Below are 115343 nucleotides of genomic sequence, written 5' to 3'. Positions count from 1 at the left end.
TCCGTATTCCGCCGAAATGGCGTTCGCTGTATCGGAGAAGGATGCGGTGCCCTTATCGGCAGCCACCACCAGGTATGGGTCGGTGCCGTCGTGGCGGATCACCCGCTCTGGGGTGATCACCGTGGTCTCTTCGGCGCCTAACTGCTGGTTATCGGTAAGATCCAGCAGACCGCGGATGAAGGTCTGATAGGCATCACGACCGGCTTCGAACCAGGCATTACGGTTTTGGGACGGATCCGGCAGACCGTGGGCAAAGAACCCGCCCTTGGCGCCAGCCGGGACGATCACGCCGTTTTTGACCTGCTGAGTTTGCACCAGGCCGAGGACTTCGGTGCGGAAATCTTCAGCGCGGTCCGACCAGCGCAGACCACCGCGGGCAATCTTGTCGTAGCGCAGGTGGGTACCAGAAACCTGGGGGCTGTGGACCCAGATCTCGAAGGCCGGGCGCGGTTGTGGAGCGAAGTTGATCCGTTGCGGCAGGATCTTAAAGCTCAAGCGAGGGCCACCACGAGCCGCCGAGGAGTTGTGGGGATCCAAGTAGGCATTGGTCCGAACGGTAGCGTCGATCACGGTGATGAAGGCCCGCAAAATACGGTCGGCGTCCAGACTGGCGACATCGTCCAGGGATGCTAAGACCTTGTCCCGGGCCTGCTCGGTGGCCTCCACCCGGGCCTGACTGGCCTCCCCGTCGCTTTCTTCGCCTTCAGCTTCGGTTGCTTGCGGGTCGAACTTGGTGGCGAATAGTTCCACCAGACCGCTGGTTGCCACCGGGTTGTTCAGCAGGGTGGTGGCCACCAACTCGAGCGAGGAGGGGAATGACAGCTGACGCAGGTAGTGGGCGTAGGCGCGCAGGATGGCGACTTGGCCCAGTGGCAGTCCGAGTTCAATACCCAGTCGGTTGAACCCATCGGAAGAGTTGGTGCCGATCAGCGTGGCCGCTGCGGTTTCTTCCAGCAGGCTGGCCACCACGGTCAGGTCGAGTTCGTGTTCGGCCTGGACCCCCAAGTCGTAGAGGAAGAACTCGCGTTGATCACTCGGGCTGATCATGAACGGGTATTCGTCAATGACGCGTAGCCCCATATCGCGGAAGACCGGGAGCACATCCGAGAGGTCTTTAGACTCTTTGGAGTAGATCTTCACCCGCGCCTGCGAGCTATCGGAAGCATCCGGGATGGCATAGACCGTGGGTTCGTTATCGTTCAGGGCGGTGAACCGGGAGATGTCCTCCAGTGCGTCTTCGACCTCGTAGCGGACTCGGTATCCGGGAGGGAAGGCCTCGTCCCAGATCTGAGCTGCATCAACGCCGCTCTCTTCGCCGAAGACGGCCACGGCTTCTATATCAATGCCTTCTTTCCACGACCGGATGGCCTGAGCCAAGTCGTGGCGCAATTGGCTCATGTCCAGCGATTCCACGACGCCAGTGTCCTGGTACTGGCTGGCAATTTTGATTCGGAAGGTGACCCGAGCCAATACTGCCTCGCCGAGGAGCACCTGGTATTCAAGGGATTCACCGTGCAGGACATCCATCAAGATGTTCTGGATGCGCTTGCGCACTGAGGTGTTGTAGCGGTCTTTGGGCAAATACACCATAGCCCGGGCGTAGCGTCCGAAAGGATCCTGATGGACATAAACGGCACTACGACGTCGCTGGCCGATATGCAGAACAGATTCCAAAGTTGCCCAAACCTGTTCTGACCCGGACTGCAAGAGCTCTTCGCGAGGGTAGGTCTCCAGATGGTCCAGCAATTGCTGTTCCGAGTGGGAGTGGGGACCGAATCCTGAAAGCCGCACCACTGCCCGCGCTGTTTCACGAGCGACAGGTAGCTCCTGAACCGGGGTGGTACGAATTTTCGCGGTGAACAAACCAATAAACCGGTTCTCTCCGGTCACCTTACCGTTCTCGTCGTAGGTCTTGATGGCCACGTAGTCCATCGGAACCTGGTTCTGCACCCGCGAGACGGCGTTCGTTTTCGTCACGATCAGCGGATTGGGTACCTGGATCTGTTGCTGACCGGACTGGGTCAGCGGCCGCCTTCCCGTTCCTTGACGTCGCGACAGGACACCGAGGCTGTTGGCACTCTCCCCGGCCAGCACCACGTCGCCATCGGCGGTGTGTTCCAGATCGTAGCGACGGTATCCCTGGAAAATGAATCCGCCCTTGACCATCCATTCCAGCAGTGCTGCCGTCTCATCGACACCACTTGTTGAAGTCGGTGCCTGCTGACGGAGTTGGTCAGCAACCTGTAGCGCCTGGGTCCGCATTTTTTCCTGGTCCCGAGCGACCAGCGAGACGTCTTCCAGACTGTCCGACAACTGTTGCTCCAGCTCTGCAACTTCCTGTTCGTCAACCTTTTCGTAAAGCCGGATGCTCATCCAGGACTCGATACTGACCGTGGTTCCTTTCGGACCCAGCAATGCGTCGGATGCGATGTTTTCGGCTGTTTCACCGCTGAGGCGGGGACCGGTGCTAGGAACCGGGAACACGGACTGCAACTCAGCTGTCTCAGCGTCACGGTGCACGATGAACATTGGGTGGTTGATCAGCTCAATCCCGTGGCCGGAGCCACTGAGCACCGCGGTCACCGAATCCACCAGGAACTGCATATCCTGTTGGACCACGTACACTGTGGTGACGTGTCCCGCATTGTGAATGTCAACGCTGGCCTCGTGCGCGGGACGAGCCATAGCGAGCTCGAGGTGGTGGTCCAGAATCGAGCGGGCATCAGCATCGCCCAGTTTCTCTCGGTCCTCTGCTGAGAGATCATGAAAATAGGCTTGTGCGAGTTCTTCCGTTCCGGTGGACTCCTTTGTCCACAGCGGTTGTGTCCGAGTCATTCAGTCCTCTATCAATAGAACGGGTCTGGTCTTTCACCGGCTCTGACCGGTCGAGAAAGATGGTCACGCCTTTGCAACCATCTTCCACCCTAGAGAGTTCTCTCAGCCGATGAAAGACTCCATGGAAGGCATATCCCGGATGAGAAAGATTTCTCAGCTAACGGCGATGACGGGCCCGCCGGAGTTGCCGACGGGTCCGGGGTTGGTCTATATGGTCCTGGTTCTCCTGGTGTCTGCACTGCCCCGCTTCGGGAGCGTGGGAGTCCGAGGCAAACAGTACATGGTGTCTCCCCGCTTCCGGCGAGAACTGCTGTTGCCGATGCTGAGCTTGATGGTGAGTGTGTTGTCGCGAGCGCGAGTCAGGCGGTTGTGGCGACAGCCGACGCGCGAGTTCGTTTACCGCGCGTCGCAACGGCGACTTCGGAGCGACTTCGATCAGTGCCTGCCCCCGCAATAAGGCGGTACGACACTGCTGGGGTTGATCCGGCAAGAAAACCTCCAGCTTCAGCTGCGGCCCAAAACGTTGCCACACCTCGGTGATGCCTCGTTTCGGGTTGAATCCAGAACTGGCCGAACTGACCTGGTTGAGCACTGGAATCACCTCCCCGGAAATCTGCTTTTCGCCGATCTGCTCAATCCCGCCGATCAAGCGCGGTAGCCCAATTGGGTCGGCGGTCCCGACCGCGACGACGGTGTCGGCGGCGTGGATGGCACTCAGCGTGGCTGCATGACGTTGTGGGGCCGGAATGTCGAAGCTGAGCTCCTCATCTTCTTCCAGCCCGAATCCGGCATCGATCACTACCAGGTCCCAGCCGCTTCGGGCCTGGGCAAAGATTGTCTGCAAGGAGCTGGGGCGCAACTCTGCCCACCGGTCCGGTCGTGTCAGGCCGGTTAACACGTCGAGATACTGACCGCCCACACCGACCCTGTGGCAATGCGATCTGAGTTCCTCGACGCTCAGCCGGTGATGCTCAGCCGCTCGCGAGGCCTGAGCAATTCCGGCCGAGTCGTCTAATAACCCCAGCATGGTGGCCACACTGGCGCCGTGGGTGTCGGCATCGATCAGCAGCACGTGTTTGCCCCATGTCGTCAGTTCTACGGCCAGGTTGACCGCAACCGTGCTACGTCCCACGCCACCGTGTGGCCCCCACACGGCGATGACGTTCCCGGCCTGACACCTCGCCCCGTAACCCAGGTCCTCTGGGTGCTCCTGCTGGCCTGGATCCGTCTGGTGCGTTACACCACTGGTGGGATCCGTTTGCAATAAGGCTCGCAATGCGTGGTCGGTGGCATCGCGGGATTCATGAGGTCTCAAGGGTTCGGTATCGCGTGCCCGTGGCAAGGTGGGCTGGAGGTTCTGAATCCATTCGATCAGTTCTTCACCGGTGGTTTCGGCCCTGATGACCTGAATGTCTAAGGCTTGGAGCCGGTGACGCTCGGCGGGCATATCGCAAACCACTCCCCAGCGCAGATGTTCCATCCCCGACTCGGCGAAAGCGTCGGTGGTTTCCAGACCCACCTCGTGATAATCCTCGGCGATCAGTGCCACATCGATCATCCCACTACGGGCCAGGGCAATCAGTTCGGCCACCGATCGGCACCGGTGAGAGACCATCACCTCAGATTGCATTGACTCAATCGCGGCGATGTGATCGAAACGGGCTGAAAAAGTCGTGGCAACACGCACAGCAGTCATCGTGTTCCTACCGTTCGTTACCTGGGCTAGCCGGGACGATGCTGATCTTGGCTGAAGCTGCCTGGGCATCAATGATGGCTGGTAATTGCTCAGGAGTGAGCAAGACATAGACCGTCAGCGTGGAAGAGGCACCTAACCCACTGCGTTGGTCCTCGACAGCGACAACCTCGGCGGACTCAGCGGTGAGCTCGGCGTTGGTATACCCTTGGCGTTGGTCGTCTGGCTGGGACACCCATAAGTCGACTCGGGAGCCAGGTTGCACGGCATCGGGGACATCTTCCGCAGTCCGAATAGCGAACTGCTGGCGATCTTCCGGGTCGTGTTCCGAGACCGTAGCACGGGGTAAGAACTCGCCCTGACGAATCGTGGAGGTTACTGCAAAAGTCTCCGGTAACGGCTCATCGGCCGACCAGTAGTGTCCATCTGCTTCCGACAAATGCGCCTGCACCACGGTAAAATTCTCAGCGGTGATCGGTTCACCGGGTGCTGCGTCAGCCGAGGCGGCCCAGTACCCCTGCCGAGAGTCTGTCGCCTGCACCACAAACACCATGGCGACCACTGATAACACCACCAAGAGGATGCCAATCACCAGTTTGGGGTCTTTGAATCCGGGACGTCGGATCCGCGCTGCGATGGGGCGAGGGTCTGTGGCCATGGGGGTCTTTCTGTGTCTCGTCTCTTTCGATGCTGAGTCATGAGTTGGTGGGAGCAAAGAACCATTGGCATCTACGAGTACGAAAAACGATCATGCCGGTGCCGGCCCCCTGTCCACCGTAGGGATTTATGTGACCGAATGCACTCAATGAGGGAAAAATGTGGACAATTCGCCTCGTCTATGACGCAACGTGTCACAATAGGAGCAACAGAGAGCGATCCTGTTTAGGGTCTTAAACCTCTAAAACGACTTCGCTGGAAAGGACGTGACATGCCACGCTTTCTGACCCTCCCAGATGTCGCTGAAGAGTTGCAGATTTCTGTCGGTGCCGCTCGCAACCTCGTCCAGAGTGGGGAACTCGAGGCATTTCAAATTGGGGGCCGCGGACAATGGCGGGTGGATTCAGAACGTTTTGAAGCGTTCATCCAGCGGTTACACGACGAACAGCACGCCAAGATCGAAGAACAAAAGTCAGCTCACCAGAACTAACTGTCTGAGGCAGTACGTAATTGTCCTCGGCCACTATCGGTCGTCGAGAGCCACAGCAGACGTGGCGATCATTTGTATCTGGTCCACGGGAATCAGCCGTAGTCCCCGCACTGCAGGTCGCCTGCGGAATTCGTCTCGGGCATGTATGGCTACCTCGCAGTAGTCCTGTCCCACCCGATCGACCGTTCCTTCCACATAAATTCTTCCCCACCCGGCCGTGATAGACACCGGCTCTCGTCGACGCGCTAGTTGACGCAACACGCTCGTGAGTCGCGGTCCGCTTCGTAAGGTCGATTCCGGCGGTCGAGCTGTTCGCGTTTCTGCTTCCAGGCCCGCTATGGCGCGTTGCGGTATAACGACTGCACCGGACTGCGTCCGACCACCAATCCAGTCTGGACCAACTGAAGAGACCAACAGCCGCTGATGTTCTCCATCGGCAAATGTCATCTGCACTGTCTCTCCCCGGTGTCCTCTCAACCGGTCCGCAAAAGAGGTTTCCGCCCAGTGACCGCGCGTAAAATCAGCGGCCTCAGCATCACGAACCTGCCGCAGTTCCACGCTCATTTGGTGTTCGAGATCAGCAAAAAATTCGTCCCAGCGCATGGTGCCTCATTATTCCTGCTTACCTCTTTCGTGGCAATCATCACCATTTTCCTTTCAGCACCATTGACCGCGTTTGATGATGTTTGATAATTTTTTGGGTACTTAGACAGTTTTCAAGCCCTAAGGAGAGCCCATGGCAGTGGTGAAAAGCTCATCGTCCTCCGGTCAATCGGGTCTTCGCGCCTCCGATGTTTGCTTGGTGCTGATGAGCGTGATCTCCGGCCCGCTGTTGTGGTGGTTCAGTACTGCGATCAGCCCCACCTCGGCGCAGACCGCATTGTCCACCCTGGAATACCTCATCGCCACAGCATGCTCGGTGATTGGGATCGGCATCTGTGCGCTCTGCGTCATCTATGCTGTGGTGAGTCTTCTTGGAGTCACCCTCTACCGTTGCGGTCACCGCATTCAAGGTGTCGCGACCTTGCAGGTCGTGCCCGTGGCTGGTCGGCGACTCATCGCGACGTTATGTGGGATCAATCTCCTCATCGCCTCGCCGGCCATCGCCGGCGAGACTACCCACGACGGTTTAGCCTTGTCTGATACAAGAGCAATTGAATCTTCTCAACGAGAGCACATTGCCGGCTGGGACGTGAGCGCCCGTGTCTCTCCCGACCGTGAACACACCGGACTGCACACTCCGACTGACGTTGTTCCTGGCTGGATTCCCAATCTCAACTACGACACGTCGGGAGACGACGCTAGCTCCGATGCAGTCCCTGATGTCCCCGGCAAAACCGTCATCGTCGGTACCGGTGAGTGTTTGTGGGATATCGCCCATGAAGAGCTCGGGGCAGATGCGACCATACATGAAATTGATCTCCGTTGGCGCCAGTGGTGGTCCCACAACCAAGATGTGCTCGGATCCGACCCCCACACTGTTAGTCCAGGAACGGTTTTGTCCTCCCCACCTTTTCACTCCTAAACCCGTTTTGTCCGCCCACGATCTGTTCTTCCCACCGCCTATCCTTATGAGGAGATAACCCCATCATGACGCTCCCCTCCGTCTCTGCGACTGCTGGCCCTCAGTCCGTCCAACAGCGCGCACTCCCCCGACAGTCCAATTCTCCGGTCAGTAAACCAGCTTCAGTCTCCGTCAGTCCCGTCCCGTCAGCGCTGACGGGATTTCACGACGAGAAACTAGCGGCGTGGACCAACACCCGCTCTCCGCTCATTCACTTCAAACCCGGTACGGTGTCCACCCCGGCCATTAGCACACCAGACCAAACTCCTGCAGACACGGAGCCTGTTTCGCACCGGACTCCCGCTCAGTTGCCCGACGCCACTCCCCAGGACGATCCGGTCGCCAACCGCCAACGGCAGATAGCCCAACGGGCCCTGGCAGAACAGCGTCGAGCCACCGAACGCCACCTGCAAACCATGACCCGAGTGCTCGGCCAAGCTTGTGTGGAGATTGAATATGGGTTGCGAAGCTACCACCAACTTCAAGGGTGGATGTCGCTGGAGATGATCGAGAAGATGAGGTTTCGGGCCCAACTCGCCCAGCAGGGTCGACCCCAGGAATCGGACGGTCAAAAACCGATGAATGTTCGGGTACACCGAATGCGACTACAGCGAACCCCTTCGCAGTGCTACGAATCCAGTGCCACCATTATTGTTGGCAACCGATTGCGGGCGATGGCACTTCGTTTTGAGAAGCACCGCGACAGGTGGAAAGTGTGTGATTTCGAGTTGGGGTAACCCTCACCTGGGTAACAGACACCGTTGCCCAAACCTAGCTACTCATCCCAAATGCGCCAGTGCCGAAACTTCTCACATGCTGAGGCCCGCAACCCTACCGGATCGCGGGCCTCAGCCAAGCCGTCAGAGGCGACACATGTTATTTTTTCTGGGCGCGGGCTTTCTTCGCGGCCTTCTTTTTCTCTCGTTCGGCAGCTTTGCGCTCCGCTCGAGATTGCGTCCTCTCACTACCGTCGTCTGTGCGACGAACCTCGGTTTTCGCAGTCCCGGTTCCTTCTGAGGACGGGGCCGTGTACTGCAACTTGCCGGGCTGTGTGTCAGTGTCCAGACCTTTAATTTTCAGCTGTGGCGCCATGGTCACCTCACGAGAATCGGTGACGCCTGGAAGGCTAGCCTTCTGTGGCTGGGTTTTGACGTCGAGAGTGAACAGATTGTGGACCGATTCCTGGCGAATTGCCTGCATCATGGCTTCAAACATCGTGTAGCCCTCACGCTGGTATTCGACCAGAGGATCACGTTGGGCCATGGCGCGCAACCCAATACCTTCTTTAAGGTAGTCCATCTCGTAGAGGTGCTCTTGCCATTTTCGCCCGATGGAATTGAGCACCACCTTGCGCTCTAGTTCACGCATATTATCGGAGCCGATCTCTTCTTCGCGGTCCTGATACAGCACTTTTGCATCGGAGACAAACTCACGCTTCAAATCCGCAGGCTTCGCCCGGTGCAATTCACCGAGCTGTTCCTCGAGTTCTTCGGGGGTCAACTCGACCGGATAGATCAAGCGCAGATCTTCCCACAACGTCTCTGGGGACCATTCGGAACTTCGTTCCCCGGCCGTGGCTTCATCAACGGCATCGCTAATGGAGTCCTCGATGAAGTGCTCGACCTTTTCGGCCAGATCTTGGCCTTCCAAAATCTGACGACGGTCAGCGTAGATGGCCTCACGCTGACGGTTCATCACGTCGTCGTATTTAAGGACATTCTTGCGCTGTTCGGTGTTGCGCGATTCCACGTTGGACTGCGCATTCTGAATCGCCTTCGTCACCAGACCGGATTCCAGGGCAAACTGGTCGTCATCACCGGTGCGTTGCAGAATCTTCCGCGCCATACCCGGGTTGAACAGTCGCATCAGATCATCGGTCAGGGACAAGTAGAACCGAGACTCGCCGGGGTCCCCTTGACGTCCGGAACGACCTCGTAGCTGGTTATCAATCCGTCGGGATTCGTGGCGTTCAGTTCCCAGCACATATAAGCCACCGGCCTCCACAACTTCTTCGCGCTCCGCCTGGGTCTTCACCTTTTGCTCAGCAAAGACTTCGTCCCAGATTTGCTCGTATTCTTCAGCATTTTCTTCGGGGTCGAGCCCGCGTGCCTGCATCTCCGCGACCGCATTAAATTCGGCGTTACCACCGAGCATGATGTCGGTACCACGTCCGGCCATGTTCGTTGCCACCGTCACCGCACCTTTACGACCGGCTTGAGCAACAATGGCAGCTTCTCGCGCATTGTTTTTCGCGTTAAGCACTTCGTGACGTACGCCTTTTTTGGCCAACAGCTTCGACAAATATTCAGATTTTTCAACCGAGGTGGTCCCGACCAAAACCGGCTGACCAGATTTATGACGGGCCTCGATATCATCCACGACAGCATTAAACTTCGCCTTCTCGCTGGCGTAGACAATGTCTTTTTTATCGATGCGCTGAACATCTTTATTTGTCGGAATCGGGACAACGCCGAGTTTATAGGTGCTCATAAACTCTGCAGCTTCAGTCTCAGCCGTACCGGTCATCCCCGACAGCTTGTCGTAGAGGCGGAAATAGTTCTGCAACGTCACCGTGGCCAAAGTCTGGTTCTCAGCCTTGATCTTCACACCTTCTTTGGCCTCAATCGCCTGGTGAACTCCCTCGGAGTAACGGCGTCCTGCCAACACGCGTCCGGTATGCTCATCGACGATTTGAACCTCGCCTTTGAGAACCACATAGTCCTTATCGCGGGTAAAGAGTTCCTTGGCTTTCAGCGCGTTATTCAGGTACTGAATCAGCGGGGTGTTGGCCGATTCGTACAGGTTGTCGATTCCGAGCCAGTCTTCGACCTTATCGATACCTTCTTCGGAGATCGAAACGGTCCTCTTTTTCTCGTCCACTTCGTAGTCAGTATTGCGCTTCAGCCGCGGAGCCAATTTGGCGAATTGTAAATACCACTTCGAGGCGTCGCCCTGAGCCGGTCCGGAGATAATCAACGGAGTACGTGCCTCGTCGATGAGGATTGAGTCGACTTCGTCGACGATGGCGAAGTTGTGTCCGCGTTGCACCAAATCGTCGAGCGACCAGGCCATATTGTCGCGCAGATAGTCGAACCCAAATTCGTTGTTAGTCCCGTAGGTGATGTCAGCTGCATACTGTTTTGCCCGTTGCGCAGGACGCTGGTTGGACAGAATGACGCCGGTTTCCATCCCAAGGAACCGGAAAACCCGTCCCATCAAGTCTGATTGGTACTCGGCCAGGTAGTCGTTAACCGTCACCACGTGGACGCCTTGACCACTCAACGCGTTCAGGTAGCTGGGAGCTGTGGCGACTAGAGTTTTACCTTCACCGGTTTTCATCTCAGCGATGTTTCCCAGGTGCAAGGCAGCAGCACCCATGAGTTGCACGTCAAAGTGGCGAAGTCCCAAGGTACGGGACGATGCTTCACGCACCGTGGCAAATGCTTCGGGTAAAAGTGCATCCAGCGATGTACCGTCTTCGATTTCAGCACGGAAGCGATCGGTTTCTGCCCGAAGTTCGGCATCAGACATGTCCCGATAGTCATCTTCGAGCTGGTTGACAGCATCGGTATAGGCCCTCAACCGTTTGAGAACTTTCTTCTCACCGGTCTTGAGGATCTTCTCGATGAAAGAGACCACAGTGTTGACTCCAAATTCACAAATCGTCTCAGACCCTCAACGACGAAGTCGTCACAGGTCCAGGAACAAAGCATTCAACCAGACTAGTCTACGTGGTTTAACCTGGAAGAATCCTTAGTATGGGCTTTGTCCATGAGTGACCAAGATCTACAGTTCAGGGATGAAAAAGTGGCCTTGTTGCGTGTGCAACAAGGCCACTTCGAGGTCTATCACAGACCCTCAGTGGGCCAAGACGTTTAAGCGCTAGCTTGCTGATCTCGGTAAGCCCGGATTTGTTCGTCGGAACCTTCAGGTTCAGTGTCTTCACCCAGGCTGATCACGCCGTAGGACCAGCCACGTCGCCGGTAGGCCACAGAGGGACGTCCCGACTCTGCATCAATGAACAAGTAGAAGTCGTGGCCCAGTAGCTCCATGTTGTCCACGGCATCGTCGAGCGACATGCTTTCTGGCGGAAAAACCTTCTGACGGATGGTCACCGGTGCCTCACCGTTTTCTGCCAGGTGCCGTTCCTGTTCTTCACGCTCAGCTTCCTCGCGCTGGGCTTCTAGCACCTGTTCCACCAACGACACAGAGTTGTCCACGGGCACCGAATCGGCGGTGATTTCGCGGACCGAAACACGTTTGCGGTGAGACTTGCGCCGTTCCCGTAGCCGGCGCAGTCGTTCCTGAATCTTATGGAATACCTTATCGAAGGCCACCATTTGGTCGTCGTCGGAAGCTTCAGCACGCACTACGTTTTTGGGGCTATGTACGGTTAGTTCCACGGTCATCGACCCGGAGGCGCCGGTGTGAGATGGCTGAGCACCGAGCTTGATTTCGACCCGTTGGGCTTCTTGAAGTAGGGACTCGATTTTCTCGAGGCGTTCTTCAACATAATCGCGGAACGATTCCTTAATGGAAGCGCCGCGGGCTACATAGGAGATGTCGATGGCCATAATGTCCTCCTTAGCTAAAACAAGCACGGTGGTAAGAGAAGTTTAACCTCCCTTCACCACCGTGCTCTGTTGGTAATGCCGAGTCTACCCATTGATTGCCAGCTGTTCACGTTGCCATCTCCGGTTTAGCTCAAATCGTCGTGCGAATGTTTCTCAACCGTAGCGATCACCGCTGCTGCGAGCACCTCCCATCCCGCGGCTTCCAGAACTCGTGTGGCCCCGGCCAGCGTCGCCCCGGTGGTGAGCACATCATCAACGATCATCACCGGATACCCGGTGAGTTGTTGCGCAATTCCGCGTCTGACCCAGAATTTTCGTTCTGCCGCGGTGACTCGTTGGGCCGCGGTGCGACCAGCGTGCGATGTGCGGGCGTTTAATCTCCAACGATGTCGTAAAAACTGTCGCTGGCGTATGATGCCGGGCACGGGCGCTCTGGTCACCAGTGTGTCAAGCGGGTCGAAACCCCGACGGCGCCAACTAGCCGCAGAGCTCGGGATCGGCACCGCCACGACCGGCAGCTGCGTTGCGCTGGTGCCATATTGTTGTGCCACAGCGTCCCACACCAGGTCCCGGGCTACCAGCATCGACCTAGCCAGTGCGGGTGCAAGAAGCCGATGCAACCCGGTCCGGGAGTGGTCTTTGAACGCCAGGATCATGCGGGCTAACTCACGGGTGTATTGTCCTGTTGCCACCACCGGCAAGGGGCGGTCGGTGCCGGGTATAAAGGGAAGGGATGGTGCCCAGGACTCAGCACGTTCCGGATGAAGGAGTTGTGGCATCACGGTCTGCCGACAGTGGTGACAGAGGTGCTCGGCGGTGGCGTCGCGGCGCTGACAGACGACGCAGATGCGAGGCATGAGGATTCCGGCCAATTCACGGCCTGCAGTGCTCACCCAGCGCGCGCCAGGGTGTTCGCGAAGTCGATCAAGACGGCCTGCCCATCGCGTCAGACGAGGCCTCGGCGCCGGTGGCCTGGGTGGTTCGTGCCTGAAAGATCTCATCTTCCCAGTCTCGCGCTTTGCTGGTTGCAACCCCAGCTACACTCAGAGACTGTGGAGAATGTTAGCCGGGGTAGGACAAGTCGTCGGCGTTATCCTCTTGGGCACGCCAATTGGTCCCGACGCGGATATACACCTCGTCGTCGGTTTCGGCGTACACCGTGGCGTTGCCGGCCCCGGTCGAAAAGCCACGCATACCGAGCATGGGTTTAAAGGTCACGCTGGTGCCAGCCAATCCAATCATTTCCAGCTCGACGCGTTCGCTACTGGAGACCTCGCCGATCAGGACCTCGTTCATGGAGTACCACTGCACCCGGTTGGCCGGGGCTGCGGTTTCAACCACGAGTGGTTCCGCCAAACCCAACGGCTTACCCGAATCATCGCGGACGATACCGGAAATAAAGAGTTGCTGGGAGTTGTCCCGCTCTAAAATCATCGCGATCCGAGATCCTTCAGGAGAAACCCGTACGGCTTTAATCTCCCCATCCATCAACCACGGGACACTGATTTCCTGAACCTGTTCGCCGTCGAATTCGCTGGCGAACAATGTCTGTTCGCCACCTGAGACAGCGGCTTCGGCGTTCTCTGACTCCCCAGCATCCTCGGAATGCTCATCTTCAACGCTGGAGACAGTCCAGGCCCATCCCCTGTTGTCAAGTGAAGGAGCCAACAGATCGGTTCCAGACGCCAGTTCCTGAACCGCCGACCCGTTGGTGGCCCCAACCATCTGGGTGGAGTCCTCATTCAAGAACACAAAGCGGTTGCCTTCCACGTTCATCGTCGGCTCGTGGGGCCCCAGACTACTGACGTCTGCAACGCCAGGGATCTCGGTGATGTTGGAGCCCTGGTAATAGACCAGTTGGTTGGTGTCATGGTTGATGGCAATTTGACGAGCTCCAACGGAATACGTCGTGGGGGTCTCCCGGAACTGCGGATCAGGCTCTCCTGTATCCACATCTTCCAGCCCCACGGTAAGTTTCACATCCGAAATCCGTGGCCGGGTGCCCAAGGTCATCTGCAATTGATGCTCAATGCGTTGACGCTGTAGGGCGCTGGTGCCCGCCAGCGAATCGGCCTTCACATCGATCGAGGCTGTGCCGGAACTGATCGGTACCGATGGGCGAGCAAGTTCGACCTGCTCCATTGGGTTGGCCACAGCACCCTCCAGATAGCTGGCTGGACCGGTAATCAAGGCCTCGACGATGGCCGTGGCTTGACCGGGACGGTCAAGGAACCACCGGGTATCCGGCACGGCATTGTGGTAGTCGAAGTCGTAGAAGTACAGAGTTTGGGAGACAAACAGTGCCGAGAACTGTGCGCTGTCTAAGGCAATGCCGTCGGGTAGCTCAGAAATCCGCCACTGGCCGTCGACCTCAGTCAGCTTGATTTCCAGGGCTTCAGTCGTCTCCGATGGGAGCGGGGACATCACCCCCTGTGCATCCACCGCCGAATCAACCTCAAGCTGCACCGTGTAGGTATCGGTGTCTTCAGTCGAGACCACCGCCGGAGATCCTTGATACACCAAGGTACGGGCCAGCGGGTCCCATTGCTCAGCCGCCGAGTCTGTCAGGTAGCTCCGCGCCACAGCGAAGTCATCTTGAACCCCGGTCGCTGCCACAATGAACCCATTAATGATGGACTCGGGTGAGGCATCCTCGGCCGGTCCGGCAGGGTTAAAGGTGTGGGTGACCGATTCCCCTGTCGTACCCAAGTCTTCAGATTCTCCGACCGGACCAGACTGCGGCAATCGGGAACACCCAGCCAGCACCAGCGCACACGCCACCAGCACGACCAGTGCTCTGAGTGTTCTAGTCATCAAGCCCCCTCCGAGATCGTGGCACCAAGGCTTGCTCATTCACCCGGTCTGGCATTTCGTGGCCGTTCGCAGGTTCGTCTGGGCCGGGGCCGATTTCGGAAGCGCTACGACGCTCCGAGCACTCATATTCGGGAGGCAGTTGCAGCGGGTAGGGCTTGACGAGTTCTCCACCAACCTGGCGGGGTAAGACAAGACGGAAGGCAGCGCCGCGGTGGGGTTCGCCCCAAACATCGAGTTCGCCGTGGTGCAAGCGCGTATCTTCCACGGCAATGGCCAGGCCCAGACCGGAGCCTCCGGTGGTGCGTGTCCGGGCCGGGTCAGCACGCCAGAACCGGTCGAAAACACGCTCGAGTTCATCTTCGCTCAAGCCCAGCCCGTGGTCACGCACCACGATCGCAATCTCTGTCTTATTTCCGGCCACGATGACATCGACCGGTTTCGATTCGCCGTGTTCAATGGCGTTATTGATGAGATTGCGCAGAATGCGTTCGATGCGACGGGAATCGACTTCTGCGGTGAATTGGTCCCCTTGGGGCACAATGGATAGTTCGGTCTGGTTATTATCGGCCAGTGGCTGGGCAGTCAGTAGTACGTCGGCGACCAAATGCAACAGGTCGGTGGACTCACTGGCCACCTGGGCTGCCCCGGCATCGAACCGCGAGATCTCCAAAAGATCAGCGAGCAACGCTTGGAAGCGCTCCACTTGGTGATAGAGCAACTCGGTGGAGCGACGATTAACAGCATCGAAATCATCACGTGAGTCATAGAGCACTTCTGCTGCCATCCGCACCGTGGTCAGCGGTGTCCGTAACTCGTGAGACACATCGGAGACGAACCGCTGTTGAATCTGAGACAGATGCGCCAGCTGGGTGATCTGGTCCTGAATATTGTCGGCCATCGAGTTGAACGACCGAGACAACGTCGCGACTTCATCTTCCCGGTTGACATTCATGCGCACCGAGAGGTCACCCGACGACAACCACTGGGCGGTTTCGGCCGCCTGCTGGATGGGGCGTACCACCGAGCGGGTCGTCACCACGGCAATCACGACATTGAGCAAGATCAAAATCGCACCGGCAATGAGGAGCACGCTCATCACGTAATCCAGCGTGCCTTGTACTTCAGAGATGTCGTAAATGAAATACAACGCATAGTAGTTACCCGGCGGCAACACGACCTGAGTACCGAAGGCCAGCCCCGGATCTGTTGCCCCGCCGGTGTCAGAGGGAATGGCCACCGACTGCCAGTAGATCCCATCGCCTTGTTCGACTTGGCTCGCCAAGTCATCGGTGATGATGTCTTCACTCACGCCGGCTGAGGACATCGAGCCAACGAATTGGTTCTCGTCATCATCGAGGGGAACCAACACGAAATCGCGGGCAATGGCCCCCGAGGTATTGCCACTTAACGCTGCCAGGGTGTCGTTGACCAAAGAGGCCGTGGATTCTTCGTCAGCGGTTGCCGCGGAGTCAAAGACTTCTCGTGCTTGGCTCAGCCCGTGATTAGCCTCGGCCTGCACTTGATTAAACCGGGACTGGAACAGACCCGTGGTCACCTGATGAGTCAAGAACAGCGCCAGGATCAGCACGGCAATCACCGAGAGCAAAGCGGTAATCATCACCGTGCGTAGCTGCAACGAGGACTGCCAACGTCGCCAAAAAGTTTTGAACGGCCGAGAAAGGAAGCGATTCTTGCGCGGTTTTTCTGCCCGCTGGGCCTCAGGCGCTGCCGGTCGGGCGGTGTTTGCTTCGGAGGTCGTTTCTTCTGACTCGACGGACAAGGCTGCGCTCAAATCTGGCCGGCTTTATAGCCCACGCCACGAACAGTGAGAACAACTTCGGGATTATCTGGATCCTTTTCGACCTTGGAGCGCAAGCGTTGCACGTGGACGTTGACCAACCGGGCATCGCCTTGATGCCGGTATCCCCAGATTTCCTCCAACAACGTTTCGCGGGTCAGCACTTGCCCGGGACGACGGGCTAACGCGGCCAAAAGATCGAATTCCAGCGGTGTCAGCGAAATGCGTTCACCGTTGCGGGAAACCTCATGACCAGAAATATCAATTGTCAGATCGCCAATAGTGAGGCTCTCCTGAGCACGGTGGTCGGTTTCGCGCAACCGGGCACGGACACGGGCCACCAACTCGGCGGGCTTAAAGGGCTTGGGCACATAGTCGTCGGCTCCAGCTTCTAGCCCACGAACCACGTCGGCGGTCTCAGATTTAGCGGTCAACATCACCACCGGCACGTCTGATTCCATGCGGATCTCGCGCAGAATGTCAATGCCGTCCTTGCCGGGAAGCATCAGGTCCAACAGCACCAGCTCCGGGCGGATCTGACGAAACATCTCGTTAGCTTGGTTGCCATCAGCGCAGAAATACGGTTCAAACCCGTCGTTGCGCAAAACAATACCAATCATTTCGGCTAGGGCTTCGTCATCATCGACGACCAAAATCTTGGGTGTAGCCACCGCTTCCCTCCCGGCTCGGACTATATGATCCCAGACCACCAGCATAACCGAGCCGGCCAATTTCGCCGCGGCGTGTTGCATGCGCGCGCCCCGCAACTCACCCTGTTTGCACCGCAAAGTTGTCCTATAACATATGAACTAGTCCGAGTCTGAGCGGGCCGAGTCCCCAGAAATGGAGAGATCGTGAGCTTCTATCCACCCCCGGGCCAAGGCCCCGGCACACCCTATGGAGGGTACCCACAACACCAGCAACCCTCGGGGTGGGGACCATACGCCACACCGCAACCACAATTGATGCTCACGGTGTCCCGTCCCGGCACGATCCCGCTGACTCCGTTGAGCATCGGCGATTTGTTTAGCGGGGTTTTCGCAACGTTGCGCACCGCACCTGGGGCCGTGTTGTTGCATGGGCTCGGCTACGGTCTCGTCACGTTTCTTTTGTACCTGATGGCAGTCGCCCCGGCTTTCGTCACCATGTACGTCGCGTTCACCACGGTGCTTGATGGGGGCCTACCCACCTCGGAACAGATCGCATCCGGAAGTGTGGCGATAATCGTCCTTCCAATGCTGGCATTGGTGTTGCTGTTCCTCGCGTCGGTATTTTTCCCGGGGCTGGTAGCCATCGTCACCATGCGCGGTACGATCGGTACCTGGACCGGATTCTTTCAATCCTTCCGCCTGTTGCACGGTAGCTACTGGAAGCTCATTGCTTTGTCGGTACTGATCAATATTGCCGTCATCGCGCTGTCGGTGCTCGCGTTCCTCTTGATCGTTTTCGCTGTTGCCGTCCTGGAGATCCCTGCGGAGCTCTTTGCCGTGATCATGATTATTGTCATCCTCACCGGGGGGATTCCCATAGTCTGGCTGACGATCAAGCTGATGCTGGCCCCGACGGTGATCGCGGTCGAACAAGTAGGCCCGTTGACCGCGCTTCGTCGTTCCTGGGTGCTGACCAATAATAATTTTTGGCGTTCTTTGGGGATGACCTTATTGGTCACTGTCTGCATCGTTATCGCCAGATGGGTGATTTCTATTCCCTTGGCTATGCTGGCTCCACTCTTTCTGGCTTCGGCCGGAAACGAAGCGGAAGCGCTGACCGGCTTCCTGCTGGCTCAGGTGGTCATCGTCGGGGTCAGCAGTGTGGTCTCCGGGGTACTGTATGCGCTGTTCACCATCTTCATTGCGTTGCTCTACACTGACTTGAGGATCCGACGTGAAGGCATTGGTGCCCAGCTAGCCCACGATGCTGAATCCATCTCGGGTCCCATCGATGAGTTCAGTATTGATCCGACCAAACGCCGTAGCGATTCTCAGTCGGCCGATCTCGTGCCGGGTCGCGACGTGCATTGGCAGCCCACACCGCCACCGGCAGGTGCACCATTCACCGGACCGGCGGGACCGAATGCTCCCTACTATCCGCCACATCCGCCCATTCCATCTAACCCACCCATGGGGCCGCCGACATGGTCATGATGTCCCCGCCACTGACCCCAGACGCTGAGCAAGCCCGCCAGTGGACCGAAGAAGAGCTGTCCAAACCCGAATACGCGGAGGCAGATCCCGGCCCGATCATTGAGCTGATCGATAACCTGGTTGAGTGGTTTCAAGACCTGGCCACCGTCGAATTCTCCGGTAGCGGCGAACTGGGTGTGATCGTGCTAGCCCTGGCGTTAGTCGCCCTGCTGATTGCCTTAGTGTTGTGGTTACGGCCGGGCCGCACCGGTCGGGTCAAGACAACATCAACCGACGAGGTTGAGGTCGCCGCTGACGTTACGGCCACGGAGTATCTTGACCGGGCCCGCCGACATGTGGCCGAGCAGGACTATGCCCACGCACTGGCCGATGCGTTACGGTCGATGATCCGCGACGGGCAACAACGGGATCTGGTCTCAGAACGTCCTTCCCTCACCGCGACGTTTGCCACGACGGAACTCGCCGAGGCCTTCCCCCCATTCACCGAACAATTGGAACAAGCCGCCGTTCGCTTCAATGCCACGTTCTACGCCCACCAATCCCCCAGCGCCACAGATGCCACGCAGATGATCGAGTTGGCGGAAAAGCTCCACCAAGCCAAGCCGGCCCCTGCCACACCCCGCGATGACAGCGTTCCCGCTCAGCACGCCAAGGATCTGGTGCCCCGATGACCGCAGCATCCTCTCTACAGTCTTCGGCACGTACCTCACAGACCGGTTCCCGTCAAACCGGTATCATCGTGGTGTCGGTCATCGCCGGAATTCTGGTGCTCGCCGGCGTGGTGTTTTATGCCTTGCTCCCCAGCACCACTCAGGGGATCCCCTATTCCACCGACAATCCCGGCCGTTATGGTTCCCAGGCCATGACACGCATCCTGGAAGATCGCGGTGTCTCGGTCCACACCGCTGCAACGGTTGATCAGTTGGAAGGTCAACTCAACCAGCATCCGGACGCCACGGTGGTATTGATCGATGAGAACAACAACCTGGCTTCGGCGCCCCATGATTCACGGCAACGCGCCGCGGAGGCCATTCCACCATCCCAGCTGGTGATTTCAACCTCATCCCCGGAGCTACTCGAACACTTCACCGACGAGTTCTCGCGGGACTACGCCACCGTGTCCAGTCACGACGGCGGGATCACTGCGGGCACGACCGAGGACTGCCAGCTGGAGCACGGGCGGGTCGCCGGTGAGATTGATAGCTCTTCCTGGGCGGTATCGGTCCCCCGCACGCAGCGTGAGTCCGGCCAGATCTCCACGTGTTTTCCCGTACCCGAGAACGCATCCTCCGACCAAGCCACGGCGCTCCTGGCCGAAACAGCAACCGGGATCACGGTACTGACCTCTCCGAAGATCTTCACCAATGAACGGATCGACGAGCGAGGCAATGCCGCCTTGGCCTTACGCCTGGCCGGCTCGCGCGAGGACCTGATCTGGTATACCCCGGACTTCACCGAGCTCTTGGACTCCGATGCTCCGCTGTCTGAGGCGCAACTGCCTCGTTTCGTGGTCTTTGGAATCTGGTGGGCGGTCGTGCTGGCCGTGCTGGCCATGTTCTGGTTAGGACGTCGCCACGGCCCGATCGTGCGCGAGCCATTGCCCTCGGTCGTCAAGCCGGCCGAAACCACGGTGGGCCGAGCCCGCATGCACCGACGTGCCGGACACCACCTTCAAGCTCTCGAGGCCTTGGAACAGGCCACGTTGCGTCGCATCGCCCACAGCATGCGATTAGGGCGCAACACCGACCCGCAAACCATCATGCGCCAGGCTGCACTCCACACCAACCAGCCGGTCCAGGACATCCAGCAGCTCTTCAAGATCAGCTCCGGACTCGTCCCAGCCCACGGTAGCCACAACGTTTCCCCCGAGGAGATGGTGACCACTGCCCAAGAACTCACAGATTTTGAACATCTCATCGACCAGGTACTACGCCCCGATCACGGGAGGAGCACGTCATGATGCACCAGCCACCGGCTTTTCCGCCATCCCAGCCACCCCAGGGTCACCCCCCACAGGACCAGTCTGCGCGGGCACAGTCGGCAGACGACCTGCGGGAGGCACTCAACCAGGTGCGTGGCGAAGTGGCTAAAGCCGTCGTGGGCCAGGACCAGGCCGTGACTGCATTGCTCATCGGTATTTTGTGTCGGGGGCATGTGTTGCTCGAAGGGGTCCCCGGTGTAGCCAAGACGCTTTTGGTCCGGTCAGTGGCCAAATCGGTGCAACTAGACTCCCACCGAGTGCAATTCACCCCGGATTTGATGCCCGGCGACGTCACCGGCTCGCTGGTCTATGATTCCAAAACCGGGGAGTTTGAATTCCGCAAGGGCCCGGTGTTTACCCACGTGCTGCTCGCCGACGAAATCAACCGCACCCCACCGAAAACCCAAGCTGCCTTGTTGGAAGCCATGGCCGAATACCAAGTCTCTACCGACGGGGTAACCCGGCGGTTGCCGGACCCGTTTATGGTGGCAGCCACTCAAAATCCGGTCGAGCACGAGGGAACCTATCCCCTTCCGGAAGCCCAACTGGATCGGTTTTTGCTCAAGGTGGTGATGGATCTTCCCGAGCGCGATCAGGAACGAGAGATCCTGCGCCGTCATGCGGCGGGTTTCTCGGCCGCAGATCTCGACGCCGTGGGCATCCAGCCGGTGGCCGAGGAAACGACCTTGCTCAAAGCCCGCGCCTCGGTGCAACAAGTCGCCACCGGTCCAGAGATGCTCAGCTACATCACGGACATTGTCCGCGCCACGCGGCAATCCCCCTCTTTCCAGTTGGGTGCTTCCCCGCGCGGTGGTACCGCTCTGATGCACTGTGCCAAGGCTTGGGCTTGGCTATCGGGCCGCAACTTCGTCACCCCCGACGACGTGCAGTCGCTGTTGCTACCGACCCTACGCCACCGGGTGTTGCTGCGCCCGGAGGCCGAATTGGACGGTGTCGATACCGACCAAGTCTTGACCGGACTACTCTCCAGTGTGCCGGTCCCCCGCTAAACACCGTCTCTTTCCGTCCTCTCCCACCATCCTCGACACACCAAAGGCAGGTAGCTACGAGTTATGGTCATCTCCTGGCGCGCGATGATTCTGGCTATTATCGGCCTGTTTCCCATCCTGCTGTTTCCGCGCTGGTCAACGCTGGGGTTGTGTGTGCTCGGGCTGATCGTGGTGCTGTGTGCGGACGCACTGACCGCCGTTTCGCCTCGCCGGGTGTCCTTCTCCCGTTCCGCGCAAGGCAGTATTCGGCTGGGTGAAACGACTACCGTTCAGCTGGTGGTGACCAATCAGAGCTCCCGAACATTGCGCGGTTCGGTCCGGGATGGGTGGCAACCCACCGCTCAGGCCGACAGCCCGGAACAACCGGTCACGATTCCGGGCCAGGAGTCCCGCCGGCTTTCCATGCACCTGACCCCCACTAGGCGCGGCACACTGCGCTCCCGAATCGTCACGGTCCGTAGCTGGGGCTGGTTGGGGCTGGCGGGCAAACAATACACGCATCGCGCCGAGGGTGCGATCACGGTGATTCCACCGTTCAACTCCCGGCGTCACCTGCCCTCGAAGCTAGTCTCGCTGCGGGAAATGGCCGGGAGGTCGGCGGTCTTGACCCGCGGGGCCGGCCACGAATTTGATTCTTTGCGCGAATATGTCCGTGGCGATGACGTCCGCGATATTGATTGGCGGGCTACGGCCCGCGCCCAAGAACTGGTGGTACGCACCTGGCGACCGGAACGGGACCGTCGGGTGTTGATCCTCATCGATACCTCCCGCACCTCGGCCGTGCGGAGCGAAGACGGCACCCGACTGGATACCGGCATTGAGGCCGCGCTACTATTAGCGGCACTGGCTGATGCTGGCGGTGACCGTGTCGAAGTTATCGCCCTGGACCAGAAAGTTCAGGCCCGGGCCTCTTCCACCCGTCGTGGGAAACTCTTGCACCAGATTGTCACGGCGCTGACCGATGTATTCCCGCGGCTGGTGGCTGCCGATTTCACCCAGGTGTCCTCGCTCATCTCTCAGACCGTGAAACAACGAGCACTGGTGGTACTCATTACGGCCCTGGACACCGCAGCCATTCAGCAAGGTTTGCTCCCGGTGTTACCGACGATTGCGCGCAAACATCAGGTGGTGCTGGCCTCGGTCACCGATCCGGAGCTCGAGGCCATGGCGGCCGAACGCGAAGACCTCGAGACGGTCTTTCAGGCCGCCTCGGCAGAACAAGACGAACATCGTCGAGCCGGTCTGATTGCCCAGCTACGACGGTTTGGCGCCGAAGTGGTCGAAGCCGATCCGCAGGATCTCCCGCCCCGGTTAGCCGATACCTATCTGCATCTCAAAGCTGCGGGACGGTTGTAGTCGCGTCATGATGGGCCGGGCACCCGCTGGGAGAACTCATCGGCCACACCGCGTAATGCTTCGATGCAACGTCCCAGTCCTACTCCCGTCATCGGCCTGGTCGCTCGGGCTACCAGTACGCTCGAGGCCAGGTCCCAGGGGTCCAACCCGACGCGTTCAGTGGTTTCCACCAGCTCTACTCCAGCCCGGGGCGGGTCAATGCCGTCGAGTCGCTCGAGGTCGCATTCCAGGTGCAAGGGGATTTGGGAGTGGCGGAACCGTTCAATCCATTCCCACCGCCAGCTGGCCCAACGTCCCACCGGATCGGTTTCCAGGGCCGGAAAGCTGATGCTGACGCCAAGTGGTGGACTGTCTTGGTCGTTGGTGGCCAGGGTGTGCAATGAGGTGAGTAGCCTGTCGTCTTTCCCGAGGTGGTGGGTGTCTAGATCGACCTGGAAAACCAGCTCGGACCCGGTGGGACAAAGCTGGTCGGCAAGTAGTGCCCAGTACGTCTCGAGCTCGGCGATATCGAGGCTCCGTTCGGTCAAATACCCCGAGGCCGTGGCGATCGCTCCTCGTAGTCCGGCAACAACATCGGTGTCTCGAACCACCAAACGCAAGGTAGTCTCCGGCAGAATACGGGCACTGATCTGGACGAGCTCGGCCAGTGCCTCTGCCAACACGTGGGCAACATCGCGACGAGCGCCGTGATCTCGGATGATCTTCTGACCGCCGGGGCCCATCAGCACGGAGAACAGGGTCACCGGGCCGGGAACCTCGAGCATCAACTCTGGCAGGGGACGCTCTTGCTGGTAATCGGCCACCCGCTGGAACTGCTCACGCAGGGCTGTAGCATATCGGCGTTGTTCTTTGCCCGGGGTCGCTTCGGTGGCTTGTACTTGCCAGCCGTAGCTGCGACGATTGGCCACCAGAAACCCGGGTAATCCGACAGCAAGTTCGGACAGTGGTTGCCAGTACGGCAACTGAGGCAGGTGGGGACCGGGCAACTCATCAAGCAGGATGCCCAGAGTCTCACCCCACGCGGTTGGACCCCCGGGGCCAGGGTCCGGGGTGCTGAGACTAACGCGCAGAGCAGGGAGATCGGGTTTCTGTGCCTCACTGGACACGGTCGCCTCACCTGGTCGTCTCATGGTCCTCCGCGCCCTGGGCAGTGTCGCTCTTTTGGTCATCGGCGATGGCCTGATGGTGCCGGATCACTTCGGAGACGATGAAGTTCAAAAACTTCTCGGCAAATGCCGGGTCCAGATCCGCGTCCTCAGCCAGCCGACGCAACCGGGCAATCTGGGCTTTTTCCCGCTCCGGATCAGAGGGTGGCAGATTATTCTCAGCTTTGAGTTTGCCGACCCGCTGGGTGCATTTGAACCGCTCGGCCAGTAAATAAACCAGAGCAGCATCGAAGTTATCGATACTGCCACGAATGGCCAGGAGTTGCTCGAGAACTGCGGGTTCGGCCAGCTCGTGAGGTGAGGCATGCTCGGATGTGCTCATATCACTCACTGTAGTCAACGTATCGCGGATCTGTCGCCGACAGGTTATACCCAAGCACCCATACGCTCTGCATTGACCGCACGGTGGATGGTGGTTTGTCCCACCACGCGGGTGCCTTGATACACCACCGCCGTCTGACCTGGGGCTACCCCGGAGATGGTCTCATCCAGTTTCATCTGCCATACCGTGGCTTCAGCGCCATCGACCTCATCGCTGGCGACGCGGACGCGTCCAGGCACCGGGTCAGCGTGAGCACGGACCTGCACCTGGCAGTCGAACCACTCACCGGTGGCCTCTTCGTCGAGCGGTTGTCCCGCCCAGGATGGCCGGATTCCGGTAATCCGGTCGATGTTGAGCATCGCGCGGGGACCAACCACAACCTCATTTTCTTTCGGCCGGACTTCAAGGACGAACCGTGGCTTGCCGTCCGGGGCCGGCGTGCCAATTCCCAGGCCTTTGCGCTGTCCAACCGTAAAGGCCTGCGCACCGCGATGCTGGCCTAGCGCGGTCCCAGCGGTGTCGACAATCTGCCCCGGACGCATCTCAATGTGCTCTTCGAGCCACTCGCGGGTATCACCTTCGGGAATGAAGCAGATGTCATAGGAGTCTGGTTTCTGCGCCACCGACAGTCCGCGGTCGGCGGCTTCAGCGCGCACCAACGACTTCGAGGGGGTATCCCCCAGGGGGAACAGACAGTGTTCGAGCTGTTCTGCGGTGAGCACACCGAGCACATATGACTGGTCCTTGGCATCGTCAGCGGCACGGTGTAGCTCCAGGTGGCCTTGGTCGTTTTCGATCACCTTGGCGTAGTGTCCGGTACACACCGCATCAAATCCCAGGGCGAGGGCCTTTTCTAACAGGGCAGCGAATTTGATGCGTTCATTGCACCGCATGCACGGGTTTGGGGTTCGTCCGGCGGCATATTCGGCGATGAAATCATCGACCACATCCTCTTTGAACCGCTCGGAAAAATCCCACGTGTAGTACGGAATACCCAGCTTCTCACAGGCACGCCAGGCGTCACGGGAGTCTTCAATCGTGCAACAACCGCGAGACCCCGTTCTGAGGGTGCCTGGCATTCTTGACAGTGCCAGGTGTACGCCGACCACCTCGTGACCGGCATCGACCGCCCGGGCAGCAGCGACTGAGGAGTCGACACCGCCACTCATGGCTGCAAGCACTTTCACGATTCTTGCCCTTTCTCTCCCGTGGTGGAATGGTGCGGATCTTGCGTATGGTGTGGCACCGGGCCTCTACCATAACAGCTCGATGTAACACCACCAGCACCCTACCTATTCCCGGTCAGCCCCGATGGGAGTTGGCGGTCACAATATGAGAATCCTGCCCGGCCATTCCGGCCCGCTGAGCGGAGGCGTAGACGCCCGGTAGGACGGAGAGCACGGCCTGAATATCAGCCTCGGTGGTGGTGTAGCCGAGCGAAAACCGCTGGGTTGAGCGTGCCATCTGCTCATCGGCTCCTGTGGCGGACACAACATGAGAGGGACGGGACACACCAGCGGTACAGGCCGAACCAGTCGAGGACTCAATGCCGGCCATATCCAGTCCAAACAGCAACGAGTCTCCCTCACAACCGGGGAAACAAAAATGCACGTTGCCGGGCAGACGACGAGTCCCCACCGGCACGTGCTGCCCGGTCTCCGGGTCCCGGTCCTGGTCACCTTGCAACTGTGCCTCTGGAATGGCCTGCTGGATTCCGGCGATCAACCGATCCCGAAGTCCGCTGAGTCGTTCGCGCTCGACCTGTTGGTTGGCGGTGGCAGCTTCGGCGGCTGCGGTGAAGGAAACGATCAGTGCCGAGGCCATGGTTCCGGAGCGGATATCGCGCTCTTGGCCCCCGCCAAAAAGTACTGGCGCTACCTGGGCGTCGCGACGCACCAGAAGCGCGCCGATACCGATGGGCGCCCCAATTTTGTGTCCGGAAATAGCCATGGTGGTCACCCCCGGGTGGTCGAAATGTAACTCCAGGGCACCAAACGCCTGCACCGCATCCACATGGAAGGGTAGCTCCGCGGCTGCGGTGGCCTCGGCCAATTCGGCAATCGGTTGGACGGTACCGATCTCGTTATTGGCATACATCATGGTTGCCAGCGCCAGCTGATCGGCATGCTGATCAATGGCGTCCTTCCATGCCTCGACCTCTACCCGGCCGGTGGCATCGACGGGGACTTGAATCAGCTCGGCGCCGTGGTGGGCCTCCAGGGCTTCGAGTGTGTCGATCACGGCGGCGTGCTCAATCCCGGTAAACAGAATCTGATGGCGTCGGGGATCTCGGCGGTGGCGAGCATGATAAAGGCCCTGCAGGCCCAGGTTGTCCGATTCGGTGCCGCCGGAAGTGTAGATGACCTCGGTGGGGTGAGCTCCCAACACGGCGGCCAGGCGGTCTCGGGCGTCTTCAACCCGAAGCTTGGTGCCACGCCCAGCGGTATGCAGTGACGAGGCATTGCCGATCCGTTGGGATTGATCCACAAACGCCTCGATCGCCTCGGGCCGGGTGGGCGAGGTGGCGGCATGGTCAAGGTAGACACGATCTGCGGAAGTATTCACAGTCTCCAGTCTAAAACTCCTGGACCATCACCCTCGATTGCCGTGGTGTGCAACAGAGCAACCTAGCGGGATAGCGCACCGGGTTTCGGTATGATTCTCACCGTGTCAACCTCTGATTTCCCGAATTCCCCCAACCCTTATGAGGTACTCGGGGTGTGTGCTGACGCAAGTCAGGACGAAATTAAGGCCGGGTACCGCAAGGCGCAACGTCAGGCCCACCCGGATCTGGGCGGTGATCCGGCACAGTTCGACCTCGTCACCCGTGCCTGGGAACTGATCGGAACCGCCGAAGCCCGGGCAGAGTTTCACCGCGATGCCCGGACGCGCTCGCCACGGTCAGCGGGTTCCTCACGGGCCACAGGCACCTCGGCGACATCGTCCACCACGAGGCAACAGTCCTCCCGCCAGACCCCGAAACCGGTCACCGTCGTACCGTCTTTGGCTCAGGGGCCGGTGACGGTTCAGCTGGGAAAGACCAGCGTGATCGTCGATGCCACCCTGGTCGAATCCTCGGTGATCGGCCGTGTTCCTACCGGTTTATTTTCCTCTGGTCGCAGCGGTGCCTACGCGCAGGTCGCCAGCACCGTGGCCCCCTCGCTACGTCAAGCACTACCGGCGGCCCGCATCGTGCTGGGCCTGAAAACCAAGGAACTCACCCGTCATTTGAAAAACCACCGTCGCGATAATGCTAGGTCCTTGCTCGGAACAAACCCTCCCCCGTCGACGCAGATCCCCATGGTAGTGTTGTGCGGTTATCGGCTGGCCTGTGTGTGGCTGATGAAAGCATCGCCGGGAGTCTACCAGTGGGACGGGGGACGATTATTCGCCGAGAATCGACCGGTCTCTCTGCCAGCTGATGCCACCCGGTCCCCTTCTGCCCTGGCTGAGCTAGCCACCTTGTTCCCGGAATTGACCGTGGGCCATTTTGTCGCACTCATCCCATCGGATCAGCACCCGTTTGCCCCGGACGTCACCAGTACCGGGCCGCACCAGACTTCCTGCGGGCTCGAAGATGTGCCGGCAAACCTGAATAACACCATCCGACATCTGAAAATGTTCCTCGGCGTCGACCACCAACACCATGTGCTCGATCGGAACCTGTTGGGATCGCTGGTGGCCATGTCGCCGTTCCCGAAAGACCGCTCCCATCCCGCGCGCTAGACAGCGACACCAGACTCCGTCGACATGACACAGTAGTCATGACTCCATAGGAAGAAGAAACACCCGCCATGTCCGCTCCCGACCGGCACGACACCAACCCGCACACCCAGGCCAGTCTGCATCCCGACACCGCCAACCCGGGATTCCGGATCGTATTCGAAGCCCCCGAAATTCCCGGTAATACCGGTAATGCCATCCGGTTAGCGGCCATTACCGGTGCCGAGTTGCACCTGATCGAACCACTGGGATTCAACTTCGCCGATGCCCATCTCCGCCGGGCAGGCCTGGATTACCACGACTTGGCGGTCGTCACGATCCATCCGGATGTGGACACCGCCTTCCACGCACTGGCCCCCGAGCGGGTCTTTGCCTTCACCTCCCACGCCACCTGTCTGTACACCGAGATTCAATACCGTCGCGGGGATGTCTTACTCTTTGGCAAAGAATCCACCGGGCTGACCGAAACAACACTGCAACATCCTGGCATCACCGATCGGGTCCGGATCCCGATGCAGTCGGGACGACGCTCCCTGAATTTGGCCAATTCGGCCTCCATTGTCACCTATGAGGCCTGGCGCCAGTTCGGCTTCGCCGGTGGAGCCTAAACATCACGAATGAATTAAGGTTTCAGGGCGTGGCCTAGCGACGCAGGTGGCGAAATCTTTCTATGCTGGAATGACGATGCAGACTGAAACACCGGGTATTGCCCGACTCCTCCAGCTTTCCGGTGAAGGCGACCGTGCGGCCTTCGCAGCACTTTTTGATACCTCCGCACCCTCGGTTTATGGTTTTGCTCGCGCTCTGCTGACCACCCAAGAACAGGCCGGCGAAGCTACCGTCTCGGTGTTCACCACCTTATGGGAGCAAGCGCCCCACTTTAATCTCGATTTCACTCTGGACGCTAGCGATGAAACCGCCCGGAACCGTACTGCTGCCACCTGGATTATTTCACTCGCCCAGCGCACCTTCGCTGAGCTCATTCATGCCGGGCATTTCACCGAGATCAACGACGAAGCCGGGTTGCTCCCCCTGGCCGCCGAACTGCCGGAGTTGCACGGACTGTCTGAGGCCCAGTTGCGCGCGTTGACCATCATCTGGCTAGGAGCCCGCTCCTACCCGGAAGCAGCTCGGGAGCTAGGAGTGGGAGTTCCCACCCTAAAATCACGGTTACGTGATACCTGTTCGCGGTTGTCACAACGCTATATTGCAGCGGTCACCGGGGTCTCTGACACCACTCAAGATCCGATTCTGGCAAAACCGGTTACCCCGGAGGTCACCGCACGCACCGGCCAGAGTCCCACCTTTTCACAATCGATTACCACCGATTTGGAGTCTGGCCTGGTCGACGAATTGGCTGCTCTGGTGGCCACCAACTCAATCGATGAAGACGAGCGCATCGCCATTGATAGCCACGTTCACCGGCTGGGCCGGGAAAAAAAAGAACAGTGGCAACTACGCATCAGCCTTTTGCAACGCAGCCTAGCGTGGGGGTTCCGCCGACTGACTACCGAACCGGAGTCTTGGATGCTCGATCAGCTACTGGAATCCTTGCCAGAGCAGAATCTTGGGGTCGGCTTCGTCGAGCAGTTTGATACGCACGAACCCGAACCTGAGCCGGCCAGCGGTACTAAGCGTAAAATCATCTGGGCGGTGGTCATTGCCCTCTTGCTGGCTGCCGTCATTGCCATCTCGACGCTTCTGGCCTCCAGCGACGATATCGTTTCCACCGTCGATGACGCCCACGATACCCAGCTGACCTCGCCTCAAGATCTCAACGCCGGCGGTACCGTGCAAGCCCACCTCTCCCGGGATGAAGACGTGGCATACCTGTCCTTCTCCTCGGTGCCAGATCTGGGAGCTGACCAAACCTATCAGGTCTGGCTCTTTGCATCTGCCGGCGACTCTCCCTCTTCGCTCGGCCAGTACGATGCCACCCAAATGGAAGACCGCCATGTCCAATTCCGTGGGGTCAACGGCTACGAGCAGCTCTGGGTCACCATTGAGCCTGAGAACGGCTCAGACTACCCCACCACCGAGCCACTGGTCCAGATCGATTTGCATTAGTAGTCGCTAAAAGCCAGCGAAGGTCAGCTCCCCGTTGACGGTCACCAGGTGAAAGAGTTCAGCGGCTCGCGACGGATTTGGGTGATTTGCCTCGAGTTGCTCGGCGACCCGCTGATGCATCCACTCCGGATCCGGATGCTGTGATGCGTGGCAGTCCAAGGCCGCCAATTTTTGCCCCACAAAATCGGTGACATCCATGCGCACGGTATGTCGTGTAGCGGGTGCACCGTAGAGCATGAGATAACGGATCTTGACCGCGTCCCACCCGTGCTGAGCCAAACGCGGAAATGCGAAGGGGTTTTCGACCGCCGGATAGATGGCACGAGTGACCGCTTCTCCGGTGGCCAGATGATCCGGATGAGACTTCTGCAGGGACGACCAGTCGCGCTCCGGGTGCGGGGCCAGCACCAGATCCGGTCTCATCTCACGCATCAGATGCACCAGATCTTCTTCCAGGTCCGGGCCCGGGACCACTGCCCCGTCCCGATACCCTAAATAGTCCACCGTGCTGACCCCGATCGTCTCGGCAGCCACTCGTTGTTCGTGTTGGCGTTGAGTTGCCAGGGCACTGCGTTCCTGGTCGTGGAAGCCCCCGGCGTCGCCGTCGGTGACAATCCCATAACGAACCTGGACCCCGCAGGCTACCAAACCCGCTAGGGTTCCGGCTGCCCCGAAATCCAGGTCGTCGGGATGAGCTCCAATGGCCAACACCGATCTAATCGTGTGCTGTTGCACGAACGTGGCGGGATCAAGTGTCAACAAATTTGCGCTCACAGTGGCCTGTCTTCTACTCGTGTGTTCCGGTGCGCCGTCTCAGCGCAGATCTCAGACTAGCTTAGTTGCCCAGCTGGGATTCATCACCGAGGGTCACCTGAACTTCTTGCTGTTCGCCGTCACGGGTAACACCCAAGGTAATTTCCGACCCGGCGGCGTGCTCACGAACCGTGGCAGTCAGCGCCTGAGAATCCGCGGTGGGTTTACCGTCGGCGGAGGTAATGACATCACCTTCTTGAATACCGGCTTCATCGGCCGGCGATCCGTCGGCGACATCCACCACGCGAGCGCCAGCGGCGAAGGCTCCCCCACCGCCAGATCCGGGGGCCAACGGACCGGCGGATTCTGACCCGTCGGTGCGTGCAGCCTCAGGGGTGACCGACACACCGAGGGCACCGTGAGTGGCTTCACCGTTTTCGATCAGTTCACCGGCCACACGCTGGGCGTAATCGACCGGAATAGCAAAGCCCAAACCGATATTGCCTTGTTCACCACCGGATGAGCCACCGGCCGAGGCGATGGCGACGTTAATACCGATCAACCGTCCTTGAGAATCCACTAACGCGCCACCGGAGTTACCCGGGTTAATGGCAGCATCGGACTGAATCACGTTGATGTGGATGACGCCCGAGGACTGCGACTGTTCTTGCTGTCCAGGAAAATGGAACTCGAACAGCCCATCGTCGTCACCTCCGGATCCCGGCCCACTGTCTGGTTCCGGAGCCGCCGAAGACTGGACCGCGATGGTGCGATCCATTTGGGAGACGATACCGTCAGTGACGGTCCCCGAAAGACCCAGCGGAGCACCGATCGCGATGGTTTGATCTCCGACGTTGAGATCGGAGGAGGATCCCATCTCAATCGGCGTGAGTCCCTCAGCATCGATCTTGATGACAGCCAGGTCGCTGAGCGGGTCGGTGCCCACGACTTCTGCGGTGTAAACACGGGAGTCTGCGGTTTGCACACTGAGCTCGGCATCACCGGTGGCACCCCCGAGGGTGACCACGTGGGTATTGGTCAGAATATGGCCTTGATCATCCAATATCACCCCGGAGCCACTCCCCGCCCCGGAGGAAGACGCCGCCGAAATCGTCACCACCGAAGGCGATGCCGTCGCTGCCGCGTCCGTGACCAGAGTGGTGTTTTCTTCACGGTTGACCCCGCCGGTGTTCCCGGAGCGATCCCCGCTGCGGTCCTGAGCGCTAAACACGCCTGAGGAATCATCGTTGAGCGCAGAAAACCCGTACAGTGCGCCTGCGCCGATCCCGCCGCCGAGTAAGCCGGCCAGTAACGCAATGGTCAGCACTGCCGGCAAACCGAAACTTTTTTTGTGCTGTTGCTCGGGCGCGTCGTGACCGTGTTGAGCTGAGCCAGTCTGGTCGGATGGGCCAAGCGCCGAAGCCCCGTCGAGGGGTGCAGTCGCATACGGTGGCTGTCCCGGGGACTGAGCGTTCTGCTCAGCACCAGCCGGTGGAAAGACCGGGCCGGTGGATTCATCGGCCTCGGATGGCGTGGCCGGGGCACCCGCAGGTCGTTGCGACGGAAACGGTGGCATGTTGCCACCAGGCTGGGAGGAACTGTTTTCCGGGTTCTGAGAGTTATTCAGATTGCCAGACTCGCTCATGGGTTGTTGATGTCCTTCCATTTCAGGGCCTTGACTCAGGTGAGCTGGAGATCATTCTCCCCTACGTTTCTGGAGGTTCTGAGAGTAGCAACTGGACGTTAGCTGGATGCTGTCTCGATACCGTGGAGCGTGCACTTTAACAGCGCTACCCCGTACACTCTAAAGGGTCACCAGTCCACCCTGATGTCACAGTAGGCCAGGTGACGTCAGGTAACCTGTCCGGTCCGAAGGAGTGAGTAATGTGACTCCAGTAATGCCCCTGGCTTCCTTCACCGTGTCGATGTTTAGCCTGATCGTTGTGGCGGTATTTCTGATCGTCGTGGTGGGAGGCTTGGTGCGAATCCTTCGCCGCCCGAAATTGTGGTCGGATCAACGTTTCGGCCAGGGTAGATCCGGCCAGCGGTCGCGTGAGCGCACTCGCCCAGAGAGTAAAGCTCGGATCCCACTAGACGACCTTTTTCAGCAGGCCAATCTCGAGCTACTCGAGGCCGATCACAGTATCCATCGCGCTGAAGAAGAGGTCGGTTTCGCGATGGCTTCCTATGGTGAAGAGGCGGTCGAGGAATTCCACCTGAAGGTCCAACAGGCCAAAGAATCACTCTTGCAAGCGTTTCGGACCAGTCAACAGGTGGAACGTCAGCTCACGGAGATCCCAGAGCACCAAGCCCGTCAGCAACTCGAAGAAGTTCTGGCCACCGCCAACCGAGTTGATGAGGTCTTGGAACAGCAAGAGGCGTTCTTCGACAAGTTGCGGGGTCTAGAGGATTCTGCCGAAGAGGGGCTACGCAAGCTCCGCTACGAGGCCGACGATATTGACCTGAAGATTGGACCAGGGCGCCTGGTATTAGAGCGACTGACCGAGCAGTATCAGGGGCCGAGTTTAGAAGAGGTCTCCAATAATCATCGTCATCTCATCAGCGGGATCGCTGAACTGCGTGGCACGATCGATCAGGCCGCCGAATTGTTGAACGCCGGGGATCGGTCTCAAGCAACACTGGCTATTCGGCAGGGCTGGGACCGTGCCGTGAATCTCCGTTCGCTTGCCGAAGGGATCCTGCACAAAGAGGTCCAACTTTCCACCGCAGTGGAGAATCTCAACGCCGGACTTGTCGACTCAGAACAAGATATCTTGGCTGCTGAGGCGCTGATGGAGCAGGACGACTACAGCAATTTGCGCCCCCCGACGACAGGCCTACGTCAGGCGATCGATGAAGTGAAAGCTGGGCTCCAGCAGGACAAGATCGATCCGGAGAAGCTCTTGGACCGGTTGTCCCAGGCCCACCAGCGGCTCGCTGAGCGACTCGAGCTTATCCAGAACTACCACGATAAACTGGCCCGCGCCCGGACCGCGCTGGGTAAAGAGTTGCAACAAGCTCGAGCCAAAGTGCGCGGTAGCTCTGACTACATTGGCAGGCGTGGTCGATATATCGGCTATAGCGCTCGTGCCAAATTCAATGAAGCCCAGTCCGCACTCCAAACCGCCGAGCAACGGGCCGAGACAGATCCCATCGATGCCTTGAACAACGCCCGCCGCGCTTCTCAATTAGCTGATCAGGCCGCCGAGATCGCTCACAGCGAGCCCGATGATGGCTTCGATCCTAGCTACCCGATCGGGATGGGGCGCACGAGATGGGACCGAAGCTCCACCGGGTCTATCAGCAGTGGCATCCCCTTCCCCATGAAACATCGGGCGGGTTCACGGAGTCGTCGAGCGTCGCGACGTCGTCGCTAGGCTGAGGCCCTCAGCTAAACCACGAGATTGGTTCTGGTCCTTTGTCGTCTGGCTTCGTAGAGTTAAAGCAATCATCAATATCGTATCCCTGATCCCGATACCCTAGAGAGGTTTCCTGTGGCACAGCAATCAATTTTCGGCCGTATCGCGACCCTAGCGAAGGCTAACATCAATGCGTTACTCGACCGAGCAGAGGACCCGCAAAAGATGTTGGACCAGATGGTGCGTGACTACACCGCCTCCATTAAAGAAGCTGAAGCCGCCGTGGCCCAGACCATCGGCAACCTGCGGATGCTGGAAGATGACCACCGGGAAGAGATTGAGCAGGCAAAATCCTGGGGACAGAAGGCACTGGCTGCCTCGCAACGAGCTGATCAGTTCCGTCAAGACAGCGATGGCTCCTCAGCGGATAAATTCGATGACCTCGCCAAGATCGCTCTGGAACGTCAGATGCACGCTGAGAAAGCGGCCAAACGCTCGGAGCCGGCTATTGAGTCTCAGCGTGAAGTCGTTGATCGGCTCAAGTCCGGTTTGCAGCAGATGAATAAGAAGCTCAGCGAGATCACCTCCAAGCGTGATGAGCTGGTGGCTCGTGCGAAGTCGGCGCAGGCCCAGTCCAAGGTCCAGGAAGCCATTGGTTCGCTGAGCTCCTATGATGCCACCAGTGAGGTGGATCGCTTCGAAGAGAAGATCCGGCGCGAAGAAGCCCGCGTACGAGGCATGGAGGAACTGAATTCCTCCAGTCTGGACGCCCAGTTTGAAGCCTTGGAGGATTTAGGTGAGAAGAGCGAGGTGGAAGCCCGGCTGGCAGCGTTGAAGGCCGGTCAGTCCTCCAATGGTTCTCAGGCGTTGCAGGGTGGGGAATCCGAAGAGGAACTCTTCGCTCAGTTGGAATACACCCCGGACTCAGAGACGAAGAACGCCTAAGGTTCTCTTATCTGATCTCATCCTTTTCTCACGCTTCGGCCCCGAGAACAGCGCTGGTACTGTTCTCGGGGCCGTGGCGTGGCGAGCTCAGGAACTGAGCCCGACTCCGAAGCACGCCTGGGTCGTGCTCTTAAACCGTGGCAGCAGTGCTGGATTCGACACTGCGTGCTGTGGGCTTACGAGAGGCCAGCAATCGGCCCAGTAGTCCATGGTGTGGAGCCACGAGCCACAGCAAGAGGAAGACGGCGGTGGCCACCAAGACGATCGTTCCCCCGGTAGGCAAATCGGCGGCCCAGGACAGATAGAGTCCCAGAAAGGCACAGACTGCCCCGATCACCGGGGAAAGCACCATCATCACCACGAGACGGTCGGTCACCAGTCGTGAGCTGGCGGCCGGGATCACGAGCAGAGCGACCACGAGAATATTGCCGATCACCTGGACTGAGACCACCACAGCAACCGAGACCAGCACATAGAGAATCACGTCGAGTACCAGCACAGGCAAGCCTGCTGCCGCAGCCATTTCCCGGTCTAGGGATACCGCGACCAATTCTTTATGCAAGAGGAATAGGGTACCCAGAATCAGCACGGCGGCTCCGGCGACCACGTAGATATCAGAAGTCGGGATGCCGGTAATCGAGCCAAAGAGGAATGATTCCAGGGAGCCCGAGTACGCCGGTGAGAACGAGATGATCACAATCCCCAGGGCGAAAGCGGCCACGAAAAAGATACCGATCACCGAATCTTCTTTCAACCGCCGGTTCTGTGAGAACACGGCCACCAGGATCGCGGTGATCACCGCAGCGATCATGCCTCCCAAGACCAGTGATCCCTGCAGGATAAAGGCGATGGCCAGTCCGGGGAACACCGAGTGAGCCACGGCGTGCCCGATAAAGACCATGCCACGTAACACCACGTAGTTCCCGACAATCCCACAGACCAGCGCGGAGAGAACCGCGACGAGTAGGGCTTTGGGAAGAAATGACAACAAGGGGTTGGTGAGGTCCTGTAGAAACTCCGGAAAGCTGAGAAAGTCCATATGATGAAGGGTCCTTCAAGACGGTGTGCTACACGGCAGAACGGGCAGAGGCCTCGGAGTTGAGGCCGAGGGCTTGCAGCAATTGCGAATTCTCGCTGAACCCGAACGTGCAGCGCCAAATGTTCTCATCCCTGAGCTGTGCCGGAGTACCCGAGGCGGTCACCGTGCGGTTAATCAGGTAGAGACGATCAAACGTATGCAATGCGCTCGCGAGGTCGTGGGTGGTCATCAACAACGCTCTGCCTTCTTGGGCGAGCTCGCTAAACAAGTCCAGGAGGAGTTCCTGAGTGGGGATGTCCAGGCCGGTGAAGGGCTCATCCAATAACAACAGCTCGGGTTCCAGCGCGAGAGCTCTGGCCACTAGCACGCGCTGTCGTTGACCGCCCGAGAGCGCTCCGACGGGGCGGTGGGCCAGATCGCTAAGATCAACCCGGGCGATAGCCCGGTTGACCGCCCGAAAATCGTTGACTGTGGGGCGTTTGAACCACCCGATGGTCCCGACTCGTCCGGACAGCACCACGTCCTGAATGCTCAGCGGGAAGTCCCAGGAAAATTCATGACGTTGTGGCACATACCCCACCCGGTTGCGCAGTGTCGTGTTGCCGTGTGAGTCGGTGTAGTTCACCTGCCCTTGGCGTGTGGGAACCAGGCCGAGGATCGAGCGCATCAGGGTGGTCTTACCGGCCCCGTTGGGGCCAATGAGACCGACCTGCTCCCCGCCCTCGACACGCATCGAGATGTTGTTCAACACCGAACGTGAACCGAGATCCACCCAAAGATTCTCGACGGTGAGTCGCGTTGCGTCAGCCTTCTGTTTTGCCTCGGTCATGCCTCAGCGTCCTGTCGCTCAGCCTGGCGCCGTGCCCGGGAGGTGCGAACGACGGTGAGGATGATGGTTACGATCAGCACCAACACCACCACGCCAACCACGATGGCAATAAGTGTGGTCTGATCACCCTTACCCTCCTCGGAGGCATGAGCGCCGGCGGCAGTCTCCCCATCGGCTTCGGACTGTTCTGCTGCCTGCTGACCCTCACCGTCAGATGTGGTCGCTGGCTGGGCATCAAAGGCCTCTTGGGGATTGGTCTGACTGCCGACAGCGAAGCGCAACGTTCCTGCGGTGGTCACGGTCTCTCCGTCGGTTAAGGGGACGTCAATCTCAGCGTGCAACAGGTAGACGCCGGGCTCAGTGAAGACCCAGTTGGCATGCACGTGGGTATTGGTATCGGCCCAGATCTCTTGTTCTTCCTCGCCAATCGTGGTGGAGTCCCATAGCTTCTGCGGTGGATCGAAATTACCGTTCTGCAGGAACAAGACGAAATCCCCGGGACCCTCCACACCGGTCAGTCGCAAGGTCATGCCACGGGCCATCTGTGCCACGGCCGCCGGATCTTGGGTGTTCCAGCCCAGCCAGGGCACCTGGTGGTTCTCGGTTTGAGGAATCAGGTATACATCTTGGCCGGGCTCTGCGGGGACGAAGCTATAGTTCTCGTCCTCGGGCGCCGGTTGCCTTGCGTCGTCTGGGAGGTGATAGACGATATCGTCGAAGTACCGCCAGGTGGCCGGTTGGGCGGTATCGTCACGGGCCATCAACTGCCACTGCCCATCAATCACCCGGGGGCCGACGTCCACGTGGCCGGAGGTGATGACGGTTTGGTCCTCGCCAATATTTTCATCGGCGTCCACATGCTGTTCCAACGCCGCATCTTCGGTGGCCCCATGCGCCGGGACAGCCGGTACTGCACCGAAAGACACCAGGGTGCACAATCCCAGCACCACTGTCGCCAGGGATCGGCTGATGCCACGGACCGCGTGGAGGGCATGAGAAAAAGTGAGGTTCCCGTCGTGCGGGCTAGCAGGGGTCGGAAGGGTTATCACTGGTCGTGTTCTTTCGTCTCGTGCGGTGGAGCCCGGTTTAGCCCAGGCAGTCTTTCAGTGAGTGGGCGTTGAAGCGCATCATGTCCACGTAGGTGTTCACTTCCTCGTCGAAGGCGTCACCGTAGATCGTGCAGATCTCCACATCCAAGTCATGCGCTGTTTGGACCAGCACGTTGGACCGTGAAATGAGGCCGGGCTCGAGGAATACCGCCGGAATTTGAAGGTTCTGGATGGTTTCCACCAGCCGGCGACGTTGCTGAATAGAAGGCTCGGTCGAGGGCTGAGGGGTGACAAATCCCGCGATGTCTACGTCATAGGCATGTCCGAGGTATCCGAACGCGTCGTGTGTGGTCACCAGATGACGTTGAGCTTCCGGGATCTCCTCGATCGTGGTTGCTACCTGTTCGTCAAGCTCTTCGAGCTCGGCAATGTACTCTGCGGCGTGAGCGCGATAGTACTCAGCGTTGTCCGGATCGATCTCGACCACGGTATCGCGAATGACCTTGACGTAGGCGATGGCGTTGGACACGTCATGCCACAGGTGCGGATCAATCTCACCGTGGACGTGAGCACCCAGGACGGCTTGGGGCAACTGGTAGATCTGTTCTCCGGTCCGCCCCAGGAATCGGAAGGAGGGGTCCGGTGGAATTTCTTCCAGCGCTTGAGTGGGAACACTGATGACCACGTCTTCGGGGTCATAGGCTTGTTGTACGTGCTCGCCTCCCCCACTGGGGTCGTAGAGCACCTCAATCTCGCCGGTGTCGACATTGGCGGATATATCAGCGTGTCCCTCGTCCAACACCTGCGCGCTGTCATCGACCTCGTGCGGATTGACGCCGACAGCAAAAGTGACGGTCTTGTCCTCCGCCAGGGGCTGTGCCTCAGATGAGTCGTCGATGTTCACCGTAGCGTTGACGGTGAGCTGGTACACGCCAGGCTCGTTGAACGCCCACGACATATGCGTGTGGGCATCGAGAGGAAGCTGGGCGTGATCCTGGTGGTCAATTCCATCGGAGGTGTCGATGTAAAACCGCGGGTTGCCGAAAGACTCTGTCAGATAGGCAACGAGATCTCCTGGTCCTGAGAAATCGGTGGCCGTTAGTTCGACAGTGGAACTGCGCGTCACCCCGGACAGCTCGGGGTTCTGTAAGCCGTCGCCTTGAGCGCGCATGCCCAGCCAGATGGTGTCCAAGGAGACATTTTCCACCAGCGGAATAACCTCTGCGGAATATTTGATCGCCGATTCTGCCAGGGCCACGTTCGGGACATCCTCTCGGATCGTGGCGTCCAAGGTGCGGATCACCGATTGGTCCTCAAGCAACATGTAGTTCGAAAACGCCGCATCAGCGTAGGCAATCTGACGCACGTCTCGTAGCGTGGGCTCGTAGCTATGCGGGTCGGCGCCTTCAGGCACGATTTGTTCCACATCCATCCGGTCACCGACCACATTGCGGGTCAGATCAGCCAGGATACCGGTCGTGGTCACAACCGAAGGCTTTTCGGGCGTGGACAAACTGCCGGTCGATACACCGCCGCACCCGGTCAGTGCGAGTGCGGCGGTGATCGCCGTGGCAACCCAGGCTTTAGCTCTGGGCATGCTCGTCCACGGTACCGACAGCGTTCAGTGTTGCGCGTCGACGCGCGTAGAGCAACGCGGCGGTTCCGAGTGCCACAACACCCGCACCGATCCCGACCATGCTCAATACCTGTTCGTCAGCACCAGTCTTCGCCAAGGTGCACGGAGTTCCCTCCGGAGTCAGCCCCTGACCGGCGGTCAATTCCTGACCGTTAGGAGCCACAGAGGTAGCCGGCGCGGAGCTCTCGTCGCTCTTCTGCTCGGCGTCCTGTTGGTCACCCTGGGCGAGATCCTGGTCGGTATTCTCGTCCTTCGGGGTAGCTACCGACGCACTGCGAGCGGTCTCAGCTCCCACCTGGAAGGTGTAGGTGCCGGTAGCAGACTGGCCATTGGCCTCGAATTTCAGCGAGACCTTATAGGTACCCGGTTCGGTGAACACCCAGTTGCCATGTTGGTGGGTGTTGGCCGGAATCTGGTAGCTCTTGGGGCCACCAACAGTGTCGAACACCTTCTCACCAACCAGCTGCCCGAAGTTCCCGTTAAGGAACACCGCCAGCTCACCAGGGCCCTCCACATTCTCCAAACTCATGGTCACACCCTGAGAGCCAGGACCATTGACCACAGATTCGTGCTGAGTATTCCATCCCACCCACGGCACGCCGGGTTCTTGAACCTGCTGAATCATGTAGACGTCCTTGCCAGACTCTGCCACATATTCCAGATCGCCCGGAAGACTATCAGCTGAACGCAACGCAGCATCACCGAGAACAAACGTGAGGTCCTCAGCATTGCGCCATACCGGCGGAGCCGTCCGATCGTCCTTCATCTTGGCAACAAACTTGCCATCTTCGACAACCGGGCCCAGATCGAAGTGTCCTTCGCCGGCGCTCAGACCAGTAGCCTGCTCACCCTGTTCGGCCCTGGTAGCACCGTCCTTCGCAGTGCCATCCTGACTGCCACTGGCATCGCCCGGAGGCACGACCTCGCGGCCCTGACCGTATTGGCGGTTCCATTCTTCAACCGGCAAGCACTGAGGAGCCTGTTGCTGGGCCGAACCTGCCCCAGCACCGCCCGATCCTCCACCGTTACCGGCACTAGCTTCACCGCCAGTACCGGTTCCAGCGCCGTCAGCACCGGTTCCGGAAGAGTCCTGGTCGCCGGCATCGTCAGAGCCAGCCCCGTTGGAGCCACCATGGTCACCGTCGCTACCTCCGGCTGGGCCGGAATCCTCTCCGGAGCCGCCGCCGGAACCGTTTCCGGGCTTCTTCGAGCTGTCGTTGCCCTGGTCTGCCGGCTTGTTGTCAGGAGTGGTGCCCACCTTGTCGTCGCGGTGCTTCGGGCACTTGTTATAACCCTCCGGAAGGTCCGCGCCAACGGTCACCAGATAGGTAGCGGCATTGGTCTTTTCGGACTGACCAGTTTTTTCGTTGTGGGCCTCAGCTGAGACGCGGAGGAAGTAGGCCCCGGGCTTGGTAAAGAACCAATTGGCGTGAACGTGCGCAAGGTAATCCTGGTGGATCGTACCCGGCAGCTTGTAGGAATCCCCGGTCAGAAGCGACTGGACTCCTCCCAGGCCCCCCGAGCTCCACAAGTAAACCTCGCCAGGACCGGTGACCTGTTCAATCTTGAAGTCCACTGAGCTGTAGTCGGTACCATTGAGTCCTTGGCTATCCCAGCCAGGCCAGATCAACGAATCGTCCTGAAGAAGAGGCAGATAGTATCCGGATTTGCCGGCAAGTTCAGCGGGGATGCCATCAGACTTGGGCAAGGTGGTCTGAGCCTTGTCCTTGACGTTGAGTTCGACATCTGCTGGGTCATGGATCACACCCGACCCAGTGACATCTTCTTTCAGCGTCAAGGTCGGCTTCTTGTCGATCATTTCCAAATTGAACATATCGACGTGGCCGTGGTCCAGTTTGAGTCCATCCCAGCAGATCTCGTCGTCAGCGGGCTTACCCTGACTCGGTGAGGGCTTGGGTTTGTCCGATGCAGACGGTGAGGGCTGCTGTGACTCGCTCGGCTGTTGCGATGGAGAGGTGTCCTGGCCGGGGGTACCGTCATCACCCGGAGTCTGCGAGTCTGTAGGTTGCGACGGTGTTTCCGGCTGAGTAGGCGCCTGGGTCGTCGGTTCCACCGTGGGAGTGTTTTCCGGGTCAGGGATTGGTTCAGGGGTAGACTCCTGGAAGTCCCCGACGCGGAAACGGTAGGTTTTTTCCTCGGTGGGGGCCCGCTCTCCAGTCTCGGAGTTGATCGCCACACCGCGGACCGTCAAGTCATAGTAGCCAGCCTTGGTGAACGCCCAGTTCGCATGCACGTGGGCGTGATAGTCCTGGTGAATGGTACCGGGAAGTTTATACCCATCGTCGGTCAGTAACGAATCCAGTTCGCCCAGGCCTTTTTGGGTCCACAGGTAAACCTCGCCCGGTCCCGACACGTCGAGAATTTCGATATCAGACTGGTCGTAGCCCGTTCCGCGCAGCCCTTGGTTGTCCCAGCCCGGCCATACAATCTGGGGGTTCTGGTTCAACGGCAGGTAGTACACCTCGGCTTCATGGAGGGCCTCCGGCACAGCTGGAACGGCGGGGAGAGTCATCTTCGCCTGTTCCACAACGTCCAACTGGACTGTCTCCGGGTCATGCATCACGCCATGACCGGTCACGTCTTCTTTCAACGAGAGTGTGGGTTTGCCATCTTTGGCGTGGAGGTAGAACGCGTCCACGTGCCCTTTATCGAGCACGACTGGACGAGATGTTTCCTCAGGCTGTGAGGGGGTAGCGGTCGCTGCCGAAACCGGGAGACTGGTGAGTCCCAGCAGCGCCATCAACAGACCTAGCACGCTCACAACGGCGGTTGTCGTGAGTGCTCGGTGCGAGCGCCCGGCCTGAGGCCGAGCCTGTAATGAGTGATTTTGCATAGTCTCATTCTTTTCTAGCGTTAAACGCCTCGGTGATCATGAGTACTCCGTCAGTATAGCTAATACGAATCATTACCATTAATTATGACTGATACATGACATCCTGACACCCCAAGGCGTGGTCCCCAGCCGCACAAATCACGTCACTTGGAGCACGAGCTGAATACAGTGGAAGGGCTCACAGGGCGCCACATGCAGGTACGTTGTGCGCAGGTATGTCGTGGATTTCATCCCCGTTTGAATCGGACCGTACTACCTGTCCTGAGGATTGGGCTCCCTGTAGCCAAGAAACTGCCTGGTAGAGATCAGTTGACCAGCGTCACCCCATTCTGACCAATACCACCAGACCAACAGACACAGGCGGTGTTCGCCTTTTACCGAAAAAACAACACGAAGAGTATCGCCCATTGCGACGGGAGGCTCGCAAGAGCTCACCGTACCGGCCGGCCACTCACCGCATGGCCGTCTTTGCGTGGATACACAAACGGCACCTGCCTAGGATCGTGCCTAGTCAGGTGCCGTTTTCTCGTTGCGGGGACAGGATTTGAACCTGTGACCTCCGGGTTATGAGCCCGGCGAGCTACCGAACTGCTCCACCCCGCGGCGACAGGTATCTACTATACGCCGGAGGGTGGAGCAGTTCAAATTAGCGTGGTGTACCGTTCACCACACGGTGGTGTGATGCTTACTCTGCCTCGGAGTTGTCCTCCTCTGCGGTGTTCTCATCCGAGTCCTCAGCATCGTCGGCGTTGGAATCCGAATCCACGCCTTCAGCCTCTAGAGCCCGGCTCAATGCGTCGTTGAGCTGGTCCTGTGCTTCGCCGTAGGCAGCCCAGTCACCATCCGCCATAGCCTCTTCTGAAGCCTGCATCGCATCCCGTGCGTCTTGCAGGGCCTTTTCTAACTGCTGTTGCGGGCTGGTTGCTTCAGGTGGCTGTGGCTGGTCGGAAGGTTCGGTTCCTTCTTCATCACCGGCTTCAGGTGGCGGAGTATCTCCGGCACCGGCCTGACCTTCCGCAGAGGTTTCAGCGCCGGAATCTCCACCGAAGATCTGGTCGAGCGCTTCAGCCAAGGTATCGGCGAAGCCAACCTCGTCACCGAAGGCCACCAGGACCTTCCGCAAGACCGGGTAGGAGGTTTCACCGGTGGACTGCACGTAGACCGGCTGGACGTAGAGGATACCGTCCGCAGCAGGCAGGGTGATCATATTGCCGTTGATCACATCCGAAGCACCCTGACGGAGCAGGTTCAGCTCCTGCGACACGGTGTCATTGGAGTCGAAGTTAGCCTGGGCTTGACCGGGACCCGGTGTCGTGGTTTGACGCGGCAACTCCAGCAACTGGAGGTGACCGTAGTCCTCGGCCTTCTGGCCATCCTCGCCAGTACCGGCATCACCGTTGGCTGCCAAGAAGCCATACAGCACGTTGCGCTGTGCGGCACCTTCGGTGACCTGCGGGATGAACGGTGTGGTCAGTTGGAAGGCGGGTTCTTCCTTGCCCGGCAGCTGCATCGACATGTAATACGGCGGGATGGAAACATCCTGAGCACCCGTCTGCTGATCGTTATTCTCAGCGTTAGTCGAGATCGTGGGGTCGACCGGCACCGACCAGGCGTCGTTGTTTTCGTAGAAGTCATCCGGGTCGGTCACATGGTAGCGACCCAACAGCTCACGCTGAACCTTGAACATATCCGAGGGGTAACGCACGTGATCCATCAATTCCGCACTCATGTCAGAGTATGGCTTGATGTGACCGCCGTAGACCTTCTGCCAGGCCTGAAGCAACGGGTCCTCGGGCTCCCATGCATAGAGGTCGACCGAACCGTCATAGGCGTCCACGGTGGCCTTGACTGAGTTGCGAATGTAGTTCACCTGTCCCGATGGGTTGGTATTCGGGTTGGTGTTCAGCGAGTCGACGGTCACCGAGTCGAAGTCCTGAGAATCTGAGTACGGGAAGGCATCCGAGGTGGTGTAGGCATCGACAATCCACTTGACCCTCCCGTTCACAATGGCCGGGAACGCGTTGGAGTCAACCTCCAGGTACGGGGCAACCTTCTCCACACGATCGACTGGGTGGCGGTCGTAGAGGATCTGGGAATTCGAGGTCACGTTCTGCGAGAACATGATTTCGGTGGAACCGAAGCGGATCGCATACGATAACCGATTGAAGATATTACCCACCGAGGGGCCACCATCACCGGAGAAGGTGTAGGTAGTGTCTTCTTCCGATTCGGCATCCTGGGGACGGTCCAGTTCCTGGTCCGGATCGCCATCTTCCTTACCCACGATGGAGTACTGCGGTGAGTTCATCCCGAAGTAAATGCGTGGCTCGTAATCCTGGTCAGATGCCAGCTCACCGTCGGTGGGAATACCCGAGAGCAAGAAAGCCGGGCGTCCACCGCCTCCTACCTCCGAACTGTCCGCGGCGGTGAGGCCATACCCGTGGGTATAGGTAATGTGCTGGTTCACCCAGGAGGAGTCCGGGTTCACGTTGACCTCACGGGGTGCAATGATGGTGTCGCGCACTTCGCCGTCAACCTCATAACGGTCCACGTGCAACGTATTGGGGAACGAATAGTACGGACGGAACTGTTGCAACTGTCCGAAGGTCCGGGACAGCAGGTTTGGGTCCATCAAACGAATATTGGCCGTGGTGGCCGATTCGCCAGCCAGCGCTCCCGCGCTCGCTTCGGTCTCACCGGCATAGTTGGTGTATTCCATATCGGAGAGCCCATAGGCCTCACGGGTGTAGTTGATGTTGCGCTCAATGAACTCGCTTTCCAAGGCCCGCTCGGTCGGTTGCACCCGATACTGCTGGATCAGGTAGGGGTAGGCCACCCCGGCCACCAGAGCCGCCACAATGAACGCGGCTGCACCAATGATGCCGAACCGCCACCGACCGCGTAGCCCGGTAAGAATGAACAGCGCGATCACCAAAACGGCAGCCACAGCCAAAATGGTAGAGGTCGGAATCACCGCGTTGACATCGGTGTACATCGCACCGGCCCAGTTGCCTTCTTGGTTCTGCAAAGTGCGGTACCGATCCAGCCAGTAGTTGACACCCTGCAAGAGCATAAACAGCGACGCGAAGATCACGATGTGCCAGCGTGCGGTGCGCGAGATCTGAATACCACCGCGTTCTTGGATGGTGATCGCACCGAAGAGGTAGTGCACCACCAGTCCGACAATGCCAGCCACCAAGACCACCGACGTCGCAAAGCTGACAATCGTGCCGAGCATCGGCAGAGTGGCCATATAGAAGGTCAGATCCAGGCCGAACTCTGGATCAGTTTCACCATACGGCTCTTGGTTGAGGAACAATAGGACTTGTTGCCAGGAGTTCATCGCCGCCGCTCCGGCGAAGAAACCAATCAAGAGCGGAACACCGATGAGCACGAGCCGGCGGACCGATTCAATCTGCTTTCGAAACTGGTAGACGCCATCGCGCATCGAGGTTGCGTCCGCATCGGGGCGCTTCCGCCAGGCAAGCCACATTGCCAGCCAGGTGACGAATGCCATCACACCCCCGGCGATGACAAATAGTACACCGCGCGTCAGGTGTTCGATCCAAAACACCGAGGTGAAATCGAGCTGGCTGAACCACAGCACTTCGGTGTAGATCATCGCAAACAGTACGAACAGCGCCACCAGGGCAGCGAGAATAATGATCGTAATGATCAGCGCACCGGGACGACGTGAATTGTTCTGTTGCTGTCGGTTCGACGAGCCACCCGGTCCACCCGAAGAACCCGAGGAGGAATTGTTATTCCCCGACGAGCCACCAGATGAACCCGAGCCCGAGGAACGGCCTGAGAACAGGTCGCCAAAACTTTGCCCGAAACTCACGTTTGTTCCTTATCTGCAGGCGTTGGACGCCCGACTTGTGTCGAATGTTGGGTGATGTGTTGAGTAGTCCTGCTATCCGCAGGTGGTGACGTTTTCTGCCTCTGGTGTGTCGTGAGATTTCACGATCTCCACAGCCTGTTCCAGGCTCGACACCGAATACACGGTGATCCCGTCGGGGACCTTATCGTCAAGTTCTGGACAGTTAGCCTCTGGGGCCAGAAACACGGTGGCTCCAGAGCGTTGAGCACCATAGACTTTTTGGAGAATTCCGCCAATGGGGCCGACAGTACCATCGGGGTCGATGGTACCGGTGCCGGCAATATGGTCACCGTCGACCAGGTTCTCCTCGGTGAGTTTTTCAATAATGCCCAGCGCAAACATCATCCCCGCGCTGGCACCGCCAACATCACCGAGGGACACTTCAAAGTCGTAGGGGAAGTCGAACTCGGAATCTAAGTAGATCCCGATCTGGTAGCTACCGTCCTCAGCCTCAGTGACGGGTACGTCGATCTTGTGTTGCTCGCCGTCCCGCTCAATGGTGAGCGTCACCGGCTCCGGCGCGGAGTCGTCAACAGCATCCTTGAGTCCTTGCAGACCGGTAATGGGGTGACCGTTGGCAGCAATCACCTGATCTCCTCGACGCAACAGGTCAGTGGCCTCAGCGCCTTCTGCAAAGTCGTGGACGAACAGATGCTGGGTGTAATCGATCTCCAGATACTCCAACGCCGCAGCCATCGCCCACGACTGAGAAGTATTCATCGCCACCGTGTTGGTCTCTTGAACCTCAGAGGATGACACGTTCGAGGGATAAACTGTGGCCGAAGGAGTCAGAGAAACGTGGGGGAACATCCAGCCAAACAACACGTCGATAGCAAAAGTCGCTCCGGTGGGCGGACCTTGAACCGACACGGTTGTCATATCCAGCGCACCGTCGACGGGATAAGTCTCGGTACCCTCAATCGACAAAACCGGTTCTTCCCCCTCACCAAGATCAACGTCCCCGATGGTGTTGACGGTCGGGCCGGGGTGCTCGGCAACGTAGGACACCGGAAATACGACCCCAGCCAACAGTGCTGCAGCCAGCAGAAGACCTGAAATCCACACCATGCGGCGTCGCTTCACCTCGCGTGGCGATTCAGGGCGCACGTCGGCTGAGTCATTCACCCGCAAGGGGGTGAGATCATCCGGTGATAAAGACATGTTGTCCGAGCCTTCCTGACAGTGCGCGCTGGCGGAGAAGAGAGGTCTCCCAATCCCTTCTATTCTAGAAGAAGAAATAACATCTGTACGACAGCGTTGAGCCTCGTGACATCGGCACGAGACGCCGGTGTGCCTTCAGCGAACCTCAACGGCAACTACCGCGCGAAGCTGTCATGGTGCGACCGGAATCGGTAGTCTATAACTCATGACTACTCCCCCGGATGGACCACGGAATGACCACGGCGACGACGGTTCGGACAATAACGATCCGTTTTCCGAGATGTTGCGTCGCATGTTTGGCGAGCAGGCTCCTAACCCCGAAGAAATTCGTCGAGCCATGCAACAGATGTCCGGCCAGTCCGCGATGCCGTTGGATCCGGCCATGTTTAACCCCGCCATGATGCAACAGATGATGTCACAATTCCAGGCCATGATGTCCTCGGGTAATTCTGATGAACCGGTGAACTGGGCACTGGTACGCCAAACCGCCCGGCAGGCTGCCGCCGGCGACGACCCATCGGTGGGCACCTTCGCACGACGGGAAATCGAAGATGCCTTGCGCCTGGCGGAGCTATGGTTGGATCAGGCCACCACTATGGAATCCACCGGATATTCCGGCGTGGCGTGGTCCCGAGCCGAATGGGTCGAGAAGACTCTTGACCAGTGGAAAGAGATGACTGAGCCGGTTGCCACCTCGGTCTCACAGGCCCTGTCTCGGGCTTTGTCCGAACAGCTTCCCGGCCAGCTTCCCGAAGAGATGCGAGCTGCCATGGGCGACATCGGTCCGATGATGAAGAACATGGGTGGCACCATCTTCGGTCTGCAACTCGGCCAAGCCTTGGGCGAGCTCTCCCGCGAAGTTCTTTCGGGAACCGATTCCGGTTTCCCGGTGGCCGGCCACCGGCTGGTCATGCTTCCGGTCAACGTCGAAGAATTCGGTGATGGCCTGCAGGTTCCAGAAGATCAAATCCGAATTTATCTCGCCTTGCGGGAAGCGGCCCGAATGCGTCTGTTTGTCCATTCACCGTGGCTGGAGCGTGATTTGATGGCCGCCGTGCAACAGTACGCGGCCGGTTTAACCATTGATTTGAGCTCCATTGAAGATGCTGCCCAGTCGGTTGACCCCATGAACCCCGAGTCTATGCAAGAGGTCTTCTCCGGCCGAATGTTGGTCCCTGAACCCACCGGGACCCAGAAGGCTGCCCTGGAACAGCTGGAAACCACCTTGGCCGTCATCGAGGGTTGGGTCGATGTCGTCACCACTCAGGCAGCTCAGGCACTGGAATCAGAAGCTGCACTGCGCGAGATGATTAATCGTCGCCGTGCCACCGGTGGGCCAGCAGAACATGCTTTTGGCTCGTTGGTCGGCCTGGACCTTCGTCCTCGTCGATTGCGGGAGGCTGCTGCATTCTGGCAGAAGATTACCGACGAGAAGGGCACGGAATACCGCGATTCGATCTGGGAAGAACAGCTGTGGATTCCGACCGCTGAAGATCTTGACGATCCCGACGGATACGAAGCACGTCGCCAGGCTCAGGCCGAGCAGACCGAACAGATGGATGAGGAGCTCCGCAAGCTACTCGATGGTGGCTTCAACGACGACGGCCAAACACCGGGAAAGGATCGTTAATCCTCGTCACCGTCGTCCCCAGTCGTCCAACCCAGTTGCGGTGAGCACGCACTTGCGAAACGTCGTGCATGGCTGAAACCCTCCAGATAGGCCATCGCTTCATCCATCCGAGAATAGCGAGCAGCCATCCGGTGAAAATCTGCGTCATGCCCGCCGTGGGCTAAATGAACCAATTCGTGGACCAGCACACCGTCAATGACCCACTGAGGCATACCTTTCAGCTGGGTGGACAACCGAATCTCTCCGGTAGCCGAGGTGCACGACCCCCAGACTTTGGTCTGCCGGCTCGACCACCTGACACTCGCCGGCACAACCTCGGAATTCAACCATGTTTTGGCTAAAAACACCGCCCGGTCGTAGAGGTCCTGGTCGCTGGTTTTCATGCGGTTGTCGCGTTTTTTCTCCAGACGCTGGATCAGGTCAGCGCTGGCATGAAAGATTGCTTCCTGACTCAGCCGGCCCGGTGCAGCGATGTGCAACATTCCGTCTTCGTAAGAGGCTTGGAAGCTTCTCGTGCGCCGGAGCGAACGAATAATTCGTACGGTTCGACCGTGATACTCATAGACTTCGGCGACGCGGCCACGACCCAACCGGAAGGGACCGTCTAGGTGCCGAAAGCCGTGTAATGTTGAGGGCGAATGCTGGGTGCTGTGCTGTGGTAGTGATGTCATGGTGTCCATTCTTCGGTCACGGCAACCCTACCCCAACAAGGCGTGTTGGACTGTGGACAACAACACCTGAGCAAACCAGTTGTGGACAACCGTCTGCACGAGCTCACGGTCTTTGCGATGATGGCAGTCCGGACCCTTCCGGTCAGCCGGTACTGGCCCGAATCATCGTCGTCCCAGGAGCTACTTCATGCAAATCAACCCCGGCCTGTCTTTCGTGAAAATTTCAGCTGGCCTGGTCCAAATCGGTTCAGGTGAACGATCTCTGCAGATCTCTGGCGCCACACCGCAAATCACCGCGCTACTGGAGAAACTGCGTCGCGGAATTCCGGATGGTAGCGAACCACGTCACGGCAAACAGGCCGGGCTCAGCACTCAGGAAACCTGGCGACTGATCTCAACCCTCGACCCAGTCTTGTTGAACTCCCCGGCCGAGCCGTCCCCAGAACCAAGCACCGACTGTGACGTTGCCACGGCCACGGCCACCCTGCAGGCGGTAACCGTGGAGCCCAGCTCGCAGCATGACGCTGACGAGAAGACTTCGGTGCAGGTTTGTCCAGTTGATGCACCCACTTTGCACACTCGACGCGCTCAGTCCTCCGTGCAGATACTGGGGACTGGTCGCAGTGGGCGCGCCTTGGCACTCCTGCTTGCCAACGCCGGCGTCGCAAGGATGTGGGTGTGGGATCCCCAACCTGTCACAGTCAGTGATCTCGGCACCGGGTTCCTGCCCGAAGATCTTTCACGGTGCCGGGGTGTCGCCACCGCCGAACAGTTACGTCACCAGTTTCCTGACATCGAGATTTTGCCCCAGTCACACCCCGTCGCGCCCCAACCGTGCGGTGACCTGTCTGTCTGCATCACACGAGGCGGACTGGCCACGGAGTTTCTCGCCCAGGCCCAACGTCGAGCTCAACCAGTGCTACCAGTCACCCTTCACGACGATCGCGTCGTCATCGGCCCCTGGCTTTTGCCCCAAACCTCGCCGTGCCCTCACTGCTGGATGGCACGCGAAGCGGAGCTCGATCCCTCTTACGCGGATCGACAGCATGCGTTGCGAGCGCAAGCAGCAGGTCGTGAACCTCTAGGTTTGGCCTACGCTGTCGCTGGATTAGTGGGCATTCAAGTGCTGAATTGGATCGATGCCACACCGCTTCGAGATGTCCTGACGCTGACCGATGCCGGCGAAGTCCCCGGCGCTGTACCCGGTCAAGTACTCAGCGTCTCGGCCCGAACCGGTGCCGTATCAAGCTTCACGATCAGTGAGCATCCCCGCTGTTGTGGCGCGGTCGCCTACTCCTGACACGCAGCTAGCCATTCTGGTCTTCCTCCCTGGGGGCGGAACTGACGAGGTGGAGCACCGCATCCCCGTATTTCGACAATTTGGCATCCCCGATTCCGGGGACCTGGCGTAATGCGCTCGCTGTCTGTGGCACCTTTTCAGCGATGGCCACCAAGGTCGCGTCTGTAAACACCATCATCGCCGGCAACTTTTCTGACTTGGCGGTGGTGGAGCGCCACTCTTTGAGTGTGTCCAGAAGGTGCTGGTCATAGGTGGCTGGACAGTTTTGACAGCGGCCCAGTTTCCGGGCCACCGGTGTTTCCAGTGGCTGGCCACAGACCCGACACTGTGCCACCTGTGAGCGCCCGCGACGCTTACCGTGGAAGTCACCCGGAGAGGACCGCTGGGCCTGGTTCGATGCCGACACACCCGTGTGCGGTGAAGGAATCGTCTGCGTCGATGACGCTTGCGGGATCAGGGCCGAGAGGAACCGTGAGGGCTTGGACTTGTTGCCAGTTCTTCCGTTGCGGTGACGCGGCCAGCTGAAAAAAATTTCATTCCGTGCACGCGTAATACCCACATAGAACAGTCGTCGTTCTTCATCAATCTCGCTCTGGGTTTGAGCAAAACCAATCGGGACCATTCCCTCGGTGAGTCCGGCCAAGTAAACCGCGTCCCATTCCAATCCTTTAGCTGAGTGCAACGACGCCAAGGTCACCCCCGAAACGGTGGGCGGATGCTCATCGGTGTCTCGGTGCTGTAGTTCCTGGACCACCTGGTCGAGACTGAGCTGTGCACCGTGATCATCCAGCATTCGGCGACCCAAGGTAATTAGTGCGTCAAGGGACTCCCACTTCTGTCGCACTGCACCGGTGGCTTGGGGCGGATCAGTGCTGTATCCCAATGAGGTCAGGATCGCTTCCATCAGCTCCACCACCTGTTCGCCCCGCACCGCAGGTGAGGCCTGAGCGGCGGAGCGTAGTTGCAAGACAGCTTCCCGAACTTCAGTGCGTTGGAAGAACCCTTCGGCGCCTCGGAGCTGGTAGGGAACGCTGTGTCGGGTCAGAGCCTGTTCGAAATGCACCGATTGGGCGTTGGTACGGAACAGTACCGCAATATTTTCCGGGAGTTTTCCGTCGGTGATTTGCTGATGGATATGGCTGGCGATCTGGTCTGCTTCGGTCTGTTCATCCTCACATTCCCAAAACACCGGCGCCGGACCATTATCTCGCTGAGAGACCAACTCGAGCGGACGAGGCCAGCGAGGCATTCTTCCTCCGGCTTGCTGGCCCTGTTGGGTCCGTTGTTCCAAGAGTCGATTGGCCAAGGCCACAATGTGCGGGGTGGACCGATAATCCCGGATCAGCTCGATGCGTTGAGCCTGCGGATAGGTCGTTGTGAACTCCAACAAGAACCGTGACGTGGCCCCGGTAAAAGAGTAGATGGTCTGCGAGGCATCACCCACCACGCATAATTCATGGCTGTCGCCCAGCCAGGCCTCTAGCAACCGCTGTTGGAGCGGGGAGACGTCCTGATACTCATCGACGATAAAGACCCGGTACTGACGACGTACTTCGGCTGCAATAGCTGGCTCAGATTCGAGGATCCCAACCATCAACAGCAACACATCGTGGAAGTCCATCAATCGCTGGTCGGCTTTGAGATCTTCATAGGCTTGAAAGAGCCGAGAGAACAACAACGGGTCCCACCCGCTAGGCAACGGGCGGTGACCTGCCTGATGTTGGTAAGTCTCCGGGGTGAGCATCGAGATCTTGGCCCATTCGATTTCTCCGGCAAGATCTCGGACCGTGGCTCGATCGGTACTCATCCGCAGCCGGTTAGCCGCATCAATAATCAGTCGGATCTTATGCTCTAATAGCCCAAACATTGGTCCACCAATTGCTTGGGGCCAGAAATAACTCAGCTGCTTCAACGCCGCGGCGTGAAATGTGCGTGCTTGTACTCCCCCAGCGCCTAGCACCCGGAGACGAGCTCGCATTTCCGCAGCGGCTTTGCTGGTGAAGGTCAGCGCCAACGTGTGAAACGGACTATAGGCTCCGGTGGCCACTCCGTAAGCAATCCGGTGGGTAATGGCTCGAGTTTTCCCGGTCCCGGCCCCGGCCAGAATGCACACGGGTCCGTGCAAGGCGGTGGCTGCCCGGCGTTGCTCCACGTCGAGGCCTTCAAGTATCTCCTCGGGTAAACTCACCGTGGCACCTCCTTGACTCGATAGATTGTGCAACGTCCGGCCCAACGTCGCTACGTGGCTTCAGCGGTCACCTCAGAAACGTAGCACGCTAAGGCGCTCAGTTTTGCAGTACGTGTGGGTCCGGAAGAGGCCCGCCATACCAGTGCTCGATCAGCATTCGTGCGATCGATGCGGACCCGGGTAGGTAGATCTCGCCACGCTCAGCCTGAGACCACATCTCGGCTTTGGTAAACCACGTCACCGACCGCATCTCCTTGTTATCCGCTCGAATTGTCTCCACGTTGGTGGCACGCGCCCGAAAACCTAGCATTAACGATTGCGGGAACGGCCACGGTTGCGAACCGAGATACTGTGGGTCAGCCACGTGCGCCCCGGCTTCTTCGTAGACTTCTCGGATCACCGCTGCCTCGAGGGATTCTCCGGGCTCAACGAACCCCGCCAGTGTGGAGTACCGGTTCGGGGCCCATGCCGTATTATTTCCCAGCAGTATTCTGTCATCGTCATCGGTGATGGCCACGATGATGGCCGGATCGGTGCGGGGGAAGTGCTCAATTCCTTCAGCGGGGCAGGTTTTAACCCAGCCGGATTGCTCAGTGACCAGCCGGTGTCCACAATGCGAGCAGAACCGGGTCCGGGAGTGCCAGTTGGCAATCGCCACCGCCTCCACGAAAAGGCCGGCTTCTTTGCCAGAAAGCCCCGCTGCGACTTCTCGAACCGAGAGCCATTGCACTCGCCCCGGATTAACCTCCGCCCCATCCCAGCGGTGCGGGTTGAGTAACTGTGGTGCAGTATCTTTTGACCCGGAAGGCACCAGGACAATGTCGTTGGGGCTGATCCCGTCTAGGTCCTCGGGGGACAGGTCTACTACTCGTTCACCGCGTCCCAGATAGACCGCTTCTTCTGGAAGCGGGCCTTGGGGGTGGTCGAACACGAGTGCGCCCCGATAGACCGGAACCTGACGGGCGTGAAGTCTGAGGACTTTGGTTTCAGGAGCTGACCAGAGGGTTGGCAACCAGGCAGGGTCCTCCCGTTGCAGGCACCCTCGGTCCAGGTCTTCACGAGCTAGTGGCAAAGCACCAAGAGGAGGGAAAGTCTGCTGATTGCTCATGGTTTCTACGGTACTGGAAACGCGCTCGCTTCTGGGGAGTCATTCCTCAGGGCATAACGGTGCGTCGCTGAACGCTGGCTGAGTATTCCAGCCAAATTGTGGACTCGCCAAATCACAAGCGGGCCGGTAAAGGTGGATATTCAGTAGGCTGGATGCTGTGAAACGCACACCCATGGAACTCGCCGCCCTCGCCTCCGCAGCTATGCCGGGACTAGATATTGTGGGTGTAGCTTCCACCGGCGAACAATCCCCAGAGTTCGACAATGCCCTGGTGACCGACCGAGATAACACCATCTGGCGGGTCCGCTCGCCGCGCACTGACCAAGCCGGCATGAGGTTGGAAACCGAATTGGAGGTGCTGTCTGGTTTTACTCCCACGATTCGGGCGAAGTTACCTTTCCGCGTGCCTTCTGTTGCCGGAGCTGTGCAACTGGATCGTCGTCGAACTTTTGTCTATCACCAGATCCCCGGCGAGGAACTCGACCTCGACACCATTGTCTGCCTGCCCGATATCGTTCGGGATGACCTCGGACGGATCACCGCAGCAATCCACGAATTACCACGTTCGGTTGTGGAAATTGCCGATCTGCCGGTGTATACCGCTGAGGAACATAGAACCCGTCGTCTCAACGAATTGGACCAAGTCGCGCTGACCGGAAAAATCCCCTCGATACTCTTACGACGGTGGGAAAATGCTCTGGAAGAAACCCAAATGTGGGGGTTCACTCCCACGGTTGTTCACGGAGATCTGCACGAAGAACACTTGTTGTTCGACCGTGGTCGAGCAGTGGGTTTGATCGGCTGGACTGACCTTCATATTGGGGATCCTGCGGTCGATTTTTCCTGGTTAGCTTCAGTCGAGGATCCAGTCTTCGGTGAACAGATCATCGATGCCTATTACCGATATCTGGGCGCTGCCGCCGATGACCGGGATTTCCACCTGATGCGACGGGCATCATTGAGCGCTGAATTTGCTCTGGCCCAATGGCTGATGCGTGGCATCAACAGTCATGATCAGCGCATGATCGATGATGCGGTGTCGATGCTGGACGATTTGGCCGCCGACGTTGCAGAAACCGGTGGCCAGGACGTGGGCTCGGAGCTGTCAAAGCCTCATCATTCCTCGGTCGCGGCGCCCGATGAAACTAATCCGGCACATTCCACGGCCAAAGCGGACGACGGCACCTCTGCTGAACAGGTCCAGCAGGTCAACGAGCCAGAAGAGGTCACTGCCCCTATCAGCACCATCAACGCTAACCTCAACGCTGAGGATGGTGCCGTGGTGACCGACGCCGATGTCGATGCTGACGACGATGACGCAACCGAAAACGAGAATCCAGTCCGAGATGATCCCAAAGCATCTGAGGCCTCGCCACCGGAAGCAGACAACGCAGACGACGGTGATCAGGTCGATGACGATGCCGGCGTTGTCACCGAACCGGTGTAGTTAGACGCCATTCGTCAGATGACAGAGGACCGCGAGTCAGATTCCGCGTCGCAGGCCGAGGATTCATCATCTCGCAACTAGTCCTCCTCCGTCGCATTGGCAGTGTTCCCTATCACCGCGACGATAGCCACTCAATCTGCTCCGTGGGGTTCGGTGGCTTCCAGCGCTTGAGCCAGCAACGCTTCCAGTCGCTCGGCGTCAGCAAGGTTGACCGGAGTTCGTTCTTCGCCATGTGCAAGGTACACAAAACGTCCCGAGATATTCGCCAGGGGAATATCATGTAGCCGTGACCAGGCCAAACGGTACAGCGCCAGCTGAAGCCCTTTATGTTCCAAGTCGTCTGGGGTCGACGGCACCATACCCGTTTTCCAGTCAACGAGCTCCCACTGCGCGGTGGGGTCGAATTCCTGATCCGGGTGGTCTCCCCCGTTCCGAAAAACAGCGTCAATACGGCCACGAATGGTCACCGACCCGACTGTCGTTTCCACCCCGGCTTCGATGAACGCTGGTGAGCGTTGCGCCCATCTGGTGTTCAGGAAGTTCTCTCGCAGGGTCGTCACACCGGTTTGTTCGTCCCAGACCTGGTCGGCATCCTCGACCGGGTCCTCGAAGTCGAGCAGGCCCGTGATGCCAGGACGCTGACTGGCGAAATGTTCCTCAATCCATTGGTGGACGAGCGTACCTGTTCGGGCTGCTTTGATCGGTCGACGTGGCATCGGACGTTTCAGTGACTTCGCTACGGTGTGCGGGTCGTCTACCAAACTCATAAATGCTGAGGCCGAGAGGTGACTTGGCAAGTGAACCTCACTGCTCTGCGTCATATCTTCGTCGGGTTGGGCCCACTGCACGCGTTGAGCCAGCTCGTGGTCTTCAATATCCGTGACAGATGTTTCACGCGCATCGGTCACCCATTGTGCCGCTTGTGTCACCGCTTGGCGACGTGGGTAGTGGCGAACCAGAGGTTTTCCGGCCCGGTCATCGATCCAGTAAACGCCGTCATAGAAGTCCGTTGCATTGATTTGGTAAATCGATGCGCCATCGAGAGGATCGACAGGCCAGGTGGAGACCAGGATCTTCTCAGCCCGCGGGTTCTTATCTCCGACGACTTCGGAGTCTGTTGAATCAACCCAGTGTCCAGTTTCGACCCCGTCTAGTCCCTGAAAAATGGTCAAGAACTCGGACTGTTCAACGGCTTTCTTCTTTGTTCCCACCCAGTGGCTTCCTGAGAGCCACAACAAGTGCTTGGGACGGGTGAAGGCAACATAAGCTAGTCGCTTTTCTTCGAATCCATTGCGGATCTTCACGTTCTCAGACAACCGATGATAGGTCACCCGATCTTGATCTTTCGTGGAGAACGTGGTGTTGCCTGCTCCTGCACTCCACTCTTTTAGGGTTTCGGCCTGGTCGAAAGGCCACTGATACTCGTCTGGAATATCGTGGCGAAGCCCCCAGGGTAATGCCCCGCTGGAGGTGGAAGTCCATCTCTCGGGTTTCTCCGACGGGAATTTTCCTGCGCTCAGTCCGGGAACGAACACGGCGTCCCACTCCAATCCTTTGGAAGAATGGACGGTGAGCAACTGGACGGCTCCGGGGCGTGGTTGAACGGCGGGTAGTGCCAGCCCTTTTTCTTCTGCCTCAGCAGTTTCTATCCATGCCAGAAAGCCCGACAAATCAGACGTCAAGGAGTCGTCCAGCCCTTGTGAGAACTCGTCGACGACATCGTAAAGGGCTTCCAGGTGTTGCAGTGCCTCGGAGAGTTCCGTTCCTGGATGTGCCAGAACTTCTGCCTCAATCCCACTACGGCGGGCAATCATCCGGAAGAATTCCGGAAGATCCAGTGAACGCAACTCTTGGAGCGAGACTAATAAGTCCGCAACACGGTGCAGTCGTTGGAGCCCTTCCTCGGTGAATCCGTGATGGGCTGCCTCCTCAGTCGGCGGTAACTTATACAGTGCTTCGATCAGTGACACTTCTTCAGCGTCTTCGGAGACGAGTGCCTCGGCGAGCTTCTCAGCATTCCAGATCTGTTCTGGGTCATCAGACCGGAGTTCCGACGGAGGTTGAGCGTCACGTCCATGACGCACGAGTCCTCGGGCATAACGGTTAAGTGCCCACAAGTCGGCTGTTCCGATTCTCCAGCGCGCATTACTCAAGATACGTACTAGAGCTTCGTTTTCCTGCGGAGCGGCAACCACACGAGCTAACGACAGCACCTCGACGACGGCGGGAACCTCGACAAGCCCCGTCATCCCCAGGATTTCATAGGGGACTCCTCGCGCTTCGAGTGCTTCAACCAGAGGCAGGAAGTCTGCCTTGCGACGACAAAGAATGGCAGCCGACTTCTCGGTGTGATGTGGCTCGTTCGAGCCGGGATCGGTAATCCCCAGGCAGTCTGCGACGGTGTCGGCCAGCGTGCGTGCTTCGTCTTCGGAGTCTTTGAACCAATTGATAACCACGCGTCCGGGTTCACCAGTCACTCCTGCCGAGAGTTCTTGGACCGGGACGGGCCTGCCGGTGGTCGGTTCTCCATCCAGTTGCCCGATAATGGCATTGGCACCGCGCAAAATGCGCTCTCTATTTCGCCATGCCACGCTCAGGGGCAAGATATCGGCTGGAGCCCGTGTGTCAACACGGTCGTCATCGGCACGCCTAACGGCTGGGAAATATTCGGGAAAAAGACCCAGCTGACCGGCGGAGGCACCTCGGAATCCATAGATCGACTGGTTGGGGTCCCCCACAGCTGTGACACAGTGACCTGCTCCCTGGGAGGATTGGGCGCCGAACAGCGAAGAGAACAGCATCATTTGGGCGTGCGAGGTGTCTTGGAATTCGTCGAGGAGGACGACCTTATACTTCTCGCGTTCGCTGGCGGCAGCTTCGGGAATCGTGGAGGCGATCAGTTGGGCATAATAAACCAGGTCCCCATAATCCATGAGGTTATGGTCTTTTTTCACCTGGGCGTAACGTGCAACGATATCGGCCATGGTCATTTTCACGCGGAGGCTGTTAAAGATCTCCGTAGCGTATTTGGGACGTTTTGCCCCGGTGTCTAGACGCTGGCCGGACTCCAAAATTTCGATCACGTGCTCTTTGATCTCGTGAGGTTTCACAAGATGTTCGTTGGCTTCCGCGGCGAGTTTTTTGACCGCCGAAATCAACGAACTCTCGGTAAAGTCCAGTTCGGACACATCAGCTTCCCAGTTTGCCACGATCTCGGCGATGATCTGGAATGATCGGGCCTCTCCAATCATTTCTGAATCGGGTTCGACACCAATGCGTAGCCCGTAGTCTGCTACCAGCGCATTCGCATAGGAGTGGTAGGTGGAAACGCTGGCTTGTCCCGGGTCGTGGCGGTCGAGAGTCAAGCCTAGTGACTCGTGGCTCGCGAGGTTTTCAATGGCGGCGTTCACGCGTGCTGCTAATTCACCAGCGGCTTTGCGAGTAAAAGTGACGCCAAGAATTTCTTCGGGACGCACAAAACCGTTGGCAATCAGCCAGATGACTCGGTCTGTCATGGTGCGCGTTTTGCCCGAGCCAGCACCAGCGACCACGAGGAGGGGGTCTGGACCGTATTCGATGACGGCGCGCTGTTGTTTCGTGGGATACATCCGCTGTTGGGGTGGCTTCGCGGACTGAAGGATATCGGCCAGTTCTTCAGCGCTAAACCGAACGTCTCCCCAGGTGTTTCGTTGCGGTTGAGCTGCTAAAGGTTCCACTCTGTGATCTGCCTTCCTTGCCGTGTGATGGGTGAGAGGATCTGGTAGGACGATTTCTGGAACTCCCCAGGGTCCCACCAGGTCAGATAGCTCGCTCCAGAGACGCGTCGCGCCGCGTCCCGGATCTGTTGGCTAGCCCAGTTTTCTTCCGGGTGTTCGGGGTTCTCGGGAACAACCGGCTGTTGGTGTTGGACTTTTAGGTTCTGGTTGGTGGTGCCCAGCTGGACTAGCATGGCTCCACCTGGGGTGGTGGGCTGAGAAAACTCGGCCGACTCGAGCTTCGTTGCCTTCAAGACGCCGGAGATGATCAGGGCCTGATAGGTGGCCAATTGTGGCAGGCGGTCAACCTCTTCGCTTCGAGGCATCGACTTGCCGGTCTTGAGGTCTACCACGGTTGGACGACCCTGTGAGTCTTTTTCCAGCCTGTCAATTTTTCCGTTAACTTTCACGTCGAGATCCTCAACCGTGAAGGTGGCGTTGACGCCCAATTCGGTAGCAACCAGACTCCGGCCGTCGTGACGCATGGCGATGACATACTCGCTGAAAAAGCTCAGCATATCTTTGATCCGCTGGCGTTCTCCCTCGGCCTGCCAGCTTTCGGGGTCAAGCTCCAGGGCGCGGAGTAAAACCGGGAACAATTCTTCCAGTCCGGCTTGCAGGTCTTCGGCTCGTCCCTGGTGGTATTTTTCAGCCAATGCGTGCACGAAGGTGCCGCGCTTCAAAGGCTCTGATGAGGAGGTTGAGGCTCCGATCTTGTCGAAGTACCACTCGGCTGGGTTCGCCAGAGCGGCACCGAGGCTTGAAGGCGACAAGGAGATCATGGGCCGACCAGATTCGAGATCTTCGGCAACGGCTGCCGGGTGGGTACTGGACAACGGTGCCAGCCCCCACCAGAAGTTGGGGTTGGCGCTCGAGACGCCGTGGTCGCTTAGCACGGCCAACGCAGTTGCTGCATCACGTTGCCGGCTTTCATCGCGATGTTCTGGTTTCTGACGGGCTGAGTTCTCCAGTTCTCGACGCAGGGTGGCGACCAGCATCCTCCGCGTCAACGGTGTGGGCACCGAGGTTATCGGCCGTACTGGCTGGTCCTCAGTGACGTGCCAGGGCTGGATTCGATCAAGGAAAGCACTAGGTTGAGATTCTTCGGTGGCGACCGCTGAACCGATCACAATCTTGCGTGCCCGGGAGATGGCCGCGGCGAAGGTGCGCATTTCGTCGGTTCGAACTTCCGCGATCCGGTCTACCAGTCTGTCATGGGTCGTTCGACCACGCACGAGGTCGACGAGGTCCCCGGTTTTCAACAATTGTCCACGCACTCGGGTGTTGGGCCAGATGCCTTCTTGGACTCCCACAATGAGGACTGCGTCCCACTCACCGATGACCGCAGACGACGGGGTCAGCACCGAGACCGCCTCATCAAGGTGGTGAGTCTCCGATAGCGAGTCCATGGGGAGGTCTTGGTTTTCCAAGTATTCGACGAATCCGGCGGACGTTTCGCCGGGGAATTGATCTTCGTATCGTTCGGCGGCGTCAAAAACGGCGATCACGGCGTCAAGGTCGCGGTGGGCCTGAGCCGCCTGTTGCGCCTCACCTTCCAACGCGGTAGTTTCCCATGATGTCGCGACGCGAGCTGCCTGCCATCCGGCCCACAAAACCTGGCTCGGTTCAGGTGAGTCTGACTCCACGGCACCACGCATAGCATTGAGCATCTTGCCAATGCGCACCACGGAACGAGCATAATCCGGAAGGGCACGCCCAGGGTCCAGACTCAGCATCTGGTATACCATCTCCGGGGAGTCGACCAGTATATCCAGTAGCTCATGTGAGCTTCGGCTTCCGCCCTGGGCTTGCTCGGTTTGCAGTAAACGGCGTCGTAACTGGCGCACGTGTACCGCGGTGGCACCGCCGTAGCGACCGGTGAGTAACCAGCTCAGCCGCTCCGGTGCAAGACCGGTCCCCCGCGGTGGTGCCGGACTGCTGGCAACGGCCACCAGGGTGAGCAGCGGTGAGACCGCTGCCTGCTGGTTGAGCATGACGTCGGCCATGCGTCGGTGCACTGGGATCCCCTCTAAGCTCAACGAACGGGCGATGGCATCGACCCGGCTCGCGGTGCGGGCAATGACGGCCATGTTCGAATAAGGAATCTTGTGTTCTAAGTGCAGTTGCAACAGTTGTTGGTGCACCAACAGTTTTTCTTGGCCAGCACTGGCCACCCAGCGTACTTCGGCACGCTCATCGTTGTGGTTTGTTATGGTCTCGGCCTCTTCCGAGGTGGGAGTGGCAGGCACCGTTGAGGGCAACCCCATGGTGACGGGAATACGTTGAGCGGCCCGACGCCAGGCTTGAAAAACCGGTGCCGCCATGCGGTGCTGATGTGTCAGTTCAATGATGCGCTGGCGACGTTGCTCGCCGGAGAGATCGCCCCTGATCATCCGTTGCGGTAGCTCGGAGAGCAACTGCGGTGTCGCTCCGCGGAAGCCCTGCACCGTCGTGGTCGGGCTGGCCGTCATCACCACATCCAGGTCACTTGCCCAGATCTCTAGAAGGCGGTAGACCGCTGGGTTGGCGTCCTGGATGTCGTCGATGATCACCACCGGACGCCGTTGACGCTCTGCGTCGAGAAAAGAGCGGTGGGCTGGGTCAGCGAGATAATCGGCCGCCCGGGTAATCAGTCCCGCTGGGTCGAAGGCCGATGCTGAACGCAGATCAAGGTCATCGCGATAGTCCTGCAACAGCTCAGCAACAGCTACCCATTCGGGGTAATGATACTCTTCTCCCCACCGTTGGAGTTGGCCCGGTTCAATACCGTATTCGCTGCAACGATCGATCAGTTCGCGAACCTCACGCCGAAATCCAGCCAGCCCCACGGCCTGTTGCAATGACTCGGGCCATTGTGGCCCGGTGTTTTCTTCCCGGTAGGTCTCCAGAATCTCCGCGATCTTTCGGTCCTGTTCAGCACCAGCTAACAGCCGAGGTGGTTCCTCCACATGTTCCAGATAGCCTTCGGCACGCATCCGCCGAATCACATCAAAGGCAAATGATGCCACGCTGCGCACCGGTGTCTCTGCCCGTGTACCCAACCCTTCGGCCTGCAACCGCGCGGTCAAAGCGTTTCGAACCTGGCTGGCTGCTTGGCGCGAACCCGCCAGCATGACTACCTCGTCTGGCTGACAGTCGGTGATCATTCGCTGGACCGCGTATTCAATCGTGGTGGTTGTCCTCCCGGACCCGGGCGCGCCGATCACCAGGACGGGCCCGTGACCGGCTGGCAGCGTGACAACACGGCGTTGGTCAGCATCAAGTTCAACAGCGGAAGCGACGGGCTGGAGAGGCTGGAGGAGTTCAAACCCAGGCTGTGGCTCAGACATAGTGTCCATCTAACCGCACCACCAAGGACAAGTTAAGCCTTGGCAGAATTGTCGCGGTGTTGTTTCCACCACCGCAAGGCGGTGGGTTCCCCCGGAGGCGTCGACCACGTAGCGTAAGACAGGTGAACGAAGCTCTACAATCGATTGCCCCACGTCCCGATCAGCCGTGGCACTGCGGTGCGATGGTGGGGTTTGATCTGGAAACGACCGGTCGGGACCCGCGCCAAGCCCGGATTGTCACGGCCTCATTAGTCGTCGTGGATCCGCAGCGGGTCCAACGGGCCAATGCTGAGTGGTTACTCAATCCCGGTGTGGAGATTCCTGCTGAGGCAACCGCAGTGCATGGGATATCCACTGAATATGCCCACATGCACGGGACCGCTGCGCGGGAGGGAATTGACCAGATCGCCGGCACGCTGGCTGACTTCATGGCAGCAGGTTTCCCCGTGGTGGCCTATAACGGGGTTTATGATTTCACGGTATTAACCGCAGAAATTGCCCGCCACGGGCTAGAGACCTTGACGATCTCCGGGGTCGTTGATCCCTACGTCTTGGATAAACAGGTCGACACCTACCGCAAGGGTGGACGCACGTTGGGCAAAGTCGCTGAGATCTACCAGGTCCGGCTCGATAATGCGCACGCCTCAGCCGCCGATGCGTTGGCTGGTGTGGAGATCGCCTACGCCATCGCCGAGAAGTACCCTAAGCTATCCGTACCTTTGTCCGAGCTCTTCGAATTGCAGAAACGGTGGAAATCCGCCCAGGCAGAAAGTTTCGAAGCCTACCTGCGCCGGAGCAAGGATCCTGAGGCGACAGTGTCGCGCCACTGGCCAGTCGAAGACCTCGACGGTTCTACTCGGTAGCGGCCGCGGCAGCCTTGGCTGCTGCCGGGAGCGCCTCGGCAATCCTGTCGATGGCCTGCTGGTCATGAGCCGCGGAGACAAACCAATCCTCAAACACGCTGGGCGCGATGTAGATACCTTGTTCGAGTAACGAGCGGAAGAACGGCGCGAATCGGAAGACCTCCTGGTTCTGCGCGTCGTGGTAGTTGCGCACCCCGTGGTCGCTGGTGCCAAAGGCCACGGAGAAAATCGTTCCCGCCACTTGCAGGGAATGGTCCACGCCTTCAGCATCCAAGGCCTCAGAGACCAGTTGCTGAATCTGCCGGGAGGCATGAGCCACCTGCTGGTAGACCTGCTCATCAGCATTGCTGAGAGTCGCGATACCGGCAGCCATAGCGACGGGGTTTCCCGACAGGGTTCCTGCTTGATAGACCGGCCCCAACGGGGACAACAGGCTCATGATCTCGGCGTTGCCGGCCACCGCTGCCACCGGCATACCCCCGCCGATCACTTTGCCAAAGGTCCACAAATCCGGAGTCCAGCCCTCGGGTTGACCGGTTAACCCCCAGCCTCCGGTGGGGGTAGCGCGGAATCCGGTGAGGACTTCATCCCAAATGAGTTTGGCCCCGTGACGCTGGGTGATTTCACGTAAGAAGCCCATGAACCCTGGCTCAGGCGCCACAATGCCCATATTGGCCGGCACGGCTTCGGTGATCACCGCAGCAATCTGCTCGGGGTAGTCAGCGAAGACTTCTTCCAGGGCTTGCCGGTCATTGAAGGGCACCACCAGCGTTTGAGCGGCCACCGCAGCAGTCACACCGGCCGAGCCCGGAAGTGACTGGGTCGCCACACCCGATCCCGCCGAGGCCAGTAGCCCATCGGAGTGGCCATGGTATCCCCCGGCGAATTTCACGATCAGGTCCCGTCCGGTGGCACCGCGCGCGATGCGTAGCGCGGTCATGGTCGCCTCGGTCCCGGTCGAGACAAACCGGATGCGATCGATCGGCAGAATGGATTTCACCAGTTCGGCTAAGTGTGTCTCGTCCGGGGTGGACGCACCGAAGGACAGGCCGCGGTCGACCGCTGCATGCACGGCCTCCACCACCGCCGGGTGTTGGTGCCCCAGGAGCATGGGCCCCCATGAGCCAACCAGATCAACGTACTCGTTGCCTTCGACGTCGGTGAGGTAAGCACCCCGCGCACTGACGATGCTCGGCGGGGTCAGTCCGACGGATCCGAACGCGCGCACCGGAGAATTCACCCCGCCGGGCATGGCGGCTTCGGCAGCGCGGAAGGCCTGCTGGTTGCTGGTGAAAGACGTAGGCTGGTCGGTCATGGGATTCTCACAGTCCTGTTCTGAGCTGGACGGGGTCGGGCGGGTCTGGTTGGAACTCACTGGGCCTTAGATCAGGCCACGGTGGATCCAATCGGCGAGTTCTAGGGCGTAGTAGGTCAGCACCTGGTCAGCTCCAGCCCGACGGATGGACAGCACCGACTCGGCCACGGCGGCGTCGCGGTTGATCCACCCGTTAGCGGCAGCTGCTTCGATCATCGCGTACTCTCCGGAGATCTGGTAGGCCGCAACCGGTACGTCCGAGAAGTCGGCCACCTCGCGCAGGATATCCAGATAGCTCATCGCAGGTTTGACCATCACCATATCAGCGCCTTCTGCTAGGTCGAGCTCGGTCTCCAGCAGAGCTTCGCGCCGGTTCGCCGGGTCCATCTGGTAGGTTTTACGGTCGCCTGTCAGGCTGGAGTCTACCGCTTCGCGGAAGGGTCCGTAGAAAGCGGAGGCGTATTTGGCCGAGTAGGCCAGGATCCCGACGTGTTGGGCGGAGACCTCGTCGAGGGATTCACGGATGACCCGGACTTGGCCATCCATCATGCCAGACGGGCCGACCATGTGCACCCCGGCTTCGGCATGGGTTTGGGCCATTTTGCCGTAGAGCTCCAGGGTGGCGTCATTATCGACCCGTCCGGTCTCGTCGAGGACGCCGCAGTGGCCGTGCTCGGTGAATTCGTCCAGGCAGAGATCGGACATCACCACCAGATCGTCACCGACTGCCGAGACAACCGCGCGGATGCCACGGTTGAGGATGCCGTCGGGGTTGAGTGCTTCGGATCCGGTGGCGTCGAGTTTTTGCGGGATCCCGAAGATCATGATGCCACCCAGTCCAGCTGTGGCGGCCTGGGTGGCAACCTGTTTGAGAGAGTCTTCGGTGTGCTGGACGACACCGGGCATCGAGACCAGCGGGTTCGGCTCGGTCAGGCCCTCTTTGATGAAGACGGGAAGAATGAGTTGGGAGGGATGAAGCCGAGTCTGTGCGACCATCCGACGCACGGCAGAGTTTTGACGCAGGCGCCGGGGACGTTGGAGCGGAAAAGACATGGTCCTTCCTTCTCCCCTGCTATGGGGGGTCGGCAGTGTGGGTTCGGCGCTGGTGACAGGCTGATGACAGCTGGTCACCGCGCTCCTACGGTCCACTCTAGTCGTCATCTCGTCGTTATAGTTCAGCGGCCATGGCCCGGCCGGCGGTGCGTCCGGTGAATAGACACCCGCCGACAAAGGTGCCTTCTAGCGCCCGATAGCCGTGGGATCCGCCTCCGCCAAATCCGGCGGCTTCGCCGGCAGCATAGAGTCCGGGGATCGGGGTGGCGGTGGCATCCAGGGCTTGGGAGTTTAAGTCGGTTTGGATCCCGCCCAGGGTTTTGCGGGTCAGGATGTTCAGTCGGACAGCAATCAGTGGCCCGTTGGCCGGGTCGGTAAGTTTGCCGGGGGGAGCGACTCGGATGAGCTTATCTCCCCACGAGGCCCGGTGGGAGCGGATAAAGGTGATTTGCGCGTCTTTGGAGAACGGGTTGTCCAGTTGCAGATCGCGGGCGCGGACTTCGGCCTGGACCTGTTCGGTATCCAGCGGCACCTCTGGTTCGAGTTCTTGCATCAGGGTCAGCAACTCATCCAACGTGTCGGCCACCACGAAGTCTTCGCCGTGGTTTTTGAATGCTTCCACCGGCCCTGGGGCACCGGGGCCCAGCCGTTTCAGTAACAGCTTCAGATCCTTGCCGGTCAGGTCGGGGTTTTGTTCACTGCCGGAGAGCGCGAATTCTTTTTCAATAATCTTCTGGTTCAGAATAAACCAGGAGTGGTCGTATCCGGTGGCCCGTAGCTCAGCCAGGGTGGCCAGCGTGTCAAAACCGGGCAGAGCCGGCGGGTTGAGCCGGTGTCCGGTCGCATCCAGCCACAGCGAGGAGGGGCCAGGCAGGATTCGGATACCGTGGCGCTCCCAGATCGGGTTCCAGTTTTTTATGCCTTCCACGTAGTGCCACATGCGGTCTTGGTTGACTAGTCGGGCTCCAGCATCACCGGCAATAGCCAGCATGCGCCCATCCACGTGGGCTGGGACCCCGCTGATCATTTGCTGCGGTGGGGTGCCCAACCGTTCGGGCCAGAAAGAACGCACCAGCTCGGGGTTGGCGCCGATCCCGCCGGTGGCGAGCAGGGTCGTTGCAGCCCGGAACTCAAAATCATCGATCACCTCACGATTGGTTGCCACGCCACGTTCGGCATCGTCAGTAGCTAAGACAGCGCCGCGGACACCGACAACCCGAGAGTTCTCGACGATCAGCTCGTCGACCCGGTGGCGATGGTAATACCGCACCAGGCCACGATCGACGTAGCGTTGCAGCTTGCGGGCGAAGGGCGCGACGAGCCCGGTTCCGGTGCCCCAGGGGATGTGGAATCGGGGGACAGAATTCCCATGGCCGGTGGCGGTACTGCCACCACGTTCAGCCCAGCCCACCACTGGAAAGAAGCTCACGCCGTGGCCGGTGATCCACTCGCGCAGTTCCTCGGCGGCGAAGTGCACGAAAGCCTCACCCCAGGCTTGGGCCCACTGATCTTCGGGATGGTGCCCTTCCAGCCGGTCCCAGCCGGCGCTGGCGCGCCAATCGAGCAGAGCGAGCTCGAGGGAGTCTTTGATCCGCATGCGACGCTGTTCGGCGCTGTCGACCATGAATAATCCACCAAAGCTCCAGTATGCCTGGCCTCCAATATTGCCTGCGTTCTCTTGGTCGATCACCGCCACGCGGTGTCCAGCCTCGGCCAGCTCGCAGGCGGCTACCAGACCGGCCAGACCGTGACCGACGACGAGGGCTTCGAATCCATCCGCAAAGTATGCCATAGGTCACATTTTAGGGCAGCTGGAAAGCACTGACACAGGACTTTAAAGGTTGCGTAAGATCTGCAGGATGCCCGCAGCGTTCGGGGCGGTCGCGGTGCCGGCCAAGGTGATGTCCAGTTCGGTGGCGGTACTGGCCGTTGGGCGCCCCAGGGCAATGAGTCGGTAGTGTGCTAGCGGCGCCGGAAGCTCACCTGCCCGCTCGGCCAGCTGGCGGACCGCTGAGGAGGCGGTGAGCACCACCGGGGTACGCGGGTTCAACGCGTGCAGGTCCACCAGACGCTGAGCGCTCTCGGGGTGTGGGGCGGCCAATAACCGTCGCCCTGCCGGTCCGGGATAGACCACCGTGTGATAGATCGGCACGTGATCGACCCGATAGCCGAGCCCACGCAGTCCCGTCACCAACGTCTCAGTGGCTGCAGCTGATTGGGGTAGTGCCACCGGCCGCGCCGGCTCGACCGGCAGTTTCCGGGACCCAGGCAGGTCGGTGAGAATGCCGTGCGCAGACGCTTCGGTGGTGGGGGTCCAGACCGTGCCCGGGTAACCATGCTCGCCCACCTTCCGGGCGGTGCCGGCCCCGGTAGCGACCACGACAGTGTCGCCGCCGGCCAGCCGGGCCCAATCAAGCCCCAGCAAGCTCAGCGCGCGGACGGTATTGGGGCTGGTCACCACCACGCCGGCGAACACGCCAGCGTGGAGCCCCGCTACGAGACGCTGGCCCGGCACGCGGTCCTCGGCCAGCACGAAATCGGTCAGGGGGCAGAACTGCACGCTGACACCGTGGTCACCCAGTCCGGCCTCTAATTGCGACGCTTGGGCCGGGTGCCGGGTGATCACCACCGTGTCGGTGACCACCTCGGTCATCACGACAGGCTACTCCCACCGTTTCCGCGCGGCGGTGCTTCGGGCAACAGCTCAGCCCCGGAATCCAGGAGTTCTTCGGCAACGGCCGTACCCAGTTGCCACGCATCGGCCCGGGAGTGGTCGTCATCGATCAGCTGGTCACCGTCGACACAGACCGGTACCGACCGATTGGCGCGGATCAGGTTAACCCCGTCCATCCCGGCGACCATGGCCTGTAATGCGAGCGTGCCGGAGTGGGCGTCCACGGTGGCCAGGGCCCCGATCGGGGCCGCACAGCCGGCTTCCAACCGGGCCAACACCGCGCGTTCGGCAGTGACTTGGAGCAGGGTGGCGGGGTCATTGAGTTGTGCCAAGGCGTCTTCGACCGCCGATCCGAGCAGGCGAGTGGTACTGACCTCGACCGCCAGCGCTGCTTGACCGGGGGCCGGTAGCATGACCGAGGGGTCGAGCCGTTCGGTAATGGCCCAGTCCATGTCCACTCGGTCGAGCCCGGCACAGGCTAGGATAACCGCGTCCAGATCGCCACGGTCCGATCCGGCAGCGGCCGGTGCGTTGTCGTGGTGGTGTTCGTAGCCGACCACCCGCGCCAAGCGGGTGGCGACATTGCCACGGATATCGACCGGTTGCAGATCGGGCCGGTAGTGGAGCAATTGCGCCACGCGCCGGGGTGAGCCGGTCCCAATACGGGCCCCTGCCGGGAGCTCATCCAGGCTCATGCCGTCTCGGGCGCACAGCGCATCGCGGGGATCAGCTCGGACGGGTACGGCCGCGATGCGCAAGGACTCGGGCTGGATCGCTGGCAGGTCCTTCAGCGAGTGCACGGCCAGATCCACCCGACCCTGCACCACAGCGGTCCGCACCGCTGCAGCGAACACTCCGGTGCCACCCAGTGAGGCCAGCGAGCCGGTGGTCACATCACCTTCGGTGCGGATGATCTGGGAGGTGATCTCCACCCCGGGTAGCCAGTCGCTGAGCTGATCGGCAACCTGCTGGGCCTGCGTGCGGGCCAGCGCGGAACCGCGAGTGCCCATCAACAACATCCGGCCGGGCACGGAGTCGGTAACGGTCATTTAGGCCAACACCTCGGCGACGTCATCGATCTCGATGTAGTGACCGGTGTAGAAGGGGACTTCTTCGCGCACATAGTGCCGGGTCTCGTTATTGCGCAGATGCCGCATCATGTCAACCAGCATATCCAGTCGGGGCGCTTCCAGGCCCAACAACCATTCCCAGTCGTTCAGGCCGAAGGCCGAAACGGTGTTGGCCCAGACATCAGGGAAGTCTTGGCCGAGCTGGCCGTGGGAGCGCAGCAAGTCACGCCGTTTGGCCGGATCCATGGTGTACCAGTCGTAGGAGCGCACAAACGGGTAGAAGCACAGCCATTTGCGGGGTTTGCGGCCCATCGCGAAGGCCGGCACGTGGTCCCTATTGAACTCCGCCATCCGGTCGGCCCCCATGGCGGTAAAGGCTACGTGGGTTCCGGCAAACAGATCGGCGCGACGCACTTGGCGGATGGCCTGTTGCAGGGCAACCGGGTCCTTACCCCACATCCACACCATCACATCGGCTTCGGCTCGCATACCGGAGACGTCATAGAGACCCCGTACGGTGATGCCCTGTTCGGACAGATCAGCAACTAAGGCGCGGAAGGCCTCGGCATCACGCTGTTTTTCCGAGGCCGACCGGGCCGAGCCCACGGAGTTCTCGTGACGGTTGCGGGCAAAGACCGTGTACGTGGTGAACCAACTCGTGTCCAATTCGGGGACCGAGCTGGCCTGTTGTTGCACCGTACCGGGGGCTGGGGTGCTGTTCTCCGTCTGTTCTGTCATGACGGTCTCACTTCCTCTCGTGTCGGATGATCACTACGTCAGGATTGATCTGTCGGGGTGCTCACAGGCGGTGGTGATTTGATCAGCTGGCGGGCCCGCTGACGCACATCAGAGATGATCGCCAGCAGTCCCGTGCCCGACACCCACGGGCCGGCGGCCATCATGGACTCGGGCTCCATCGCCTCCAGCAACGCATTCACCGCGCGGGTATGGGCTGGAGTCGGCGAAGGCAAGGCCTCGCGCCAGCGCACCACCGCTGAGGCACGCACCCGGGCGGCAAAGTTTTCCGTGTCAACACCGAGCAATCGGGGCACGTCGGCCAGGGCGGCGGTGATGAGCTGGTCATCGGTGCTGTGATACCCCAACGCGTGCCCGGCAACGGGATCGGAGATGTGGCCGTAACTGAGCCGGAGCACATGTCGGTGGGTAGCACCGGTGGGGTTAAGTCGTTCATGCAGCCAGGCCCACTTGGCCGAGACGTGGGTCATCGCCTTGGCGGCCACATCCGTGACGTCAGGAGCCACCAGCAACCCGGTCCCGCGCGGGGCAGCGTCCAGTTCGGGGTGGTCGACTAGCAGTGTCACCAGGCCCACACCGGTTCCGGTGGCCGGTTGCGCCTCGGTCGGAAGTTCGGGTGCCTGGCGCCTCGCGCGCAACGTGGTGATCAGCCGGTAGCTCGTCACGGCGTCACAGGCCAGCACGAGGCGGTCGCCGCTCAGCTCGACCTCGGATGCCTCAGCGGCGGTGATGAGTACTCGGTAACCAGAGCCGCCGGGGGTCTCAGCGTCCGCGAGCGAGGTCACCGGGGCTGAGGTCACCAGATCCACTCCCCTCTCAGCTAGCTCCGCGGTCAGGGCGTCGATGATCCGGTGCATACCACCACGTAAAGAGTTCACCGCGGCCCCGGGCCGACCGGACCGTTTCAGCGCCGTAATGGCCGCCGCCAGCGACCCCTGTTCCACCATCGCGTCCAAGAGACCGGGGATCAGCTGACGCACGTCCGCGCTCGCCGGGTCAGTGGAGAGCACGCCGGCGACCACCGGGGCCACAAGGTTATCGACCACAGCCGGGCCCATACGGTCTGCGACTACCTCGGCGAGGGTGATCGGTGTCTGGTCGGTTAACACCTGTCGGTAGTCATCCACGGGGGCCGAGAGGTCTTGTTGGGCCCGAGCGATCCCTTCAGGACCGAGAGCTGTGGCTACATCGGGGCTGTGCAGATCTCCGGGAATGCCGAGCACGCCCACTGTCGGGGAAGGAATCGCCCCCCGGTCGCGGGTGTACAGCCACGAGCCACTGGCCTGTGGTGCCACGATCTCCTCGCCTAGCCCCAGTTCTGTGATCAGCTCCGCCACGGCGGGACCACGGGTGGCAAAAGCTTCCGCGCCAGCGTCCACCCGCAACGACACGTTCGGGTCGTGTCTCACCTGCTCATCCGTCGGATTGATCGCCTCACCGAGCTCCAGACCGGCCAACGCACCACCAGGATGCATTGCGGCCTCCAGCACCGCGACGCGAGCCCCGGCCATGCTCAGCTCCCGGGCCGCGGTGAGTCCGGCGATGCCACCGCCGATAACCACGACGTCGTAGTGGTTCCCCTGCAACCCGGGTAGCTCACTCATGGGGTAACACCACGCCCTGGGAATCCTCAGCGGACCGCACTCCCACCGAGATGGAGTGGATGAACGAGACGAGCTCGGTCAATACCTCCGGGTCGGTGCTGGGTGGGACCCCGTGCCCCAGGTTGACCACGTGCCCGGGGGCGCACTCGCCGGCGGCCAGCACCGCGCGGGTGTGGGCTTCAAGGGCGGGCCATCCGGCATCGAGGAAGGCCGGATCGATATTGCCTTGCAGGGCGCGTAGTGGCTGGGCCTGCTCACCACGGCGGGCTTGCAGGCGTCGATAGGCCTCGTCCAGCCCGATGCGGTAGTCCACGCCGATCACCGACGCTCCTGCCTCACGCATCAGGTCCAAAATCTCAGCGGTGCCGGTCCCAAAGTGCACCACCGGCAGGTCGAGTTCGGCTCGCAGGCTGTCGAGCTCCGCCAAGGCTAGCGCTGAGTACGGCATCACCGAATGCTGATAGTCAGTCCGCGATAACGACCCAGCCCAGGAATCGAAGAGTTGGACCGCCGAAGCCCCCGCGCGCACCTGGGCGGCGAGGAACAGACCGGAGGCGTGGGCGGCCCAGCGCATCAGCGCCTCCCAAGTCTCCGGTTCCCGGTGCATCATGGCCCGTGGCCCCAGGTGCTCCCGGCTCGGTTTGCCCTCCACCATATAAGCGGCCACGGTGAACGGCGCTCCAGCGAAACCAATGAGGGGGCGAGGCCCGAGCTCAGCAACGGTACGCTGTACTGCTTCGGCAATTGGAGCAAAAATTTCGGGGCCGAGTTGATCCAGATCTGGTAGCGCTGCCACATCCTGTGCAGTCCGGACCGGTTTTTCGAGCACTGGCCCCACACCGGGCTGGATCTCTACGCCAATTCCGGCCAAACGGAGCGGGATCACAATATCGGAGAAAAAGATCGCAGCGTCCACGTCATGGCGTCGCACCGGTTGCAGAGTGATTTCACTGGCCAGTTCGGGGTTCACGCAGGCATCCAGCATGGTGGTGCCTTCCCTTAAGCGTCGGTATTCGGGAAGCGACCGGCCGGCCTGACGCATAAACCACACCGGACGGCGACTAGGCATCTGCCCTCGGTAGGCTCGAATCAGATCGGACTGTGCGGTCGATCGTCGCGCATCGTCGGTGAGCAACGGGTGATTTGCCCACACGCTGGAGCCACCACGGGATTCTTGAGTCATGACCCCATTCTCCCACGTTGAACCTCATGCCCCTGAATGTAAGACGTGGTGATCAGCCGTCAGAGGAAAAACCATCGCGATGGCACCCCGGACTGTTCAGGCAAAGATGACACACCGTGAGGCATCATACTTAGGGTGCGCTCACTTTAATCGGTGAGTGCACTGGCCTAGCATGGAAGTCATTGTGGCATTATTTTCGTTGGTTGCTGCGCACACCTGGCTTGACCTCGAGACGGTGGCGGAATTAAGCAACGGAGTTCCAGGGGTCGCCTCCACGGTAGAAAACTCTCCCCATTTACAGGGGGCAGTGTCTCTTTCGACCTGTAACCGTGTCGAAGTGTATGCAGAAATCGCTACCGGAGCCGACGCGGCACAAGCCCAGGTTGACATCCTCCAGAGCATCGCCGACCAGACCGGTCTGCGCCTAGACCAGGTTCGGGATGCGTTCCATATCCTTCCGCACGACGAGACGGTACGACACCTCTTCGAAGTCGGCGCCGGACTCAAGTCTGCTGTCGTTGGTGAACGCGAGATCGCCGGACAGGTGCGCCGGGCCCTCACCGAGGCCAAGCAAGCCAACACCACCACGGGTAATCTCACCAAACTTTTCGAAACTGCGTCCCGGACCGCCAAACAAGTCGGTACCGAAACCGCGTTGGGATCGACTGGACGGTCGGTCGTGTCTGTGGCGCTGGAGCTAGCAACCCAAATCCGAGCCGGGTCAACCGTCGTGGCGACCAAGCGGTTCTGGGAAGATGCCAATGTGTTGCTGGTGGGTACCGGTGCATACGCCGGAACTACCATCGCCCAGCTGGAGCAACTCGGCGCTCGCAACGTTGCAGTGTATTCCTCCTCGGGCCGAGCCGAGCAGTTTGTCGCCGATCGTGGTGACTGGGCCATGGCAGTAGATAGTGACATGGTGCATGAGGCTTTTGCCGAAGCAGACGTCGTGATTGGCGTTTCTGGGCAAGAGCGGACCATCTCCAAACCTGAGTTGCAACGACTGCGTTCCGGCCTCCCGCATCGCTTGACCATTATCGATCTAGCGCTCAGCCATGACTTCGATCCCGATATCGCCGATCTTGACGGGGTTGACGTGGTTACGCTCGAGTCGGTCAAGATGGCGGCGCCAGACGAGCAACAAGAATCCATTACTCGGGCCAAAGGCCTCGTGGACCAAGCCGTCGAAGATTTCCTCAGTGAGTCCAAACAGCGCTCTGCCTCCGATGCCATTGTGACCTTGCGCGAGCACACTCAATCCGTACTCGAGGACGAAATTGCTCGCGTGCGGCAACGCCACGGATGTACCGCAGCCGCCGAGGAAGTGGAATTCGCCATGCGTCGCATGGTGCGTCAGCTCTTGCACGAACCAACAGTGCGGGCACGTCACCTGGCCGAAGAAGGGCGCCTAGCGGACTACGAGCTCGCACTGGAAACCATTTTCGGTCTCGACGTGGCCGCCGAAACCGCTGAAAGACAGCGCAAGAAAGCTGAGCGTCAAGCAGCACGCAAGCGTGCACAGACACCCGAGCAGACACCGGTAGCCGATCCCACGTGCCCCCACTCCGATCATCGTGCCGAGAGCGCTTAAGCACTCACCACCGGCCACCTCTTTCGCTCACCTGCGACACTTCTCATCCAAGAGCTCGGTGCACAGTTTTCACTGGCTTTGTGCTCTCTTGGACGCGCATTCATCACTTATATTTTACCTTTCATCTATTTTCCCAGCATAGCGTCGAGTGTGTTAAGAGAGTTGCCTCTCACGGCAAAAGACTTCCGATAAACTCCCAAGTCACTGGCAATATTGCGATTCCATCAGTAAAGTATGAGAATCGTTAACTACGTTTTTTTCGAGGGATGACAATCACTCGTAATTTCAGTAGAAATACGACAGACATTCATCACCGTGGAAGGATGGCGAACTCTCCATGGTGCAGACCACACCGATACGTCAAGGACGGTTAGCAACTCGTGACACGTCTACCTAGAAGCCAGCGTCGAGAACAACTTCTCACCATCGCTGCTCAACATTTTGGAATCAACGGCTACGTCAGATCCTCTATGGACGCCATTGCCAAGGAAGCCGCAATTTCCAAGCCAGTTCTCTATCAGCACTTCGAGGGCAAAGAAGACATCTACCGCGCCATCTTCAATGACCATCTCAAAATGCTCGGCGAGAAACTCACCCAAGCTTTCGACGAAGAAAGCGACTCAGAGCGACAGTGCGTTTACAAGTGCGTTGCCGCGGCCTTTGAATTCGCCTCGCGCCCTGATCGTCCATTCCGAGTCATTCTGGACCGTTCGACTCCTCTGGAGGGTGAGCTCGACCGAGTCCGTCGGGAGTTTCTCGGAAAGATCACCGACAAAATCCACACCTTACTGGTTGACGACTCCCATCTCACCGACCAGCAGACCAGACTTGTCTCTTCCATGGTCACGATTACCGTGATTAGCGCAGCCCACGGTTGGACCTATATGTCCAAGGATCAGCAACAGACCGAGGAACTGGGCCCGAACCAGACCGCCGAGATCGTGACCGACATGTTGCGTGAGGGCATTTCTGTGTTTCGGAACTGACAATTACGCCACTGGCCGAAGCCCGCGGCAGACAGGGCTGAGAGCGCACGGAGCCGAGGGCGTCTCCGCTAAGCTGGGTTCCCGAAACAACACTAACCGCGTTCACGGCTTGTGAAGGAGAGACATGGAAATTCGTATCGGTGTTCAACACGTCACCCGTGAAATTGTGTTCAAGACAGATTTGCCGGCTGAGAAAGTGGTCGAGCAAGTCCAAACCGCCATCAAGGATGGAGGTATGGTTCAGATCGACGATATTAAGGGTCGTACGATCCTGGTCCCCGGCAATGTTGTAGGCTATGTCGAGGTAGGAGACACCACGTCTGGCCCGGTCGGTTTTGTCGCCAGCTAGACTCGACCATTCCTCACTACGACACCACGTCCCCGGTGTCATTGACGCCCCTGGATGACCGGTCGTCTGCGATAGAACGCTACCGCTTACTACAGCTCAGAAGACTAAACCGCGATCGGCTCCACTTTTTTGTCCATTGTGTTGACCCGCTCGTATAGTCCTCGATTCAGTGGCACCCTACAATCCGACTGACACATACCTTGGGTTGTGGGGTGCCACGAGAAAGTTCATCTCAGATGTCAGATTCTCTTCACCAACAGCCCGCTGTAAACCAGGCCGATCCGGACGACCAACTCGTGTCCGACACCTCGCCGCATGGGTCTACCTCAGACAAGACGTTCGCAGATTTCGGCCTGCGCGACGATATGGTCCAGGCCCTCGTTGCCAAGGGGATCGTTTCCCCATTCCCTATTCAGGCCATGACTCTGCCGATTGCTTTGGCAGGCCAGGATATCATCGGTCAAGCTAAGACCGGTACCGGTAAAACGTTGGGATTTGGTCTTCCGGTCCTGGAGCGTGTCATTGGCCCCGATGAGCCTGGTAGCGACTCTCTGCCCTCCCCCGGTGCTCCCCAGGCTCTGGTGATCGTGCCAACTCGCGAACTGGCGACCCAGGTCGGTGAGGACCTCGGATTGGCGGCCTCACGTCGTAGCGTGCGGGTGACGACCATTTACGGTGGTCGGGCTTATGAACCACAAGTTGACGAACTCAATCGTGGTACCGAAGTCGTTGTTGGAACCCCGGGACGACTCATCGACTTGATGCGTCAGCGTCATCTGAGCTTCGACCATGTGCAGACCGTCGTTCTGGATGAAACCGACGAAATGCTTGACTTGGGTTTCTTGCCGGATGTTGAAACCTTGTTGCAGGCCGTTCCAGATAAGCGTCAGACCATGCTATTCTCTGCTACCATGCCCGGTCCGGTGGTGGCGATGGCCCGCCGGTTCATGACGCACCCCACTCATATTCGTGCCGAAGATCCTGACGACACTCAGGCCACCAAAAAGGACATCCGTCAGCTGATCTACCGTGCTCACCATCTGGACAAAGATGAGCTGATCGCGCGGGTACTACAGGCCAGGGAGCGAGGTCGCACGATTATCTTTACTCGTACCAAGCGCGCAGCAGCACGGTTGACCGATGAGCTCACCCGGCGCGGCTTTGCAGCTGGTGCGATCCACGGCGACTTGGGACAGGGCGCGCGCGAGCAAGCTTTACGGGCCTTCCGCAATGAGAAAATCGATGTGCTGGTCGCCACCGATGTCGCTGCCCGCGGTATTGACGTCGATGATGTCACCCACGTGATCAACTTCCAGTGTCCCGAAGATGAAAAGACCTATCTACACCGGATCGGTCGGACCGGTCGGGCCGGGCATAAGGGCACCGCGGTGACACTGGTGGACTGGGAAGACATCCCGCAGTGGAAGCTGATTGCCGCTTCGCTAGGCCTAGACCAAACCGAGCCCATTGAGACCTACTCCGCCTCCCCCCACCTGTTCGAAGACTTGGATATCCCAGAGGGAACCAAAGGAAAACTCCCAAAGTCACAACGCACTCACGCTGGTCTCGACGCCGAAGATCGTGAAGATCTTGGTGGTAAGGATTCTCGATCGCGGTCCCGCAATGGTCGACAGCATCGTCGCGGACGCTCCCGGCGTCGTTCGGCTGGACACCAGCAAGACCAGAGCCAAGAACGGTCTTCCTCGTCGAAGCACAAGGCCCAGGCCAAGAAGGAGAAGGCCTCGGGTTCTTCGCGGAGGCGTCAGCGCACTCGCCGGAAGAACGGTAAAGTGGTTTCCTCGAGAAGGAAACAGAGCACAAACCAGCAGAACAACCGCAATTAGTCGGTGTGCCACAGCACCTGGAGTCCTGAGCTCGCTCGAGGCTCCAGCGCTTTAACCGTTTCTACCGCCGTGGTATATTCACCCAACCGGTTGGGTTTACCGTTGCCGTGAAAGTCCGAAGAACCGGTCGTCAACAAACCATATTTCCTGGCCAGCTGACGAAGCTTATCCCGCCCCTTAGCCGAATTATCGCGGTGGTCAACTTCAACGCCGTCTAGGCCAGCCTCGATCATCTCGGTGAAGGTACGGTCTGATACGGTACGTCCTCGCTTCGCAGCCATCGGGTGTGCGAAGACTGCTACCCCACCTGCTTCTTTAATCAGCTCTACTCCGAGTGCTGGATCAGGAGCATAGTGAGGCACATAGTAGGACGAGTCACTCGATAGCAGGCTGGTAAACGCTGCCGAGCGGTCCGGGACCACGCCGATGTCCACGAGTGCATCGGCGAGATGCGGCCGCCCCACGGTGGCATCGTCGTGGGTATGTTTGAGCACTAACTCCCAGCTCAAGTCCGGATAGTCTCGGGCGATCCGAGCGGTCATTTCTTGGGCTCGAATGATGCGAGCCTCTCGGGCTCGAGCAATTTCAGCTGACAAACCCGCGTGCTGTGGGTCATGCAAATAGCTGAGCACATGAACGCTGATCCCTTCATCGGTCACGCACGATAATTCCATGCCAACCACCAAGCTGATGCTGTGACGCTGCGCGGCTGAGATCGCCTCATCCCATCCTGCCGTGGTGTCGTGATCGGTCAGCGCAAGTCCTTCCAATCCTGCCTCTGCTGCTAAACGCACGACCTCTGCCGGTGGCTGGGTACCATCCGAACAGGTTGAATGCGTGTGCAGATCAAAGGCCATGCTCATAAGTGTAAACGTCATACAACAGACAGGTAACCTCCCCGGCGGGGTGCTGGGGATTCATGAGAGCATGGAACCATGACTGAATCATCCGCTTCTTCTGCACAACATCGTTCTTCGACCTCCCGGGACCAGCTCGACGAGCAACCAGAGCAGGCTCTCTCTCAGCGGGGTGAGAACCGTTCCCGTCGCCCGGAGTCCCAGGCATTTAAAGACTTCATGGGTTCCCAATGGGCTCCGGTCGAGCACCCAGAATTCTCAGCCGATGCGGTGGCCTCTTACGCTGCTACACGCCGAAAAGCGGTCTCGGAGCGGTTCCCGGGTGAACGCCTGATCATTCCGGCCGGCGCCCCGAAAGTCCGATCCAATGACACCGACTACCGGTTCCGGCCTCATTCGGCATTCACGCACCTGACCGGACTCGGTATTGACCACGAGCCCGATGCGGCGTTGGTGATGCAACCGGTTGAGCCGGGTACCGGGGACCAAGGGTCCGGGCACGTTTCGACCCTGTATTTCCGTCCCCTGGCTACCCGGGACTCCGAAGAATTCTATGCCAACGCCAAAATCGGCGAGTTTTGGGTGGGACCTCGACCAACCTTGCGTGAATTAGAAGCTCGCACCGGACTGAAGACCAAGAGTCTCGACGAACTGGAATATGCGGTCACCGTCGATGCCGGAGCCGTGGAGATTGGTGGCACCCGGTTGCGCGTGGTGCGTGGCGCTGACCTGAATATGGAGGCTCTGGTTGACACCTCCCGGATCAACACCGGCGTTGATCTAGAAGCCTCCGACCGACTCGACGCCGAGCTCTCCGAATATCTGTCCGAACTCCGCCTGGTCAAAGACGAATGGGAAATCGGGGAACTTCGTGGCTCCGTGGACGCCACGGCCCGAGGTTTTGACGACATTATTCGGGCGCTACCGGCCGCAAAGCAGGTTCAACGGGGCGAGCGGGTTATCGAGACCGCATTCTTTTCTCGAGCTCGGCTCGAGGGGAATGACCTGGGTTATGACACCATTGCCGCTGCCGGCAACAACGCCACCATCCTGCACTGGATTCGGAACACCGGTCCGATTGTCGACGGGCAGTTGTTGCTGGTAGATGCCGGTGTGGAAGCCGAGTCCCTGTACACCGCTGACATCACCCGCACACTACCGATTAATGGACGGTTCTCCGAGCTTCAGGCCCAGGTCTACAACGCTGTGCTGGCAGCTGCCGATGCGGCTTTCGAGATCGTGCGGCCGGGGATCCGATTCCGTGATGTTCACGATCGTGCCACCGAAGTTCTGGCACAGCACCTGGATGCCTGGGGAATTCTTCCGGTCAGTGTTGACGAGGCTGTCTCCTTGTCCGGACAACAGCATCGCCGTTGGATGCCACACGGGACCAGCCACCACCTGGGGTTAGATGTTCACGATTGTGCGCAGGCGCGTCGCGAGCTTTATATGGACGGCGTGCTGGAACCGGGCATGGTGTTCACCATCGAACCGGGCCTGTATTTCAAAAACGAAGATCTGGCCGTTCCCGCAGAATACCGGGGTCTTGGCATTCGGATCGAGGACGATATTCTCGTAACCGACCAGGGCGCCGAGAACCTCAGTGCCACCATTCCACGCACCGTCGACGAGGTGGAAGCTTGGATGGCATCACTGCTGGGAGAAAACAACCGGCAATAGTTCGGTGCAGGGGATAAGCTAGTGATCCTCCTGCGAAGTCTTGCGACGGGGCTCAGGTTGCTCAGATAGGGAGCTCTGGGTTCCGTCGGTGGCCTTCTTCTCTGATGCCTCGGATGACTCGGATGGCTCCGATGGTGCGGATGGATCAGCGCTGGCATCACCATGGGGTTCTGCTTCGCGTCGGGGTTGAGAGGCGTCATCAATCCGGGCACCGAACTGTGGCCGGCCATCGGGAAGGTCTGGGAACCCGGACCGGGTGGTGGAGGCCTCCGAGGGCTCCTGGACCGGGGTCTGCGCGGTGGTGGGAGAAGAACCGGTCTGGCCACTTGGCGGTGGTGTTCCGGGGGCGGTGGTACCGGTCGAGTCGGGCTGATGGGCCGGTGTCGGACTGGTTGGCATCGGTTGGGGCCCGATGATTTGTTTGGCTTGGTGAGCAACGGCAAAGTCGCACAGCAAGTCGAAACTCACGGCAGCGAATCGGGGTATGTAGTCGTACTTACCAGCACGTCGACGCAGTGCATGCCCGATGACACCAAAGATCACCCACACACCTACGCCCAAAGCAACCGAGGCTAGAATTTGGAATGGGGCTTGGGCTGGCATCAAGGTCGAGATCAACAGCCCGATAAGCAGGCCAAAAAATGCCCCCTGCAAGGCGGCCCTGCCGACCACGGCAGGATATCCTGAACGATTGCGCAAGGACGTCACCAGGCGCACGTCGCGTCCAACAATATGAAAATGATCCACATTAATACCGGCTTCGACCAACCGGTCGACAACCTTCTGCGCATCGTCAAAGTGACGATAATTTCCCAATAATTGTCCCTGGGGCAGACCTTGGCCGAGGGGGTCGGTAAAACCGGCATTCATAGACATAGTTCTATTCTCCCCATTTTTCAGAAGTGAATCCAAGTCAACGCACATTGTTTGGCTGATAGCGTCGAGTCTAGCCTTGACCTACAGTAGAACCATGTCCAGGAACATCAGCGAACTTGAACAGATTGCCCTGGCTCGTTTACGTCACGTCGAGGATCCGGAGATTCGCGTCCCCATTACTGATTTGGGGATGGTGTCTGCGGTGACGGCATCTGTGGACGACACTTCCGGTCAGGCACCCGCATCTGAAGAAGTTCCTGCGCATCACCTTCGCGCCGAGATCCTGCTGACCACGCCCGGGTGTCCGATGCAAGACACGCTACGAGACCAGGTCTTCAACGCCCTGGTCTCCTTGCCCGGGGTGAGTAGCGTCGAGGTAGCTCTACGTCCCATGGACAGCACGCAACGCCGAAAACTCGTTGATTCCCTGCGTTCACGCCATTCCTCGAGTTTAACCGCCGCGAGCGCTGGGGATCCCCACCAGCCACTGGTGCTCACCGTAGCTTCGGGCAAAGGCGGTGTCGGTAAGTCAACGGTAACCGCAAATCTGGCCACCGCGTTGAGCAAGTGTGGCTACCGGGTGGGCTTAATTGATGCCGATATTCACGGTTTTTCCATCCCGCGTTTGCTCTCGATCACGACCCGCCCCACTCGCTTGGAAGAGATGATCTTGCCACCGGTGGCTTATGGAGTCAAAACGATTTCGATTGGGATGTTTCTCGACACCGACCAACCGGTGGCTTGGCGGGGACCGATGCTCCACCGTGCCCTGGAACAGTTCATCGGCGATGTCCATTGGGGCCAGCTCGATGTCCTGCTGGTGGACTTACCACCGGGGACGGGAGACATTGCTATTTCAGTTGCACAGCTACTCCCCCAGGCCCAGCTTCTGGTGGTGACCACACCGCAGTATGCTGCTGCCCATATTGCTGCTCGAGCCGGAGAACTAGCCACCAAAACCCATCAGGCGGTAGCCGGAGTCATTGAGAATATGGGGCCGATGACCCTCCCGGATGGCACCGTGATGGACGTTTTTGGAGCCGGCGGTGGCAAACAGGTTGCCCAGCATCTGGCGGAGCATCTGCACGACCCGGTCGAACTCTTAGGGACAATCCCCCTGGACCCAATTCTTCGCACCGATGCTGACCAAGGTCAGCCCACGATCATTTCTCATCCAGACTCTCCCAGCGGAAAGTCGTTACAGATTATCAGCGAACGCTTGGTCGAAACCGCCCAAATAGGCTCACCCATGATGAGCTGATCAGCTGGATTTCTGGGTGTAGGGTACCGTACAAGTGGCGCCCAAGGCCAGCCCCCACCAAAATGATCCCAATAGCACGGTACCCCCGGTGGGTCTTTGATGCCTCGGAATCTACACGCTGAGTCATAGCATACGTCTAAGGGCCGTCACACGGTTGCACGAGATCTCGCACTCATCAGGGGCGACTGACTTCTTCCTCGCGAGAAATCCGTTGCCGCACGTTGAGTCGCTCTAGCTGGGTCACGTGCTGGGGTCCCAGCTCGTCCACGCTGGTAACCTGTAACAATTGCATAGTCCGGGTCAGCTGTTTAGTGAGGATTTCAAGCATCCGGTCCACCCCGGCCTCACCACCGGCCATCAATCCGTACAACCAAGCGCGACCTACCAGTGTGAAGTCGGCGCCTAACGCGATGGAGGCCACGATATCGGCACCGTGCATAATGCCGGTGTCGATCATGATCTCGGTCTGGGCTCCGACCTCACGAGCGACTGTGGGAAGTAGCTCAAAGGGCACGGGGGCACGGTCTAGTTGCCGTCCGCCGTGGTTCGACAACACGATCCCGTCCACCCCGAAGTCGGCAAGCTTTGTGGCTGCTTCGAGGGTCTGTACGCCCTTGACCACCAATTTTCCTGGCCATAGGTCGCGAATTATGCGCAAATCCTCGTCGTTGATCGAGGGATCGAAGATCGTGTCAATCAGTTCGGAAACGGTACCACCGGTCTTGGTGAGGGAGGCAAATTCCAAAGTCGGAGTGGTCAGGAAATCGAACCACCAGTGGTATTTCGGAATCGCGCCAATGACCGTCATCGGAGTCAGCTGAGGTGGAATCGAAAAACCGTTATAGGTGTCGCGTAGCCGCTGACCGGCCACCGGAGTATCAACGGTGAAGAACAGCGTGTCAAAACCACTCGAGTAAGCACGATGGACCAGGTCGTAGGTGGCATCACGATCTTTCATCACATACAGCTGGAACCAGTTCCGCCCGTTGGGAGCCGCTGCTGCCACATCTTCTATCGAGGTGGTGCCCATCGTGGACAGCGAGAAGGGCACTCCACAGCGGGCTGCCGCACGGGCACCGGCAACTTCTCCCTCAGTCTGCATCATGCGTGAGAACCCTGTCGGGGCAATCCCGAACGGATACGCAGATTTCCCACCGGTGATGGTTGTGGAGGTATCGACCTGGGAGACATCACGCAGAATTCCGGGGTGAAATTCAATGTCTTGGAAAGCCTGACGAGCTCGTTGAATGGACACTTCTGATTCTGCGGCACCGTCGGTATAGTCAAATGGTCCTACCGGCGTATTTTTCTTGGCCAACTCGCGCAGATCCCAGATGGTCAGGGCCTTGTCCAAACGGGCTTTCCTGCGGTTAAGCTGCGGCTTCTTGAATTGCATCAGTTCAGCAAGCTCGTTGATCTTAGGTAGCTGACGTTTGACCATGATGTCTTGTCTCCTTCATGGGACGACACAGAAGCCGTCATTCGGGGTGGCAGGACGTGACGTCGAAACCTTTAGGTGGCTTCGTTATCAAAAGGGGTGGACGGATTTTCGTCGGTATCTTCGGGGTTCTGTGTAGAGGCGACGTCTTCGTCAGAGCCAGCCGTCAGACCGGTCGCGGTTCCAGACACCTGTGCATGCTGGATCGAGGCTGGTTGATTCTGAGACGACGATTTCTTGCTGGCCGGCGTCTCCAGATGGGTGGTGGAGGCTCCGAAATCATCGAGGGGTTCTGCTAGCGCTTCACGGATGATGCGCCGGGGATCGTACTGCCGAGGATCATATTTCGCCCAGTCGATATCATTGAAATCGGTTCCGGTCTCTTCTTTAAAGGAGTTTTTAGCCCCCTCTGCCATCTGGCGCAGCTTCCGAATCCAATCTCGTAACGACCGTGTATATTCTGGGATTTTTTCCGGCCCCAACAGCAGAAGCACGAGCACCACCAGAACGAGGAGCTCGCTACCGTTGATACCGAAAAAATTCATTCTCCTAGCCTAGCTCAGTAGCCAAGCATCAGCAGAGTTTGCGGTGTCATTCTGACGACGAAAACATCTGCGTCAGCCCGTCATCGACACGGTCCAGAACAGAGTCATCGGCTCCTTGGGCCTCAGAAACCAGAGAACGCTGGAACACCGCAATAGTTCGAATCATGCCAGATGCCTCAGATTTGGGGGTGTTGGAATCGACCCGGTACAGAGTCTGATCTGTAGCAAACAGCGCTGTCCAGGACTCGTCGGGGTACACGTGGATCACTGCATCTTCGGCGCTGGGTTCCAGCGGGCTGAGTTGATCCGAATCTAATAAGCTCTCATCGACGGCACAGCCAGACACCCCGTCGCGTTCATCGAGCATCTTGCACTGTCGAACCACCGTTTGGTTCTGCGCATCGATACTGTTGTCGCCGGGCTGATCGCTGAGGGCTCCGGGGGAAGTATAGGTTGTCGAAATGGTTGCCCAACGTTCGCCACGGTTGACCACGGTTGGTCCCTGGGTCATATTCAACTGGCCAAGGCGGGGTACTGACCATCCTGTCGTTCGTAGCTCTGGAACAGAGCTGGTTGCCACTCGCCGGCCGATCATGTCTAAAGGCGCACTCGAGCCAGTCATGGCCGAGGCAGCATCATGTTCGCTTTCGGTTAAGGACCAGGTGTCCAGCGCAGAACGACCACCGGTTGTGGCCGTGCCGTACGATAGCGGAGACACCCGCAGATTGTGGGGCAACAGCTCATCATCTGCTACTTCCGTCGAAGCCTGAGTATTCTGTCCGCCCATAAACCACGCCGTCAGTAATATTCCGGAAGCCACTAAACAGATCACTCCCAGCCCGATCACGACTTTCCACCCGGGAACGCCGTCCTGTGTCTTCAGGCGAGCGACATAGTCCTGCGTGGATGTCTCCGGGCTGGAATCCTCGGGTTCAGCCGACTCAACCTCGAAGACAGTTCGTGAGGGATTGACGCGTTCTTGGGTCTTCGCTGCACGTTCAACCACGTCGAGGGCTAAAGCCCGCTCCCGGCACAGCTCGCGACATTGGGGACAATGCGCCAGATGATGTTGCACTTTCGCCTCGGCGTGTCGTGACAGCGCCCCCTCCAGATACGCATCGATGCGCATCGTCGGGTGAACCGTGAAGTGGGTGAGCGTTTTCGACATTTAGGCACGCCTCTTCTTTCTCTGATGAGAAATCGCGGAGTTGGCCATGGGGCTATTCTCGTGCTGAAATCTGAGAAAACTCTGAACTGAGCCGGCCTCATTTCGGATCTCGGTGGCTCGGAGGACAAAGCCCGTACAATAAGGGGGCAGTGTCTTGGGAATCGTCACGTACCTCTCGTCCGATTCATTGACAACACTCACGAGCGAAGCCAAAGGAGTCTCCCCTCATGAAGGCGCTGAGCCCGCATCAGACCGATAAACACGCCAGCTGGGCTTTTGCAGAAGCCCGCCCTGTCGAGGACGAGGTGATGCTCACAGCGCGTGAACGTTCCGAAGAACTCGGAATCCGGGCCGTGACCGAAGGCACCGCCTCGTTGTTGACTGTCCTCGCGGCCACCAAGGCCCCCCGGACGATAGTAGAGCTAGGTACCGGCGCTGGGGTGTCCGGGTTGTCGTTGATGCGTGGAGCACCACGAGGTGCAGTTCTGACCACATTGGATCCCGACGCTGAGGCTCAACGCAGTGCTCGGGAGAGCTTCGTCGCCGGTGGGTACGTTCCTTCGCAAACCCGGTTGATTACCGGTCGCGGTCGCACCGTTTTACCCCGGCTATCAACGGGTGCTTATGACCTGGTCTTTATTGATACCGACCCGCTGGTCTTGGGTTTCCATGTAGAACAGTCCGCCCGACTTTTGCGTCCGGGCGGACTATTGGTGATCAACGACGCCTTTGATGGTGATCGCGTGCCACGTCCTGCGGTCCGTGACCAGACCACCGTGGCCTTACGTCAGGCGGGTAAAACACTGGCTGAACAGACCGATGTCTGGTCGCATTCCACGGTGATTCCCACAGGTTCTGGTGTGTTGATCGCAATCCGCGCTGTAGCTACGCAGGGATGAGATGCTGCTACTTCGCCAGGACCTGCTCCAGGGCGTCTTTGAGCGCTTGAGCTTCTTCGTCGTTGAGCTCCACGACGAGACGGCCTCCCCCGTCAGCAGGGATCCGCATCACGAGTTTGCGGGGCTCCCGGGTTACTTCCAATACACCGTCTCCGGTTCGTGGTTTCATCGCTGCCATACAGTCTCAGTTCCCTTCTGGTTTACTACTCACAGCGCTGGCGACTACTGATCCGACTGGGGAGTTGCCGAGCGTTCGTCGGTAACCGGTACAGTTCCACCCAGCTCAATGATCTTACGGTCGCGTTCGGCCAGAGCCTCAGTTAGTCGATCCAGCACCTGGTCCACTTGATCTGCCCGATATCCTCGCAACGCCGTCGAAAAACGTATCTGGTCAATGTCGTCGGGACGGAGCCGATCAGCCGGCGGGACTAACACCGGTGGAAGGGCCCGCTCGGGTTCGGCCAACGGGCGAACCAGATGGCGAACCTGCGGCTTGGCCAGCGCCAACGCAATCGCAGCAACGACCACGACCCCCAGTGCAAGGATTTCAATCAAGAACAGATTTACGCCCATGTTCCTAGTATCTCATGAACTCCCCTTGGATATCGCTACCTATTGTGGGCACGGAGCTGTTCTCGAACTTCATCGACGGTGTCCACCACGCAGAAGAGGTCCAGATCAGTGGGGTCGATCGTTCCCGATCCGACAAGTTGATGCTCCATCCACTCCACCAATGATCCCCAGAATTCGCGTCCCACTAACACGACGGGAAACGCCCTGACCTTTCCGGTTTGAACCAACGTGAGCGCTTCAAAGAGCTCGTCAAGGGTCCCCATTCCGCCCGGTAGCACCACGAATCCCCGGGAATACTTCAAAAACATCAACTTGCGGACGAAGAAATAGCGGAAGTTGATCCCAAGGCTCAAGTACTGGTTGAGCCCCTGTTCCCGGGGCAATTCAATGCCGAGCCCGATGGAATCCCCCTCGGCCTGCCAAGCGCCCCGGTTGGCTGCTTCCATCACGCCAGGTCCCCCACCGGTGATCACGGCGTAGCCTTCTTGCACCAGCATCTGGCCGATCTCCATTCCCAACTCATACCCGAGGCTACCTTCGGAGAGGCGAGCGGAGCCAAAGACCGAAATAGCAGGACCGGTTCCCGCCAACGCCCCGAAACCTTCAACCAGCTCTCCCTGCATACGCAAGACGCGCCAGGCGTCTGAGGACGGCGGATCGATGTTATGCCTGTGGGACGATTTGGCTCCCTCGGATTCGAATAACAACTCGTCAAACGTCGGTTCGTCTCGTCGTTGTTGTCCTAACACCTGAGGGCCACGGCGAACCCGTTGCTGGGACAGTTCATCGTCGGCAGATCCTCGGGAAGAGCAAGTAGTCATGACTGCCACTTTAGCGAGATCTGACATACTATAACCGTGCCCTTTGATCCGTCCTCATTGAGCCTGCCAACCTCTCAGCCGATGTTACGCTCACCCCACCCTGCTATGTCCTCAGCACAGGCGCTGCCTGCGCTTGGGTCGCTTCTGGCGCTCGTGCTAACTGGTTGTGGCGATCCCGAAGAACCGCTGACTCCAGGCCCAGCCCCAGAGGACAGCGTGGTAGTGGCTGTGGGAGTCGACGCGCCCGGCTTGAGCTCGGGGACAGAGCCATCTAATGTCACCGGTTCCGAAGCGGATTTAGCCTCCCGGTTGGTCACTGAGAAACAGGTCGTGGACGACGAATCAGAACTGTCGTGGGCTCGCTTAGCCCACGCCACCAGCCAGCAGGCTACCTCCATGCTCACCACCGGCGAGGCGGATCTGGTCATCGCGCGCCAACGAGTTCCTGACACCAGCGATGGCGTCCAGTGGGCTGGCCCTTACGCCACGATCTCACCAGCATTAATCACCGCGTCTCAGCCAGTGCCCAACGATAACGCGACACCAACTGCCACGAGCTCTTCCAAGGAATCGGAGCAACTGATTGGTCCGGTCACGATTTCAGATCTGTCCGATCTCAATGACGCCAGTGTGTGTATTGTGGCAGGATCAAGCGCTGACATTGATGATCACCCCGGTCGCGAAATCACGGTCCAGAATACCTACGGTGAGTGCGCCACCGGGTTGGAATCGGGTCGATACGACGCCGTGGCCGGGGACGACCTGGCCTTGGCTGGCCTGTTTTCTGAGGATGCACTTCCTGCGGAAGCCTATTTTTATTCCTGGGACGAACTGCTCGAGGCCTCGCAGAGCGCTGGAAACGAGGATCCTGTGGACGCACTTCCCGACGAGTTGACTGAGTCGTCGTTCTATTGGGTCGGATTCGCACCGGAGACCACCGGCTGTATCGCAACCACCCAGGCAATCAGTCAGGATCTGACCGACGGAGAGCTCGAATCACTCCTCGACCACTCCGGGTTCCCTGGTGGTTACACTCTCCAACTACCTCAGGCCACTGATATCACCACCGAATACTGCTCAGAAACACCCGATGAGGATGAGCAGAAGTAGCCACGGTCCAACGCGGCTATTGTTCTAGATACACTTCAGGCCGTGCCCTTGACCCGCCATCGAAGTGGGCTACCAAGGAACACGGCCTGAAACAACGCGTCTACCCCTGCGGGACGGTCGCTCCTTACGGAATAACCAGGGTCTGACCCGGGTAGATCAGCTCCGGATCAGCGATAGTTCCGGAGTTAGCCTGGTAGATGGCTTCCCAACCGCCAGACACCTGGTGTCGCTGTGCGATCTTGCCCAGAGTGTCACCGGCCTGCACGGTGTAGTTTGCCGAACCGGCTGCGTGCTGAGGACCGGAACCAGCCTTTGCGGAGCTGGACGGAGCATCGTAGCCGGTGGACTGGTTAGCGTGCTTGCCAGTCGAAGCCTGCTGGGGCTGCTGCTGAGCCTGCTGAGGCTGTTGCTGAGCCTGCTGCGACTGCTGAGCCTGCTGCTCGGCCTGCTGGGACTGCTGCTGAGTCTGCTGTTGCGAAGAGCTCTGGTTGGACTCGGTCTCGCTGGTAGCCTGACGTGGCTCGGCCTCGCCGGAGGCGCCAATCTTGGCGGAGCAAGCTGGCCATGCACCCCAGCCCTGGCCCTCCAGGACGTTTTCTGCGACGCGGATCTGCTCGGAACGGCTAGCATCAGCCGGGTTACCAGAACCGCCGTAGGCTTGCCAGGTGTTCGGGTTGAACTGCAGACCACCGTAGTAGCCGTTGCCGGTGTTGGTGGACCAGTTACCACCGGACTCGCACTCGGCCAGGGCATCCCAGGTTGAATCCGGGGCTGCGGAGGCCGTATCGATCGTACCCAGCAACGGAGCGGCTAGAGCTGCTGCGGCCAGAACGGAGGTCGCAGCGAACTTACCGCGACGCTTCTTCGGCTGGGTAGCGACACGATTCTCAGTAGTGGTGTTCACGGTCTTTGTTTCCTTCCTGCGCCATTTGGCGTTGGGTCTAGGTCTGTTCGAGCACGTGCCTCGAGACGCGGTGTCCTCGCGGCGGACAAGACGTGAACACGGCGGTTCCACCGGCTTGCCCTGTTGTGCTGAACTCGAATGGCCACACTACATGCGATCTAGTCGTTATCAAAATGTGACAATCCACCCCCACCTGCCAAGTTCAGGTAATTCACATAATGCCTTGTGATCGGCTGTCTTCAGCGGATACTCAGCGACTCAGATAGCCAAAATCGAGCCGAATGTGACCAGTTTGTTACACATTCCCTGAGAAAAAGGGGGTCAAATCACAGAAAAATATACCCGGATGCTCAGCATATTTTGATGGTCTACTCAGTTTCGGGATGTCCTAGCCCACGGTGAGATGTGACCGATAACATACAGCCCGGATTAACGAGTAAGCCCCGACTGTCCGGTGCGGTCGAGGCACGGGACAGTCGGGGCCTGACAAAGTATCGCGGAAGATGCCCCTAGGCGCCCGGGTAATGGCGCTCGTCTTCGCCCACGTAGATCTGACGTGGGCGACCGATGCGCTTGACCGGATCCTGCATCATTTCACGCCACTGGGCGATCCAGCCGGGCAAGCGACCTAGCGCAAACAGAACAGTAAACATCCGCTCTGGGAAGCCCATAGCTTTGTAGATCAGACCGGTGTAGAAGTCCACGTTGGGATACAGCTTGCGCTCGATGAAGTAGTCATCAGCCAGGGCCTTTTCTTCCAGGCGCATGGCAATGTCGAGCAACTCGTCATTACCGCCCAGCTTAGACAAGATCTTCTCGGCGGTGGACTTTACGATACGGGCACGCGGGTCGTAGTTCTTGTAGACACGGTGACCGAAGCCCATCAAACGGACGCCGTCTTCTTTGTTCTTGACCTTTTCCATGAACTGCTCAGGGGTAGCCCCAGATGCTTGGATCTCACGCAGCATGTTCAGCACTGCTTCGTTAGCACCCCCGTGCAACGGGCCGAACAGGGCGTTAATACCTGCCGAGACCGAAGCGAAGATATTGGCATTGGCCGAGCCGACCAAACGTACGGTGGAGGTCGAACAGTTTTGCTCGTGATCAGCGTGCAGGATCAAGAGCATGTCCAGAGCGTCGGTCATATCGTGGTCCAGCTCGTAGGGCTCAGCCGGAACGCCAAAGCATAGTCGGAGGAAGTTCTCCACGTAGTTTAGCGAGTTATCCGGGTAGAGCATCGGCTGGCCAATCGCCTTTTTATAGGCGTAAGAGGCAATCACCGGAACTTTCGACATCAAGCGGATGGTGGAGATGTGGACCTGTTCCTCGTCGAAGGGATCCAGTGAATCAGCATAGAAGGTGGACAGTGCTGAAACAGCCGAGGACAGCACGGCCATCGGATGAGCGTCCCGCGGGAAGCCGGAGAAGAAATCCTTGATGTCTTCGTGCAACATCGTATGACGGCGAATATTGTCGTCCCAGGCCTGCAATTGGCTGGCTGAGGGCAGTTCGCCGTAGATCAACAGGTACGAGACTTCCAAAAACGAGGAGTGCTTGGCTAGTTCCTCGATCGGATAGCCCCGGTAGCGCAAAATTCCGTTGTCACCATCGATATAGGTGATCTCTGAGCGGGTATTTGCGGTGTTCATGAATCCAGGATCGTAGGTGACGGTCCCGGTTTCTTTGAGCAACGGTGCGATGTTGATGCCGTTGTTTCCGACGGTCGCCTTCTCGAGGTTGAGCTCGAGGTTGTCAGCGCCGAGATTCAGCGTGGCTTGATCATTCCCACTCATTGGTGCTTCTCCCTCATCAGGTGTGTTTGAGGATCACGATGTGCCACAGACATTGTTGGGCACGACACATTCAACATGTATAACTTACCAACAATGGGTAGAAAATAACGATTCTTACTCCGTCATCTAGGTCATCTTGACCGAGTTCGACAGCCGGAGTCCTAAAGGCCCACGCTGATACGGTGAGCTGAGACCGCCACCACGTCGTCCGGGGCGGTGATCGACAACCGCACGTACCCATTGCCAGCCTCAGAATAAAAGACTCCTGGCCCGGTGACGATACCGGCATCAGCGAAGCGTCGCACTAAGTCCCAAGAATCTTGCGAGGTCGCCGAATCCGCGGTTCGTCCCGGTTGGCACACCCAGAGGTACAGCCCGGCTTCGGAGCCGTGAACCTCCAACCCAGCCTGGCGCAGAGCCGACATCAGCTGACCGCGACGGGTTCGATAGCGGGCCTTTTGCACCGCCACGTGTTCGTCGTCGTTCAAGGCCGCCACCATGGCGGCTTGCAGTGGGCCGGGCACGACCATTCCGGCATGCTTGCGAATATTGATCAGCTCAGCGATCAGCGTGGGGTCCCCGGCAATGAAGGCTGCTCGGTAGCCGGCCATGTTGGACTGCTTTGATAAGGAATACACGCTCAAAACCCCACGGAGATCACCTTGTGTCACAACGGGGTCGAGAATGGAGGGAACGCGATGATCTTCCCAGTGGTCCCAGCCCAGTTCGGCGTAGCACTCATCGTTGGCGATCACTGCGCCGAGCTGGCGGGCGTGGTCTACGGTGCGGGACAGCTGGTCGCGGTCCAGAACGTCCCCGGTGGGGTTGGCTGGAGAATTTAGCCAGACCAGTTTCACCCGCGCTGCGGTCTCAGCGTCCACCGTTGCGAGGTCGTCGGTGGGGATGGAGACTGCTCCAGCCAGTCGTGCACCGATGTCATAAGTCGGATAGGAGATCCGAGGGCGGACCACGACATCACCGGGCCCTAGTCCTAACATCAAGGGTAGCCAGGCCACTAGTTCCTTGGACCCAACGGTCGCCGCGGTGTGTTCGGGACCAAGCTCTGGAACGTTGCGGCGTCGGGCGTACCACTCAGCAATAGCTCGACGCAGGTGGTCGTCTCCGCCAGCAACGGGGTATCCAGGCCAGTTACTGGCCTGCACCAGCGCCTGCTGGATAAAGTCCGGGACTGGATCGACTGGGGAGCCGATCGACAGATCGCAGACGCCGTCAGGATGTTGTTCTGCCCGCTGCCGATAGGGCGTGAGTTCTTCCCAAGGATAAACCGGAAGTTTGACCATCTGTGGCTTCTTTAGGCTTGGGGCGGAAGTGCCGCGATAAGGGGGTGATCTTTCGGGATGACTCCCATTTTGGCAGCACCTCCGGGCGAGCCGAGATCGTCAAAGAATTCTACGTTGGCGTCGTAATAGTCTTCCCATTCTTCGGGAAGATCATCTTCGTAGTAGATGGCCTCGACCGGGCATACTGGCTCACACGCCCCACAGTCCACACACTCGTCTGGGTGAATGTAGAGGCTCCGTTCACCTTCGTAAATGCAGTCGACGGGGCACTCATCGATGCAGGCACGGTCCTTCACATCGACGCATGGCAACGCGATGACGTAAGTCATGAATCATCCTTCGGGAACCTGAGCGGAGCGAAGATCAGCGACAACGTGTCCTCGCTCGAAGGGGTGTGTCGACAACCCAGTCTAATGCTGTTGTGGCCGATGAGCCCCGTGTGAAGCCGAGGTGTCAGGGCTGGTACTGGAGCATGGCTCGGACTCATGCTGGGCTGTTGACTGCTGTGTTTTTGCGCCACGTGGGGAGAACAATTGCACCCGCAGGATCACCATGGTCACCACGCCAACAACCGGAATACCAAGCAACCACGCGGCTTCAGCAATCACTTCCACCGGCATCATCTGCCAGGCTAAGGCCGAAACCGGCACCGAGAACACATCTGCCCCGGGCCAAAAGGCCATCAGGCAGGCCATCCCGTAGCTGGCCAGGATAGTCACTGCCGATACCCAAAGCCGATCAGTAAGACTCGTCAGCCAGAAAGCAGCCAGCACCACCAATCCCAAGGCCAGCACCACGCCCCACGGCAGGGCAACGGACCCGATCCAGACCACGTTGAAGTGCACGACATTGCCGAAGAACCCTACAAGCGCTCCGAGACAGACCGCACCCACAGCGGTCACGATGGGCTGGCGGAGACTGGGACGATCTCGATCGGTTTCGCCTGCGACCGGCGGTGCCGGTGGGTTCTCTTCGGGTGGAAAAACGGTCATGAACTGAATGCGTCCTGGGTGTGGTGTGGTTTAGTCTTTGGCCCGCTGGCGAGCGCGGAAGAGCTTGATGCGCTCATGGGCATCCAGCACGACCTTCCGAATACGAATGTCTTCGGGCGTAACCTCCACGCATTCATCTTCACGCGCGAATTCCAGGGACTCTTCCAAGGTTAAGGTGGCCGGCGGTGTCAGCCCTTCAAAGGATTCCGCCGAGGCAGCACGCATATTGGTCTGTTTCTTTTCCTTAGTGATATTGACATCCATGTCTTCATTGCGGGAGTTTTCTCCGACGATCATGCCTTCGTAGACGTCCGCACCGGGCTGGACGAAGAAGGTGCCTCGTTCTTGTAGATTGATCATGGCGAACGGGGTGGCCACCCCACTACGGTCGGCAACCATCGACCCCGAGGAGCGGTAGCTAATGTCTCCGGCCCAGGGCGCATAACCGTCGGAATACGAGGAGGCGATACCGGCACCATGGGTGTCAGTCAGGAACCGAGTGCGGAATCCGATCAGACCGCGGGCGGGGACGGTAAATTCCATGCGCATCCAGCCGGTGCCGTTATTCGTCATCTCCTGCATAATGCCCTTGCGCGAGGCCATCAGCTGGGTTACCGCGCCCATGAACTCTTCGGGGATATCGATCGTCATCCGTTCAATCGGCTCGTGCATCGTGCCGTCAATGGTCTTGGTCACCACCTTGGGCTTACCCACCGTGAGCTCAAAGCCTTCACGACGCATCTGCTCTACGAGGACGGCCAGTGCCAGTTCCCCACGGCCCTGCACTTCCCAGGTGTCGGGACGGTCGGTGGGGAGCACGCGTAGGGAGACGTTACCGATCAGCTCGCGGTCTAGACGGTCCTTAATCTGTCGGGCCGTGACCTTCGCGCCTTTGACCCGTCCGGCCAACGGGGAGGTGTTGATACCGATGGTCATCGAAATCGCCGGCTCATCGATGGTGATCTGTGGTAGCGGCTTGGGGTGCTCCAGATCAGTGAGCGTATCACCAATCATAATGTCCTCAATACCAGCCACGGCCACGATCTCACCGGGTCCGGCTTCCTCGGCAGCGACACGTTGCAATCCCTTGGTAGCCAATAGTTCGGTGATCTTCACGGTTTGTGAACCACCCTGGTATGCCCAGGTGACCTGTTGGTTTTTGCGCAGGGTGCCATTGAAGACGCGCAACAGCGCCAACCGGCCCAAGAAGGGCGAGGAGTCGAGGTTGGTCACGTGCGCCTGCAGGACTTCGTCCTCGTGGTAGGTCGGGGCCGGGATGCGCTTCATGATGGTGTCGAACAGCGGCTCAAGGTCTTCGCTATTCGGCAAGTCGCCGTCGGCTGGCTGATTCAGCGAGGCGCGACCGGCTTTACCCGAGGCGTAGACCACCGGCACGTCCAAGACCGCATCCAAGTCGATTTCACGCTCTTCGGCAATATCGGAGGCCAGCCCCAACAGCAGGTCCATCGATTCGGAAACCACACCGTCGATACGCGCATCGCCACGGTCAGTCTTATTGACCACCAGGATCACCGGCAGGTTGGCTTCCAGCGCTTTGCGCAGGACGAAACGGGTCTGCGGTAGCGGGCCTTCCGAGGCGTCCACGAGCAATACCACACCATCGACCATCGACAGCCCACGTTCTACTTCGCCACCGAAATCGGCGTGGCCGGGAGTATCAATGACGTTAATGGTCACGGTCTCAGCGGTCGCTGAGGGGCCTGAGTAGAACACAGTGGTGTTCTTGGCCAGAATCGTAATGCCTTTTTCGCGCTCCAGCTCCCCGGAATCCATCACGCGATCTTCGGTTTCTCCGTGTTCATCAAACGCCCCGGTCTGGCGCAACATGGCGTCAACCAGAGTGGTTTTACCGTGGTCAACGTGGGCAACGATGGCAACATTTCGGAGGTCTTCGCGGTGAGCTAGGGTCATCAGCGGGTTATTCCTTCACAGTGGAAAGTCAGTAAAATTTGGCCACAACAGCCGTGCAAATTTTATCAGGTCTGCCCCGAAAGCCGGTTCGCCCTGTCCATGATACGGGAGAGCACCGAGACTACCAGTGCTGGTGCCACAACGCCTCGCTACAGGGGGAATCCGCTATGACGACACCTTCCACGACCTCGAGCTCCCCCGGTACTTTTGACCACGGTGCGGGCAAGATCGTGCCCTTGAGCCTGGGGGCAATGATGGGGTTCATGATTCTCCTCGCGCTGAATCTTCGAACCTCCGCTACCGCCGTGGGACCGGTTCTCAACGATATTGCCGAGTCGGTGGAGCTCAGCGCGGTGGGCGCCGGCGTGTTAACCTCGCTACCGGGACTGTGCTTCGGTGCACTGGGTTTCGTTGCCGTCCGGTTAGCCCAACAATTCGGGCTCACCGGAGGTTTGACCATGGGGTGTGGACTGATCTGGATCGGCGGCCTGGCCCGAGCGCTTACCGGGAACGCCTGGTTGTTCCTCTTCTGTACCGTCGTGGCCTTGTCCGGGATTGCAATCGGCAATGTGCTGGCGCCAGCCTGGATCAAAACCCACGCCGGCACCGCCACGGTGGGCTTAATGGGCACCTACTCTGCCGTGGTCACTGCCTCGGGAGCACTCGGCTCACTGACGGCAGTCCCCTTAGCACAGAGCCTGGGAGCAGCGCTGGAGATCACCGGATGGCGTGCAACCCTGGGATTCTGGGCTGTAGCAGCCATCGTGCCGGGGATCATGGGCATCCTCCTGTGGGTGCGCACGGGGCGGGATCGGCCTCGGGCGGTCACCCCATCCGCTACCTCCGTGAAGATCTACCGCAGCCCCCTGGCGTGGGCCATGACCGGGTTCTTCGCGTTCCAATCCATGAACGCTTATGTGCAATTCGGGTGGCTCCCACAGATCTATCAGGACGCCGGGGTCTCTCCCGCTGTTTCCGGAGCCTTGGTCTCGATCATGTCCGCCGTGCCTATCATTGGCGGGTTCGTCATGCCGTGGATCATTTCCCGGAGCAAGAACATCAGTGGCTGGATCATCGCTCTCGGGCTCAGTACCGCAACAGGATATCTTGGGCTCTTAATCGATCCAGCCGGCGGCGCCTGGATCTGGGCGATATTCTTCGGTTTCGGTGGCTGGGCCTTCCCCACCGCCATCGCGCGACTTTCCGACTTCGTCCAACCCATCGGCTATATGATTGCCGCCACCGGACCGGTGAGCATCGGGGCTCTTTTTTCCGCGACGGGCTCCTGGACAACGCCCTTAATCGTGATGATGGCCACTATCATGGTGCTCCTGATCTGCGGGTTCTTCGTCGCCCGAAAAACAACTATCGAATCTCAATTATCGAGGCTTGATATCGTCACCACAAAATCATAAACAGCGTCGGCACATTCTTCACCTTGATCGATTCACGACCTACCAACACGTATTACATCTACCGTTTACCTCCTGGTGATCCCATAGTTAACTCCGTTCCTCACACTGTGTAGCTGGCGTGCGAATGCGCCAATTACTCACACCGTACGGGGAAGGCAGGAATGTCCACAGTACGCGTCCGGGATCCGGAACAAACAGCGTTATCGCAGGATTCCGACCAAGACGAACTGGCAACAGAACGACGCAAAGCCAGGCGTAAACGACTGTCCAAGAACTGGACCTTCTTTCTCCTCTTCGCTGGCCCAAATATCCTGCTGATCTTGGCTTTTATTTATTATCCGTTGATCAGCAATATGTATTACTCCACCTTGGACTGGCGTTTGGGCTCCAGCACCGCGACGCAGATCGGGCTCGATAACTACGTTCGTTTCTTCACCTCTGATGACGGCCTCGAGGTCTGGCGGGTCACCGCGATCTTCACACTCGGAACAGTGGCCGGGTCCATGATTCTGGGCTTGCTCATCGCCCTGGTGCTCAACAAAAAGATTCCCGGACGCACTGTCGCCCGCACCGCGGTGTTTTCGCCCTATGTTCTTTCTGGCGTGGGTGTCGCCCTGGTCTGGAATTTCATCTTCAACCCAGAGCGCGGCGCACTGAGCCACATTCTCGACTGGTTCGGCCTGGACTCGCCGCAATGGTATTTGGATGAAGACTGGGCACTGTTGATGGTCATCATCGTCTATGTCTGGAAGAACCTGGGTTTCTGCGCCGTGGTGTTTCTCGCCAGTCTGCAATCAATCCCCCAAGACCTTATCGAAGCCGCTACTATCGACCGCGCCGGTCCGATTCGCCGGTTCTTCTCTGTCACGCTGCCGTTGCTCACCCCCACCGTGTTCTTCTTATTGGTCACCAACATCATCTTCTCGATGACGAATGCCTTCGACATCCTGCGGACCATGACACCCACCGGGCACGGAACGAACACGATTATTTTTGAGGTTTATTTGCAGTCCTTCGGCGCCTATCAGCGCGCCGGCTACTCTGCCGCCATCGCGGTGGTCCTGTTCTTCACGCTGTTCTTGATCACCGTGATTCAGATGCGGTTCGTCGAGCGAAAGGTGCACTACCAGTGAACCAAGAAACCGACACGATGAGTTGGCGCAAAGCCTTTGCCCCTCGTCATCTCGCCGACACCCTGCTGACCGGTTACCTGCCGTTGCTTATTGCCTTCTTGATCATTGTGCTCCCGCTGGCCTGGATGGTCTCTTCTAGTTTCAAACCACCCGCGGAGATCATTACCGCCGATCCCACCGTTCTTCCCCAAGACCCGACCCTGGACAACTACAGCACGGTGGCCGATCGCGTCCCGCTATTGACAGTGCTACGCAACAGTGTGATTGTCACCGCGATCGGCGCTGCGATCAAAGTCATTTTGGCGATTACGACCGCATACGCTCTGGTCTTCATCCGGGTCCCGGGTGCAAATCTGATCTTCCTCGGTATGCTGGTCGCCCTGATGGTGCCACCAGAAGTCTCGATGTTACCAAACTATTTGACCATCACGAGCCTCGGTGGCCGGGATACCCTGTGGGGAATTATCTTGCCCGGCTTGGGCACGGCCTTTGGGACGTTCCTGTTACGCCAAAACTTCAAGGCGCTACCGAAGGAACTCTTTGAAGCCGCAGAACTCGACGGTGCCGGGCACCTACGCAAGCTGGTGCAAATCGCCGTGCCTGTCTCCCTACCTGCCATTGCGACAGTCACACTGGTCACCGTGGTCAACGAATGGAACAACTTCCTGTGGCCGCTGATCATCGTTGACACCCCCGAGAAAATGACCCTGCCGGTGGGGCTCAACCTGTTGCAGTCAATCGAAAACTCCCCCGGATCCTACGGCATCCTGATGGCCGGAGCTGTGCTGGTTATCGTTCCGATGCTACTGATCTTCGCCGCGCTCCAACGCTATATCGTTGCCGGGCTGACCCAGGGCGCGGTCAAATAGTCATCCTCACCCCTACCCACTAAAGGAGAGAATACCCATGAAGACCCCTCGATCCCCCCGAGTCCTCAGCGGTGTTGCCGCCCTGAGCATCTGCGCCCTGGCGCTGACCGCATGCGGTCCCGACACCTCCGGAGACGGACCGGAAGAACCCAGCGACATCGATTGGTCCAGCATCGAACCAGCCGATGAGATCACCTTTGCGTCCAACCACCCCGGTGCTTCCGTCGACATCGAAGAAAGCATGATTGAGGCTTTCACGGAGGAAACTGGCATTGAGGTCAACTTGATCAATTCCGGCGGTAACTACGAAGAAACCTCGCAGTGGTATCAGACTGGTGGTAGCGATACCGCCGACGTCGTGGTGCTCTCAGACGCCACCTGGTTCCCGAACTACCTCAACGATTCGCTGTTGCCGCTGGATGATGTACTGGAAGCAGCCGAAGTCGATACCGATACCTATGTGGAAGCCCTTTACGAGGACTACAACTACGAGGGTTCCCACTATGGTGTGCCCTACGCTCGCTCCACCCCGCTGTTCTACTACAACGCTGACCATTACGAAGAGGCCGGCATCGAGGAAGTTCCTGAGACCTGGGAGGAAGTCGCCGAGGTTTCCGAGAAGCTGATGGAAGCTGATGTCGCCGATTCCGCTTTCGTCTACCCGCCTCAGCCAGAGTACCCGGCGTGGACCATGGCTAACCTCGTGTGGGGTTATGGTGGCGCTTGGTCAGAGGAATGGGACTTCGAGATCATGTCCTCTGACGCTAACGTTGAGGCTCTCGAATTTGCTCAAGAATCAACCAGTGATTGGGCCTCGGTGGCATCGGGAGACCAGGCCGATGATTTCAGCGCCGGTGTGTCTAGCCAGATGATCCAATCCACTGGTTCCCTGGGTGGTGTCCTGGAGAGCGCTGACTTCGAAGTTGGCGTTGCCTTCCTCCCTTCGGGTCCGGAAGCAGAAGGTGAAACCCCCACCGGTGGTGCCGGCCTGATGATTTCGGCTTCGTCCACCCCGGAAGAGCAACTGGCAGCAGCTAAGTTCTTGGGCTTTGTCACCAACTCGGAGAATACCGCCGAATTTTCGGCCGGAACCGGTTACGTTCCGGTGCGCACCGATGCTGAGATGAGCGACGTCTATGATGAAACTCCCGAATTTGAGACGGCTGTTGACCAGCTTGAGCGCGCTCGCGTTCAGGACTATTCTCGCGTGTTCTTGCCCGGTGGCGACCTGGCTATCAGTGGCGCCTTGCAGGAGATTTTGACCAACGACGACGTCGATGTCCGCGACAGGCTCGAGAGCCTGCAGGAGGAGCTCGAGGGCCTGTACGAAACCGAGATCGCCGACGATATCGAGAACTGATCCGGACCGAGAGTCCGCGTTCTGCTTCACTATCCCACTCACCGGGGTCATCCTGGCCCATTCAGGATGGCCCCGGTATAGCCCTCAAGGAGCCACCTACTTATGGCATCAGTGACTTATGACCACGCCAGCCGGATCTACTCTGCCGGATCCCGTCCGGCCATCAATCAGCTCGACCTGGCCATCGACGATGGTGAATTTCTCGTCTTGGTGGGCCCCTCAGGGTGTGGCAAGTCAACTGCACTCCGGATGCTGGCCGGTTTGGAAGACGTTGACGAGGGGCGCATTCTCATCGGTGGCGAGGACGTCTCGCACCAAGACGCTAAGGCACGCGACATTGCCATGGTGTTTCAGAACTATGCTTTGTATCCTCACATGACCGTGGCCGATAATATGGCCTTCTCCCTGAAAATCAGCGGTGTGTCAAAGTCGCAGAGACGCGCGAAGGTCGAAAAAGCCGCCAGAATTTTGGACCTACTCCCCTATCTCGATCGCAAGCCCAAAGAGCTCTCTGGTGGTCAGCGTCAGCGCGTGGCTATGGGCCGGGCGATCGTGCGTGAGCCCAAAGTGTTCTTGATGGACGAGCCACTGTCGAACTTGGATGCCAAGCTACGCGTACAAACCCGTACTCAGATTGCTGCACTGACCCGTCAGCTGGCAACGACCACCGTATATGTCACCCACGACCAGGTCGAAGCCATGACCATGGGTGACCGTGTCTGCGTACTCAAGGAAGGGGTCCTGCAGCAAGTTGATACCCCACGTAACCTCTACGAGAATCCTGCCAACGTCTTTGTCGCGGGCTTCATCGGTTCCCCTGCGATGAACCTCGTGGCAGCCCGCCACGATGCTCAGTCCATCCAGCTTGGTGGCACCACCGTGCCCGTGGCTGCGGAGACGTTGAACAATGCCACCAGTGATTCCGTGACTGTTGGTTTCCGCCCGGAGGACCTGCATGTAGACCCCACCAACGGGCTGGAGATGATTGTCGAGCTGACCGAGCAGCTGGGCGCTGACGCCCACGTCTACGGTACGTTGGAGGGGATTCGAACCCACCAGCCCGTCGTAGTCCGCGTGCCGGGACGTCGTCCACCACAGCCCGGAGATCGTATTCGGGTCTCCCCAGACCCGGAACACCTGAAGATTTTCGATGCACAGACCGGTTTACGTATCAACGGACCTGTCCCGCCAGAGACTCCTCACGCCGAACTATCGGACGTGGAAGGTCTTGCAGACACCGAGTAACCAGACCGCCACAAAACCAACTACGCTCGATTAGTTGGTCGCCGCTTCTTGTAGCTCCACGATACCCGTCTGGCGTTGCCCTGAGGAGTCCTCCCAGACCACCTCGACCTCGTCGCCGACATTGCGAGACCGAATGACTGTCGAGATGTGATCTGAGCTATTGGCTACTATGCCATCAACCGAAATAAGTCGATCGCCGGCACGGAGACCGGCTTCTTCAGCAACCGATCCGGACAGCACGTCCTCAACCATCACCTGATGATCGGCACCACTGATGATAATGCCCAACGCACCGTCAGCTCCGATCGAAACAGTCTCAGACTCCTCACCAGCCAAGACCTGCTCCACCACAGACAACACCTGGGTAATGGGCACGGCGAAACCCTCGACCTCTTCACTGGTAGTCCCTTCTGAGACGGCCGTGGTCAGCCCAATCACCTGCCCATCTCCGTCCACAGACGGTCCGCCGGAATATCCGGGCACAACGTCCTGAGTCATCTGCATGACCCCGGAGATGCGGGAGGGATCACCGCCCTCACTGAACTCTGACGACGCCAGGATCGTGACATTCAGATCTGAGACCTCCCCCACAACAGAGGTCAAGAACCCCTGCCCACCCCCGTTGCCGACCGAAGCGGTTCGATCACCAATATCTGGGGTCTCAGTGTTAATGGAGGCCACCTGTAAGGCGGGAGCATCCACGATCTGCAACACCGCAACGTCATGCTCAGCATCTCGGCCCAGCACCGTGGCCGTATACGTTTCGCCCGTATCGGCTACAGTTACCGAAACCTGCGACGAGCCTTCCACCACGTGGTAGTTAGTCACCGCCAGCCCCTCTTCGCTGAGTACCAAACCGGTACCGGCCCCAAAGGCCGCCAGGTGAGTAGTCTCCACTAAAAGCACCCCCGGCGCTTCATCGAGACGTTGCCCTGAATCAATCTCAGTACTACCCCATCCCGTAGCACTACCCGGGACCGAAAAATCCACCGGAATCCCCTCATGGGCCAACTCCAGCTCGTCAGCCAGTTCCGTCGCAGTATGACCCTGCTGAGGCCCTGCATCATCCTCTGTCAGTGGCTGATTCCGGTGCTGAGTATTGACGGCGGTGTCGGCGGTCATTCCTTGGAACGTTTGGAACCCCACCAACAAGACCCCATAAGCCAACACCGCAGCCGCGATAAAGCCCAAGACAATGACGGTCCAATAGCCTGCACCGTGTGAAGAGGGCTGCGGTGACCGTGCTGGAGCGATCGACCGAGGCGGAACCTGTGGTAGCTGGGCGGTCGGTGTCGGATCGTACAAATGAGCGGGATCACCGTGAGGTGACCCCGCTTCGTTCCGGCGGTTCTGATCTGAAAAGTGCAGAGTTAGCTCCGTTACACTCACCGATTACTGCAATGCGGCGAGCGCCTGTTCGTAATCGGGCTCATAAGACATTTCCGATACCAATTGTACGTAGCTGACTTTACCTTCTTCATCGAGCACTATGACTGAACGGGCTAGCAGACCAGCCATAGGGGCATCCGCAATGGTGATCCCATAGTCCGTTCCGAAACGAGAACGGAATGCTGAGGCATTGGTAACCTGGTCGATTCCTTCAGCGGCGCAGAAGCGACTGTGCGCAAAGGGCAGGTCCATCGAGACGTTGAGTACCACGGTGCCATCTAAAGAAGTTGCCTCTTGATTGAAGCGACGGACCGAGGCTGCACACACTCCCGTATCCAGCGAGGGGAAGGTCGAGATGAGCAATTTCTTGCCAATAAAATCATCGCGTTTGATATCCGACAGATCGGTTCCGGCCAGCGTGAAATCGGGGGCGAGGTCTCCGATGGCGGGGAGCTCACCGCTGGTCTGAATGGGCTGGCCCTTCATATTGATTGTTGCCATACAATTAGCATATGGTCTGAAGCGTGGGACTAGCTAGCACTGCCCAACACAGCAATATCACCGACACTGCTCTAGTTCTCGAAGGCGGAGGAATGCGTGCCTCCTATACCGCTGGGCTGGTGGTCAGCCTGTTGGAGCAGAACATTCTTTTCGACTTTGTTGCTGGCATTTCGGCGGGCTCCACCCTGGCCGTCAACTACGTCGCACAGGACCCCCTGCGGACCCGTCGGAACTTTGTGGAATTCGCAGGTGATCCTCGGTTGGGTAGCTGGTGGACCTGGTTGCAGGGCCACGGTGTGCTGAATTCCAAATACATCTACGAAGATTCCTGCCGTTCTGAAGGCGTTCTACCCTTTGATTTTCAGGTCTACCGGGACAACCCCGCTCAAATTCAGCTGGGTGGTTTCAAAATGGCTACCGGCGAAACCGTATGGTGGGACAAAGAAGCCACCAGCACGGAGGCTGCGCTCATGCGACGGGTGAGAGCATCCTCGACCATCCCGATCTTAATGCCGAAGGTGAACGTCAATGGCGAGCTGTTCCTCGACGGTGCTTTCGGGATTGACGGTGGGGTGCCACTGTCGACGGCACTGGAGCACGGCTATGAGAAGCTACTCGTGGTTATGACCCGGGAAGAAAGCTACTGGAAAGACAAGCAACGCTTCGAGCCGGTGATTCGATCTTGGTTCCCACGTTATCCGGCTGTCATTGACGCCATGCTGACCCGGCACGAACGCTATAACGAAACCAAAGAAAAGCTCTTCGAATTGCGGGATCAAGGCAAAGCCTATCTGTTCATCCCCGAGGTCATGCCGGTTAGCAGTGGTACCCGAGATTTGCGCCTACTTCGTGAAACATACGAGCGTGGCTACCGACAGGCTCAGCGGGAGCTTCCCGCTATTCAGGAATTCCTCGACCTACGCTAGAGACTTGGTTCCCAGGCTAACGGTAATTTTCCGCTGGTTCGGGAAGTCCAAAGACTCGGTCAAAGAAGTAGGCATAGACCGGATTGTAAATCAGGAAAAATACCAACAGCACCGCTTCGAGAGCCAAGGCCTCCCAGATGGAGACGTTTAAGATCACGGCAACGGCGGGAATCAGGATACTCAGCAACCCTGTCTCGAATAGGACCGTGTGCAACGCGCGGACCCACCAGGGTCGATGCGTGATTCCGCTGAGACGCTCGAGGTTTTCAAAGATCCAGTTGAACACCAGGTTCCACGTCAACGCGACCGTAGAGGACACCACCCCGACCAGAAAACTGGATGAGGACGCGTGACCCAGCAAGAACAAAATCAGGGTCGTGAATCCGACGGCCAATCCCTCGAAAACCACCGCATAGCAGATTCGGCGCAACAGCGGCGAGGCAAAGACACGCCGCTTGACCCACGCCGGTTTGCCTCCGGGGCCGACGGGGACCCGTGGAATGTCTGAGCGTTGCGAGGCGGTCGTATCTTTTCTATCGGTTGGTGTGGTCACGATGTGCGAGGTTATCAAATAGTGTAGGCGGTCGTCTCTGCACGGTATGTTCTCGGGTCGTTGTTAGGCGTCAGTGGGGTACAAGCTATCGAGAAAGGACTTAAGCAGGGCCACGAATTCTTGCGGTTTTTCGGAATGCACCCAGTGGTTGGCGCCACGGACAGTGGACCTTCGCACCTTGGGAAATAGCTCCCGCATCACCACCGCACTGTCGTCGTCGATGTAGTTCGACTGCTCCCCTTTGATCCACAGCACCGGCCCTTCATAGCTTGCGGTGAGCTCTGGGAACCCTGCGATGGCGTCCAGATTCTGATACAGCATCTCCAAGTTGGGTTGCCATTGGTATCCGCGATCGGTTCGTCGCAGGTTTTGCATGAGAAATTGCCGAATCGAGTCTTCCGGGATAGGCTCGGCTAGTTGCTCTTCGACTTCGGAGCGCTCAGACACCGATTGCAAGTCAACCGATCGCAAGGACCCTAACAAATGATCAAAGGTCGAGTAGTTGCCGGTATCGGTAGGAGATATATCTTCAACAATCAGTGCTTTGAGGAGATCAGGGTGCCGGAGCGCAAGAGTCATGGCCACTTTGCCACCCAGAGAGTGACCCAGTAGCACGATCGGTTCCTCGCTACCGAAATCCGCCCGTAGCATCTCGGCGACCTCGTCAGCGATTTCTACGTAGTCGAAGTCGCGGGTCCAATCACTGCGCCCGTGATTGGGCAGGTCAATCAATAAGCTAGTTGCATCATCGGCCAGTGCTTTCGCCGGCGAGGTGAAATTTCGACCGCGTCCCATCAGTCCATGCATAAAGGCGATTCGACGCGGTCCGCCTTCGATTCGATGCGTGGCAATGTGCATATTTCCAACCTAGCGGATTCGATGCAGATGGAAGCGACCGAACGTCTCGCAAGGTCGCAATCGAGCGTGGCATCCGTGCATGTCAACGGCTGGTCCGACAACTGTTGTGACCTACTACGTCGTATTTTTATCCACCGGAAAAACTGTCCGCCAGATCGCGGATGAGACCTGGTGTCACGTGATTAAACGAATATCCTTAAAAGTGTCCTTGCGATCACAAGAACAACTGAAGGGATATAAACCATGGCAGAGAACCTACTCGACTTCACTGGTAAGACCGCCCTGATCACAGGTGGCGCAACCGGGATCGGTCGTGCAACTGCGCGAGTTTTCGGCCAGCAGGGTGCCAATGTCGTAGTGGCCGATGTAGCTTCCGAAGCCGAAGAAACAGTTGACCTGATTATTCAAGATGGTGGCACCGCAACATTTGTCGAAACCGACGTGACAGATTCCGATTCGGTGAAAAACGCAGTGGCAACCGCGGTCAACACCTACGGTGGACTGGACGTAGCTTTCAACAATGCTGGTGTTTCCGCTCCGGACGCTTCCGTCCCGGACATGGATGAAGAAGCCTTTGACAAGGTGAGCGCGGTCAACCTCAAAGGTGTCTTCTTAGCTTTGAAGCACGAGGTCGGGCACATGAAAGACAACGGTGGCGGAGCCATCGTCAACACCGCATCCATTGCCGGATTGATCGGAAATTACAACATGTCTCCCTATGTTGCCAGTAAGCACGGTGTCATTGGACTCACCAAGGCCACGGCCCTCGAATTCGCCGATCAAAACGTTCGCGTCAATGCGGTAGCTCCCGGACTTGTTGCCACTCCCATGACTCAAGAGTGGCTTGACGACCCGGAGACCCGAGACAAGGTTATTGGAGATACCCCCATCGGCCGTGCCGCGGAACCTGAAGAAATTGGTCAAGTAGCGCTCTATCTAGCATCGCCTCTAGCGAGCTTTGTCACTGGCACAGTTCTTCCAGTAGACGGTGGCCAGACGGCGCAGTAATTGTTCATCCCCTGAGCTAAGGTTGGTGCCCGCCGGCTCGGTGGGCACCAACCTTTTGTGTTAAACGTGAGCTTGCCAAGACCAGGCGTAATCCTATCCATATCAAGGGCATCTTGATGCCAGTCAGCGCGCCAGTACAGTCACACGACCTAAAAGATCCAGGAGCCATAGACATCTAGGACTCCAGATGTGTGGTGCCTTATTCCGTATCCGTGTTGCGGTCGGCCATGAGGCGCCAGTCGTCTCGAAGTATTCAGCACATCTCCATCACGAGCGCAACGACATTTCGAAACTTTCCCGCCCCACCGTCTCAGTAGTGTAGCGTTGGCGTCCTTCGAGGACGGAAAAACCATCACGTGCCCTGGCACCCGATGTCATACACCGTCCGAAAGAGTGACAGGATAACTACCCATTACTGGATGCACTGCTCAAATCATCGCCGCACAGTCTGACGCCCTCACCGTCAGCGCTATCTCGTTTCCCTGTTGTAGCGAACAGTTCACTGGCACGCTATTCGGGAACAGCGGTCACACCGCACTATGCCTCGCTCAAGAAACGAGGCCAGCTATGGCCGCATTCATTAACTTGCAATTCTGCGCAAAAGCTGTTTTAATGAATCACTCGTCTCGCTGGAAATCGCACCCAGGTCATGTTCCAGCACGCGACGCGCAAACATCGTGAACCTGACGATGTAGCATTCTCGCGCTCGATATATCACAACAGCGGGCGCACCACCGGTTTTAGACAAAACTCCCTACCGGTTCCATCCTTAGGCTGTGCCACCAGATATCCGTCCCGCTAACGTGCACGGATCTCACCTGCACGCGTGGAAACGACATTCCAGCCCCTGCTGTTGGCGTCCTTGAGACGAATTTGCCTCGCGCAAAACGCTACGACCCACTGAACGTTATTGAACTTTTGAAAGGATTATGATGAACGCAACGACCGCACAGTTAAATCAACTCTTGAGTTTGGCCACAGAACTGCAAGGTCACACCGTTACGAGCCTGGATGCAATTACCTGCCTTGATCTCACTCAGCGAGAGCTGAACGGTAATATGAAGAGCTCCGAGGCGTCGCTACACATCGCCACGTTGCAATCGCGACTGGCATTGGCCGCCTAGTCTGGAGTATCTTGCTTCTTTTTCTTGGCGGTAGCTTTGATAGCTTTCTTGGTTTCGCGGACCGCAGCCAGAGATTGTTCGTCATAAATGTCTGCCACCGAGCGCATTGCCTCCGGGTCTCCATATTCTCCGGAGGCTTCGCGCCATCCGGATCCAGAGAATCCCAACTGTTTGCCTAAGAGTGCCAAGAATATTTTGGCTTTCTGGTCGCCGTAACCAGGGAGTTTCTTCAACCGCTTGAGCACCGTTGCCCCGTCGGGGTCTCCTTGGGTCCAGATGGCGGAGGCGTCACCTTCATATTCGTCGGCGATCACGCGACAGAACTTTTGCACCCGTGTTGCCATGGAACCAGGGAAACGATGGACCGCAGGTGACTGTTGGAAGACTTCCACCAGTTCGTCCGGGTCGTAACTAGCCAGGGCTTCGGCCTCCATGACGCCTGTTCGATCGGCAATTTTCTCTGGGCCAGCAAAAGCCAGTTCCATGGATACTTGCTGGTCGAGCAACATGCCAATCATCAGCGCGAGTGGGTTGGAACTCAGTAAACGATCCGCGGATTCATTCTGGCTCAGGTGCAGTTCAACGGTCTCAGACATAGTCTCATTCTGTCATGGTCTCCCTACTGAATTCATCGGTTGCTGTGGTGGCGAGTTAGCTAAGGCGCTGCTCAGGATACCGCGACAGGTTCACCGGAATGACAAGGCTGGTCCAAAACACCTAGCCAACGTGGACATCGACGTACCAGAATGGTGAGCAATTGAGATTGTTCTTGGGCCGTCGAGCCCCTAACCCACCCCAGAGAAAGCAGGTCCTCATGAGTGAGCAGTTAATGACATACAACCGTTTAGGACGAGCCGGTATTAAGGTCAGTGAGCTGTCTTTCGGTTCCTGGGTGACTTTCGGCTCCACGCTGGATACCGGCTTGGCGAAGGAATGCCTCCAGGTCGCCGCCGAAGCCGGGGTCAATTTCTTTGACAACGCGGAGGTGTACGCCAGTGGTGCCTCGGAAACGATCATGGGCCAGGCCATCTCGGAACTGGGCTGGGCTCGGCACGATTACCTCATTTCGACCAAGCTTTTTTGGGGCATCGAGGACAACATCAACTTGCGGAACACACTGAACCGCAAGTACCTCTTCCACGCAATTGAGGGCTCTTTAGAACGCTTGGGTTTGGACTTCGTCGACTTGGTGTTCTGTCATCGTCCGGATCCCGCTACCACGCTTGAAGAGACGGTCTGGGCCATGAGCGACATGGTGTCTTCCGGCAAAGCTCTCTATTGGGGCACATCTGAATGGTCAGCCGAAGAGATTCGTGGCGCCTTTGAGATCGCCGAGCGACACCACCTGCACAAGCCGTATATGGAACAGCCCCAGTACAACCTGCTGAACCGCGAGCGCGTCGAAACAGAGTACGCGCGGCTCTACGAAGGCTTCGCTCTCGGTCTTACTACGTGGAGCCCCTTGGCTGGAGGCATCCTCACCGGCAAATATAGCCAGGGAGCCCCTTCAGGTAGCCGGGGATCCAGTGCGGAACACAGCCACTTGGTTGCCACCGCCACAGCACCAGACGTTGCAGAGAAAGTAGCACGATTGGGATCTCTTGCGGAGGAACTCCAGGTCACTCCGGCGCAGCTTTCTCTGGCGTGGATCCTCCATAACCCGCGTGTTTCCACCGTGATTACCGGCGCCAGTTCGGTCGCGCAGGTGCAGGAAAACATGAAAGCACTCGAGGCTAAACAATGTCTCGATGCATCTCGTTACCAGCAACTGAACGAGATTTTCTCCTAATCAGCGTTGTGCCGTACGAAGCCACTGATGGTCACCAGGCCGTGGCCCCTTAGGGCACTCTGAGTTCTCGGAGCGGATCACGCCGAGAGGCGATCATCGCAGGAATCAGTGCAGCTAATAAGGATGTGATGATCGCTAAGATGCTCAAGGCCAGGAAAAAGCTCCAGTCCGGTAGTGGATCGCCTAGTAGCCATAGCGCTCCACCGCCTATCAGCGTGCCGAGCAAGGAACCGATCACCGACAGTTCGGTGAATTGACATAAGACGAGAGTCAGAATCGTCCACCGGGATGCTCCCAATGCGCGACGACGGCCGAAGTCCTTGCGACGCAACATCATTAGCCCCGATAGAATTACGGCCGTCAATAAGCCGGTTAATCCGAGAATGGCCAGAACTAAGAATCGTCCAAATTGTCCCAATTGTCCTTGCACAGCAGAACGAAGTTGTGCCATTTGCTGGCTGGTTTCGACCCTGATGAATTGTGGGTCGGTTACTTCCAAGACCGCAGGGATAGCGTCATTGAGTGCCCCAATATACCCCGGATCTTCAGCAACGACCGTCATCATGGATACGGCTTGGTGACGGCCTTCGTGGTCCTCTGCCGGTGCCGGTACGAGCACGCTCGAACCCAAGTGGCCAAGGTTCTCTGGTGGTATAAAACTTCCCATGAGGGAATAAACCCGTCCATCGGTCAGCTGTGCTCCCCCGATGGCTGCCTCGAGTCGCATTTGTTGCACCGCGTCCCGGGCGGCATAGCCCTCGAGCTGGCCATCAGAGCGTTGGTGATATTCGGGAATGCCGGGGATGCTCATGCCCCAGAACTGTCGAACCGCGACAGGACCCCCGCTCGGTGACAATGTGCTATATCCGTCTTGGACCGGGCCGAAAGCTGCGAACCACTCAACGCCTTCAACGCGTTGAATATTTTCCAACGACTTCGTCGTCAATCCCGCATCCGGTTCTGCGTAAATTGTCAAAGATTTGGTTCCGACATCATCGAGGGTAGACACCACAGACTTTTCTGCCCCGACGGTCCGGCCGGTGGTCAGCAGGACCGCAATCATCATTCCACAAACCATCAAGATTGTGACGATGGTGATCACCGGTTGGCTACGGTTCATCGCATCAGCTTCGCGGATGAGGGTCAGGATGCCCGGACCCGTCCGCTTACTTGTGAAAGATGTCACCGGTCAGTCTCCTTCTGAGAAGCTGAGATGTTGGTTGCACGCAGCTGCCAGCGCATGGTCATGGGTCACTATCACCACGGTCGCTCCCGAATCTGCCTGCTGTTGCAACGCCGAGAACACGACCTCCGCAGAGCTGGGATCAAGATTTCCCGTCGGTTCATCAGCTAAAACAATTTGGGGATCTCCCAGCAGGGCTCGGCACAGGGCAATGCGTTGAGCTTGTCCACCTGAAACTTGCCCAGGCTTATGATCTGCACGCAATTCAACACCAAACCGATCTAGTAATGTCATTGCCGCTTCACGATATCGACTTGGCCGTTGGCCGCGATAAACCGCCGCCTCAGTGACATTGGCCATAATTGTTCGCGAGTGGTCCAACGCTGCATCCTGAAACACGAAGCCATAGCAGTGCGCTCGAAGTCTCGCCCGGGACGCATCGGAGAGGTTATCTACCCGTTGATGAGCTAACTGAATGCTGCCAGCAGATGGTGTCAGCATCAGCCCTAATAAATAGAGGAGCGTGGATTTTCCACAACCTGATGGACCGGTGATGGCGGTGGTAGCAGCGGGTTCGAACTCGTACGACCAGTCCTCAAATAAGAGCGCAAAATTTTTGTACCCAAAACTCAGTGATTCGGTTGCCAGGCAAACGTCAGTCATCCTTGTTCACCCGGCAAACGCACCCTGATCCCTTCGTCAACCCCGTCGATGACCGACATGCCTCGCGCCGAGGCTTTGACCGTCACAGAGTGCTTGACACCACTCTCGTCCGTCACATACTGCTCACCAGAGGCATCTGTTGAAATGGCAGCGTCAGGAACGGTGACACCTTGTACTGGTTCAACGAGTTCGACGACCGTATCCAATAACGTTTCGCTCTGCGTCGACAGCGTCGCACATTGATCGCCGCACACCGGTTTGTCATCTGCTCCGCCAACGGCTAATTCAATGGTTTCAGCATCAGCTTGGTCATTTCGCTGACCGACAACTCCCTCCCACACCTGGTCCTCGTGACTAATTTTCACGGCAGTTCCTGTGGCGATCATCTCGGCCTGTTCAGATGTGACGCGTAACGCAAACCGAGGCGCAGTCGGCAACGCATTGATGATTTCTTCACCACCGTTCAGAGACGAACCAACGGTGAGACCATCACCCGCGATGCTCATGCGGGCGGGCAAGGTCGGGACGAAGACGATGTCACCTTGACCAACCACTCCGTTATCGTCAACTCCCAGGGCCTTCTGCCACGCCTTAATCCCGTCGACTGTTCCGGAACCGACTTCACCATCTGCTCTGCCGTGGTAGTAGCCCAACGCTCCGAGCATCACCTGGAGTTGCCGAACATCTTCACCTTTGTCTTTTTCTTTGATCTCCCGGTACATCGGCACGTCACCTTGAGCAATGCTCACCGCACGCCCATCCACCGTGTAGGCGCGAGCGCCGTTGCCGGCACTCTGATCCGGACTGATATCAATACTCGTGAGCGTGCCAACGGCTTGATTACGAGCTACAGGTTGAGCGCGCCATACGGCGGCGGTGTTCAGCCTGAGCTCATCGCCAACTTCACCAGAGCTTGTCTCCGTCAGAGTGTAGGCGCGTTCCTGAAGAACTTCTGATGGGGGTTGAAGAACCGTTTTCAGCCCCCATCCAACGCCAACACCTACGGCTAGCACCAGCACCGCGCCCAACGCCAGCTTCAACCAGGTCATGGGTGACCTTCGGGACGTCAGGGACTGAATATTATGGGATCCCACGTCAGAGAACCCTCCTGCTCACGTGTGACTTAGCCTTCAAATTTCGAGAACGGGCAGTCCTCGTAGCGAGAATAGTGCTCTTCACTCGACATATCGGGATTATCGGGATCAGCACGCGGGTCCCAGTCACTGGTACCACTGAGCACGCCTTCTTTAAAGACTTCGAAGCTCGGCGGTTCAGCCACGTTGTGACCGTGTTCCACCATGCACTCTGAGACTGCAACTGCAGTGTCATATTCATCACGCCACTGCTCGTCGCTCATTTCAGATAAAGGCACATTATCGTCACCAAATTGGTCAAAGCAGGCTTCACGATCGCGCTCTACTGCTTCTGCCTGGTCCTCGTGGTACCCATTCGGGAACTCAATGGATCCGTCGCGGACGTCAACCGTGACATCCCATCCACGGTCCTTCATGCAGTTCCCAACTCGCTCAATGTCCGTGATCTCTGCATGGTTATTTTGATTTGCATCAGGCGAAGGGTTTTTTTCGGCCCCATCGGAGCCATCCTCGTTAGTAGTCCCACAGCCGGACAATCCTGCAACCAGCAGGACAGTAGCAGTACCTTGGACACAGCGAGTCAATATTTTTCTAGTATTAAATAGACAGAACATCATAACCTATCCGTTATTTTTTGCAATCTCATGAGAGCTCTGGATTAGTGATCGCAAAAGATCCGGGCAGCTGTAAACCGTCCTCCAGCACCATTACTGACATTGCTAGAGGTGATGATCTTTTGTTTGGTGTAAAAAGTCGTCTTACGATACTTGGCCCCCCCCTTTGAAGGATTTTTCGTATCTCACATCGCCACGAAGTGCCGTGTGAACGATGGTGCGGTTACCGGTAGCCGTGGTCGCCGCCGTGCCACCTGTACAAGATTTTCCGCCAAGGTTCCGGCTTGCTGCCTCAGCCGGATGTATTCCAGAAAACATCAATCCAAAGATCATTAAAAATGTAAACGTCACCACGACAAAAGGTCGCTTAGAGGGGATGTATGACGAGTTCTTCTGCGATACTTTCACTGCGCTCATTGCGCGCTCCTTTGCACCAAGTCTCCCCAGACGAAGAGACATGAAAAGTATCACACACGAAGCTTGTAAGGTCAAGGAGAATTTTTTGTCTTCATTTTCCTGCATATTGTGTTTATTTTCGACATGCAGGTCGGGGCTCAAGTCTAAAACGAAAGCTGAAACACCCCGCGCACGATCGCGCTGATCCCGCCGAGTCCCGCCAGCGTCATGGCCATTCGTCGTGCTAAGAGAGCGGAAACATAGCGGGACAATAAAAGTGCGATCGCCAGCCCGCCCACTATTGCCACCACAAGAAAGACCACTAACACGGCTAACGAGACTCCGGCCTCTGGGGAATCCTCCACCGCCCCCGTCCACAGTTTCATCACCACCGACAGCGCTCCCATGGTCATAAAGATCGGTTGCAGGGTGGCGGCAAATGAGCGCTGGTCCCAACGTGAGATTCGAGCATAAATCACCATGACCGGGGCAGCGACCCCTGAGGTTGAATTAAATAATCCTCCAAGAGTTCCTGTCACGACCGTGGCGGTGCGCCCAGTGAACTCTGGTAGATCTCGCAAGGACACAGTGATCAGCAATGCTAGAACGATAATTGTCCCGAGCAGGATGGACAACCACGCGACGTACCTTATTC

At 58.6% G+C, this 115343-nt stretch carries 95 protein-coding genes and 1 tRNA gene (1 of these 96 running past the window's edge); 35 read left to right on the top strand and 61 right to left on the bottom strand.

The window, feature by feature from the left end:
• The 3 genes from QDX22_RS00480 to QDX22_RS00470 form a co-directional block, all read right to left on the bottom strand.
• Nucleotides 1-2835 carry the 5' portion of an NAD-glutamate dehydrogenase gene (locus QDX22_RS00480; protein WP_122548695.1) on the bottom strand. The gene continues 2076 nt to the left of window position 1, outside the view, so only the first 2835 of its 4911 coding nucleotides appear in the window; it begins with the start codon at nucleotides 2833-2835; its stop codon lies beyond the left edge, outside the window.
• A gap of 157 nt (nucleotides 2836-2992) precedes the next feature.
• A complete protein-coding gene (locus QDX22_RS00475; RefSeq protein ID WP_166769864.1) occupies nucleotides 2993-4531 on the bottom strand; it encodes a CpaE/TadZ family protein in 1539 nt (512 codons plus the stop codon).
• A gap of 7 nt (nucleotides 4532-4538) precedes the next feature.
• Nucleotides 4539-5186, bottom strand: coding sequence for a CpaB family protein (locus QDX22_RS00470; RefSeq protein ID WP_122548697.1), 648 nt, complete (start codon nucleotides 5184-5186; stop codon nucleotides 4539-4541).
• Nucleotides 5187-5456: 270 nt separating this feature from the next.
• Here QDX22_RS00470 and QDX22_RS00465 point away from each other — a divergent pair, with 270 nt between their 5' ends.
• The 4 genes from QDX22_RS00465 to QDX22_RS00450 all read left to right on the top strand — a co-directional run bounded on the left by QDX22_RS00465 (nucleotide 5457) and on the right by QDX22_RS00450 (nucleotide 7976).
• Nucleotides 5457-5675: a helix-turn-helix domain-containing protein gene (locus QDX22_RS00465; RefSeq protein WP_110098608.1), complete on the top strand. Its 219-nt coding sequence runs from the start codon at nucleotides 5457-5459 to the stop codon at nucleotides 5673-5675.
• A gap of 504 nt (nucleotides 5676-6179) precedes the next feature.
• On the top strand, nucleotides 6180-6365 hold the full coding sequence (locus tag QDX22_RS00460; protein ID WP_110098607.1) for a hypothetical protein: 186 nt from the start codon (nucleotides 6180-6182) through the stop codon (nucleotides 6363-6365).
• Nucleotides 6366-6411: 46 nt separating this feature from the next.
• Nucleotides 6412-7200 carry a LysM peptidoglycan-binding domain-containing protein gene (locus QDX22_RS00455; RefSeq protein WP_110100255.1) on the top strand — a complete coding sequence of 263 codons (789 nt, stop codon included), beginning with the start codon at nucleotides 6412-6414 and terminating at the stop codon, nucleotides 7198-7200.
• Nucleotides 7201-7265: 65 nt separating this feature from the next.
• Nucleotides 7266-7976 (top strand): Rv3235 family protein, encoded by a 711-nt coding sequence (locus tag QDX22_RS00450; RefSeq protein WP_110098605.1) that lies wholly within the window; start codon nucleotides 7266-7268, stop codon nucleotides 7974-7976.
• A gap of 139 nt (nucleotides 7977-8115) precedes the next feature.
• Here the strand turns inward: QDX22_RS00450 and secA are convergent, their stop codons facing one another.
• The 6 genes from secA to mtrA form a co-directional block, all read right to left on the bottom strand.
• Nucleotides 8116-10878 carry a preprotein translocase subunit SecA gene (secA, locus tag QDX22_RS00445; RefSeq protein WP_110100254.1) on the bottom strand — a complete coding sequence of 921 codons (2763 nt, stop codon included), beginning with the start codon at nucleotides 10876-10878 and terminating at the stop codon, nucleotides 8116-8118.
• A gap of 236 nt (nucleotides 10879-11114) precedes the next feature.
• The gene (gene hpf / locus QDX22_RS00440; RefSeq protein WP_110100253.1) at nucleotides 11115-11813 is read right to left on the bottom strand and encodes a ribosome hibernation-promoting factor, HPF/YfiA family; all 699 of its coding nucleotides are present in this window, start codon (nucleotides 11811-11813) and stop codon (nucleotides 11115-11117) included.
• 125 nt (nucleotides 11814-11938) lie between these two features.
• A complete protein-coding gene (locus QDX22_RS00435) occupies nucleotides 11939-12706 on the bottom strand; it encodes a ComF family protein (protein ID WP_158524590.1) in 768 nt (255 codons plus the stop codon).
• A 169-nt stretch (nucleotides 12707-12875) separates the two neighbouring features.
• A complete protein-coding gene (locus tag QDX22_RS00430; protein WP_279717905.1) occupies nucleotides 12876-14627 on the bottom strand; it encodes an LpqB family beta-propeller domain-containing protein in 1752 nt (583 codons plus the stop codon).
• Complete coding sequence (mtrB, locus tag QDX22_RS00425) at nucleotides 14620-16407, bottom strand: MtrAB system histidine kinase MtrB (RefSeq protein ID WP_243857497.1); 1788 nt, start codon at nucleotides 16405-16407, stop codon at nucleotides 14620-14622. Before mtrB ends, QDX22_RS00430 begins: the two co-directional genes overlap by 8 nt.
• An 8-nt stretch (nucleotides 16408-16415) precedes the next feature.
• A complete protein-coding gene (gene mtrA / locus QDX22_RS00420) occupies nucleotides 16416-17096 on the bottom strand; it encodes an MtrAB system response regulator MtrA (protein WP_255410730.1) in 681 nt (226 codons plus the stop codon).
• 183 nt (nucleotides 17097-17279) lie between these two features.
• Between mtrA and QDX22_RS00415 the strand changes: the two genes are divergently transcribed.
• The 5 genes from QDX22_RS00415 (at nucleotide 17280) to QDX22_RS00395 (ending at nucleotide 22916) form a co-directional block, all read left to right on the top strand.
• Nucleotides 17280-18569: a DUF7847 domain-containing protein gene (locus QDX22_RS00415; protein WP_279717904.1), complete on the top strand. Its 1290-nt coding sequence runs from the start codon at nucleotides 17280-17282 to the stop codon at nucleotides 18567-18569.
• On the top strand, nucleotides 18560-19240 hold the full coding sequence (locus QDX22_RS00410) for a DUF4129 domain-containing protein (protein ID WP_110109981.1): 681 nt from the start codon (nucleotides 18560-18562) through the stop codon (nucleotides 19238-19240). The genes QDX22_RS00415 and QDX22_RS00410 overlap by 10 nt, the downstream gene beginning before the upstream one ends.
• On the top strand, nucleotides 19237-20529 hold the full coding sequence (locus QDX22_RS00405) for a DUF4350 domain-containing protein (protein WP_279696040.1): 1293 nt from the start codon (nucleotides 19237-19239) through the stop codon (nucleotides 20527-20529). The genes QDX22_RS00410 and QDX22_RS00405 overlap by 4 nt, the downstream gene beginning before the upstream one ends.
• A complete protein-coding gene (locus QDX22_RS00400) occupies nucleotides 20529-21560 on the top strand; it encodes an AAA family ATPase (protein ID WP_110100401.1) in 1032 nt (343 codons plus the stop codon). The genes QDX22_RS00405 and QDX22_RS00400 overlap by 1 nt, the downstream gene beginning before the upstream one ends.
• Nucleotides 21561-21623: 63 nt before the next feature.
• The gene (locus QDX22_RS00395; RefSeq protein WP_110098596.1) at nucleotides 21624-22916 is read left to right on the top strand and encodes a DUF58 domain-containing protein; all 1293 of its coding nucleotides are present in this window, start codon (nucleotides 21624-21626) and stop codon (nucleotides 22914-22916) included.
• Nucleotides 22917-22921: 5 nt separating this feature from the next.
• Here the strand turns inward: QDX22_RS00395 and QDX22_RS00390 are convergent, their stop codons facing one another.
• From QDX22_RS00390 to QDX22_RS00375, 4 genes are all read right to left on the bottom strand, one after another.
• Nucleotides 22922-24022: a hypothetical protein gene (locus tag QDX22_RS00390; protein WP_110100248.1), complete on the bottom strand. Its 1101-nt coding sequence runs from the start codon at nucleotides 24020-24022 to the stop codon at nucleotides 22922-22924.
• Between the two features lie 7 nt (nucleotides 24023-24029).
• Nucleotides 24030-24404: a chorismate mutase gene (locus QDX22_RS00385; protein ID WP_110100247.1), complete on the bottom strand. Its 375-nt coding sequence runs from the start codon at nucleotides 24402-24404 to the stop codon at nucleotides 24030-24032.
• A gap of 44 nt (nucleotides 24405-24448) precedes the next feature.
• Entirely contained in the window at nucleotides 24449-25591 is a 1143-nt protein-coding gene (mnmA, locus tag QDX22_RS00380) for a tRNA 2-thiouridine(34) synthase MnmA (protein ID WP_110100246.1), read from the bottom strand.
• Between the two features lie 115 nt (nucleotides 25592-25706).
• Nucleotides 25707-26969, bottom strand: coding sequence for a cysteine desulfurase family protein (locus QDX22_RS00375; RefSeq protein ID WP_110098592.1), 1263 nt, complete (start codon nucleotides 26967-26969; stop codon nucleotides 25707-25709).
• A gap of 102 nt (nucleotides 26970-27071) precedes the next feature.
• Between QDX22_RS00375 and QDX22_RS00370 the strand changes: the two genes are divergently transcribed.
• From QDX22_RS00370 to QDX22_RS00360, 3 genes are all read left to right on the top strand, one after another.
• Nucleotides 27072-28130, top strand: a complete 1059-nt coding sequence (locus QDX22_RS00370) for a J domain-containing protein (RefSeq protein ID WP_279674895.1) — start codon at nucleotides 27072-27074, stop codon at nucleotides 28128-28130.
• Nucleotides 28131-28198: 68 nt separating this feature from the next.
• Nucleotides 28199-28735 (top strand): tRNA (cytidine(34)-2'-O)-methyltransferase, encoded by a 537-nt coding sequence (locus QDX22_RS00365; protein WP_110098590.1) that lies wholly within the window; start codon nucleotides 28199-28201, stop codon nucleotides 28733-28735.
• A 76-nt stretch (nucleotides 28736-28811) separates the two neighbouring features.
• Nucleotides 28812-30194 carry an anti-sigma factor domain-containing protein gene (locus tag QDX22_RS00360; protein WP_158278414.1) on the top strand — a complete coding sequence of 461 codons (1383 nt, stop codon included), beginning with the start codon at nucleotides 28812-28814 and terminating at the stop codon, nucleotides 30192-30194.
• Between the two features lie 6 nt (nucleotides 30195-30200).
• Here the strand turns inward: QDX22_RS00360 and QDX22_RS00355 are convergent, their stop codons facing one another.
• Both QDX22_RS00355 and QDX22_RS00350 read right to left on the bottom strand, forming a co-directional pair.
• Nucleotides 30201-30968: a PIG-L deacetylase family protein gene (locus QDX22_RS00355; protein WP_279717903.1), complete on the bottom strand. Its 768-nt coding sequence runs from the start codon at nucleotides 30966-30968 to the stop codon at nucleotides 30201-30203.
• Between the two features lie 61 nt (nucleotides 30969-31029).
• Nucleotides 31030-32592: a S1C family serine protease gene (locus tag QDX22_RS00350; RefSeq protein ID WP_279696035.1), complete on the bottom strand. Its 1563-nt coding sequence runs from the start codon at nucleotides 32590-32592 to the stop codon at nucleotides 31030-31032.
• Nucleotides 32593-32833: 241 nt separating this feature from the next.
• On the opposite strand from QDX22_RS00350, the gene QDX22_RS00345 reads away from it, so the two are divergent.
• Both QDX22_RS00345 and QDX22_RS00340 read left to right on the top strand, forming a co-directional pair.
• A complete protein-coding gene (locus QDX22_RS00345) occupies nucleotides 32834-34324 on the top strand; it encodes a coiled-coil domain-containing protein (RefSeq protein WP_279717902.1) in 1491 nt (496 codons plus the stop codon).
• Between the two features lie 117 nt (nucleotides 34325-34441).
• Complete coding sequence (locus tag QDX22_RS00340; protein ID WP_110098586.1) at nucleotides 34442-35251, top strand: PspA/IM30 family protein; 810 nt, start codon at nucleotides 34442-34444, stop codon at nucleotides 35249-35251.
• Between the two features lie 130 nt (nucleotides 35252-35381).
• Here the strand turns inward: QDX22_RS00340 and QDX22_RS00335 are convergent, their stop codons facing one another.
• The 8 genes from QDX22_RS00335 to QDX22_RS00300 all read right to left on the bottom strand — a co-directional run bounded on the left by QDX22_RS00335 (nucleotide 35382) and on the right by QDX22_RS00300 (nucleotide 47702).
• Nucleotides 35382-36290, bottom strand: coding sequence for an anchored repeat-type ABC transporter permease subunit (locus tag QDX22_RS00335; RefSeq protein ID WP_110098585.1), 909 nt, complete (start codon nucleotides 36288-36290; stop codon nucleotides 35382-35384).
• Between the two features lie 28 nt (nucleotides 36291-36318).
• The gene (locus QDX22_RS00330; RefSeq protein ID WP_110100239.1) at nucleotides 36319-37119 is read right to left on the bottom strand and encodes an anchored repeat-type ABC transporter ATP-binding subunit; all 801 of its coding nucleotides are present in this window, start codon (nucleotides 37117-37119) and stop codon (nucleotides 36319-36321) included.
• Complete coding sequence (locus QDX22_RS00325) at nucleotides 37116-38168, bottom strand: choice-of-anchor M domain-containing protein (protein ID WP_110098583.1); 1053 nt, start codon at nucleotides 38166-38168, stop codon at nucleotides 37116-37118. The genes QDX22_RS00330 and QDX22_RS00325 overlap by 4 nt, the downstream gene beginning before the upstream one ends.
• A 37-nt stretch (nucleotides 38169-38205) precedes the next feature.
• On the bottom strand, nucleotides 38206-39765 hold the full coding sequence (locus QDX22_RS00320) for an anchored repeat ABC transporter, substrate-binding protein (protein ID WP_279673646.1): 1560 nt from the start codon (nucleotides 39763-39765) through the stop codon (nucleotides 38206-38208).
• Complete coding sequence (locus QDX22_RS00315; protein ID WP_110100237.1) at nucleotides 39752-42658, bottom strand: TIGR03773 family transporter-associated surface protein; 2907 nt, start codon at nucleotides 42656-42658, stop codon at nucleotides 39752-39754. The genes QDX22_RS00320 and QDX22_RS00315 overlap by 14 nt, the downstream gene beginning before the upstream one ends.
• A gap of 529 nt (nucleotides 42659-43187) precedes the next feature.
• Nucleotides 43188-43261, bottom strand: a tRNA-Met gene (locus QDX22_RS00310).
• Between the two features lie 82 nt (nucleotides 43262-43343).
• Nucleotides 43344-46502: a UPF0182 family membrane protein gene (locus QDX22_RS00305; RefSeq protein ID WP_334228145.1), complete on the bottom strand. Its 3159-nt coding sequence runs from the start codon at nucleotides 46500-46502 to the stop codon at nucleotides 43344-43346.
• Nucleotides 46503-46574: 72 nt separating this feature from the next.
• The gene (locus tag QDX22_RS00300) at nucleotides 46575-47702 is read right to left on the bottom strand and encodes a YlbL family protein (RefSeq protein WP_110098580.1); all 1128 of its coding nucleotides are present in this window, start codon (nucleotides 47700-47702) and stop codon (nucleotides 46575-46577) included.
• A 205-nt stretch (nucleotides 47703-47907) separates the two neighbouring features.
• On the opposite strand from QDX22_RS00300, the gene QDX22_RS00295 reads away from it, so the two are divergent.
• Nucleotides 47908-49332: a zinc-dependent metalloprotease gene (locus QDX22_RS00295; protein WP_110100236.1), complete on the top strand. Its 1425-nt coding sequence runs from the start codon at nucleotides 47908-47910 to the stop codon at nucleotides 49330-49332.
• Here QDX22_RS00295 and QDX22_RS00290 read toward each other — a convergent pair.
• Nucleotides 49329-50003, bottom strand: a complete 675-nt coding sequence (locus tag QDX22_RS00290; RefSeq protein ID WP_158278510.1) for a SprT-like domain-containing protein — start codon at nucleotides 50001-50003, stop codon at nucleotides 49329-49331. The genes QDX22_RS00295 and QDX22_RS00290 overlap by 4 nt on opposite strands.
• Before the next feature lie 187 nt (nucleotides 50004-50190).
• Between QDX22_RS00290 and QDX22_RS00285 the strand changes: the two genes are divergently transcribed.
• The gene (locus tag QDX22_RS00285) at nucleotides 50191-51303 is read left to right on the top strand and encodes a ThiF family adenylyltransferase (RefSeq protein WP_110098577.1); all 1113 of its coding nucleotides are present in this window, start codon (nucleotides 50191-50193) and stop codon (nucleotides 51301-51303) included.
• Nucleotides 51304-51310: 7 nt separating this feature from the next.
• Here the strand turns inward: QDX22_RS00285 and QDX22_RS00280 are convergent, their stop codons facing one another.
• Both QDX22_RS00280 and nudC read right to left on the bottom strand, forming a co-directional pair.
• A complete protein-coding gene (locus QDX22_RS00280; RefSeq protein WP_110123423.1) occupies nucleotides 51311-53491 on the bottom strand; it encodes an ATP-dependent DNA helicase UvrD2 in 2181 nt (726 codons plus the stop codon).
• Nucleotides 53492-53588: 97 nt separating this feature from the next.
• Complete coding sequence (gene nudC, locus QDX22_RS00275; protein WP_110123422.1) at nucleotides 53589-54599, bottom strand: NAD(+) diphosphatase; 1011 nt, start codon at nucleotides 54597-54599, stop codon at nucleotides 53589-53591.
• 157 nt (nucleotides 54600-54756) lie between these two features.
• On the opposite strand from nudC, the gene QDX22_RS00270 reads away from it, so the two are divergent.
• Nucleotides 54757-56046: a phosphotransferase gene (locus QDX22_RS00270; RefSeq protein ID WP_279717901.1), complete on the top strand. Its 1290-nt coding sequence runs from the start codon at nucleotides 54757-54759 to the stop codon at nucleotides 56044-56046.
• A 131-nt stretch (nucleotides 56047-56177) separates the two neighbouring features.
• On the opposite strand, the gene QDX22_RS00265 is transcribed toward QDX22_RS00270, so the two are convergent.
• Both QDX22_RS00265 and QDX22_RS00260 read right to left on the bottom strand, forming a co-directional pair.
• Entirely contained in the window at nucleotides 56178-59762 is a 3585-nt protein-coding gene (locus tag QDX22_RS00265; RefSeq protein ID WP_279717900.1) for an ATP-dependent helicase, read from the bottom strand.
• Entirely contained in the window at nucleotides 59750-63130 is a 3381-nt protein-coding gene (locus tag QDX22_RS00260) for a PD-(D/E)XK nuclease family protein (protein ID WP_279717899.1), read from the bottom strand. The genes QDX22_RS00265 and QDX22_RS00260 overlap by 13 nt, the downstream gene beginning before the upstream one ends.
• 182 nt (nucleotides 63131-63312) lie before the next feature.
• Between QDX22_RS00260 and QDX22_RS00255 the strand changes: the two genes are divergently transcribed.
• Nucleotides 63313-63993: an exonuclease domain-containing protein gene (locus QDX22_RS00255; protein ID WP_110100398.1), complete on the top strand. Its 681-nt coding sequence runs from the start codon at nucleotides 63313-63315 to the stop codon at nucleotides 63991-63993.
• Here QDX22_RS00255 and hemL read toward each other — a convergent pair.
• The 8 genes from hemL to hemE all read right to left on the bottom strand — a co-directional run bounded on the left by hemL (nucleotide 63983) and on the right by hemE (nucleotide 73648).
• Nucleotides 63983-65308 carry a glutamate-1-semialdehyde 2,1-aminomutase gene (hemL, locus tag QDX22_RS00250; RefSeq protein WP_110098571.1) on the bottom strand — a complete coding sequence of 442 codons (1326 nt, stop codon included), beginning with the start codon at nucleotides 65306-65308 and terminating at the stop codon, nucleotides 63983-63985. The genes QDX22_RS00255 and hemL overlap by 11 nt on opposite strands.
• 66 nt (nucleotides 65309-65374) lie before the next feature.
• Complete coding sequence (hemB, locus tag QDX22_RS00245) at nucleotides 65375-66361, bottom strand: porphobilinogen synthase (RefSeq protein ID WP_110098570.1); 987 nt, start codon at nucleotides 66359-66361, stop codon at nucleotides 65375-65377.
• 115 nt (nucleotides 66362-66476) lie between these two features.
• The gene (locus tag QDX22_RS00240) at nucleotides 66477-68153 is read right to left on the bottom strand and encodes an FAD-binding dehydrogenase (protein WP_110098569.1); all 1677 of its coding nucleotides are present in this window, start codon (nucleotides 68151-68153) and stop codon (nucleotides 66477-66479) included.
• Between the two features lie 42 nt (nucleotides 68154-68195).
• A complete protein-coding gene (locus QDX22_RS00235; protein WP_122548699.1) occupies nucleotides 68196-69014 on the bottom strand; it encodes a uroporphyrinogen-III synthase in 819 nt (272 codons plus the stop codon).
• Entirely contained in the window at nucleotides 69014-70084 is a 1071-nt protein-coding gene (gene hemC / locus QDX22_RS00230; RefSeq protein WP_243857495.1) for a hydroxymethylbilane synthase, read from the bottom strand. Before hemC ends, QDX22_RS00235 begins: the two co-directional genes overlap by 1 nt.
• Nucleotides 70085-70843, bottom strand: coding sequence for a hydrogen peroxide-dependent heme synthase (gene hemQ, locus QDX22_RS00225; protein ID WP_110100227.1), 759 nt, complete (start codon nucleotides 70841-70843; stop codon nucleotides 70085-70087).
• Nucleotides 70844-70881: 38 nt separating this feature from the next.
• On the bottom strand, nucleotides 70882-72465 hold the full coding sequence (locus tag QDX22_RS00220; protein WP_122548700.1) for a protoporphyrinogen/coproporphyrinogen oxidase: 1584 nt from the start codon (nucleotides 72463-72465) through the stop codon (nucleotides 70882-70884).
• Nucleotides 72458-73648 carry a uroporphyrinogen decarboxylase gene (gene hemE, locus QDX22_RS00215; protein ID WP_122548701.1) on the bottom strand — a complete coding sequence of 397 codons (1191 nt, stop codon included), beginning with the start codon at nucleotides 73646-73648 and terminating at the stop codon, nucleotides 72458-72460. The genes QDX22_RS00220 and hemE overlap by 8 nt, the downstream gene beginning before the upstream one ends.
• A gap of 184 nt (nucleotides 73649-73832) precedes the next feature.
• Between hemE and QDX22_RS00210 the strand changes: the two genes are divergently transcribed.
• The 4 genes from QDX22_RS00210 to QDX22_RS00195 all read left to right on the top strand — a co-directional run bounded on the left by QDX22_RS00210 (nucleotide 73833) and on the right by QDX22_RS00195 (nucleotide 78418).
• Nucleotides 73833-75239, top strand: a complete 1407-nt coding sequence (locus QDX22_RS00210) for a glutamyl-tRNA reductase (protein ID WP_233242814.1) — start codon at nucleotides 73833-73835, stop codon at nucleotides 75237-75239.
• Nucleotides 75240-75619: 380 nt separating this feature from the next.
• A complete protein-coding gene (locus tag QDX22_RS00205; protein WP_110098563.1) occupies nucleotides 75620-76225 on the top strand; it encodes a TetR/AcrR family transcriptional regulator in 606 nt (201 codons plus the stop codon).
• A 124-nt stretch (nucleotides 76226-76349) separates the two neighbouring features.
• Complete coding sequence (locus QDX22_RS00200; RefSeq protein ID WP_110098562.1) at nucleotides 76350-76574, top strand: DUF3107 domain-containing protein; 225 nt, start codon at nucleotides 76350-76352, stop codon at nucleotides 76572-76574.
• A gap of 236 nt (nucleotides 76575-76810) precedes the next feature.
• The gene (locus QDX22_RS00195) at nucleotides 76811-78418 is read left to right on the top strand and encodes a DEAD/DEAH box helicase (RefSeq protein WP_279717898.1); all 1608 of its coding nucleotides are present in this window, start codon (nucleotides 76811-76813) and stop codon (nucleotides 78416-78418) included.
• Here the strand turns inward: QDX22_RS00195 and QDX22_RS00190 are convergent.
• The gene (locus QDX22_RS00190; RefSeq protein WP_110098560.1) at nucleotides 78415-79275 is read right to left on the bottom strand and encodes a PHP domain-containing protein; all 861 of its coding nucleotides are present in this window, start codon (nucleotides 79273-79275) and stop codon (nucleotides 78415-78417) included. The two genes, QDX22_RS00195 and QDX22_RS00190, sit on opposite strands and share 4 nt — an antisense overlap.
• Before the next feature lie 78 nt (nucleotides 79276-79353).
• Between QDX22_RS00190 and QDX22_RS00185 the strand changes: the two genes are divergently transcribed.
• Nucleotides 79354-80955 carry an aminopeptidase P family protein gene (locus QDX22_RS00185; RefSeq protein WP_110098559.1) on the top strand — a complete coding sequence of 534 codons (1602 nt, stop codon included), beginning with the start codon at nucleotides 79354-79356 and terminating at the stop codon, nucleotides 80953-80955.
• An 18-nt stretch (nucleotides 80956-80973) separates the two neighbouring features.
• Here QDX22_RS00185 and QDX22_RS00180 read toward each other — a convergent pair whose 3' ends face one another.
• A complete protein-coding gene (locus QDX22_RS00180; protein WP_122548702.1) occupies nucleotides 80974-81831 on the bottom strand; it encodes a YflT domain-containing protein in 858 nt (285 codons plus the stop codon).
• A 94-nt stretch (nucleotides 81832-81925) separates the two neighbouring features.
• Here QDX22_RS00180 and QDX22_RS00175 point away from each other — a divergent pair, with 94 nt between their 5' ends.
• Nucleotides 81926-83092, top strand: coding sequence for an Mrp/NBP35 family ATP-binding protein (locus QDX22_RS00175; protein WP_122548703.1), 1167 nt, complete (start codon nucleotides 81926-81928; stop codon nucleotides 83090-83092).
• A gap of 175 nt (nucleotides 83093-83267) precedes the next feature.
• Here QDX22_RS00175 and QDX22_RS00170 read toward each other — a convergent pair whose 3' ends face one another.
• The 3 genes from QDX22_RS00170 to QDX22_RS00160 form a co-directional block, all read right to left on the bottom strand.
• A complete protein-coding gene (locus QDX22_RS00170; RefSeq protein WP_110098556.1) occupies nucleotides 83268-84533 on the bottom strand; it encodes an alpha-hydroxy acid oxidase in 1266 nt (421 codons plus the stop codon).
• 71 nt (nucleotides 84534-84604) lie between these two features.
• Complete coding sequence (locus tag QDX22_RS00165; RefSeq protein WP_110098555.1) at nucleotides 84605-85075, bottom strand: twin-arginine translocase TatA/TatE family subunit; 471 nt, start codon at nucleotides 85073-85075, stop codon at nucleotides 84605-84607.
• Between the two features lie 46 nt (nucleotides 85076-85121).
• Nucleotides 85122-86243 (bottom strand): zf-HC2 domain-containing protein, encoded by a 1122-nt coding sequence (locus tag QDX22_RS00160; RefSeq protein ID WP_110098554.1) that lies wholly within the window; start codon nucleotides 86241-86243, stop codon nucleotides 85122-85124.
• A 227-nt stretch (nucleotides 86244-86470) separates the two neighbouring features.
• On the opposite strand from QDX22_RS00160, the gene QDX22_RS00155 reads away from it, so the two are divergent.
• Nucleotides 86471-87142, top strand: a complete 672-nt coding sequence (locus tag QDX22_RS00155; RefSeq protein WP_110098552.1) for an O-methyltransferase — start codon at nucleotides 86471-86473, stop codon at nucleotides 87140-87142.
• Nucleotides 87143-87149: 7 nt separating this feature from the next.
• On the opposite strand, the gene QDX22_RS00150 is transcribed toward QDX22_RS00155, so the two are convergent.
• From QDX22_RS00150 to QDX22_RS00140, 3 genes are read right to left on the bottom strand one after another with little or no spacing between them, the layout of a single operon-like run.
• Nucleotides 87150-87320, bottom strand: coding sequence for a DUF3117 domain-containing protein (locus QDX22_RS00150; RefSeq protein WP_110098551.1), 171 nt, complete (start codon nucleotides 87318-87320; stop codon nucleotides 87150-87152).
• Between the two features lie 44 nt (nucleotides 87321-87364).
• Nucleotides 87365-87715 (bottom strand): DivIVA domain-containing protein, encoded by a 351-nt coding sequence (locus QDX22_RS00145; protein WP_122548706.1) that lies wholly within the window; start codon nucleotides 87713-87715, stop codon nucleotides 87365-87367.
• A 35-nt stretch (nucleotides 87716-87750) separates the two neighbouring features.
• Entirely contained in the window at nucleotides 87751-88536 is a 786-nt protein-coding gene (locus QDX22_RS00140; protein ID WP_122548718.1) for an LOG family protein, read from the bottom strand.
• 222 nt (nucleotides 88537-88758) lie between these two features.
• Between QDX22_RS00140 and QDX22_RS00135 the strand changes: the two genes are divergently transcribed.
• The gene (locus tag QDX22_RS00135) at nucleotides 88759-89646 is read left to right on the top strand and encodes a type 2 periplasmic-binding domain-containing protein (protein ID WP_158278432.1); all 888 of its coding nucleotides are present in this window, start codon (nucleotides 88759-88761) and stop codon (nucleotides 89644-89646) included.
• A 124-nt stretch (nucleotides 89647-89770) separates the two neighbouring features.
• Here the strand turns inward: QDX22_RS00135 and QDX22_RS00130 are convergent, their stop codons facing one another.
• The 6 genes from QDX22_RS00130 to typA all read right to left on the bottom strand — a co-directional run bounded on the left by QDX22_RS00130 (nucleotide 89771) and on the right by typA (nucleotide 96568).
• Nucleotides 89771-90550, bottom strand: a complete 780-nt coding sequence (locus QDX22_RS00130) for a LysM peptidoglycan-binding domain-containing protein (RefSeq protein ID WP_110100216.1) — start codon at nucleotides 90548-90550, stop codon at nucleotides 89771-89773.
• Nucleotides 90551-91059: 509 nt separating this feature from the next.
• Complete coding sequence (locus QDX22_RS00125) at nucleotides 91060-92343, bottom strand: citrate synthase (protein ID WP_110122745.1); 1284 nt, start codon at nucleotides 92341-92343, stop codon at nucleotides 91060-91062.
• A 161-nt stretch (nucleotides 92344-92504) separates the two neighbouring features.
• A complete protein-coding gene (dapC, locus tag QDX22_RS00120; RefSeq protein ID WP_122548707.1) occupies nucleotides 92505-93644 on the bottom strand; it encodes a succinyldiaminopimelate transaminase in 1140 nt (379 codons plus the stop codon).
• Nucleotides 93645-93655: 11 nt separating this feature from the next.
• Entirely contained in the window at nucleotides 93656-93973 is a 318-nt protein-coding gene (fdxA, locus tag QDX22_RS00115; RefSeq protein ID WP_110100214.1) for a ferredoxin, read from the bottom strand.
• 81 nt (nucleotides 93974-94054) lie between these two features.
• A complete protein-coding gene (locus QDX22_RS00110) occupies nucleotides 94055-94636 on the bottom strand; it encodes a hypothetical protein (RefSeq protein WP_110098544.1) in 582 nt (193 codons plus the stop codon).
• 30 nt (nucleotides 94637-94666) lie between these two features.
• Nucleotides 94667-96568: a translational GTPase TypA gene (typA, locus tag QDX22_RS00105; RefSeq protein WP_279673618.1), complete on the bottom strand. Its 1902-nt coding sequence runs from the start codon at nucleotides 96566-96568 to the stop codon at nucleotides 94667-94669.
• Nucleotides 96569-96735: 167 nt separating this feature from the next.
• On the opposite strand from typA, the gene QDX22_RS00100 reads away from it, so the two are divergent.
• The 5 genes from QDX22_RS00100 to QDX22_RS00080 all read left to right on the top strand — a co-directional run bounded on the left by QDX22_RS00100 (nucleotide 96736) and on the right by QDX22_RS00080 (nucleotide 102590).
• Nucleotides 96736-97983, top strand: coding sequence for an MFS transporter (locus tag QDX22_RS00100; protein ID WP_279717897.1), 1248 nt, complete (start codon nucleotides 96736-96738; stop codon nucleotides 97981-97983).
• Nucleotides 97984-98144: 161 nt separating this feature from the next.
• Nucleotides 98145-99116, top strand: coding sequence for a carbohydrate ABC transporter permease (locus QDX22_RS00095; protein ID WP_279717896.1), 972 nt, complete (start codon nucleotides 98145-98147; stop codon nucleotides 99114-99116).
• 17 nt (nucleotides 99117-99133) lie between these two features.
• Entirely contained in the window at nucleotides 99134-99985 is an 852-nt protein-coding gene (locus tag QDX22_RS00090; protein WP_110098681.1) for a carbohydrate ABC transporter permease, read from the top strand.
• Between the two features lie 37 nt (nucleotides 99986-100022).
• A complete protein-coding gene (locus QDX22_RS00085; RefSeq protein WP_110098540.1) occupies nucleotides 100023-101345 on the top strand; it encodes an ABC transporter substrate-binding protein in 1323 nt (440 codons plus the stop codon).
• 102 nt (nucleotides 101346-101447) lie between these two features.
• On the top strand, nucleotides 101448-102590 hold the full coding sequence (locus tag QDX22_RS00080) for an ABC transporter ATP-binding protein (protein ID WP_110098539.1): 1143 nt from the start codon (nucleotides 101448-101450) through the stop codon (nucleotides 102588-102590).
• A gap of 30 nt (nucleotides 102591-102620) precedes the next feature.
• On the opposite strand, the gene QDX22_RS00075 is transcribed toward QDX22_RS00080, so the two are convergent.
• Both QDX22_RS00075 and tpx read right to left on the bottom strand, forming a co-directional pair.
• Nucleotides 102621-103781, bottom strand: coding sequence for a S1C family serine protease (locus QDX22_RS00075; protein WP_279723927.1), 1161 nt, complete (start codon nucleotides 103779-103781; stop codon nucleotides 102621-102623).
• 201 nt (nucleotides 103782-103982) lie between these two features.
• On the bottom strand, nucleotides 103983-104480 hold the full coding sequence (gene tpx, locus QDX22_RS00070; RefSeq protein ID WP_110100209.1) for a thiol peroxidase: 498 nt from the start codon (nucleotides 104478-104480) through the stop codon (nucleotides 103983-103985).
• A gap of 23 nt (nucleotides 104481-104503) precedes the next feature.
• On the opposite strand from tpx, the gene QDX22_RS00065 reads away from it, so the two are divergent.
• Entirely contained in the window at nucleotides 104504-105406 is a 903-nt protein-coding gene (locus QDX22_RS00065) for a patatin-like phospholipase family protein (protein WP_279717894.1), read from the top strand.
• 16 nt (nucleotides 105407-105422) lie between these two features.
• Here QDX22_RS00065 and QDX22_RS00060 read toward each other — a convergent pair whose 3' ends face one another.
• Together QDX22_RS00060 and QDX22_RS00055 are read right to left on the bottom strand one after the other, a co-directional pair.
• Nucleotides 105423-105959 (bottom strand): PACE efflux transporter, encoded by a 537-nt coding sequence (locus QDX22_RS00060; RefSeq protein ID WP_279717893.1) that lies wholly within the window; start codon nucleotides 105957-105959, stop codon nucleotides 105423-105425.
• 63 nt (nucleotides 105960-106022) lie between these two features.
• Nucleotides 106023-106817, bottom strand: coding sequence for an alpha/beta fold hydrolase (locus QDX22_RS00055; protein WP_279717892.1), 795 nt, complete (start codon nucleotides 106815-106817; stop codon nucleotides 106023-106025).
• Between the two features lie 243 nt (nucleotides 106818-107060).
• Between QDX22_RS00055 and QDX22_RS00050 the strand changes: the two genes are divergently transcribed.
• Nucleotides 107061-107825 (top strand): SDR family NAD(P)-dependent oxidoreductase, encoded by a 765-nt coding sequence (locus QDX22_RS00050; protein WP_279717891.1) that lies wholly within the window; start codon nucleotides 107061-107063, stop codon nucleotides 107823-107825.
• Between the two features lie 929 nt (nucleotides 107826-108754).
• The gene (locus QDX22_RS00045; protein ID WP_110100206.1) at nucleotides 108755-108949 is read left to right on the top strand and encodes a hypothetical protein; all 195 of its coding nucleotides are present in this window, start codon (nucleotides 108755-108757) and stop codon (nucleotides 108947-108949) included.
• Here the strand turns inward: QDX22_RS00045 and QDX22_RS00040 are convergent.
• The gene (locus QDX22_RS00040; protein WP_110098531.1) at nucleotides 108946-109545 is read right to left on the bottom strand and encodes an HhH-GPD-type base excision DNA repair protein; all 600 of its coding nucleotides are present in this window, start codon (nucleotides 109543-109545) and stop codon (nucleotides 108946-108948) included. The genes QDX22_RS00045 and QDX22_RS00040 overlap by 4 nt on opposite strands.
• Before the next feature lie 218 nt (nucleotides 109546-109763).
• On the opposite strand from QDX22_RS00040, the gene QDX22_RS00035 reads away from it, so the two are divergent.
• Nucleotides 109764-110738 carry an aldo/keto reductase gene (locus QDX22_RS00035; RefSeq protein ID WP_279717890.1) on the top strand — a complete coding sequence of 325 codons (975 nt, stop codon included), beginning with the start codon at nucleotides 109764-109766 and terminating at the stop codon, nucleotides 110736-110738.
• A gap of 49 nt (nucleotides 110739-110787) precedes the next feature.
• Here QDX22_RS00035 and QDX22_RS00030 read toward each other — a convergent pair whose 3' ends face one another.
• The 6 genes from QDX22_RS00030 to QDX22_RS00005 form a co-directional block, all read right to left on the bottom strand.
• A complete protein-coding gene (locus QDX22_RS00030; protein ID WP_279674877.1) occupies nucleotides 110788-111924 on the bottom strand; it encodes an ABC transporter permease in 1137 nt (378 codons plus the stop codon).
• 3 nt (nucleotides 111925-111927) lie between these two features.
• On the bottom strand, nucleotides 111928-112584 hold the full coding sequence (locus tag QDX22_RS00025; protein WP_110098528.1) for an ABC transporter ATP-binding protein: 657 nt from the start codon (nucleotides 112582-112584) through the stop codon (nucleotides 111928-111930).
• A complete protein-coding gene (locus tag QDX22_RS00020; protein WP_279717889.1) occupies nucleotides 112581-113633 on the bottom strand; it encodes a peptidoglycan-binding domain-containing protein in 1053 nt (350 codons plus the stop codon). Before QDX22_RS00020 ends, QDX22_RS00025 begins: the two co-directional genes overlap by 4 nt.
• 74 nt (nucleotides 113634-113707) lie before the next feature.
• Nucleotides 113708-114094 carry a hypothetical protein gene (locus QDX22_RS00015; protein ID WP_110098526.1) on the bottom strand — a complete coding sequence of 129 codons (387 nt, stop codon included), beginning with the start codon at nucleotides 114092-114094 and terminating at the stop codon, nucleotides 113708-113710.
• Between the two features lie 342 nt (nucleotides 114095-114436).
• Entirely contained in the window at nucleotides 114437-114814 is a 378-nt protein-coding gene (locus QDX22_RS00010; protein WP_279723926.1) for a hypothetical protein, read from the bottom strand.
• A 38-nt stretch (nucleotides 114815-114852) separates the two neighbouring features.
• The gene (locus tag QDX22_RS00005; RefSeq protein ID WP_279717887.1) at nucleotides 114853-115323 is read right to left on the bottom strand and encodes a hypothetical protein; all 471 of its coding nucleotides are present in this window, start codon (nucleotides 115321-115323) and stop codon (nucleotides 114853-114855) included.
• Nucleotides 115324-115343: the final 20 nt, after the last annotated feature.

This window comes from Auritidibacter ignavus (genome assembly GCF_029853775.1).
GTDB lineage: Bacteria > Actinomycetota > Actinomycetes > Actinomycetales > Micrococcaceae > Auritidibacter > Auritidibacter ignavus.
This window is presented reverse-complemented; position numbering and strand designations above follow the sequence as displayed.

Bases quoted from the DNA above. Each gene is read 5' to 3' on its own strand.
- QDX22_RS00095 (WP_279717896.1), top strand. From the start codon at position 98,145: ATGTCCACAGTACGCGTCCGGGATCCGGAACAAACAGCGTTATCGCAG.
- QDX22_RS00235 (WP_122548699.1), bottom strand. From the start codon at position 69,014: ATGACCGAGGTGGTCACCGACACGGTGGTGATCACCCGGCACCCGGCC.
- QDX22_RS00220 (WP_122548700.1), bottom strand. From the start codon at position 72,465: ATGAGTGAGCTACCCGGGTTGCAGGGGAACCACTACGACGTCGTGGTT.
- hpf (WP_110100253.1), bottom strand. From the start codon at position 11,813: ATGGCCATCGACATCTCCTATGTAGCCCGCGGCGCTTCCATTAAGGAA.
- QDX22_RS00290 (WP_158278510.1), bottom strand. From the start codon at position 50,003: ATGACATCACTACCACAGCACAGCACCCAGCATTCGCCCTCAACATTA.
- QDX22_RS00320 (WP_279673646.1), bottom strand. From the start codon at position 39,765: ATGCCCAGAGCTAAAGCCTGGGTTGCCACGGCGATCACCGCCGCACTC.
- QDX22_RS00010 (WP_279723926.1), bottom strand. From the start codon at position 114,814: ATGCAGGAAAATGAAGACAAAAAATTCTCCTTGACCTTACAAGCTTCG.
- fdxA (WP_110100214.1), bottom strand. From the start codon at position 93,973: ATGACTTACGTCATCGCGTTGCCATGCGTCGATGTGAAGGACCGTGCC.
- QDX22_RS00350 (WP_279696035.1), bottom strand. From the start codon at position 32,592: ATGAGCGAGTCTGGCAATCTGAATAACTCTCAGAACCCGGAAAACAGT.
- QDX22_RS00330 (WP_110100239.1), bottom strand. From the start codon at position 37,119: ATGACCGAGGCAAAACAGAAGGCTGACGCAACGCGACTCACCGTCGAG.
- hemQ (WP_110100227.1), bottom strand. From the start codon at position 70,843: ATGACAGAACAGACGGAGAACAGCACCCCAGCCCCCGGTACGGTGCAA.
- QDX22_RS00080 (WP_110098539.1), top strand. From the start codon at position 101,448: ATGGCATCAGTGACTTATGACCACGCCAGCCGGATCTACTCTGCCGGA.
- QDX22_RS00140 (WP_122548718.1), bottom strand. From the start codon at position 88,536: ATGACTACTTGCTCTTCCCGAGGATCTGCCGACGATGAACTGTCCCAG.
- QDX22_RS00025 (WP_110098528.1), bottom strand. From the start codon at position 112,584: ATGACTGACGTTTGCCTGGCAACCGAATCACTGAGTTTTGGGTACAAA.
- QDX22_RS00015 (WP_110098526.1), bottom strand. From the start codon at position 114,094: ATGAAGGACCGTGGATGGGATGTCACGGTTGACGTCCGCGACGGATCC.
- QDX22_RS00110 (WP_110098544.1), bottom strand. From the start codon at position 94,636: ATGACCGTTTTTCCACCCGAAGAGAACCCACCGGCACCGCCGGTCGCA.
- QDX22_RS00055 (WP_279717892.1), bottom strand. From the start codon at position 106,817: ATGCACATTGCCACGCATCGAATCGAAGGCGGACCGCGTCGAATCGCC.
- QDX22_RS00100 (WP_279717897.1), top strand. From the start codon at position 96,736: ATGACGACACCTTCCACGACCTCGAGCTCCCCCGGTACTTTTGACCAC.
- QDX22_RS00315 (WP_110100237.1), bottom strand. From the start codon at position 42,658: ATGCAAAATCACTCATTACAGGCTCGGCCTCAGGCCGGGCGCTCGCAC.
- QDX22_RS00150 (WP_110098551.1), bottom strand. From the start codon at position 87,320: ATGGCAGCGATGAAACCACGAACCGGAGACGGTGTATTGGAAGTAACC.
- QDX22_RS00405 (WP_279696040.1), top strand. From the start codon at position 19,237: ATGACCGCAGCATCCTCTCTACAGTCTTCGGCACGTACCTCACAGACC.
- QDX22_RS00385 (WP_110100247.1), bottom strand. From the start codon at position 24,404: ATGAGCACATCCGAGCATGCCTCACCTCACGAGCTGGCCGAACCCGCA.
- QDX22_RS00430 (WP_279717905.1), bottom strand. From the start codon at position 14,627: ATGACTAGAACACTCAGAGCACTGGTCGTGCTGGTGGCGTGTGCGCTG.
- hemE (WP_122548701.1), bottom strand. From the start codon at position 73,648: ATGACTCAAGAATCCCGTGGTGGCTCCAGCGTGTGGGCAAATCACCCG.
- QDX22_RS00300 (WP_110098580.1), bottom strand. From the start codon at position 47,702: ATGTCTTTATCACCGGATGATCTCACCCCCTTGCGGGTGAATGACTCA.
- QDX22_RS00455 (WP_110100255.1), top strand. From the start codon at position 6,412: ATGGCAGTGGTGAAAAGCTCATCGTCCTCCGGTCAATCGGGTCTTCGC.
- QDX22_RS00045 (WP_110100206.1), top strand. From the start codon at position 108,755: ATGATGAACGCAACGACCGCACAGTTAAATCAACTCTTGAGTTTGGCC.
- nudC (WP_110123422.1), bottom strand. From the start codon at position 54,599: ATGAGCAATCAGCAGACTTTCCCTCCTCTTGGTGCTTTGCCACTAGCT.
- QDX22_RS00090 (WP_110098681.1), top strand. From the start codon at position 99,134: ATGAGTTGGCGCAAAGCCTTTGCCCCTCGTCATCTCGCCGACACCCTG.
- QDX22_RS00410 (WP_110109981.1), top strand. From the start codon at position 18,560: ATGGTCATGATGTCCCCGCCACTGACCCCAGACGCTGAGCAAGCCCGC.
- QDX22_RS00185 (WP_110098559.1), top strand. From the start codon at position 79,354: ATGACTGAATCATCCGCTTCTTCTGCACAACATCGTTCTTCGACCTCC.
- QDX22_RS00285 (WP_110098577.1), top strand. From the start codon at position 50,191: ATGCAAATCAACCCCGGCCTGTCTTTCGTGAAAATTTCAGCTGGCCTG.
- QDX22_RS00395 (WP_110098596.1), top strand. From the start codon at position 21,624: ATGGTCATCTCCTGGCGCGCGATGATTCTGGCTATTATCGGCCTGTTT.
- dapC (WP_122548707.1), bottom strand. From the start codon at position 93,644: ATGGTCAAACTTCCGGTTTATCCTTGGGAAGAACTCACGCCCTATCGG.
- QDX22_RS00360 (WP_158278414.1), top strand. From the start codon at position 28,812: ATGCAGACTGAAACACCGGGTATTGCCCGACTCCTCCAGCTTTCCGGT.
- QDX22_RS00175 (WP_122548703.1), top strand. From the start codon at position 81,926: ATGTCCAGGAACATCAGCGAACTTGAACAGATTGCCCTGGCTCGTTTA.
- QDX22_RS00195 (WP_279717898.1), top strand. From the start codon at position 76,811: ATGTCAGATTCTCTTCACCAACAGCCCGCTGTAAACCAGGCCGATCCG.
- QDX22_RS00035 (WP_279717890.1), top strand. From the start codon at position 109,764: ATGAGTGAGCAGTTAATGACATACAACCGTTTAGGACGAGCCGGTATT.
- hemB (WP_110098570.1), bottom strand. From the start codon at position 66,361: ATGTCTTTTCCGCTCCAACGTCCCCGGCGCCTGCGTCAAAACTCTGCC.
- QDX22_RS00180 (WP_122548702.1), bottom strand. From the start codon at position 81,831: ATGTCTATGAATGCCGGTTTTACCGACCCCCTCGGCCAAGGTCTGCCC.
- QDX22_RS00020 (WP_279717889.1), bottom strand. From the start codon at position 113,633: ATGACCTGGTTGAAGCTGGCGTTGGGCGCGGTGCTGGTGCTAGCCGTA.
- QDX22_RS00040 (WP_110098531.1), bottom strand. From the start codon at position 109,545: ATGTCTGAGACCGTTGAACTGCACCTGAGCCAGAATGAATCCGCGGAT.
- QDX22_RS00240 (WP_110098569.1), bottom strand. From the start codon at position 68,153: ATGGCATACTTTGCGGATGGATTCGAAGCCCTCGTCGTCGGTCACGGT.
- QDX22_RS00200 (WP_110098562.1), top strand. From the start codon at position 76,350: ATGGAAATTCGTATCGGTGTTCAACACGTCACCCGTGAAATTGTGTTC.
- QDX22_RS00160 (WP_110098554.1), bottom strand. From the start codon at position 86,243: ATGTCGAAAACGCTCACCCACTTCACGGTTCACCCGACGATGCGCATC.
- QDX22_RS00145 (WP_122548706.1), bottom strand. From the start codon at position 87,715: ATGGGCGTAAATCTGTTCTTGATTGAAATCCTTGCACTGGGGGTCGTG.
- QDX22_RS00295 (WP_110100236.1), top strand. From the start codon at position 47,908: ATGACTACTCCCCCGGATGGACCACGGAATGACCACGGCGACGACGGT.
- QDX22_RS00365 (WP_110098590.1), top strand. From the start codon at position 28,199: ATGTCCGCTCCCGACCGGCACGACACCAACCCGCACACCCAGGCCAGT.
- QDX22_RS00190 (WP_110098560.1), bottom strand. From the start codon at position 79,275: ATGGCCTTTGATCTGCACACGCATTCAACCTGTTCGGATGGTACCCAG.
- hemL (WP_110098571.1), bottom strand. From the start codon at position 65,308: ATGACCGACCAGCCTACGTCTTTCACCAGCAACCAGCAGGCCTTCCGC.
- QDX22_RS00470 (WP_122548697.1), bottom strand. From the start codon at position 5,186: ATGGCCACAGACCCTCGCCCCATCGCAGCGCGGATCCGACGTCCCGGA.
- QDX22_RS00050 (WP_279717891.1), top strand. From the start codon at position 107,061: ATGGCAGAGAACCTACTCGACTTCACTGGTAAGACCGCCCTGATCACA.
- QDX22_RS00170 (WP_110098556.1), bottom strand. From the start codon at position 84,533: ATGGTCAAACGTCAGCTACCTAAGATCAACGAGCTTGCTGAACTGATG.
- hemC (WP_243857495.1), bottom strand. From the start codon at position 70,084: ATGACCGTTACCGACTCCGTGCCCGGCCGGATGTTGTTGATGGGCACT.
- QDX22_RS00255 (WP_110100398.1), top strand. From the start codon at position 63,313: ATGGTGGGGTTTGATCTGGAAACGACCGGTCGGGACCCGCGCCAAGCC.
- QDX22_RS00465 (WP_110098608.1), top strand. From the start codon at position 5,457: ATGCCACGCTTTCTGACCCTCCCAGATGTCGCTGAAGAGTTGCAGATT.
- QDX22_RS00475 (WP_166769864.1), bottom strand. From the start codon at position 4,531: ATGACTGCTGTGCGTGTTGCCACGACTTTTTCAGCCCGTTTCGATCAC.
- QDX22_RS00165 (WP_110098555.1), bottom strand. From the start codon at position 85,075: ATGAATTTTTTCGGTATCAACGGTAGCGAGCTCCTCGTTCTGGTGGTG.
- QDX22_RS00450 (WP_110098605.1), top strand. From the start codon at position 7,266: ATGACGCTCCCCTCCGTCTCTGCGACTGCTGGCCCTCAGTCCGTCCAA.
- QDX22_RS00085 (WP_110098540.1), top strand. From the start codon at position 100,023: ATGAAGACCCCTCGATCCCCCCGAGTCCTCAGCGGTGTTGCCGCCCTG.
- QDX22_RS00335 (WP_110098585.1), bottom strand. From the start codon at position 36,290: ATGGACTTTCTCAGCTTTCCGGAGTTTCTACAGGACCTCACCAACCCC.
- QDX22_RS00260 (WP_279717899.1), bottom strand. From the start codon at position 63,130: ATGTCTGAGCCACAGCCTGGGTTTGAACTCCTCCAGCCTCTCCAGCCC.
- QDX22_RS00125 (WP_110122745.1), bottom strand. From the start codon at position 92,343: ATGAGTGGGAATGATCAAGCCACGCTGAATCTCGGCGCTGACAACCTC.
- QDX22_RS00400 (WP_110100401.1), top strand. From the start codon at position 20,529: ATGCACCAGCCACCGGCTTTTCCGCCATCCCAGCCACCCCAGGGTCAC.
- QDX22_RS00155 (WP_110098552.1), top strand. From the start codon at position 86,471: ATGAAGGCGCTGAGCCCGCATCAGACCGATAAACACGCCAGCTGGGCT.
- typA (WP_279673618.1), bottom strand. From the start codon at position 96,568: ATGACCCTAGCTCACCGCGAAGACCTCCGAAATGTTGCCATCGTTGCC.
- tpx (WP_110100209.1), bottom strand. From the start codon at position 104,480: ATGGCAACAATCAATATGAAGGGCCAGCCCATTCAGACCAGCGGTGAG.